The organism is Streptomyces wedmorensis (assembly GCF_000716445.1).
GTDB classification, from domain to species: domain Bacteria; phylum Actinomycetota; class Actinomycetes; order Streptomycetales; family Streptomycetaceae; genus Streptomyces; species Streptomyces wedmorensis.
The window spans coordinates 1-100,588 of the sequence record NZ_JNWK01000042.1; the positions used below are offsets into that span (position 1 = coordinate 1).

Sequence of the window (100,588 nt, forward strand, 5' to 3'; positions counted from 1 at the left end):
CCGGCCCGCCCGGCACGCACGCTCGCCGCACGGCCGAAACGCCCCAGTAGCTCCGCTACGAGGGCGCCCCGGCCGCACGCCGATCGCACGCACCGAACGCCCCGGCCTGATCCGACGCGAATTGTCAGACAGGCCCTAGGGCCCGTCGATCAGGCCGGGCTCGCGGCGGGACTTCCGGACAGGGCCTAGGGGACGACCACCGGCCGTACGAAGTCCGCGCCCCGGTCGCGCAGCAGCTCGTGCAGGGCGGCGAAGACCTCGGCCGAGCGGCGGCCGGGCCAGTCGTCGGGCAGCAGCTCGGCCGGAAGCACGGGGTCGGCGTACGGCAGGCGGCGCCAGGAGTCCAGGGCGAGGAGGTAGTCCCGGTAGGCGTCCTCGGCGCTGCCGGGCTCCGTCCGCCAGGCCCGCAGCACCGGCTCGTGGGCGGCGAGGAACTCCTCGTGGAGGCCGGCGATGGCCGGCAGGTCCCACCAGCGGGCCACCGCCTCGGCCGTCGCCGCGTACCCCAGGTGGTCGCCCCGGAAGAGGTCCACGTACGGGGAGAGCTCGAGCCGTTCCAGGGCGTTGCGGGTCTCGTCGTACAGCCGCGCGGGCGCGACCCAGACCCCCGGCGCCGCCGTGCCGAAGCCCAGCCGGGCGAGCCGGGAGCGCAGCAGGTGGCGCTTGTGCCGCTCGGCCTCGGGCACCGAGAACACCGCCAGGACCCAGCCCTCGGACAGCTTCGGTTCGGTGCGGGCGTAGATCCGGCGGTCGCCGTCGTCCAGGAGCCGCCGGGCGTCGTCCGACAGCGCGTAGCCCGCCGCGCCGTCCGCCGTCCGGCCCGGCAGCAGCAGCCCGCGCCGCTTCAGCCGCGACACCGAGGAACGCACCGAGGGCGCGTCCACCCCGACCACCGCGAGCAGCCGGATGAGCCCGGCCACCGGCATCGGCGAACCGTCGGGCCCACGGCCGTACGCGCCGTAGAGGGAGACGATCAGGGAACGGGGAGTGTGCTGCTCGGCCACGTGATCACTCTAGGGGGTGTCTCGCCGATCGGGCCCGGTCCGCGGCGCCCGCCACCGCCCGGGGCCCGCCCGGCTGCCCGGCCCGGCCCGCCAGGGGCCCGGTGCGAGGGTCCTGGACGGGTCCGCCCGAGGCCCGGTACGGCGGCCGTGCCCGGCCCGCGGCGTCCTTCCCCGCCCAGGGTCCGCCCGGGCGGGCCCCACCGGTCCCGCCCGCCTGGGGCCGGAGTCGCCGTCACGTCTTCTCCCGCAGCCGGAAGCGCTGGAGCTTGCCCGTCGCCGTGCGGGGCAGCGCGTCCAGGAAGACGATCTCCCGGGGCGTCTTGTACGGGGCGAGGCGGGCGCGGACGAAGGCCCGCAGGGCGGCGGCGGTGCTCGCGTCGCGCGGCACCCCGGCCCGTACCACCGTGTACGCCACGACGACCTGCCCGCGCAGGTCGTCGGGGCGGCCCACCACCGCCGTCTCCACCACGTCCGGGTGGTCGAGGAGCACCTCCTCGACCTGCGGGCCGGCGATGTTGTACCCGGCCGAGATGATCATGTCGTCGGCGCGCGAGACGTAGCGGAAGTAGCCGTCGGGCTCACGGACGTACGTGTCGCCCGTCAGGTTCCAGCCGTCCCGCACGTACTCGGCCTGGCGCGGGTCGGCCAGATAGCGGCAGCCCACCGGGCCGCGCACCGCGAGCAGCCCCTCCGTGCCGTCCGGGACGCCCCGGCCGTCCCGGTCCACGATCCTGGCCTGCCAGCCGGGCACCGGGCGGCCGGTGGTGCCCGGGCGGATGTCGCCGTCGGCGGCGGCGATGAAGATGTGCAGCAGCTCGGTCGCGCCGATGCCGTTGATCAGGCGCAGGCCGGTCCGTCCGTACCAGGCCTTCCACGTCGCCTCCGGCAGGTTCTCGCCGGCGGAGACGCAGCGCCGCAGCGAGCCGACGTCCGGGGCGGTGCCGTCGGTCAGCTCGCCGAGCATCACGCGGTAGGCCGTCGGGGCGGTGAAGAGCACCGACACGCGGTGCCGCTCGATCGCCGCGAGCAGCTGCTTGGGGCCGGCCTGGGGGAGCAGGACCGCGCTCGCCCCGGCGCGCAGCGGGAAGACGACGAGTCCACCGAGGCCGAAGGTGAAGGCGAGCGGCGGAGAGCCCGCGAAGACGTCGTCGGGCAGCGGGCGCAGGACGTGCGCGGAGAAGGTGTCGGCGACGGCGAGGACGTCCCGGTGGAAGTGGACGCAGCCCTTGGGACGCCCGGTCGTGCCGGAGGTGAAGGCGATGAGGGCGACGTCGTCGGCGGCCGTCGCCACCGCCTCGTACGGGCCGGGGCGGCGGGCCGCGAGGTCCAGCAGGTCGTCCGGGCCGTCCCCGCCGAAGGGGGTGACGCGGAGGCCGGGGATCCCGGCCCGGAGGAGTTCGTCGAGGACCTGGGCGTCGCAGAGGGCGTGGGTGCAGCGGGCCGCGTCCGCCATCACGGCCAGCTCGGGCGCCCGCTGCTGGGCCAGGACGGTGACGGCGACGCCGCCCGCCTTCATCACGGCGAGCCAGCAGGCCGCCAGCCAGGGGGTGGTGGGGCCGCGCAGCAGCACCCGGTTGCCGGGCCTCACCCGCAGGTCGGAGGTGAGGACGTGGGCGATCCGGTCGACCCGGTCCCTGAGTTCTCCGTAGCTCCAGACCCCGCCCTCGCCGTCGTGGAAGGCGGGCCGGTCCGCGCCGAATCGTTCCACCGTGCGGTCGAGGAGTTCCCTCCCGCAATTGAGCCGTTCGGGGTACGCGAGCTCCGGGAGGTCGAAGAGGAGACGCGGCCACCGGTCCGGCGGCGGCAGCCGATCTCGGGCGAAGGTGTCGAGGTGGGCCGAGGGTGTCAGCTCCATGAGTTCGTCCCCCTGTCGTGGTGGGGTCGCTCAACGCCACACGAGCGTATCGTGTTGGTGACGGCAGTCAACGGTCCGCGACAAGGAAGTCGGACGGTGTGAGACCGCCCCCGCCGGACGGTGCGGGAACGGAAGCGCCGTACGGCACAGGGACGAAGGCGCCCGAGGGCGTCAGGGAGGGCCCACATGCCCGCATTCTCGCTCGAACCGGAACAGACCACCTGGTGTGCGGAGCTCCGCACCCTCGCCGCCGAGCGCCTGAAGCCCCTCGCCGAGAAGGGCGAACCCGGCCGGGTCAACCGCCCCCTCGTCGCCGCCCTGGGGGACCTCGGCCTCCTCGCCCGCCTCTTCGACGCGGGCGCCCTCGAACTCTGCCTGCTGCGCGAATCCCTCGCCCGCACCTGCACCGAGGCCGAGACCGCCCTCGCCCTCCAGGGCCTCGGCAGCCACCCCGTCGCAGCCTTCGGCACCCCCGCCCAGCGCGACCGCTGGCTCCCCGAGGTCGCCGCGGGACGGGCCGTCGCCGCCTTCGCCCTGTCGGAGCCGGGCGCCGGCTCCGACGCCGCCGCCCTCGCCCTCGACGCCGTCCCCGACGGACGCGGCGGCTGGCACCTGCACGGCGAGAAGCGGTGGATCTCCAACGCCCCCGAGGCCGACTTCGCCACCGTCTTCGCCCGCACCACCCCCGGCGCCGGCGCCCGGGGCATCACCGCCTTCCTCGTCCCCGCCGACCGCCCGGGACTCGGCGGCGAGCCCCTCGACATGCTCGCCCCGCACGCCCTCGGCACCCTCACCTTCGACGGCGTCCCCGTCGGCCCCGAGGACCTCCTCGGCGAACCCGACCGCGGCTTCCGGGTCGCCATGAACACCCTCAACCTCTTCCGGCCCAGCGTCGGCGCCTTCGCCGTCGGCATGGCCCAGGCCGCCCTCGACGCCGCCCTCGCCCACACCGCCGCCCGCCCCGCCTTCGGCGGCGTCCTCGCCGACCTCCAGGCCGTCTCGCACCGCGTCGCCGACATGGCCACCCGCACCGAGGCCGCCCGCCTCCTCGTGTACGCCGCGGCCACCGCGTACGACACCGGCGACCCCGACGTGCCCCGCCGCTCCGCCATGGCCAAACTCCTCGCCACCGAGACCGCCCAGTACGTCGTCGACGCCGCCGTCCAGCTCCACGGCGCCGCCGCCCTCCAACGCGGCCACCTCCTCGAACACCTCTACCGAGAAGTCCGCGCCCCCCGCATCTACGAAGGCGCCACCGAAGTCCAACGCACGATCATCGCCAAGGAGCTCTACGCGTCCCGCCGGCGGGACCATGGGGACGGGGTACCCGGCGCCGCACCGCGCCACGCCGCCGCTTCTGGTACCGAGGAGGTCCCGTCCGCATGAGCCTGCACCGGCACAACCCCGCCGAACTCGCGCCGCCCGCCGGGTTCACCCACGCCGTCACCGCGACCGGCACCCGGCTGGTCTTCCTCGCCGGACAGACCTCCCTCGACAGCGAGGGCAAGGTGGTGGGGGAGACCCTGCCCGAGCAGTTCACCACCGCCCTCGGCAACCTCCTCACCGCCCTGCGCCACGCCGGCGGCACCCCGGCCGACCTCGCGCGCGTCACCGTCTACACCACGGACGTCGACGACTACCGCGCCCACGCCCACGAACTCGGCCGCGTCTGGCGCCGGTTGGCGGGCCGCGACTACCCCGCGATGGCGGTCATCGGAGTCGTACGCCTCTGGGACGAGCAGGCGCGCGTGGAGCTGGACGGCTTCGCGGTCCTGGACGAGCCCGCCCCCGCTTGATCAACTGGTCACCCGTGCGGGCCGGGCTTAGTGTCGAAAGGTGGACTGACCGGCCCACGGCTTCACTCACCAGGCGATTACCCGAGGCGCCACATGAGTACACCCAAGCCGACGACACCGGCAGAGACCGCCACTCCCGGCAAGGGCGGAGACGGCAAGGGCATCGCCCTGTTCGTCATCGCGTCCTGTCAGTTGATGGTGGTCCTCGACATCACGATCGTGAACATCGCGCTCCCGCACATCCAGAGCGCGCTGGACTTCTCCACGACCAGCCTGTCCTGGGTCGTCAACGCCTACACGCTCACGTTCGGCGGCCTTCTGCTCCTCGGCGGGCGCGCGGGCGACATCCTCGGGCGCCGCCGCGTGTTCATCTTCGGCGTGCTCCTCTTCGGACTCGCCTCGCTCTTCTGCGGACTGGCCCAGAGCGAGTGGCAACTCCTCGCCGCCCGTGCCCTCCAGGGCGTCGGCGGCGCGATCGCCTCACCGACCTCCCTCTCCCTCATCACCACGACCTTCGACGAAGGCCCGGAACGCAACCGGGCCTTCGGCGTCTTCGCCGGCGTCTCGGCCGGCGGCGGCGCGATCGGCCTGGTCGCCGGCGGCATGCTCGTCCAATGGCTCGACTGGCGCTGGATCTTCTTCGTCAACGTCCCGATCGCCCTCGTCATCGCGCTCCTCACGCCCCGTCACGTCAAGGAGTCCGAGCGGCACCCCGGCCACTTCGACCTCGCCGGCGCGCTGACCTCGACGCTCGGCATGGTGGCGCTGGTGTACGGGTTCATCCGCGCCGCGCAGGAAGGCTGGAGCGACCCCTACACGATCGGCTCGTTCGTCGCGGCGGTCGTCCTCCTGGCCACGTTCATCCTGATCGAGCGCCGCTCCACGCAGCCCATCACACCGCTGCACATGTTCGCCGACCGCAACCGCTCCGGCACCTACGTCATCATGCTCCTGCTGGCGGCCGCGATCTTCGGCATGTTCTTCTTCCTCACCCTGTTCGTCCAACAGGTCCTGGGCTTCAGCCCCTTGGCGACAGGCGTCGCCTTCCTCCCGGTCAGCGCCATCATCGGCGTCGGCGCCGGACTCACGTCCAACCTCCTGCCCCGGTTCGGCCCCAAGCCCTTCATGGTGACCGGCTCCATCCTCGCCGCGGCCGGCCTCTCCTGGCTCACGCTCACCGACGTGAACTCCACCTACCTGGGCAGCATCCTCGGCCCCATCCTCGTCTTCGGCCTCGGCATGGGCCTCATGTTCGTCTCCCTCACCATCATGGCCCTCTCCAACGTCGAGCCCCAGGAATCCGGCGCCGCTTCCGGCCTCCTCAACGCCATGCAGCAGGTGGGCGGTTCACTCGGCCTCTCCATCCTCGTCACCGTCTTCGGCACCGCCAGCCGCAACGAGGCCGAAGTGCAGGTCCCCGTCTTCCTCTCCCAAGCCGGCCCCCTCGAAAAGGCCCGCTTCGCCGAGACCGGCCAACTCCCCCCGCCCTACGCCGACCAGGTCCTCACCTCCGGCGTCTCCGCCGGCTTCGTCACCGCGGCGATCTTCGCCGTGGTGGGCGCCCTCGTCGCCCTCTTCGTGATCCAGGTTCGCCAGTCGGATATCGACCGCCTCAAGGGCGGCGGCGCCATGATCCCGGGCGGCTGAGACGCGGATCACCGCCCTGACCGGTTTGGACGCTCTCCCTCCGCGAAACGGTGATGGCGAAAGCCCGAACACCGAGCGGAAGAAGTCACGTTGAGCGAGAACCAGAGGATCCGGCGGATATCCCTGACGGCGGCGGCCGCGACGGTGGCCGCCGCTGCCGTCTTCCTGGCCTCCGGCACCGGCCTGGCCGGGGGACTCGCCGGAGGCCTCGCCTCTGCCACGGTGGGGGACGACGGCGGCGGCTCGGTGGGAGTGAGCGAGGGTTCGTCGGGCTGGTCCGTCGGGGAGACCAGTGGTGAGAGCACGGACGGCGGCGCCGACAGCGGCACGGCGACCAGCGGCGGCACCGCGACCTCCGGCGGCGCCGAACCGAGCGCCACCCCGACCTGGGACAGCACCAGTGGCTCCGGCACCACCGGCGACACCCTCGGCGGCGTGGCCGACGGCGGCACGTCGTGGGGCGGGTCGGGCGAGACCACAGGCGGTTCCGGTTCGGGCTCCGGCGAGACCTCGGACGGCGGGACCACGGGCGGTTCCGGTTCGGGCTCCGGCGAGACCTCGGACGGCGGGACCACGGGCAGTTCCGGTTCCGGTTCCGGCGAGACCACCGGCGGCGAACCCACGGAAGGCCCGACCGACCCGCCGGGACCCCAGATCCCGTCCACGGCCTCCCCCTGCTGGTCCCCGGACGCGAAGCCCCTCACCGGTACCTTCGTGGCCATGGTGCCCGCCGGCACCCTTCCGACGGGCAACAAGGCGACCTTCGTCGAGCTGAGCTTCGCGCCCACGACGGACCCCGTCACCGGCTCTCCGGCCGACGGCGAGATCATCACCCGCTTCGCCCAGGCCGGCGGTGCCTGGACCACCGCCCAGCCCGTGAAGCTGGAGCTGGAGGCCGACGCCATCAAGGCCTTCAGGCCCGTCGTCACGGGCTCCGCCCTCAAGATGCCGGAGATCCGCCTCACGGCCGTCGCCTGCTGGAACACCACCGTCTCCAGCCTCGGCGGCACCGTCCGCTTCGGCGGCGACGGCGGCAACGGCGGCGCCGAGGTCAAGGTCCCGGTCACCTGGCACCGCTCCTGACCTCCCACCGCACCGGCCCAACCGCCTCCACGCACACCACCGCCCCCTGCCGGCCCGCACACGCGGGCCGGCAGGGGGCGGGTGACACCGAGGCGGAGACGGTCAGATGTCCCGGAAGATCTCGATCTGCGCGCCGATCGAGTTGAGGCGCTCGGCGAGGTCCTCGTAGCCGCGGTTGATGACGTACACGTTGCGGAGGACCGACGTGCCCTCCGCCGCCATCATCGCGAGGAGGACGACCACGGCCGGGCGCAGGGCCGGCGGGCACATCATCTCGGCGGCGCGCCAGCGGGTGGGGCCCTCGACGAGGACGCGGTGGGGGTCGAGGAGTTGGAGGCGGCCGCCGAGGCGGTTGAGGTCGGTGAGGTAGATGGCGCGGTTGTCGTAGACCCAGTCGTGGATGAGGGTCTTGCCCTGGGCGGTGGCGGCGATGGCCGCGAAGAAGGGGACGTTGTCGATGTTGAGGCCCGGGAAGGGCATCGGGTGGATCTTGTCGATCGGCGCCTCCAGCTTGGAGGGGCGGACCGTGAGGTCGACCAGGCGGGTGCGGCCGTTGTCGGCGGCGTACTCCGCCGAGCGGTCGTGGTCGAGGCCCATCTCCTCCAGGACGGCGAGCTCGATCTCCATGAACTCGATCGGGACCCGGCGGATCGTCAGTTCCGACTCGGTGACGACCGCGGCGGCGACCAGGCTCATCGCCTCGACCGGGTCCTCGGAGGGGGAGTAGTCGACGTCGACGTCGATCTGGGCGATGCCGTGCACGGTCAGGGTGGTGGTGCCGATGCCGTCGACCCGGACGCCGAGGGCCTCCAGGAAGAAGCAGAGGTCCTGGACCATGTAGTTGGAGGAGGCGTTGCGGATGACGGTGACGCCGTCGTGCCGGGCGGCCGCCAGGAGCGCGTTCTCCGTGACCGTGTCGCCGCGCTCGGTCAGGACGATCGGGCGGTCGGGGGAGACGGACCGCTCGACCTGCGCGTGGTACAGGTTGTCGGTCGCGGTGACCTCGAGGCCGAAGCGGCGCAGGGCGATCATGTGCGGCTCGATCGTGCGCGTACCGAGGTCGCAGCCGCCGGCGTACGGCAGCTTGAAGCGGTCCATGCGGTGCAGCAGCGGGCCGAGGAACATGATGATGGAACGGGTGCGGATCGCGGCCTCGGCGTCGATGGACTCCATGTCCAGTTCGGCGGGAGGCACGATCTCCAGGTCGACCCCGTCGTTGATCCAGCGGGTGCGGACGCCGATCGAGTTGAGGACCTCCAGGAGCCGGAAGACCTCCTCGATGCGGGCGACGCGGCGCAGGACCGTGCGGCCCTTGTTGAGGAGCGAGGCGCAGAGCAGCGCGACACAGGCGTTCTTGCTCGTCTTGACGTCGATGGCGCCGGAGAGCCGGCGGCGGCCGACGACGCGCAGGTGCATGGGTCCCGCGTAGCCCAGGGACACGATCTCGCTGTCGAGGGCCTCGCCGATCCTGGCGATCATCTCAAGGCTGATGTTCTGGTTGCCGCGCTCGATCCGGTTGACGGCGCTCTGGCTCGTGGCCAGCGCCTCGGCGAGCTGCGTCTGCGTCCAGCCGCGGTGCTGCCGGGCGTCACGGATGAGCTTGCCGATGCGTACGAGGTAGTCGTCTGCCATGGCGTCACGTTATCTCAGATATGAGATGTGACGATCAGTGGGCTGGTGCGTTCGGGTGATGCCCCGTTATGCGGGGGGCGATATGACTGGATTGGGCTAGTCGGGGAGGTTCAGTGCGGTGGGGTGGCGGGGCTCGTACAGCGGTAGCTCCATGCCGCTCGGCAGCCGTACCGCCGCAAGGAGTCCCCACTTCTGGTCGGTGATGGCCCGTGAGATCTCCGCGCCCCGGTCCTCCAGTTCGGTGAGGGTGCGCGTGAGGTCCTCGCACATCAGGTAGACCTCGTGCTTCGGCTCGTCGTCCGTCGGGTGCACCGCGACCTCGGAGGGCGGCAGCTTGAAGATGAGCCAGCCGCCTCCGGCGTCCACGTGCTCGAAGCCGACGACGTCCTTGAGGAAGGCCCGGTCGGCCTCGACGTCCCGGGTGTAGAGAATCACGTGCGCGCCACTGAACATGGATCGATCGTCGACCGGGAGCCCGGCCGGGGCCATCGGACCGCATCCGTTCGGGGGTGGGGCGGGCGTCCGTGCGGATCCGCAGCATGCCAGGCATGACCGTACGGCGGTGATGTACTAGAGTTATCTCGACATCGAGATATCTGCCGAGGCGCACCGCTGCCGCCACCCTGGTAAGGGTTCCCTAACTAAGCCTTACCTTAGCGGATCGACGACGTGTACGTGGCGGCAGGATGTGGTGGAACGCGCACATAAATGAAGGAGACTGTCGTGTCGGCGAACAGCTTCGACGCCCGCAGCACGCTGAGCGTGGGCGACGAGTCGTACGAGATCTTCAAGCTGGACAAGGTCGAGGGCTCCGCGCGCCTCCCTTACAGCCTGAAGGTTCTCCTGGAGAACCTGCTCCGCACCGAGGACGGCGCGAACATCACCGCCGACCACATCCGGGCGCTCGGCAACTGGGACTCCCAGGCCCAGCCGAGCCAGGAGATCCAGTTCACGCCGGCGCGCGTGATCATGCAGGACTTCACCGGTGTCCCCTGTGTCGTCGACCTCGCCACCATGCGTGAGGCCGTCGCGGCGCTCGGCGGCGACCCGGCGAAGATCAACCCGCTCTCCCCGGCCGAGATGGTCATCGACCACTCCGTCATCGCGGACAAGTTCGGCACGAACGACGCCTTCGCGCAGAACGTCGAGCTGGAGTACGGCCGCAACAAGGAGCGCTACCAGTTCCTGCGCTGGGGCCAGACCGCCTTCGACGACTTCAAGGTCGTCCCGCCGGGCACCGGCATCGTCCACCAGGTGAACATCGAGCACCTGGCCCGCACGGTCATGGTCCGCAACGGCCAGGCGTACCCCGACACCCTCGTCGGCACCGACTCGCACACCACCATGGTCAACGGCCTGGGCGTGCTGGGCTGGGGCGTCGGCGGCATCGAGGCCGAGGCCGCGATGCTCGGCCAGCCGGTCTCCATGCTCATCCCGCGCGTCGTCGGCTTCAAGCTGACCGGCGAGCTGCCGGCCGGCACCACCGCCACCGACCTGGTCCTCACGATCACCGAGATGCTGCGCAAGCACGGCGTCGTCGGCAAGTTCGTCGAGTTCTACGGTGAGGGCGTCGCCGCCACCTCCCTCGCGAACCGCGCCACCATCGGCAACATGTCGCCGGAGTTCGGCTCCACCGCCGCGGTCTTCCCGATCGACGACGAGACCCTGAACTACCTCAAGCTCACCGGCCGCTCCGCGCAGCAGGTCGCGCTCGTCGAGGCGTACGCCAAGGAGCAGGGCCTCTGGCTCGACCCGGCCGCCGAGCCCGACTTCTCCGAGAAGCTGGAGCTCGACCTCTCCACGGTCGTCCCCTCCATCGCCGGCCCGAAGCGCCCGCAGGACCGCATCGTCCTCGCGAACGCCGCCGCGCAGTTCGCCCAGGACGTCCGCAACTACGTGGACGAGGTGGACGAGGCGGGCAAGGAGTCCTTCCCGGCCTCCGACGCCCCGGCGAACCACCCCAACGGCGCCCCGTCGAAGCCGGTCACCGTCACCGCCCCCGACGGCTCCACCTACGAGATCGACCACGGCGCCGTCACCGTCGCCGCGATCACCTCCTGCACCAACACGTCGAACCCGTACGTGATGGTCGCCGCCGCGCTCGTCGCGAAGAAGGCCGTGGAGAAGGGCCTGACCCGCAAGCCGTGGGTCAAGACCACCCTCGCCCCGGGCTCGAAGGTCGTCACCGACTACTTCGACAAGGCGGGCCTCACCCCGTACCTCGACAAGGTCGGCTTCAACCTCGTCGGCTACGGCTGCACCACCTGCATCGGCAACTCCGGCCCGCTGCCGGAGGAGGTCTCCAAGGCCGTCAACGAGCACGACCTGGCCGTGACCTCGGTGCTCTCGGGCAACCGCAACTTCGAGGGTCGCATCAACCCCGACGTCAAGATGAACTACCTGGCCTCCCCGCCGCTGGTCGTCGCGTACGCCATCGCGGGCTCCATGAAGGTGGACATCACCAAGGACGCCCTCGGCGTCGACCAGGACGGCAAGCCCGTCTACCTGGCCGACATCTGGCCGACGGAGGCCGAGGTCAACGACGTCGTCGCCAACGCCATCGGCGAGGACATGTTCAACAAGTCCTACCAGGACGTCTTCGCGGGCGACGCCCAGTGGCAGGCGCTGTCGATCCCGACCGGCAACACCTTCGAGTGGGACAACGAGTCCACCTACGTCCGGAAGCCCCCGTACTTCGAGGGCATGACGATGGAGACCACCCCGGTCACCGACATCGTCGGCGCGCGCGTCCTGGCGAAGCTGGGCGACTCGGTCACCACCGACCACATCTCCCCGGCCGGCGCCATCAAGGCCGACACCCCGGCCGGCAAGTACCTCACCGAGCACGGTGTGGAGCGTCGTGACTTCAACTCCTACGGCTCGCGCCGAGGCAACCACGAGGTCATGATCCGCGGCACCTTCGCCAACATCCGCCTGCGCAACCAGATCGCGCCGGGCACCGAGGGCGGCTTCACCCGCGACTTCACCCAGGCCGACGCGCCGGTGTCGTTCATCTACGACGCCTCGCAGAACTACCAGGCCGCCGGCACCCCGCTGGTCATCCTGGGCGGCAAGGAGTACGGCTCCGGCTCGTCCCGCGACTGGGCCGCCAAGGGCACCGCGCTCCTCGGCGTCAAGGCCGTCATCACCGAGTCGTACGAGCGCATCCACCGCTCGAACCTCATCGGCATGGGCGTCCTCCCGCTCCAGTTCCCGGCCGGCCAGTCGGCCGACTCGCTGGGCCTGACCGGTGAGGAGACCTTCTCCATCGCCGGCGTCACCGAGCTGAACGAGGGCACCACGCCCAGCACGGTGAAGGTCACCACCGACACCGGCGTCGAGTTCGACGCGGTCGTCCGCATCGACACCCCCGGCGAGGCGGACTACTACCGCAACGGCGGCATCATGCAGTACGTGCTCCGCAACCTCATCCGCGGCTGACGCCACCGGACAAGGCAGCACGAAGCGGGCCCCGCTCCTCGGAAGAGGAGCGGGGCCCTTTCGGCTTTCCCGACGTGCGCGCCGCGAGGGCGCGGGGGGTCAGGAGAAGATCAGGCGGTACGTGTTCCAGCCCGTCCCGACCTTCACGCGCGGCTTGAACGCCGGGTTGGCGAGACCCGTGCCCGGGTACAGCCACAGCACGCCCTGCGAGTCGCGGGCGACCACGTCGGGCTCACCGTCGTAGTTGACGTCACCGCTGGAGACGAAGGTGTTCAGGCCGTTCCAGCCGTTGCCGGCCTTGACCCGGGGGCCGAGCGGCTTGAGGTAGTTGCCCGTGCCCGGGTACAGCCACAGGTAACCGTTGTTGTCACGGGCCAGGACGTCGTCCTTGCCGTCGCCGGTCATGTCGCCCTTGCCGGTGATCTGGTTGAAGATCCCCCAGCCGGTGCCGATCTGCGTGCGCGGGGCGAGCTTGCCGTTGCCGTACCCGAGGTACAGGTACAGGCGACCCGCGCTGTCGCGCGCCAGCAGGTCCGGGGCGGCCGCGCCACCCAGGTTGCCGGTCGAGACGACCTTGTTGAAGACGCCCCAGCCGGAGCCGAGGGAGACGCCGTCCTGGCCCCACGCGGTGTAGGACAGGCGGCCGCCGGTGACGTCCCAGGCGCCGTCGGTCTCGCCGTCGCCGTTCTGGTCGGCCATGGTCAGCTGGTTGGTGTACTGCCAGCCGCTGCCGACGTACTGACGGCCGCTGAAGCCGCCGGTGCCGTTCGGGAGGTACGCGTACATGTAGCCGTACTTGTCCACACCGCGCAGCTCGCCGTCGGCGACGGCGGAGGCGGAGGAAGCGGCCAGGGTGCCCGCCTTCGGAGCCGCCTTCTGGACGGCCGAGGCCGAACGGGCGGGCTGGGGGGCGTCGGCCGCGACGGCGGCCGTGGTGGTGCCGACGAGGGCCGCCGTTATCGCGGCGACCGTGACACGGGACAGGACGCCCGTGCGGTTCAGGCCAGAAGACTTGGCCACGTAGTACTCCAGTTCCGAGTGGAATAAGGCAGATGCCGCCGCGCGTGCGCCACGAGGGCGGAGGCGGCGGGATCTCTATGATCCAGGATCCTTCTTACGAGATCTTCACCAGGCAAGCGGTTTGTGACACAACTGTTTCGGTCCAAGACCGTATGTCCGGATTGTCGGTTAACGCCCCACCGGTGTCCGCGTGAGGGGCGTGTCGCGGCCCTGTACGGGCAACTCCGCCGCGGTGTCAAGGGTGTTGGTTCGCGAATGGTTGGACGAAACGCCGCAGATCCAGCGTGCTTATCCCGCAGGTCTCAACTCGGGAAAGATGGCGGTGAAAAGCTGCTTTCGATCTTGCTCCGGCGAAGGGAAGTGGACTATACCTGTCGGCGTCCAGCCAGTCGTTTCCATCGACGACGGCCCGACGCCTGCACGACCCGGCTGCAAATGACCGCGGTGGCGGGGCCCTTCGCCTGTGGCGAGCGAGTAGTACGGGCGACCGGTACACCGCCTGAGTCCTGAATGAAGGCGAGGACTTGAGCATGGGATCCACCTCCGCACAGACCGATGAGGGCGGCCTCGGCCGTCGCGATCTGATCAAGCGGTCCGCCGCTATCGGTCTGATCTCGGTGCCGACGATGAGCTTCCTGTCCGCTTGTGCGAGCAGTGACAGCGGCGGGAACGGGAAGGTCGAGAAGGGCACGAAGTCCGAAAAGAACCCGCTCGGGGTGAACGAGTCGGCCCCGCTCGATTTCGTCCTCTTCGACGGTGGATTCGGACAGGAGTACGCCAAGGACGCGGTGAAGGTCTACGAGACCAATTACCCCAAGGCGAAGGTCAAGTTCACCCCCACCCAGAAGATCACCACCACGCTCCAGCCGCGCTTCAACGGCGGCAACCCGCCGGACCTCATCGACAACTCCGGCGCCGAGCAGATGGACATGGGCGTCCTCGTCGGCCAGAAGCAGCTCGCGGACCTCACCCCGCTGCTCGACTCGCCCTCCATCGACGACCCGAAGAAGACGGTCCGCGACACCCTGCGGCCCGGCATCGTCGAGATGGGCCAGTTCGACGGCGACCCGGTGTGGATCATGTACTACGCCTACACGGTCTACGGCGTCTGGTACTCGCAGAAGCTCCTCGACTCGCTCGACGCGAAGTACCCCGAGACCTGGGACGAGATGCTGGCCGTCTGCGAGAAGGCCAAGAAGAAGGGCATCGCGGGCTGGACGTACGCCGGCAAGCACCCCTACTACGTCCCCTTCTCGCTCTACCCGATGATCGGCAAGGTCGGCGGCCGCGAGGTCCTGGACGCCATCGACAACCTGGAGCCGAAGGCCTGGGAGCACCCCGCGGTCAAGGCGTGCTTCGAGGCGTACTACGAGCTGGTCAAGAAGGGGTACATCCTCAAGGGCACCCCCGGCCTCGACCACATCCAGTCGCAGACCGCCTGGACCGAGGGCAAGGCGCTGTTCATCCCGAACGGCTCCTGGGTCGAGAACGAGGCCGCGAAGACCATGCCGGCCGACTTCAACCTGGCCGTCTCCGCCCCGACCGGCATCGACTCCTCCGACAAGATGCCCTTCGGCACCATCTGGGCCTCCGGCGGCGAGCCCTTCATCGTCCCGGCCAAGGCGGCGAACGCCGAGGGCGGCATGGAGCAGCTGCGCATCATGCTCAGCGAGGCCTCCTCCAAGAACTTCACCCAGTCGGTGAAGTCCCTGACCGCCTTCAACGGCGGCACCGACGGCATCGAGCTGACCCCGGGCCTCAAGTCCGGCGTGGCCGCCCTGCAGAAGGCCGGCCAGAACGTCGTCAACCCGCGCCTCCAGGACTGGTACGTCGCCCTCCAGAAGGAGAAGATCGGCGTGGCGGGCATCGGCGAGATGATGGCCGGCCGCGCGACCCCGGCCGAGACGATCAAGAAGATCCAGAAGTACGCCGACGAGGCGGCCAAGGACTCGTCGATCAAGCACTACAAGCACCAGTGAGCAGCGCCGGGGCCCCTTCCCGCCGACCGGGAGCGGGCCCCGGCCCCTTCGCGCGCAGCACCGGCGGCGCGCCTCCGCGGGAAGATCGGGGTCGGTAGGAATGCAACACGGCAAGTACCGTTTCATCGTGGGGTTCCTGGCGGCCCCCCTCGCGCTCTACGCGCTCTTCGTCATCTGGCCGTTCATCCAGTCCATCTACTACTCGTTCACGGACTGGACCGGGCTGAGTCCCGAATTCGGAATGGTCGGATTCGACAACTACAGCAGAATGCTGGACGACGAGATCTTCTGGAAATCGCTCCAGCACAGTCTGACCTTCGCGGTGGTGCTGCCGCTGGTGACCGTCGGTCTCGCGCTGTTCTTCGCCTTCATGCTCAATGTCGGCGGTCGGCGCCGCAGGGGGGCGGCGATCGCGGGTGTGCGGGGTTCGTCCTTCTACAAAATCGTCTATTTCTTCCCGCAGGTGCTGTCGATCGCGATCGTGGCGCTGCTCTTCCAGTTCGCGTACAACCCCAATAGCGGAGCCATCAACTCCGTACTGAAGGGGATCGGTCTCGGCAGCGTGCAGCCGGACTGGCTCGGCGATCCGGATCTCGCCCTGATCTGCGTGATGGTGGTCCTCGTCTGGTCCACCGTCGGATTCTTCGTCGTCCTCTTCTCGGCCGGCATGGCGTCCATTCCGAGGGATTTCTACGAGGCCGCCCTGCTCGACGGCGCGAACCGCTTCACCACGTTCTTCAAGATCACGCTGCCGCTGCTCTGGGACACCGTGCAGTCCGGCTGGATCTACATGGGCATCCTCGCGCTCGGCGCGGAGTCCTTCGCCGTCGTCCAGATCATGACCGTCGGCCCCAACGGCGGCGGGCCCGACTACTCCACCATCGTCATGCCGCTGTACGTGTACCAGAAGGCATTCCGGGACGGTCAGGCCGCCTACGCAACGACCATCGGTGTCGCGCTCCTCCTCGTCACGCTCGCCTTCGCGGCCGTCGTGATGAAGCTGGGCCGGCGCGAGCGGCTGGAGTTCTGATGAAGACGACCGACACTGCCACCACCGGCGTCGAGGACAACCCCGGCTCCCCGGCCGGCCCGGGCCCCACGCTCGGCAAGACCACGGAAGCCGCCCCCGCCAAGCGCTCCAGGGGCGACGGCACCGTGCTCAACGTCTTCTCGCACGGCATGCTCATCGTCTGGGCGGTCATGGTCGTGATGCCGCTGCTCTGGGCGGTCATGACGTCGTTCAAGACCGACCGGGCGATCTTCACCTCGCCGTGGTCGCTGCCCGACAAGCTGCACTTCGAGAACTGGTCGCGCGCCTGGACCGAGGCGCACATGAGCGACTACTTCCTGAACACCATCCTGGTGGTCGGCGGCTCGCTCCTCGGCACGCTCCTGTTCGGGTCGATGGCGGCCTACGTCCTGGCCCGCTTCGACTTCCCGGGCAACCGCTTCATCTACTTCCTCTTCATCGGCGGGATGAGCTTCCCGATCATCCTGGCGCTCGTGCCGCTGTTCTACGTGATGCAGAACATCGCGCTGCTGAACACGCTGCACGGCCTGATCCTGGTCTACATCGCGTACTCGCTGCCGTTCACGGTCTTCTTCCTCACCGCCTTCTTCCGGACCCTGCCGACCTCGGTGGCGGAAGCGGCCTTCGTGGACGGCGCCTCGCACACCCGGACCTTCTTCCAGGTGATGCTGCCGATGGCCAAGCCCGGCCTCATCAGCGTCGGCATCTTCAACTTCCTCGGCCAGTGGAACCAGTACCTGCTGCCGACCGTGCTCAACACCGAGCCGGAGCGGAAGGTGCTCTCCCAGGGACTCGTCCAGCTGGCCGTCAGCCAGGGCTACAAGGGTGACTGGTCCGGTCTCTTCGCCGGCCTGGTGATGGCGATGCTGCCCGTCCTGGCGGCGTACATCGTCTTCCAGCGGCAGGTGGTGGCCGGTCTGACGGCCGGCGCCGTGAAGTAAGTCGTGAAGTAACCCGTACCGCGGTCCTCAGGGCCCCCGGCGCACCGTGCGCCGGGGGCCCTTCGCGTCGTGTGACCCGTACCGCCCGCCACTCAAGGTCTTGACGGGGGGCAAGCCGAAAGAGTCCCCTTAGAGTTCACATGTTGGAGAAAACGGTGGGAGTGAGTGAGTCGATGGAGACTCCGGGGTCGCAGACCTCTCTGCACAGGGCCAATCTGGAACGGGTCGTCCGGGCGGTGCGGATGGCCGGATCGCTCACCCAGGCGGAGATCGCCAGGGCGACGGGCCTCTCCGCGGCCACGGTCTCCAACATCGTGCGGGAGCTGAAGGACGGCGGGACCGTCGAGGTCACGCCCACCTCCGCGGGCGGCCGCCGGGCCCGCAGCGTCTCGCTCTCCGGCGACGCCGGCATCGTGATCGGCGTGGACTTCGGGCACACCCACCTGCGGGTCGCCGTGGGCAACCTGGCCCACCAGGTCCTCGCCGAGGAGTCCGAGCCGCTCGACGTCGACGCCTCCGCCGCGGAGGGCTTCGACCGGGCGGAACAGCTGGTCAACCGCCTGATCCAGGCCACCGGCATCGGCCGGGACAAGGTGATCGGCGTCGGGCTCGGCGTGCCGGGCCCCATCGACGTCTCCTCCGGCACCCTCGGCTCCACGTCGATCCTGCCGGGGTGGAGCGGCATCAACCCGGCCGAGGAGCTGTCCGGCCGGCTCGGCGTCCCCGTGCACGTCGACAACGACGCCAACCTCGGCGCGCTCGGCGAGCTCGTCTGGGGCAGCGGCCGGGGAGTCAAGGACCTGGCGTACATCAAGGTGGCCAGCGGCGTCGGCGCCGGCCTGGTGATCGACGGGCGGGTCTACCGCGGACCCGGCGGCACCGCGGGGGAGATCGGGCACATCACGCTCGACGAGTCGGGGCCCGTCTGCCGCTGCGGCAACCGCGGCTGCCTGGAGACCTTCACGGCCGCCCGGTACGTGCTGCCGCTGCTGCAGCCCAGCCACGGCCCCGATCTGACGATGGAGCGGGTGGTCCAGCTGGCCCGCGAGGGCGACCCCGGCTGCCGCCGCGTGATCGCCGACGTCGGCCGGCACATCGGCAGCGGCGTCGCCAACCTCTGCAATCTCCTGAACCCGAGCCGCGTGGTGCTCGGCGGCGACCTCGCGGAGGCCGGTGAGCTGGTCCTGGCGCCCATCAGGGACTCCGTCTCGCGATACGCGATCCCCAGTGCCGCCCGCCAGCTCTCGCTGGCCCAGGGGGCCTTGGGCGGCCGCGCCGAAGTGCTCGGCGCGCTGGCTCTCGTCCTGAGCGAGATGGGTGATTCGTCCCTGTTGGAGAGTGCGCTGCCCGCGGCCGCTCCTGTCTCCCGGCTTGCCTTCACTTAGATAACGAACACCACCGTTGTCATCTCGTTAAGAATTTACTTCTTGACGGCAACGTTACGGCCGAGTTGACTTCGGGACACCTCGGCCGCAACGTCGCGGCCTCGTCAGGGAGGCAACCACACATGAACGCAGTGACGCGTCGTGCCGTCATAGCAACGGCCGCGGTCTCGATGGCTCTCTCGCTCGCAGCCTGCGGCAAGGCCGGCGGCGGCGACAGCGAGGACAAGGGCAGCTCGACCAAGATCGGTCTGCTCCTGCCCGAGAACAAGACCTCGCGCTACGAAGCGCTGGACAAGCCCCAGTTCGAGAAGGCCGTCAAGGCCGCCTGCTCCGACTGCGAGGTCGTGTACAACAACGCGGTCTCCGACGTCGTGAAGCAGAAGCAGCAGTTCGACCAGCTGATCGCCGACGGCGTCAAGGTCATCGCCCTCGACCCGGTCGACGCCGAGAAGGCCGCGGGCTGGGTCAAGGACGCCAAGGCCAAGGGTGTCAAGGTCGTCGCGTACGACCGCGCCGTCGCCGGCGCCGACGCCTACGTCAGCCACGACAACAACAAGGTCGGCGAGCTCCAGGGCCAGGCCCTCCTGACCGCCCTCGGCGCCAAGGCCGCCACCGCCAACGTCGTGATGATCAACGGCGACGAGAAGGACCCGAACGCCGGGCTCTTCAAGAAGGGCGCCCACACCGCCCTCGACGGCAAGGTCAAGGTCGCCTACGAGGCCTCCGGCGAGTGGGACCCGAAGGTCGCCGGCGAGAAGATGGCCGCCGCGATCTCCTCGCTCGGCAAGGACAAGATCGGCGCGGTGTACTCCGCCAACGACGGCATGGCCGGCGGCATCATCACCTCCCTCGAGAACGCGGGCATCAAGGGCATCCCGGTGGGTGGCCAGGACGCCGAGGTCGCGGGCATCCAGCGCATCATCGCCGGCACCCAGACCTTCACCATCTACAAGTCGCCGCTCCAGCTGGCCCCCGAGGCCGCCAAGTTCGCGGTGAACCTGCTCCAGGGCAAGGAGCTCGGCGCCCAGGGCAACACCGACGGCGTGCCGTCGACGCTGTTCGCCCCGGTCGTGGTCGACAAGACCAACATCCAGTCCACGGTGGTCCAGGACGGCATCTACAAGGCCGCCGACCTCTGCACGGCGGACCTCGCCGCCAAGTGCACCGAGCTGGGCATCAAGTAGCCCCCTGCCCCACCCCGCCGGGCTCCCCAAGGCCCGGCCCCGGATCCCGCCGACGGGCGCGCGGAGAGCGCTCTCGGAAGCGAGTCGCCCCCGGCCGCGTACACAGGGTGAACACCCCGTGATCACCCCGCGAACGGCCGGCGCACGGCGACCGGATCCGTCCCCCAGCCCGTCCGGTCCCCGGCCGACCCAGACCCCGCTGTCGGTCCGGGGGCCGGACGAGCCCAGCCCCCCCTCGAAACTTCGGCGCTGCACCGGCGGCGCGACATGCCGCCGCCCGCGGGCGGCGAAGGAGTTGGTTCACGTGTCCCAGACGCCCGTGCTGGCGTTGCGCGGGATCTTCAAGCGGTTCGGAGCGGTTCAGGTCCTCTCCGGTGTCGATCTCGAAGTCCACGCAGGAGAGGTCGTCGCACTCGTCGGCGACAACGGAGCGGGAAAGTCCACGCTGGTCAAGACGATCGCCGGCGTGCACCCCATCGACGAGGGCGTCATCGAGTGGGAGGGCGAGCAGGTCGAGATCCAGCGGCCGCACGACTCCCAGAACCTCGGAGTCGCGACCGTCTACCAGGACCTCGCGCTCTGCGACAACCTCGACGTCGTCGCCAACCTGTTCCTCGGCCGCGAGATCAAGAAGGGCGGCGTCCTCGACGAGGTCGCCATGGAGAAGCGGGCCAAGGACCTGCTCTCCACCCTCTCCATCCGCATCCCCAGCGTCCGCATCCCCGTCGCCGCCCTCTCCGGCGGTCAGCGGCAGGTCGTCGCCATCGCCCGCGCCCTGGTCGGCGACCCCAAGATCGTGATCCTGGACGAGCCGACCGCCGCCCTCGGCGTCGAGCAGACCGCCCAGGTCCTCGACCTGGTCGAGCGGCTGCGCGAGCAGGGCCTCGGCGTCATCCTCATCAGCCACAACATGGCCGACGTGAAGGCCGTCGCCGACACCGTCGCCGTGCTGCGCCTGGGCCGCAACAACGGCACCTTCCCGGTGGCCACCACCACGCACGAAGAGATCATCGCCGCGATCACCGGAGCCACGGACAACGCCGTGACCCGTCGTCAGGCCCGCAACGCGGAGGTAGCGAAGTGAGCAAGACCCCTACCACCGCGAGCGACCAGGCCCCCGTGCCCGACCCCCGCAGCGAAGAGGCCCCGGCCGCCGCCGCGATCCCCGCCGTCGACCCCCGCCTCCTCGTCCGCGAGCAGGGCTTCAAGGGGTACGTCGACGAGTTCAAGCGCAAGATCCGCTCCGGCGAGATCGGCTCGCTCCCGGTCGTCATCGGCCTCATCGTCATCGGCGTCGTCTTCCAGGCGCTCACCGGCAACTTCATCACCTCGTACAACCTCGACCAGATCACCCTGTACGCGGTCGGCCCCGGCATCATGGCCGTCGGCATCGTCTTCGTCCTGCTGCTCGGCGAGATCGACCTCGCCGTCGGCTCCGTGGCGGGCCTGGCCGGCGCGGTCTGGGGCGTCCTCGGCACGGACATGCCGGACGGCCTCGCGATCCTCCTCGGCATCCTGTCCGGCACCCTCCTCGGCGCCTTCCACGGCCTGGTCTTCGCCAAGATCGGCGTGCCCGCCTTCGTGGTCACCCTCGCCGGCTTCCTCGGCTGGGCCGGTCTCCAGACCTGGGTGATGGGCGACAAGTCCACCATCCCGACGCCGATCGGCAGCTTCGTCGGCGACCTCACCAAGTACTACTTCTCCGACGTCGCCGCCGCCTACGGCCTCGCCGTGCTCGTCGTCGCCGCCTTCTACCTGGCCCAGCTGCGCGACTCCCGCCGCCGCAAGACCGCCGGGCTGCCGCACCGCCCGCAGAGCGAGATCATCCTGCGCACCGCCGTCCTGGCGGTCCTGGTCCTCGTCGCCGCCTACGGCTTCAACCAGGAGCAGGGCCTCCCGCTCTCCCTGGTGATCTTCCTGGTGATCCTGCTCGTCACCGACTTCGTGCTCCGCCGCACCACCTACGGCCGTCAGGTCTTCGCCGTCGGCGGCGGCATCGAGGCCGCGCGCCGCGCCGGCATCAACGTGTCGTGGATCCGGATCTCGGTGTTCATGATCTCCGGCACCATGGGCGCCATCGGCGGCCTGTTCCTCGCCTCCGCGACCGGCGGCGCCGACCGCTCCCTCGGCGGCGGCAACCAGCTCATGATGTGCATCGCCGCCGCGGTCATCGGCGGTACGTCCCTGTTCGGCGGACGCGGCAAGGTCTGGTCGGCGCTCCTGGGCATCCTGGTCATCCAGTCGATCGTCCAGGGCCTCAACCAGATGAACCTGTCCTCGAACGCGATCCAGTACATGATCACCGGCGCCGTCCTGCTCATCGCCGTCATCATCGACTCCGTCTCCCGCAAGACGCAGAAGACGGCAGGACGCGCCTAGGGACCCCCTCCCGCGCGCGTAACGCTCGCCACACCGCCCGGCGCCGTGAAACCGGCGCCGGGCACTGCTGCGTCCGGAGCAGTGCCCGGGCGCGTACGGAGCCGTACAGATCAGCGGGATGTCGGCCGTGCGGGTGATGCCTCACCCCCCGGCCCGATGCCCACGATCCAAGACGGAACATTAGACTCGACAAATCGGCAAGCTCGACCAGCTCAAAGCAAGGAGGAACGGGTGGCTCTGCTGACCCGTATCAGGGGACCGCGAGATCTGGACCGGCTCTCCCCGGAACAGCTGGACCAGCTGGCCGACGAGATCAGGACGTTCCTCGTGGACGCCGTCTCCAAGACCGGCGGGCACCTCGGCCCCAACCTCGGTGTGGTCGAGCTGACCATCGCCCTGCACCGGGTGTTCGACTCCCCGAAGGACAAGGTCCTCTGGGACACCGGCCACCAGAGCTACGTCCACAAGCTCCTCACCGGACGCCAGGACTTCTCGAAGCTCAAGATGAAGGGCGGCCTGTCGGGTTACCCCTCGCAGGCCGAGTCCGAGCACGACGTCATCGAGAACTCGCACGCCTCGACCGTCCTCGGCTGGGCCGACGGCCTCGCCAAGGCGAACGAGGTCCTGAGGAAGGACGACCACGTCGTCGCCGTCATCGGCGACGGCGCCCTCACCGGCGGCATGGCCTGGGAGGCGCTGAACAACATCGCCGCCGCCAAGGACCGCCCGCTCGTCATCGTCGTCAACGACAACGAGCGCTCCTACGCGCCCACCATCGGCGGCCTCGCCAACCACCTGGCGACCCTGCGCACCACCGACGGCTACGAGCGCTTCCTCGCCCGCGGCAAGGACATCCTGGAGCGCACCCCGGTCGTCGGGAAGCCGCTCTACGAGACCCTGCACGGCGCCAAGAAGGGCCTCAAGGACTTCATCGCCCCGCAGGGCATGTTCGAGGACCTCGGCCTCAAGTACGTCGGCCCCATCGACGGCCACGACATCGAGGCCCTGGAGTCCGCCCTCACGCGCGCCAAGCGCTTCGGCGGCCCGGTCATCGTGCACTGCCTCACCGAGAAGGGCCGCGGCTACCAGCCGGCCCTCCAGGACGAGGCCGACCGCTTCCACGCCGTCGGCAAGATCCACCCCGACACCGGGCTGCCGATCTCCTCGTCCGGCGCGGACTGGACCGGCGTCTTCGCCGACGAGATGGTCGCGCTCGGCAAGGAGCGCGCCGACATCGTCGCCATCACCGCCGCGATGCTCCAGCCCGTCGGTCTCGACAAGTTCGCCAAGGCCTTCCCCGACCGGGTCTTCGACGTCGGCATCGCCGAGCAGCACGCCGCGGTCTCCGCCGCCGGCCTGGCCACCGGCGGCCTCCACCCGGTCTTCGCGGTCTACGCGACCTTCCTCAACCGCGCCTTCGACCAGGTCCTGATGGACGTGGCCCTGCACAAGTGCGGCGTCACCTTCGTGCTGGACCGGGCCGGCGTCACCGGCACCGACGGCGCCTCCCACAACGGCATGTGGGACATGTCGATCCTCCAGGTCGTGCCCGGCCTGCGGCTCGCCGCGCCGCGCGACGCCGACCAGGTCCGCGCCCAGCTCCGCGAGGCCGTCGAGGTCACCGACGCCCCGACCGTGGTCCGGTTCTCCAAGGGTGCCGTCGGCCCGGCCGTCCCCGCGCTGCGCCGCGTCGGCGGCATGGACGTGCTCCGCGAGCCCGGTGCGGACCGTCCGGACGTCCTCCTGGTCTCCGTGGGCGCCCTCGCTCCCATGTGCCTGGAGATCGCCGACCTCCTCGACCGGCACGGCATCTCCACCACCGTCGTCGACCCCCGATGGGTGAAGCCGGTCGACGAGGCCCTCGCGCCGCTCGCCGAGCAGCACCGCGTGGTCGTCACCGTCGAGGACAACAGCCGCGTCGGCGGTGTCGGCTCGGCCGTCGCCCAGGCGCTGCGGGACGCCGGCGTCGACGTGCCGCTGCGGGACTTCGGCATCCCGCCGCGCTTCCTCGACCACGCCTCCCGCGGCGAGGTCATGGCCGAGATCGGGCTGACCGCCCCGGACATCGCCCGCCAGGTCACCGGTCTGGTCTCCCGGCTCGACGGAAGATTCGAGTCCAGCACGCAGGCCGTGGAGCCCGCCCGCGACTGACGCACCACGTCACCCGGCGTCACCCCTTGGGCCGGTCGGATCACTCTTCGGAGTGCCGACCGGCCCTTTCGCGTGCATTCTGACCACAGAGCGGGCAGCTCCATGGCAGGGAGGTACGACCGTGAGTACGGACCAGCAGCCACGCGCGAACTCCGGAATGTTCCGGACCAAGTCGGTCGAGCAGTCGATCCGCGACACCGAGGAACCGGAGCACGCGCTCAAGAAGTCCCTGTCCGCCTGGGACCTGACCGTCTTCGGTGTCGGCGTCATCATCGGCACCGGCATCTTCGTCCTCACGGGCAAGGTCGCCAAGGAGAACGCCGGACCGGCCACCGCGCTCGCCTTCGTCGCGGCCGGCATCGTCTGTGCGCTCGCCGCCCTGTGCTACGCCGAGTTCGCCTCGACGGTGCCGGTGGCGGGATCGGCGTACACCTTCGCGTACGCCTCGATCGGCGAGCTGCCGGCCTGGATCATCGGCTGGGACCTCGTCCTGGAGTTCGCCCTCGGTACGGCGGTGGTCGCCGTCGGCTGGTCCGGCTACGTCCGGTCGCTGATGGACAACGTCGACTGGCACCTACCGGCCGCGCTGGAAGGCCCGGACGTGCCGGGCGGCACCTTCGACATCCTGGCCTTCCTGCTCGTCCTCGTGCTGACCGTGGTCCTCGTCCTGGGCATGAAGCTGTCCGCCCGGATCACCGCGGTCGTCGTGGCGATCAAGGTCACCGTGGTCATGATCGTGATCATCGCCGGCCTGTTCTTCATCGTCGGCGACAACTACGACCCGTTCATCCCGCCGGCCGTGACCCCCGAGGGCGGCGGCTCCGGCTGGGACTCCCCGCTCGTCCAGCTGATCTTCGGCTACGAGCCGACGAACTTCGGCGTCATGGGCATCTTCACCGCCGCCTCGGTCGTCTTCTTCGCCTTCATCGGCTTCGACGTCGTGGCCACCGCGGCCGAGGAGACGAAGCTGCCACAGCGGGACATGCCCCGCGGCATCCTCGGCTCGCTCCTCATCTGCACGGTGCTCTACGTGGCCGTGGCCCTGGTCGTCACCGGAATGCAGCACTACACCGAGCTCTCCGTGAGCGCCCCGCTCGCCGACGCCTTCAAGGCCGCCGGGCATCCCTTCTACGCGGGCGTGATCAGCTTCGGCGCCGCCGTCGGCCTCACCACGGTCTGTCTGATCCTGCTCCTCGGCCAGACCCGCGTCTTCTTCGCGATGAGCCGTGACGGCCTGCTGCCGCGGTTCTTCTCGGTCACGCACCCGCGCTTCAAGACGCCGTACCGGCCGACGATCCTGCTCGGCGTGGTCATCGCGATCGTCGCCGGCTTCACCAGCATCAACGAGCTCGCGACCCTGGTGAACATCGGCACCCTCTTCGCCTTCGTCGTGGTCGCGGTCGGCGTCATGGTGCTCCGCCGCACCCGCCCCGACCTGCCGCGCGCCTTCCGCACCCCGTGGGTGCCGGTGCTGCCGATCTTCTCCATCGCCGCCTCGGTCTGGCTGATGCTCAACCTGCCGGGCGAGACCTGGTTCCGGTTCGCCGTCTGGATGCTGATCGGCTTCGTCGTGTACTTCCTGTACGGGCGCGGTCACAGCCGGCTCGGACGGACGGGCCCGGACGCGAAGTACTGAGCGGGAGATGCCGAAGGCGCGGAAGGGACCGTTCGGGAGGGCGACTACAGTCGGCTCGTACCCGAACTCCTTCCGACGACCGGAGTGCTGGATCCCCTCATGGCGAATCGATCCCAGGCCCCCTCTGCCCCCTCTCACGGCTCCTCCGCCGCCCCCGTGCTCCAGGGCGCCTGGCTGACCAGAGGGGGCGAGGGCCGGTTCAGCGCCTACCTGCCGCGGGACGGCGAGGTGGTGCGCTGGACCGAGGAGCCCGACGGCCGCTGGAGCGGCCCCGTCTCGCTCGGCGGCGACGGACTGACGTCCTTCCTCGCCGTCGGGCAGGGCGCGGACCGCTACGTACACCTCGTCGGCCTGCGGCCCACCGCCGGCGGCGAGGGGCACGTCGAGCTGGTGCACAGCGTCCAGTTCCAGACCGGCCGTCCGGCCGCGCCCTGGCGCCCGATCGGGCACTCCAACGGCAAGGGGCCGTGGACGGGCAACCCGGCCGTCGCCGTGGACGCCCAGGGCCGCGCGTACGCCTTCGTCCGCAACGGGGGCGGCGGACTCAGCGTGCGGGCGCAGAAGGACGCCGGCGGCTGGCACCCCTGGTGGGACCTGCACGGCTGGGGCACCGACCCCTCCCCGGTCGCCGTCTGCAACGGCGAGGGACGCGTCGAGCTCCTCACGGCGACCGACAAGGGCCTGCTCCGCTACGTCCAGGAGGAGTCGGGCGGTCGCCCGGTCCGCAAGGACGTCCTGCCCGCCGAGGTGACCTTCGGCACCCTCGCGGCCGCCACCGGCCCCTCCGGGCACGCGACGCTGTTCTACGTCGACAAGGCGGACCAGGTCCGTGCCTGGTCCCCGGGCCGTGACCTGGAGCCGACGGTCCTCGGCGAGGCGGCCGGCACCGGGCGGCTCGCCGCCACCGGCTGTCTCGTCGACGGCGTCGAGTCCACGGTCCTCGCCCGGCAGTCCGCCGACGGCCGGCTCGCCCTCGCCGTCTACCCGAGCGAGCGGGAGTCCGAGGGCATCCGCTGGTCGGAGCACGGGGAGCCGAAGGGACCGCTCGACACCGTCCTCACCCGCGGGCTCGACGGACGCCTGGCCGCGATGGCCCTGACCGGCGGCTCGCTGATCGCCACCCGCCAGAGCGCGGCGGCGGGGCTGCACCTGGAGGGCTGGCGCTCCATAGGGTGACCGCCCCCGCGGCATACGGGAACGGCCCCGGCACCTGGAGAAGGTGCCGGGGCCGTACGCGTACGCCCTGAGGTGTTACGCCGGGACGCTCGCCACGCCCTGGGCGAGGAAACGCTTGCCGTTGACGCGCTCCGAGACGCCCTCACGGTCCAGGTACGGCGTGATGCCGCCCAGGTGGAAGGGCCAGCCCGCACCGGTGATCAGGCAGAGGTCGATGTCCTGCGCCTCGGCGACGACACCCTCCTCCAGCATCAGGCCGATCTCCTGCGCCACCGCGTCCAGGACGCGGTCGCGGACCTGCTCCTCGGTCAGGACGGAGTCGCCCTGGACGAGCAGCGCGGCGACCTCGGGGTCGAGCTCCGGCTTGAAGCCGTTCTCCGGCTTGTAGACGTAGAAGCCGCGCTTGCCGGCCTCGACGACCGCCTTCAGGTTGGGGGAGACGATGAAGCGCTCCGGGAAGGCGCGGTTCAGGGTCTCGGAGACGTGCAGACCGATGGCCGGGCCGACGAGCTCCAGGAGGACCAGCGGGGACATCGGCAGACCGAGCGGCTCGATGGCCTTCTCGGCCGTCTCGACCGAGGTGCCCTCGTCGATGACGTTCTGGATCTCGCCCATGAAGCGGGTCAGGATGCGGTTCACGACGAACGCCGGGGCGTCCTTGGTGAGGACCGCGGTCTTCTTCAGCTTCTTGGCGACACCGAACGCGGTGGCCAGCGAGGCGTCGTCCGTCTTCTCGCCGCGGACGATCTCCAGGAGCGGGAGGATCGCGACCGGGTTGAAGAAGTGGAAGCCGACCACGCGCTCCGGGTGCTGGAGCTTGGAGGCCATCTCCGAGACGGACAGCGAGGAGGTGTTGGTGGCGAGGATCGCGTGCGCCGGGGCGACCGCCTCGACCTCCGCGAACACCTTCTGCTTGACGGACATCTCCTCGAACACGGCCTCGATGATGAAGTCCGCGTCCGCGAAGCCGGCGGCCTTGTCCAGGACACCGGAGACCAGGCCCTTGAGACGGTTGGCCTTGTCCTGGTTGATCCGGCCCTTGCCGAGCAGCTTCTCGATCTCGGCGTGGACGTAGCCCACACCCTTGTCGACGCGCTCCTGGTCGATGTCGGTCAGGACGACCGGCACCTCGAGGCGGCGCAGGAAGAGCAGGGCCAGCTGGGAGGCCATCAGACCGGCGCCGACGACACCGACCTTGGTGACCGGGCGGGCCAGCGACTTGTCCGGGGCGCCGGCGGGGCGCTTGCCGCGCTTCTGCACCAGGTTGAAGGCGTAGATGCCGGAGCGCAGCTCGCCGCCCATGATCAGGTCCGCGAGGGCCTGGTCCTCGGCGTCGAAGCCCTTCTGCAGGTCCCCGTCCTTGGCGGCCTCGATGATGTCGAGGGCGCGGTAGGCGGCCGGGGCGGCGCCGTGCACCTTGGAGTCGGCGACGGTACGGCCCTTGGCGACGGCCTGGTCCCAGGCCTCGCCGCGGTCGACCTCGGGACGCTCGACGGTCACGGAGCCGTTCAGGACGGACGCCGTCCAGATCAGCGACTGCTCCAGGAAGTCCGCGCCCTCGAAGATCGCGTCGGCGATGCCGAGCTCGAAGACCTGCTTGCCCTTGAGCTGACGGTTCTGGTTCAGCGAGTTCTCGATGATGACCGAGACGGCCTTCTCCGCGCCGATCAGGTTCGGCAGGATGGCGCAGCCGCCCCAGCCGGGCACCAGGCCGAGGAAGACCTCGGGCAGCGAGAAGGCCGGGAGGGCCTTCGAGACGGTGCGGTAGGTGCAGTGCAGACCGACCTCGACGCCGCCGCCCATGGCCGCGCCGTTGTAGTACGCGAAGGTCGGCACGGCGAGCGCGGACAGACGCTTGAAGACGTCGTGGCCGCCCTTGCCGATGGCGAGCGCCTCGTCGTGCTTCTTCAGCAGCTCGACGCCCTTGAGGTCGGCGCCGACGGCGAAGATGAACGGCTTGCCGGTGAGGCCCACGCCGGTGATCTCACCGTTCGCGGCCTCGGCCTCGACCTGGTCGATCGCCGCGTTCAGGTTGGCGAGCGACTGCGGGCCGAAGGTGGTCGGCTTGGTGTGGTCGAAGCCGTTGTCCAGCGTGATCAGCGCGAACCGGCCCGCACCCGCGGGCAGCTCGAAGTGCCGCACGTGGGCGCTGGTGACGACCTCGTCGGGGAAGAGCTCCGCGGCGCCCTTCAGAAGCTCGGCGGTGGTGCTCACTTGCCCTCCCAGTGGGGGTTTTCCCAGATGACCGTGGCGCCCATGCCGAAGCCGACGCACATCGTGTTGAGGCCGTAGCGGACCTGCGGGTTCTCCTCGAACTGGCGGGCCAGCTGCGTCATCAGGCGGACGCCGGAGGAGGCCAGCGGGTGACCGTAGGCGATCGCGCCGCCGTACTGGTTGACGCGGGCGTCGTCGTCGGCGATGCCGTAGTGCTCCAGGAACGCGAGGACCTGGACCGCGAAGGCCTCGTTGATCTCGAAGAGGTCGATGTCCTCGATCGAGAGGCCGGCCTTGGCCAGGGCCTTCTCGGTCGCCGGGATCGGGCCGTAGCCCATGACCTCGGGCTCGACGCCGGCGAAGGCGTACGAGACGAGGCGCATCTTCACCGGGAGGTCGTTCTCGCGGGCGAAGTCCTCGGAGGCGATGATCGAGGCGGTGGCGCCGTCGTTGAGACCGGCCGCGTTGCCCGCGGTGACGTTGCCGTGGACGCGGAACGGCGTCTTCAGGTTGGCCAGCGACTCCAGGGTGGTGCCCGGGCGCATCGGCTCGTCGGCGGTGACCAGGCCCCAGCCGGTCTCGCCGGTGGAGGCGTCGGTGCGGCGCACCGAGATCGGCACCAGGTCCTGCTGGATCTTGCCGTCGGCGTACGCCTTGGCGGCCTTCTCCTGCGAGCGCACGGCGTACTCGTCGGCGCGCTGCTTGGTGATGCTCGGGTAGCGGTCGTGCAGGTTCTCGGCGGTCATGCCCATGAACAGGGCGGACTCGTCGACGAGCTTCTCCGACACGAAGCGCGGGTTCGGGTCGACGCCCTCGCCCATGGGGTGACGGCCCATGTGCTCGACACCACCGGCGATGACGGCGTCGTACGCGCCGAAGGCGATCGAACCGGCGACCGAGGTGACGGCGGTCAGCGCGCCGGCGCACATGCGGTCGATGGAGTAGCCCGGCACCGACTGCGGCAGCCCGGCGAGGATGCCCGCCGTGCGGCCGAGGGTCAGGCCCTGGTCACCGATCTGCGTGGTCGCGGCGATGGCGACCTCGTCGATCTTCGCGGGGTCGAGGCCGGGGTTGCGGCGCAGCAGCTCCCGGATGGCCTTGACGACGAGGTCGTCGGCGCGGGTCTCGTGGTAGATGCCCTTCGGGCCCGCCTTGCCGAACGGGGTGCGGACGCCGTCGACGAAGACGACGTCCCTGACGGTACGAGGCACGATGGCTCTCCTCCAGGGTGCGGGATGGCACTGCTGCGGCACACGCCTAAGCGTGCGCTTGCTCCACCCATGCTACTTGTGGGTAACCAAGCTGCCCAGTCCCTGGGGCCCAAGCGGCGAAGGTCACATCCCGAGGAAACCACCGGTCGGCCGCGCGCCCCCGGCGTACGCCCGTCTGTTCGGACGTTCTCGCAACCCGATGGGCCCAGGGCGGCGGCCGTGTCGCGGCGCTGCCGCCCGCCGGCGGGCGGAGGCTGGCGAACGGCCGGGGCGCACGGCTCCCGGCCCGCCCACGGAAAGGACTCCCATGGCGATCGTCACCACCGACCACGAAGTCCCCCACACGTCCACCGTCCCGGCGAACGCGAACACGCCGGTCAAGCTCTTCGTACGGGAGCGGCGCGACACGTCCGACAACGGGCCGCGCACACCGGTCCTCATGCTCCACGGCCGGAGCGTCCCGGTGCTGGCCGGCTTCGACCTCCAGTACGAGTCGTACAGCTGGGCCGAGGCGCTGGCGAAAGCCGGCTACGACGTCTTCATGATGGATCTCCAGGGGTCGGGTCGCTCCCCGCGCCCCAAGATGGACGACCCCCACAACGTCAACCCGGCCCAGCAGCCCCTGCTGACGCCGAGGCCGCCGGGCTTCGTCCCGGGTCCGCCCAGCTACCCGTTCCAGCTGACCAACTCGAACAGCGACCGGGACGAACTGAACACCGTCGTGGAGTTCATCCGCGCCGAGTGCAACGTGGAGAAGGTCGCCTTCATCGGCTGGTCCGCCGCCGCGTTCACCATGGGCCCGTACGCGGTCAAGAACCCCGACAAGGTGGCGAGCCTGTTCCTGCTCGCACCGATCTTCCCGCCCCTGGGCACGTCGAACCCGCCGGCCACGCTGCCGGTCCCGGGCTTTCCGATGTTCATCGGCGGCAAGACCGGATTCGACACGGGCTGGGCCGCCGAGGCGCCCTGCGACGGTCAGCGCGCGCCCGGCATCGTCGACGTGGCCTGGGACGCGATCATGGCGAACGACCCGATCGGCAGCACGTGGGGACCCCCGACGGGGTTCAACCGGATCAGGAACTTCGTCCGGTGGGGCTGGAACGAGACCACCGCGGCGCAGGGCGGAGTGCTCGGCGGCAGCGTGCCGGTGCTGATGGCGTACGGCGAGTACGACAAGCAGGTGAACACGTCACCGCCCAACCCGAACCCGGAACTCAACTTCTCGGTCCCCGCGCTCTACGACGCTGTCGCGGGCCAGCACAAGCTGATGGTCAAGCTGGCCTGTGCGGGGCATTCGCTGGTGTGGGAGATGCAGCACAAGAACGTGCACAACCTCTCGAAGCACTGGCTCAAGCACCTCAAGGTCGACGGCAAGACCAACGGCGTCTTCGACATGGACACCGACGGCAACCTCAGCCCGGCCCCGTAGGCACGACGGAGCCCCTGGCGGTTCTCACCGTCCAGGGGCTCTCCGAGCGGGTCAGGCCTTCGCGGACAGGGCCTGCACCAGGAGCGGGGTCACCAGTTCGACCTGCCAGGGGCGGGCGCCGTGGCCCGTGAGGGCGGTGGCGACGCCGGAGGCGTCGGCGGGGGCGGGGGGCTCCCAGCAGACGCGGCGGACGGTGTCGGGGGTGATGAGGTTCTCCTGGGGGAGGTTCAGCTCCTCGGCGAGGGCCGAGACCGCCGTGCGGGCCGCGGCGAGGCGGGCCGCGGCGGCCGGGTCCTTGTCGGCCCAGGCGCGCGGCGGGGGCGGGCCCGCGATCTGCTGGCCGGGCTGGGGCAGCTCGCTCTCCGGCAGGGCCCTGGCGCGGTCCACCGCGGCCTGCCACTGCTCCAGCTGACGGCGGCCCATCCGGTTGCCGAAACCGGGCAGGGCGGTGAGCGCGGCGACGTTCACCGGCACCGCGAGCGCGGCCTCGACGATGGCGGCGTCGCTGAGGACCTTGCCGGGGGAGACGTCACGGCGCTGGGCGACCTTGTCGCGGGCCGTCCACAGCTCCCGTACGACCGCCATCTGGCGGCGCCGGCGCACCTTGTGCATGCCGGAGGTCCGCCGCCACGGGTCCTTGCGCGGCGGGGCGGGCGGGGCGGAGGCGATGGCGTCGAACTCCTGGAGGGCCCACTCCAGCTTGCCCTGCCGGTCGAGCTCCTTCTCCAGCGCGTCGCGCAGGTCGACGAGGAGTTCGACGTCGAGCGCGGCGTACCGCAGCCACGGCTCGGGCAGCGGGCGGGTGGACCAGTCCACGGCGGAGTGGCCCTTCTCCAGGGCGTAGCCGAGGACGGACTCGACCATCGCGCCGAGGCCGACCCGCGGGAAGCCCGCGAGTCGTCCGGCCAGCTCGGTGTCGAAGAGCGAGGTGGGGAGCATGCCTATGTCACGCAGGCACGGGAGGTCCTGGGTGGCGGCGTGCAGGATCCACTCGGCGCCGCCGAGCGCCTCGCCGAGCCCCGACAGGTCGGGACAGCCGACGGGGTCGATCAGCGCGGTGCCCGCGCCTTCGCGGCGGAGCTGGACGAGGTAGGCGCGCTGTCCGTAGCGGTAGCCGGAGGCGCGCTCGGCGTCCACCGCCACGGGGCCGGTTCCGGCGGCGAAGGCGGCGATCACCTCGGCGAGGGCGTCGTCCGTCTCGACGACGGGCGGAATCCCCTCGCGGGGCTCCAGCAACGGGATCGGAAGCCCATTCGCAGGGACATCGTCGTCCGGGGGGCCGCCCCCGGTGGTGCGCAGTGCTGTGTCTGCTGCGGTCTCTTGGGCGTCGGTCACCTGTCAAGGGTATCGGTGAACGGCAAGCGCCTGTCGACGGAACGTTCCGTCGACAGGCGCCGGCTTCTCGTCGACCACTCGTCAGTGGATGATCCCGGTCCGCAGGGCCACCGCGACCATGCCGGCGCGGTCGCCGGTGCCCAGCTTGCGGGCGATGCGGGCGAGGTGGCTCTTCACGGTGAGGGCGGAGAGGCCCATGGAGACGCCGATCGCCTTGTTCGACTGGCCCTCCGCGACGAGCCGGAGCACCTCGACCTCACGGCCGGAGAGCTCGCGGTAGCCGCCCGGGTGGCTCGGGGCACCCGGGGGGCGGCGGTGGCCGAGCCGTGCGGCGGCGGAACCGATGGGGGCGGCTCCGGGCCGGGTCGGGTGGCCGATGTTGGTCCGGGTGCCGGTGACGACATAGCCCTTCACACCGCCCGCCAGGGCGTTGCGCACGGCACCGATGTCGTCGGCGGCCGAGAGGGCGAGGCCGTTGGGCCAGCCCGCGGCGCGGGTCTCGGACAGCAGCGTCAGGCCGCTGCCGTCGGGCAGATGGACGTCGGCAACGCAGATGTCGCGTGGGTTGCCGACGCGGGGACGCGCCTCCGCGATGGACGAAGCCTCGATCACGTCACGTACTCCGAGGGCCCACAGGTGGCGGGTCACGGTGGAGCGGACGCGCGGGTCGGCCACGACGACCATGGCCGTCGGCTTGTTCGGGCGGTAGGCGACCAGGCTTGCGGGCTGCTCGAGGAGAACGGACACCAGGCCTCCTGGGGGGAAGGATGCGGGACGGAGCCGGCTCGGGGAAGAAGCCGGGGGGCGAACCCGTGCTGTGAAGGGGTCACTGACTCCTTCGGCAGGTGGGCCGCCCGCCTTTAGGGAAAGATCACGATTTGGTGAGTAACAATTAGGGCAATTCGGACGCGTGATCGATCATCCTACGAGCGGGCCCCGCCCCGTCACCCCCACGAGGGAGCACCGGGGCGCCCTTCCGGAAAGGCCGCCGGCCCCGCAGGAGCCCCCTCAGGCCTGCTGCGGACCCCGCCGCTGGGGCAGCGAGACGACCCCCGCGCCCGCCACCGTCCCGGCGCCGGGATCCGCCGGCGGCAGCCCTGCGATCTGACAGAGCAGATCACACCAGGCCGCCAGGTGCGCCGCCGTGTCCGGCACCCCGGCCGGCCCCTCGCGCGGCGTCCAGGACGCCCTGATCTCGATCTGGGTCGCCGGCCTGCGGTCCGCCAGCCCGCCGAAGTAGTGCGAGCCCGCCATGGTCACGGTCCCGCTCGCCTCCTCGTACGAAAGCCCCCGCGCCTCCAGGGCCCCGGTCAGCCAGGACCAGCACACCTCCGGCAGCAGCGGGTCCGCCGCCATCTCCGGCTCCAGCTCCGCCCGGACCAGCGTCACCAGCCGGAACGTGCCCTTCCAGGCCTCGTGGCCGTCCGGGTCGTGCAGCAGCACGAGCCGCCCGTCCGCGAGGTCCTCCTCGCCGTCGACGACGGCCGCCTCCACCGCGTACGCGTAAGGGGCCAGGCGCTGCGGGGGCCTGGTCGGGTCGATCTCGATCTCGGACCGCAGCCGCGCCGAGCGCAACGCCTCCACCGCCCGCCGGAACGCGGGTGGCACCGGGTTCGCCTCCGTACTGTCCGCCGTTTCGTCCGTCCCTCGATCGCCGTCGGAATGATCGGAAAAATGTCCCTGAGCCGCAGCCATGCGGGGAAGAGTAGGCGGAACGGGGCCTCCGCGCAGGGAGGGACACCCGGCCCGGACGAGCGGCTTCCCGCCACATGCGAAGATTCTGGGCGTGAGTGCCATGGACAGCCCGCAGGGCCAGCAGACGAAGCAGCAGTCGCGGACGTACGACTCCGCGTTCCTCAAGGCATGCCGGCGCGAGCCCGTGCCGCACACGCCCGTCTGGTTCATGCGACAGGCCGGGCGCTCCCTCCCCGAGTACCTGAAGGTCCGCGAGGGCATCCCCATGCTCGAGTCGTGCATGCGGCCCGAGCTGGTCACCGAGATCACCCTCCAGCCGGTCCGCCGCCACAAGGTCGACGCCGCGATCTACTTCAGCGACATCGTCGTCCCCCTCAAGGCCATCGGGCTCGACCTCGACATCAAGCCCGGCGTCGGCCCCGTCGTCGCCGACCCGATCCGCACCCGCGCCGACCTCGACCGGCTGCGCGACCTCACGCCCGAGGACGTCCACTACGTCACCGAGGCCATCGGGATGCTCACCGCCGAGCTGGGCGACACCCCGCTCATCGGCTTCGCCGGCGCGCCTTTCACCCTCGCGAGCTACCTCGTCGAGGGCGGCCCTTCCCGCAGCCACGAGCGCACCAAGGCCATGATGTACGGCGACCCGCAGCTCTGGGCCGACCTCCTCGACCGCCTCGCCGAGATCACCTCGGCCTTCCTCAAGGTCCAGATCGAGGCCGGCGCCTCCGCCGTCCAGCTCTTCGACTCCTGGGTCGGTGCCCTCGCCCCCGCCGACTACCGCCGCTCGGTGATGCCGGCCTCCGTGAAGGTCTTCGACGCGGTCGCCGGATACGGCGTCCCGCGCATCCACTTCGGCGTCGGCACGGGCGAGCTGCTCGGCCTCATGGGCGAGGCCGGCGCGGACGTCGTCGGCGTCGACTGGCGCGTCCCGCTCGACGAGGCCGCCCGCCGCGTCGGCCCCGGCAAGGCGCTCCAGGGCAACCTCGACCCGGCCGTCCTCTTCGCCTCGCGCGAGGTGGTCGAGGCCAAGACGGACGAGGTCCTCGCCGCCGCGAAGGATCTGGAGGGCCACGTCTTCAACCTCGGCCACGGTGTCATGCCGTCCATGGACCCCGACGCCCTCAGCCGCCTCGTCGAGTACGTGCACACCCGGACGGCCGTCTGACCGGTCCGGCGCACACACGACGGCGACGGCCGCCGGGGGATCCCCCGGCGGCCGTCGCCGTTCCCCGCCCGGCTCGCCGGGCGGGGCGGGCCTGAGGACTAGCAGTTGACGGGCGGGTTGCCGGAGGCCACCCGGCAGAAGTCGACACCGAGGCCGCCGTCGACGATGTTCCCGTTCGCGCCGACGCGGATGAAGTCGTTGCCGTCGTCCCCGCGGACCGCTCCCGTCGCGCCGACCGGGCCGTCGACCTGGATGTGGTCGGCGCCGGTGGAACCCCTCACGGTGCCGCCGACGGAGCCGGTGACGATGATGTAGTCGGCGCCGCCCTGGCCGTTCACCGTGTCGCCGTCCGGGACCGAACCGCAGGTGATGTGGTCCGGGCCCGGCGTGCCGACGACGTTCTGGGCGCTGACGGTGACGCCGTTGACCCGGCACGAGGTCACCGCGTGCGCGGGTGTCGCGGTCAGGGCGACCGGGGCTATGACGAGAGTCGCGGCGCAGAGCGCGCGCATCGTGTGTCTGATCATGCGATCAGTGACCCATGGTGACCTCCGGGTCGCAAATCGTCACGGTCGGTCACCCGCCGCTCGGGTCATTCCGCCGCCCGAACGGCCGCCACCGCTTTGCGGGCCGCGACCAGGACCGGGTCCCACACCGGCGAGAACGGCGGCGCGTACCCCAGGTCCAGCGCCGTCATCGACTCCACCGTCATCCCCGCCGTCAGCGCCACCGCCGCGATGTCCACCCGCTTCGCCGCGCCCTCCCGGCCCACGATCTGCACCCCGAGCAGCCGCCCCGTACGCCGCTCGGCCAGCATCTTCACCGTCATCGGCGCCGCCCCCGGGTAGTAGCCCGCGCGACTGGTCGACTCGATCGTCACCGCCACGTACCGCAGCCCCACCTCGCGGGCGTCCTTCTCGCGCAGGCCGGTCCGGGCGATCTCCAGGTCGCAGACCTTCGACACCGCCGTCCCCACCACACCGGGGAAGGTCGCGTAGCCGCCGCCCACGTTCGCCCCGATGACCTGGCCGTGCTTGTTAGCGTGCGTGCCCAGCGGGACGTACCGCTCCCGGCCCGAGACCAGGTCGAGGACCTCCACGCAGTCACCGCCCGCCCAGATGTTCCCGTGACCGCGCACCCGCATCGCCAGGTCGGTGAGCAGCCCGCCGGACGTCCCCAGCGGCAGCCCCGCCGCCCGCGCCAGCGAGGTCTCCGGCCGCACGCCCATGCCCAGGACCACCACGTCCGCCGGGTACTCGGCCGCGTCCGTCGCCACCGCCCGCACCCGGCCGTCGTCACCGGTCAGGATCTTCGTCACCTCGGCCGAGGCGACCGTCCTGATCCCGAGCCCGTCCATCGCCCGGTGGACCAGCCGCCCCATGTCGGGGTCGAGGGTCGCCATCGGCTGCTCGCCCCGGGTCAGCACCGTCACCTCGTAGCCCCGGGCGAGCAGCGCCTCGGCCATCTCGACCCCGATGTAACCGGCGCCGACCACCACCGCGCGCCGCCCCGGCGTCCGCTCCAGCGCGTCGAGCAGCGCCTGGCCGTCGTCCAGGGTCTGCACCCCGTGCACGCCGGGCGCGTCGATCCCCGGCAGCGGCGGCCGCAGCGGGCGGGCCCCGGTGGCGATCACCAGCTTGTCGAAGCCCGTCCAGGACTCCGTACCCGCCTCCAGGTCCCGGTGCCGGACCCGCTGCCCCGGCACGTCGAGCGCCGTCACCTCGGTCCGCATCCGCAGATCGATGTCCCGGGCCCGGTGCTCCTCGGGTGAGCGGGCGATCAGCTCCGCCGGCGCGCCGACGTCACCGCCGACCCAGTACGGGATCCCACAGGCCGAGTACGAGGAGAAGTGACCGCGTTCGAACGCGACGATCTCCAACTCCCCGGCGGACCTGAGCCTGCGCGCCTGCGACGCGGCGGACATGCCCGCCGCGTCGCCACCGATGACCACCAGTCGTTCGCTCATGGAACAGAAACTACTTCTCGGGTGCCTCCGCCGGCCCGGCCGCCCGGGTCACCCCGGCCGCGTTCCGCTCCCCGGCCGCCGCGTCCCCGTCCACCCGGGGCACCGGCACCGGCGCGGGACGCCGTGCGGCGCGGGCGGCGAGCCGGGGGCGCAGCAGCCGGCGCCAGACGACGAACACGACCAGCGCCACCGCCAGCCAGGGCGCGAGCGCGGCCAGCACGATGCCGATCCAGGCCACCGCGCCGACCAGGGCGTTCCATCCGCCGCTCAGGGCGTCACCGAACCCCGGGCGGCCCTCCTCGGGCTCTGCCGACGGCTTCGCCCTCTCCATCAGCTCGAGGGTGATCGTCGCCAGCGTCGTCCGGTCCTTCAGGGAGGCCTGCTGGGCGAGCAGCGACTCCAGGTCCGCCTGGCGGCGGCTCAGCTCGCCCTCCAGGGTCACGACGTCGGCCAGCCGCTCCGCCCGCTGCATCAGGGCCCGCACCCGCGCCACGCTCGCCCGCTGGGTGGCGATCCGGCTCTCGACGTCCACCACCTGGTCGGTGACGTCCTTGGCGTCGGCCTTGCGGGCGATGAGCTTGCCGGTGCCCGCCAGCTCGGCGAGGACGGAGTCGTACCGCTCCTGCGGCACCCGCAGCACGACCTGCGAGCTGACGTACGCGTCGTCGACCCGCTCCGTCGTCTCGTTCTCGACCCGCCCGCCCGCGCCCGCGGTCACCCGCCGGGCCGTGGCCAGCGCCTTCGTCACGTCCGCCACCTCGACGGACAGCGAGGCGGTACGGATGACGTGCTGCGGCGCGGGCACCTGCGCCCCGGGCTTCCCGGCGCCCGAGGAACCGTCGGCGGCCTCCTTGTCCGCACCGGCCGCCGACTCGTCGACGGCGCCCCGGTCCGCGTCCGCCGCCGCGCCGTCGGCGCGCGCACCCGCCTTCGGGTCCCCCCGCTCGGCCGAGTCCGAGCTCGCCCCGGCGCCACAGCCGGTCAGCACGAGCGAGGCCGCGAACAGCACCGCCGCGACCGTCCTCGTCCGGCCCGCCGTCCCCGCCCGTCCCGCCGTCCGCGTTCTCGCCGTCGTCCGTACGCTCCGCATGAGTCCCCCCCAAGGGTGATGGGTGAATGTCGGCGGTTGGACGTACGGGCGGGCGGTACGGGTTGCCGTCCGGCGGTAGCGATGCGGTCACGGTCCGGCCTCGGAACGGGCGCGGCGGACCGTACCCGGGCCCCGGACCGCCGACAGGCGGACGGCGGCGAGGGGGAGACGGGCGATTTGAGAGAGTGGTCCCATGAACGCGGACACCACGGGACCCCATGTCGTCGTCGCCGGAGGCGGTATCGCCGGACTCGCGGCCGCCCACCGGCTGGCCCTCGCCGGCCACCGGGTGACCCTCCTCGAAGCGGGCGACCGGGTCGGCGGCAAGCTCCTCGCCGGAGAGATCGCGGGCGCGCCCGTGGACCTCGGCGCCGAGTCGCTGCTCGCCCGCCGCCCCGAGGCGGTCGCCCTCGCCCGCGCCGTCGGCCTCGGCGACCGGCTCCAGGCCCCCGGCACCACCACCGCGTCCGTCTGGTCCCGCGGCGACCTGATCCCCATGCCCAAGGGCCACGTGATGGGCGTCCCCGGCGACGCCCGCGCGGTCGAGGGACTCGTCTCCCCGGCGGGCCTGGGCCGGATCGACCGCGACCTTGAGCTGCCCCCGACCGAGATCGGCGAGGACATCGCCATCGGCGCGTACGTCGCCGAGCGCATGGGCCACGAGGTCGTCGACCGGCTCGTCGAACCCCTCCTCGGCGGCGTGTACGCCGGTGACGCCCACCGCATCTCCATGAAGGCCGCCGTGCCCGCCCTCTTCGAGGCGGCCCGCGTCCACCCCACCCTCACCGCCGCCGTCCGCGCCGTCCAGCAGGCCGGTGCGGCCGTCCCCGCCGACGCGGCGGGCGCCGCCACCGGCCTCGGCGGGGCCGCCTTCCTCGGACTCGACGGCGGCATCGGAACCCTCCCCGGCGCGGTCGCCGCCGCGATCCGCGCCGCCGGCGGCGAGATCCTCACCGGCACCCCCGTGACCGCGCTGCTCCGCTCCGGCGCCACCGGCTGGCAGGTCGTGACCCGCGACCGGACGTTCGACGCCGACGCCGTCGTCCTCGCCACCCCCGCCGGCACCGCCGCCGGCCTCCTCGGCGGCCACGCCCCGGGCGCCGCCGCCGAGCTCGACGGGATCGACTACGCCTCCATGGCCCTGGTCACCCTCGCCTTCCGCCGCTCCGACGTGCCCGCCCTGCCGGGCTCCGGCTTCCTCGTACCGCCCGTCGACGGCCACACCATCAAGGCCTCCACCTTCTCCAGCCAGAAGTGGAACTGGGTCACCGACTCCGCCCCCGACCTGTTCGTGCTGCGCACCTCCGTCGGCCGCCACGGCGAGGAGGAGCAGGTCCGGCGCGAGGACACCGACCTCGTCGCCGCCTCCCTCAAGGACCTCGCCGCCGCCACCGGGCTCGCCGCCCGCCCCGTCGCCACCACGGTCACCCGCTGGACCGGCGGCCTGCCCCAGTACCCGGTGGGCCACCTGGCCCGCGTCGCACGCGTCCGCGAGGCGCTCGCCGCCCTTCCCGGACTGCGCGTCGCGGGAGCCGCGTACGACGGCGTCGGCATCCCCGCCTGCGTCGCCTCGGCCCACCGCGCGGCGGACGAGATCGCGGACGAGATCGACGCCACGTCGAAAAGGACCGACCCCGGTGCGGGGCACTCCTCGTGACGGGCGAGAATAGGCGTATGAGTGCGCCCGAAAAGATCCCGAACGCCGGTAAGAAGGCGAAGGACCTCAACGAGGTCATCCGCTACACCCTGTGGTCTGTCTTCAAGCTGCGCGACGTTCTGCCCGAGGACCGTGCCGGCTACGCCGACGAGGTTCAGGAGCTGTTCGACCAGCTCGCCGCCAAGGACATCACGATCCGCGGCACGTACGACCTGTCCGGTCTGCGCGCCGACGCCGACGTCATGATCTGGTGGCACGCCGAGACGAGCGACGAGCTCCAGGAGGCGTACAGCCTCTTCCGCCGCACCAAGCTGGGCCGCGCTCTGGAGCCGGTCTGGTCGAACATGGCGCTGCACCGCCCCGCCGAGTTCAACAAGTCGCACATCCCGGCCTTCCTGGCCGACGAGACCCCGCGCGACTACGTCTCGGTGTACCCCTTCGTGCGCTCCTACGACTGGTACCTGCTGCCCGACGAGGACCGTCGCCGCATGCTCGCCGACCACGGCAAGATGGCCCGCGGCTACCCCGACGTCCGCGCCAACACGGTCGCCTCCTTCTCGCTCGGCGACTACGAGTGGATCCTCGCCTTCGAAGCCGACGAACTGCACCGCATCGTCGACCTCATGCGCCACCTGCGCGCCTCCGAGGCCCGGATGCACGTCCGCGAAGAGGTCCCCTTCTACACCGGTCGCCGCAAGAGCGTCGCCGACCTGGTGGCGGGCCTGGCCTGACGGCCGTACGAACCTGGTGGCGGCCCGGCTCCCGGCCGGGCGCGCCATCCCTCGACCCGGAAGATCAGACGGCAGGCGGACCACATGTGCCTGCCGCTCCAGCGACACCGGGTCCGGCTCCGGGTGCGGCGCGCGTGACGCGCGCCGCACCGGCGTCATTTCCGGGGCCTTTTCAGGCGGCCCCGGACCTCCTCACGGCCGGTGCCGGGTGTCCTGCCCCCGGAAGGCCGCGCGGAGCTCCGGTTCCAGGACGGCTGGACCGCGCGTCGCGAGCGCGGTGAGCGGATCGGCGGCGGAGAGGCCGGAGAGCAGCCGCTGCCCGGCCGGTGAGGCCCAGCGCGTGTACGGGTACCGCTCGACCAGGCCGATCAGCAGACAGAGCCCCGACGCCAGCAGCGGCAGCGTGAACGCGGCGATCACCAGGGCCCGTTCGGCGGCCGGGACGAGCAGCGCCGCGGCCGTCCCGAGCACCAGGCCGAGCAGGAAGCCCGCCTTCACGGCCCGCAGCCCCTCCGCGACCTCCCGTCGCCCCGCCGCCGGCACCGCGAGCCCCAGGCCGACGAGCCGCTCCTCGATGCACCGCACCGAAGCGTCGGCGGCGACCACCGGACGTACGGAAGGGATGGGGCACTGCCCCTCGGGCCCGATGGCGCCGAGCACCGCGCGTTCCAGCTCGTCCCGGCCCGCGCCGCCCGCGTCCACCACGGTCGCCCAGCCGGTGTGGGCGAGCAGCAGCCGCCGTCCCCGGTGCATCGACACCAGCGTCAGGTCGGTGACCCGGAGCGGACCGCCCGCGAGGTACGCCGCCTCGTGGAGGGTCAGTTCCGGATCGGCTCCGCCCCTCGGGTCACCGGCGTCGGGCAGGGCCGCCGCGAGCGTCGCGCGGCAGACCCGCGCGCAGCCGACCCCCGCCACGACGCAGGCCACCAGGAGCAGGGGAACCCAGATCATGTCCGAGTTCTACGGGACGACGGGCGGGCCCGCCACTCGAATGGCCGCGCCCGCCGTGCCGACGACCGGTCAGCCGCTGGAGCTGGAGCTGGAGCACGAACTCCCGCTGGAACTCGAACACGAGCTGCCGCTGGAGCTCGAACACGAACTGCCCGAGCCGCCGCAGCCGGAGCCGCCTCCCGAACAGGACCCGGAGGAGCAGGACCCGGACGAGCAGGACCCCGAGGAGCCCGATCCGCCGCCGCTCCCGCCGCCGCAGAAGCTGTTCTCTCCGCACCAGTCGGCGGCCACGCCCAGGGCCGCCGCGTCCGCCGAGGAGAACGAGGACGACGGACGCGTGCCGCGCCCTCGCTGCCGCGGCCGCCCGTAGACCCGTGCGGCGGCGAGGAGCTGCTCGCGCAGTACGGGGTCCGGCAGGGCACGCAGCCCGTGCAGGGCCACGAGGTGGCCGGCGTCCGCGAGAGAGGCGTGGGCGCGACCGTACGCGGCGACCGCGCGCCGGCCGGCCGAGGTGAGCTGCCGGGCGGAGAGCGACCCGCAGACGGCTGCGGTGATGATGGCGGCGAAGATCACGGGTGCCACCCGGAAGACGAACGGGAGCGAGAAGTCCGGGTCGGTGGCGGTGTCGATCATCGAGACGACCATCGAGACCGGGAAGAGGCAGAAGCCGGCGAGACCGAGGACGCGGCACCAGCGGGCCGCGGCCCGCCGCTTCGCCGGTTCGACGACGAGCCCACGCGTGGCGAGGCCGTCGCCGATCTCCTGCACCGCCGGGTGCCGCATCACGGCCGACCGCAGGTGGTGCAGGGCCCCGTGCGGGGCGGCGGCGTGTTCCTGGAGCACCGCGCGCTCCACCGGGTCGTATGCGGTGGGCCGCACGACCGCCACGATGCCGGGTCCGCCGATCGCGATCCTGCCGTCCGCCTGGAGGGCGGCCAGCGCGGCGTCGACGACCCTGGCGGGGCCGCCGTTGAGGAAGGCGGCCTCGTACCGGTCGTGGACGGGCCCGCCGGACCCGACGCGCATCCGGACGACCCGGGTGATGGCCACGGCGATGCCGGTGACGCCCGCGAGGTAGACGAGGGTGACGAGGAAGTCCATGGTCATCTCCGTACGAGTGCGTGACGGGCGGCCCGTACGAGCCGGGCGGTACGGCCGGGCGGACGGTTGCCGGAACGGTCCTGCCACCACTCCGTGAGCAGTCGGCGCGCCGCCGGGTCCTCCGGACGCCCGGCCACGAGCAGGTGCTCGGCGAAGTCCAGCGCGTCCCGGCGGTACCCGCCGGTCATCGGCCGCGACCTGGCGTACGACAGGAACTCCGGCCTGAACCCCTTGCCCAGGATCTCCGGCAGTTCCGGCGCCACCTTCGCGACGACTCCCGCGCGCTTCGCCGCCAACGCGCGGCTCTGCACACCGATCCTCCGGCTGTCGAAGCCCTCGGGCACCGGCGTTCCCGCGGCCAGCGCGGAGAGCAGGGAGGCCTGCGCGAGGCCGAGGCGCTGGCGCGCGTCCTCCGGTGCCGTCTCCGGGGCCGTGGGTGCCGCCACGACGGCGGCACCCGGCATCGGGCCGCCCGAGACGCGGGCGCCGGCGCCGATCAGGAGCGGCTGCCCGGCTGCGGGCATACGCTCCGCGAGGGCGGAACGGGTGGGCACAGCACCCACGCGCGGCGCCCTTGCGTTCGAACCCGCACCCCTGCGAGCGCCGGTCACCGTCCCCCGGATCACGCTCAACTCCTCGGCCAGCTCCTCCGCGGGCGGGAAGTCGTCGTCCCGCTCCAGCAGCACCCCCGGCGGCGCCACCCGCGAGGCGAGGTCCGCCAGGACGTCAAGGACCGCTCCCGGCACGGGATGCGCGTGGGTGTCGTGCCAGACCCCGTCCCGTTCGACGCCGCCCGCCACGTGGACGTAGGCGATGGCCTCGACCGGAAGCTCGGAAAGGGCCTTCGCCGGGTCCTCGCCGCGGTTGACGTGGTTCGTGTGCAGGTTGGCGACGTCGACGAGCAGCCGGACCCCCGTGCGTTCGACCAGCTCCGCCAGGAACCGGCCCTCCGTCATCTCCTCGCCCGGCCAGGAGATGAGGGCCGCGACGTTCTCCAGGGCGAGCGGCACCGGCAGCGCGTCCTGCGCGATGCGGACGTTCTCGCAGAGCACGTCGAGCGCGTCGCGGGTCCGCGGCACCGGCAGCAGGTGGCCCGCTTCGAGCTGCGGCGTCGCGGTGAGCGGCCCCCCGGCCCGTACGAAGGCGATGTGCTCCGAGACGAGCGGCGCGCCGAGGGCCACCGCCTTCTCCGCGAGTGCGGCGAGCCGTGCCGGGTCCGGCCGGTCCGCGCCGCCGAGCCCCAGCGAGACGCCGTGCGGGACGACCGTCACGCCCCGAGCCCGCAGCCGGGTCAGCGAGTCGGGCAGGTGGCCGGCGCAGATGTTCTCCGCGACCACCTCGACCCAGTCGACGCCGGGCAGCGCCTCCACCGCCTCCGCGATCTCGGGACGCCAGCCGATGCCTGTGCCGAGTTCCGTCATGTCCCCCTCCTTCGGTCCTCAGTCACCCCGGTGATGACCCGGGCGGTGACGTTCGAACCCCAAGGGGGGCACGTTCAGAGCTTCATTTGAGGTTCGGGAACGCGGACACCACCGTGCACGAGCCCGGCGCGATCTCCGTGAAGCCCGCGTCCCGGACCACCGGCAGCCCGCTCACCGTCAGCTCGGCCCAGTCCGCGGCCGTCGCGGTCCGGACCGCGAGCGGGAAACCGGCCTCCTGCCACGCCGTGCGCTCGGCCGCCGACATCGCCCACCAGAGGAGCTGCGCACCGTGCCCGGCCTGCGCCATCGTCTTGCCGGCCGACATGTCGAGCTCCGGGTTGAGCCAGAGCACCGCCGCCCCGTCCGGCACCGGGCCGGGCGCGGCAGGGTCGTCGAGGTCGGTGCCCGAGACCTGGAGCTTGGCCAGCTCCTTGGGCCAGCCGTCGAGCGGGACCGGCGGGAAGACCCGTACCTCCGCCTCCGCGCCGTCGACCGTGATCCCCGGGAGCGCGCCCGCCTTCCGCCACTCGGCGCCGCGCGCCCGGCGCACCACCTTGCGGATGCGGGCGTCCTGCCAGTCGGTGACGGCCTGCGCCCACTCGCCCTCGCCGAGGGAACGGTCGTCGGTCAGGATCTCCAGGACGGCCCGCGCGGCGGTCTCCAGAGCGTCGGTACGGGACGGCGGCGCGTCCTTCTCGATGCGGACGACCAGGGGGAGGACGAACTGGGGCTTCTCGTCGCGGAGATCGGTCTCGTTGCTGCTCACCCGGCAAGTCTGCCACTGCCGTGACGAGTGATTCTTGTGGGAATCATCGCTTCCGGGCCAGGATGCCCCTCATGAAGAGCGATCTTTTCGCCGGCGAACACCTCGCCGAGACGGCCGGCTTTCCGGGGATGACCCTCCAGAACGCCAAGTCGGTCAAGTACACCGTCAACGGCGAGATGCACGCCCGCCAGGGCTCGATGATCGCCTACCGCGGCGACCTCCAGTTCGAGCGCAAGGGCCAGGGCATCGGCGGCCTCCTCAAGCGGGCCGTCACCGGCGAGGGCCTCGCGCTGATGGCCGTACGCGGTCAGGGCGAGGCCTGGTTCGCCCACGAGGCGCAGAACTGCTTCATCGTCGAGATCGAACAGGGCGAGGCCTTCACCGTCAACGGCCGCAACGTGCTCTGCTTCGACGCGACCCTCCACTACGACATCAAGACCGTGAAGGGCGCCGGCATGACCGGCGGCGGCCTCTTCAACTCCGTCTTCTCCGGCTACGGCAAGATCGCCCTGATCTGCGAGGGCAGCCCGATCGTCATTCCCGTCACCCCGCAGGCACCCGTCTACGTCGACACCGACGCGGTCGTCGGCTGGAGCGAGCAGCTCCACACCTCCCTCCACCGCTCCCAGTCCCTCGGCTCGATGCTCCGCGGCGGCTCGGGCGAGGCGGTCCAGCTCAAGCTGGAGGGCCAGGGCTTCGTCGTCGTCCGGCCGAGCGAGCTGACCCCGCAGAAGAACTCGTCGAGTTGAGGCTGGAGCGCGTCGGGCGGCGCCACGGCCTTCGCGGGCCGTGGGTGCTGCGAGAGGTTTCGCTCGACCTGCCCGCCGCCGGGCTCGTCCGGGTCACCGGCGCCAACGGAACCGGCAAGTCCACCCTGCTCCGGCTCCTCGCCGGGATCGACGCGCCCACCGAAGGCCGCGTCACCGGCCGTCCGGCCCGCACCGCCTACGTCCCCGAGCGCTTCCCGGCGGCCCTGCCGTTCACGGCCGCCGACTACCTCGTCCACCTGGGCCGCATCCAGGGCCTCGGCCGCGCGGCCGCCCGCACCCGCGCGGGGGACTGGCTGGAGCGCTTCGGCGCCGCGGGCCACGCCCGTACACCCCTCGCCGAACTGTCCAAGGGCACCAGCCAGAAGGTCGCCGTCGCCCAGGCACTCCTCGCCGACCCCGCCCTCCTCGTCCTCGACGAGGCCTGGACCGGGCTCGACACCGGCGCCCGCGCCGAGCTGGACACCGCCGTCCGCGAACGCCTCACGGCGGGCGCGGCCGTCGTCTACGTCGACCACGACCCGCGGCGGCTCGCGGGGGAGGCGGACGCGCTCTACGGGGTCGAAGCCGGCCGGGTACGCCCGGTCCGCGAGACGCCCGCGGCCCCCGCCCGCCCCCTCGTCCGGATCACCGCCTCCGGCAGCCGCCCGCTCCCGGCCCGACTGCCGGGCGACCCGGTCGCCGAGCCCGTGCCCGGCCACGACGGCCGCGCCGCTCGACGACCGCCAGGCGAACCGGGTACCGGCCTCGCGCCCGGCGACGACGGGCGCGTCGCGCACACCGCCGCACCGGGCGCCCTCGTCCTGACCGTGGACGCGGCGCACTCCGACGCCCTCCTCGGCGTGTTGCTCGCGGAGGCCTGGCACATCGACCACCTCGAAAGCGAAGGCGTACGGGTATGACGGCGCTCCTGCGCTACCAGTCGGGCCTGCTGCTGCGCTCACAGCGCTGGCTGGCGCCGCTCCTCCTGTACGTGGCCATCGTCGGCGTCGGCGTACGCGCGGGCGAACCCGTGCTCGGAGCCCTCGGTCTCACGGCCGCCGCGCTGCTGCCCGTCGCGGCCTGGTCCGTACGGATCTGCGTCACCCAGGAGCCGCCCGCGGCCCGGAACGTCGTGGCGGCCGCGGCGGGGCGTGGCCGTACCCATCTCGCGGCGCTGCTCACCGGGACCGCCTGGCCGGCGCTCGTCGGCACCGTCGCGGTCCTCGTCGTGACGGCGCTGAGCGACCGGCGCGGCGTCACCGCGCTCGCCGCCGTGTCCACCGGCGTCCTCGCCGCGCTCACCTGCGCCCTGACGGGCGCGGCCGTCGGCGCGCTCTCCTCGCGCCCCTTCCTGCCCGCCCCCGGCTGGTCCCTCACCGTCCTCGTCCTCGGCTGCCTCCTGGCCCTCGTCACCACGGGCTCCCCCGCGAAGCACGCCATGACCACCCTGGTCACCGGCGCCCGGACCGCCACCGCCCACCCACCGGCCCTCGCCTGCGCCGGCGCGCTCCTCCTCGTGGCGGCCGCGGCGGCCCTGTCCAGCCGTGCCACGGCCCGCCTGGAGTGATCCCGGAGTGCTTCCCGAGTGATTCCGGCCGCCGATCGGCTCATCGGCCCATGAGCTCGGAGACCTTCACGAAGCGGTAGCCGCGGGCGCGGAGTTCCGGGACGATGCGGCGGATCGCCTGCTCGGTGACGGGGGCGGCGCTGCGGGTGCAGTGCATGACGACGAGGGAGCCGGGCTCGACCTCGTCGAGCACCTGGTCGGCGACGGCGTCCGCGTCCTCGGCGAAGGCGTCGCCGCTGACCACGTCCCACTGCACGGCCGTCACCCCGGTGGGGGCGAGCGCACGCAGCGCCGCGTCGTCGTAACAGCCGCCGGGGAAGCGGAAGTACGGGACGACGTTCACGGCGCCGGCGTCGCGGAAGGCGTCGAAGGCGCGCTGCACGTCGGTCGCCATGTCGGGGCCGGCGACGGTCGGCAGGCCGTAGCACGGCGAGGCGAAGGCGTAGTGACTGTAGGAGTGGTTCGCGATCTCGAACCGGGGGTCGCCGCCGATCGACTTCGCCTGGTCGGGGTACTCCTCCGCCCAGCGGCCCGTCATGAAGACGGTGGCGTCCACCTTCAGCCGGCGCAGGGTCGCGATCAGCTGCGGGTTGTCGAAGTGCTCGCCCCGCGCGGCCCGCGGCCCCTGATCCGCGGTCATGTCCGCGTCGAAGGTGAGGGCGACGACCTTCTCGGCCCCCTTCGCACGGCGCGTGTACACGGGGGTGACCCCGCCGGGCCCCTGCGCCAGGGTCGGAGGCGCGGTGGGGACGCGTGCGGGCTTGGGCCCGGCGGCGGCCGCACTCGCCTTGGGGGACGGCTTGTGGGAGACGGCCGGCGGTGCCGCCCCGGGGGCGGGGCGCTCGGCGGCGCCCCCGCCGCAGCCGACGAGGGCGGCGCCCAGAAGTCCGAGCGCCGCCATCTTTCGTACAGGAATGTTCACGATCGGAAGTTAACCGATCAAACTCGCTAACGCTCGCGACTCGACACCAGCAGCACCCGAGTCCACGCACTGAGCTGACGCACCATCGCCGCTCACGTCCGCAGTAGTCGTGCCCGGCACTCCGCCACGTCGAAGTCTCCGGGCGGGTATGTGGGGTCGAGTGCCTCCAGGTGTTCGAGGAGCAGTTTGCTGATCGCCCAGTTGCGGTACCACTTGCGGTCGGCCGGGACGACGTACCAGGGGGCTTCGTCGGTGGTGCAGCGTTCGAGGGCGAGGGAGTAGGCCTCCTGGTAGGAGGGCCAGAGGGCGCGTTCGTCGATGTCGCCGGGGTCGAACTTCCAGTGCTTCTCGGGGTTGTCGATGCGTTCGAGGAGGCGGGTGCGCTGTTCCTCGTAGGAGAGGTGGAGGAAGACCTTGACGACGGTGACGCCGTCCTCGGCGAGGGACTTCTCGAAGCCGTTGATCTGGGCGTAGCGGCGGTCCAGCCGGGGGCGGGGGACGAGGTCGCGGACGCGGGCGATGAGGACGTCCTCGTAGTGGGAGCGGTCGAAGATGCCGATCTCGCCGGGCTGGGGGAGGGCTTTCGTGACGCGCCAGAGGAAGGGATGGTTCCGTTCCTCGGCGGTGGGTGCCTTGAAGGCGTGGATGCGGCAGCCGGAGGGGTTGAAGAGACCGATGACGTGTTTGACGGTGCCGCCCTTGCCGCTCGTGTCCATGCCCTGGAGGACGAGGAGGAGGCGCCGTCGGTCGCCGGCGGTGCTCGCCGCGTAGAGGCGTTCATGGAGGGAGGCGAGGCGGGGGGCGAGGGCCGCGGTGGCGGCGACGCCGGCGGCCTTGTCGGCGGGGCCGGCCGGCGTCGCCCGGGCGTCGTACGCGGAAAGGTCGACCCGCTCGCCCTCCGGGACGCGCAGGACGTCACGCAGCGCGGGTGCCGAAGCCTGTCGCCGCTTCCCCCCGCCGTCCTTCTTCGCCATCCGCCGTTCCTTCCGCCGCGACCGCTCGTACTCCCCCGATCCTGCGACGGAAAGCGGACGCCCGCACGTCCGCTCCCGGGGTCGGGTCAGTGCCAGGGGCCGGTCACGGCGAAGGTGGTGCCGGGGGTGTAGCAGTTGACGTACATCGTGGAGCGGTCCGGGGAGAAGGTGACGCCGGCGAACTCGCCCCATTCCGGGGCGTCGGGGGTGCCGATGTTGTGGGCGCCGCGGGCGACGGGGTAGACCTCGCCCCTTCTGCTGACTCCGAAGACGTGCTGCGCTCCGTCGCCGTCCTCGCAGACCATGAGGCCGCCGGTGGGGGCGAGGCAGATGTTGTCGGGGGACTCGCCGGGGAGCCGGACGTCGGTGTCGGGGCCGAAGACGACGACGAGGGTGAGGCGGCGGCGGTCGGGCTCGTACTTCCAGACCTGGCCGAAGTGGGTGGCGGCGGAGCCGTTCTCCCGGCGGGCGAAGGAGGAGACGAAGTAGACGGCGCGGCCGCCCCAGTAGCAGCCCTCCAACTTCTGGGCGTGGGTGATGCCCTTCGGGCCGAAGTCCTGGAGGCGGATGGGCGTCTCGGTGGCGAGGGGGTCCGGTACGGGGACCCATTCGACGCCGTCGAAGCGGGCGCCGGTCTCCTGGACGGCGGAGAGGTCGGGGACGCCGGGGACGCGCATGGCCTCCAGGGCGCCGCCTGCGCGCAGCGAGCCGGTGCCGCCGAGCGGCTTGTGGGGGAGGAAGCGGTAGAAGAGGCCGAAGGGGCGGTCGAAGGCGTCCTCCGTCTCGTACACGATGCCGTTCCCCGGGTCGACGGCGATCGCCTCGTGCTGGAAGCGGCCCATGGCGGTGAGGGGGACGGCTCCGGTGCGGTGGGGGTCGGCGCCGTCGACCTCGAAGATGAAGCCGTGGTCCTTGGTGTAGCCGTTGGTCCCGGCCCGGTCCTCGGTCTCCTCGCAGGTCAGCCAGGTGTTCCAAGGGGTGTGCCCGCCGGCGCAGTTGACCGCGGTTCCGGCGATGGCGACGCGTTCGCCGAGGACGTTGTTCCGGCCGTCGAGCTCCAGGGCCGTACAGCCGCCCTTGGCGGCGGGGTCGTACGTGAGGCCGGGTACGGTCGGGACGCCGATCTTCCCGGTGACCCGGTTCTCGTGGTTGCGGACGAGGTGCACGCGGCCCCGGCGGCCGGGGAAGGCGCCCATGCCGTCGTGGTTGCTGGGGACCGGGCCTTCGCCGGAGCGGAGCGGGTCGCCCTGCCGGGAGAGGACCTTGTAGCGGAAGCCGGCCGGCAGGTCGAGGAGGCCGGCGGGGTCGGGGACGAGGGGGCCGTAGCCGCCCCGCCGTCCGGCGGCGGCCGCGCTGCCGGCGAAGAGTTCGGAGAGGGCGCCGGTGAAGGCGATGCCGGCGACGGACGCGCCGGTGCGGGAAAGGATCTGACGTCGTGTTGCGGACATGAGGCAACAACCCACTTCCTGTTGGCGGACAGACAGGTGGTGTGTGACGTGTGACCCGCATGTGTGTATCACGCACTGTCGTGACGCGTGAACCATGCGGGCCACAACTGCCTCGTGTGGCGTGCGCTCTGACCAGGGGTCAGGCGGGCCGGAGAGCGGCCGATCCCCGTGGCCGGCCGGGTCGGGCCGGGCGGGGCGTCGGTGTCAGGCCGTGGCCGGCCGGGTCGGGCCGGGCGGGGCGTCGGTGTCAGGCCGTGGCCGGCCGAGTCGGGCGGGTGGGGCCCGTGGTCAGGCGAGCTTGGCGTCGAGGGTGATCGTCGTGCCGGTGAGCGCCTGGCTGACCGGGCAGTTCTCCTTGGCGTCCGCGGCGAGCCGCTGGAATTCGTCCTCGGAGAGGCCGAGGACCTGGCCGACCACGGTCAGGTGAATGCCCGTGATGCCCTGGCCCGGCTGGAAGGTGACGTCCGCCTTGGTCTCCAGGCGTTCCGGCGCGTGGCCGGCCTTGGCGAGGCCGTTGGAGAAGGCCATGGAGAAGCAGGAGGAGTGGGCGGCGGCGATGAGCTCCTCGGGGCTCGTCCTGCCGTTCGGCTCCTCGGTGCGGGCGGGCCAGGAGACGTCGTACGAGCCGAGACCGGAGGAGTCGAGGGTGACGACGCCGGAACCCTTGAGGAGGTCGCCCTGCCAGACGGTGTGGGCGTGACGCACGGTGGCCATGGTGGATCCCTTTCGATCGGGTACGGCCACCAAGCTACTGCGCGACGAGCCCCTTCGCGTCGCGGGCGAGCGCGGTGAGCCGGGAGATCGCCCGGAAGTACTTCTTGCGGTAGCCGCCGTTCAGCATCTCGTCGCTGAAGAGCCTGTCGAAGGGGAGTCCGGAGGCGAGCACGGGTATCTCGCGGTCGTACAGCCGGTCGGCGAGGACGACGAGGCGCAGCGCGGTCGACTGGTCGGGGACCGGCTGGACGTCGGTGAGGCAGACGGCGGTGAGGTCGTCGGTGAGCGCGCCGTACCTGCTCGGGTGAACCCTGGCCAGGTGTTCGAGCAGGTGCGGGAAGTCGTCGAGGGAGGCGCCGGGCGTCGCGTACGCGGTCTCCGTGACGACCTGGTCGGCGTACGGTGCCGGGGCTTCGGGCAGGCCGCGGTGGCGGTAGTCCTCGCCGTCGATCCGCAGCGGCATGAAGTGGGCGGAGAGGCCCTGGATCTCGCGGAGGAAGTCGGCGGCGGCGAAGCGGCCCTCGCCGAGCTTGCCGGGGAGCGTGTTGGAGGTGGCGGCGAGCGCCACGCCCGCCTCGACGAGCTTGGCGAGGAGGCTGGAGACGAGGACGGTGTCGCCCGGGTCGTCGAGCTCGAACTCGTCGATGCAGAGGAGGCGGTGCCCGCTGAGGGTCTTCACCGTCTGCTGGAAGCCGAGGGCGCCGACGAGGTTGGTCAGCTCGACGAAGGTGCCGAAAGCTTTCAGCGAGGGCTCGGCGGGGGTCGCGTGCCAGAGGGAGGCGAGCAGGTGGGTCTTGCCGACGCCGTAGCCGCCGTCCAGGTAGACCCCGCGCGGGCCGGTCGGCGCGGCCGGCTTCTTGGCGAACCAGCGGCGCTTGCCCGCGCCGGAGGCGTGCGCGCCGCCCAGTCCCTCGGCGAAGGTGCTCAGCGTCTTGACGGCGTCCGTCTGGCTGGGCTGGTTCGGGTCCGGGAGGTACGTGTCGAAGCGGACGGAGTCGAACCGCGGCGGCGGCACCATCTCCGCGACGAGACGGTCGGCGGGGACGTGGGGCTCTCGGGAGCAGAGCGAGAGCGGGGCCGCCTGGGAGGAAGCGGCTTCGGTGAGGGCGCGGGTCGACACAGTTCCCCACTGTAATCGTCATGTCAGACTGCGAGGATGCGACGACTGCTCCCTGTGACGGACATGACAGCCCCCGAGACCGCCGCCGGTCCCGCCGCCGAGGGCGGTCGCGAGTGGTCGTTCGACGAGCTCGCCGACGCCTACGCGTACCCGGAGGGTGACGGTGTGTGGCTGCGGGCCAACATGGTCTCCTCGCTCGACGGCGCGGGCCAGCACGACGGGCGCTCCCAGCCGCTCTCCTCGGACACCGACATGCGGATCTTCGGCACCCTGCGGGGCCTCGCCGACGTGATCGTCGTGGGGGCGGAAACGGTACGCCTGGAGGGCTACCGTCCGGCCAGGGCGCGGGAGGTCTTCGCCGCCCGCCGGGCTGCCGCGGGGCAGGGCGAGGCCCCCGTGATCGCCGTCGTCAGCGCCTCCCTCGACCTCGACTTCTCGCTGCCGCTCTTCACCTCGCCGCTGGTGCCGACGCTGATCCTGACCGGGGCCGCGGCCCCCGCCGACCGGGTCGCCGCGGCCCGGGAGGCGGGCGCCGAGGTGCTGGTCGCGGGCGACGGGGCGGGGGTCGAGCCGGCCCGTGCGGTGGCGGTGCTCGCGGCGCGCGGCCTGCGGCGGCAGCTGACCGAGGGCGGGCCCCGGCTGCTCGGGCAGTTCGTGGCGGCGGGGGTCCTCGACGAGCTGTGCCTGACGGTCTCGCCGACCATGACGGCGGGTGGCGCCCAGCGGATCGCCGGCGGCCCCTCGGTGGCCGTCCCGACACGCTTCCAGGTGGCTTCCGTGCTGGAGCAGGACGGCTTCCTCTTCACCCGCTACCGTCGGATCTGACAATCGTCGGAATTTGTCGTTCCGCTTTCTGTCCGCTGGGCACACTTACTGTCGCAGACCCCGTGCGGGCACGGGGAAGGATGGTTTCCGCAGAAGGGCTCCTGAGGTGTTCACAAGCGTTCTGATGATCGAGAAGCCCCTGACGTCCGTCGACGTGGAATTCGTCACCACCCTGCACGGCGACGAGGGCGTGTCCTTCATCGTCCTCATGCAGCCGCGTGGTGACCAGGCCGATGTACTGCTGCGTGCCATCGACGACGTGGCCATGGGCGAACTGAAGGAAGCGACCCGAGAGGGCGAGGAACCGGAGGGCAAGGCGGCAAGGGGCCCCGCCGAGCAGGCGTTGGAGGTGTCGCTCCAGGCCCTGAGGAACGCGGGCTGTGAAGCGGTCGGCCAGGTCGTCGAGGACCACCCGCTCACCAAGATGAAGGCAGTGGTCGAGGAGGCGGCGGCGGACGAGGTGATCGTGCTCACCGCCCCGCACTACGTGGAGGAGTTCTTCCACCGGGACTGGGCCTCCCGGGCCCGCCACAAGGTCGGCGTACCGGTCCTCAAGCTCTTCGCCCACAGCGACTGACCGACCCCCGGCCGCCGGGCGGGCGCGCGGCGAGCCATTAGGGTGGGACCTGCCTGTCGCGCGCGCAACAGGTGGACACGAGACGCACCCGGGGAGAGATCCGCATGGCACCCGCCATTCCCGCCGCCATGGAACGGCCGCACTTCATCGGCATCGGCGGTGCCGGAATGTCGGGCATCGCGAAGATCCTCGCCCAGCGCGGCGCCAAGGTCGCGGGCAGCGACGCCAAGGAGTCCCCGACCGCGGAGGCGCTGCGGGCACTGGGCGTGACCGTGCACATCGGGCACGCGGCCGAGCACCTCGCGGACGACGCCTCGGCCGTCGTCGTCTCCAGCGCGATCCGCGCCGACAACCCGGAGCTGGCCCGCGCCGCCGAGCTCGGCATCCCGGTGGTGCACCGCTCCGACGCGCTCGCCTCCCTCATGGACGGGCTGCGCGCGATCGCCGTCGCCGGTACGCACGGCAAGACGACGACCACCTCGATGCTGGCCGTCGCACTCACCGAGCTCGGCCTCGACCCGTCGTACGCCATCGGGGGCGACCTCGCGGGCCCCGGCACCAACGCCGCGCACGGCGCCGGCGAGGTCTTCGTCGCCGAGGCCGACGAAAGCGACCGCAGCTTCCAGAAGTACGACCCCGAGGTCGCGATCGTCCTCAACGTCGAGCTCGACCACCACGCGAACTACGCCTCCATGGACGAGATCTACGAGTCCTTCGAGGCCTTCACCGCCAAGATCCGCCCCGGCGGCACCCTGGTCGTCGGCGAGCACGCGGGCGCCCGCGAACTCGCCCGCAGGGTCGCGGACCGCGACGGCCTGGACATCGTGACCGTCGGCGAGTCCGCGGACTCCGACGCCCGCATCCTCAAGATCGTCCCGAACGGGATGAAGAGCGAGGTGACCGTCGCCCTCGACGGCGCCGAGCACACCTTCACCGTCTCCGTCCCCGGCCGCCACTACGCCCACAACGCCGCCGCGGCCCTCGCCGCCGGCGCCCGCGTCGGCATCGACCCGGCCGAGCTCGCCCAGGCCCTCACCGCCTACACCGGCGTCGGCCGCCGCCTCCAGCTCAAGGGCGAGGCCAACGGCGTCCAGGTCATCGACTCGTACGCGCACCACCCCACCGAGATGACCGCCGACCTGGAGGCCATGCGCGGCGCCGCCGGAGCCTCCCGCCTCCTGGTCGTCTTCCAGCCCCACCTGTTCTCCCGCACCCAGGAGCTGGGCAAGGAGATGGGCGACGCGCTGGCCCTCGCCGACGGCTCCGTCGTCCTCGACATCTACCCGGCCCGCGAGGACCCGATCCCGGGCATCACCAGCGACCTGATCATCACGGCGGCCCGCGCCGCGGGCGCCGACGTGACGGCCGTCCACGACAAGGCCACCGTCCCCGACGTGGTCGCGGGAATGGCCGGCCCCGGCGACCTCGTTCTCACGATGGGCGCGGGCGACGTCACGGACCTCGGTCCGAAGATCCTGGACCGCCTCGCCCGCCCGTCGAGCTGAACAGAGGGAGCGGAACGATGGCGTACGAGGTCGAGAAGACCGACGAGGAATGGCAGGCGCAGCTGACCCCGTCGGAGTACCAGGTGCTCCGGCTGGCCGGCACGGAGCCCGCCTTCCGCGGTGAGTACACGGACACGAAGACCCAGGGCGTCTACTCCTGCCGCGCCTGCGGAGCGGAGCTCTTCACCTCGAACGAGAAGTTCGAGTCCCACTGCGGCTGGCCGTCCTTCTTCGACCCGAAGGACACCGAGGCCGTCGAGCTGATCGCCGACACCTCCCACGGCATGGTCCGCACCGAGGTCCGCTGCGCCCGCTGCGGCTCCCACCTGGGCCACGTCTTCGAGGGCGAGGGCTACCCCACCCCGACGGACCAGCGCTACTGCATCAACTCCATCTCGCTGCGGCTGGACCCGAGCGAGGGCTGACGCCGGGGAGAGCGGTCCTCGTGCCGCGCATGGAGACCGCGCAGGACGTCGACGCCTGGTTCGGGGAGCACGGATGGTTCCCCGGCCGGGACGTCGCCGGCCTGTTGCCGGCGATGCTCGCGGAGGTCATGGAGGACGCCCGGGAGAAGGGGTTTCCGCTGGAGCCGTTCGGCGCCGCCGGGGACTTCCTCACCGAGCACGCGGGACTCCGGCTGACCATCGACGCCGGGCGCGGCGACCACCTGCACCTCACCCCCGCGCTGCTGTGGCATTCGACCGCCGGTGCCATCGCCGAACTGAGCCACCACCTCGGCGTGCGGCTGTTTCCCGTCGGCTGGGACTCGTCGGAGGGATCACCCGTCGTCATCGACGAGCGGGGCCGGTTCTTCTACCTGCACCACACCGGTGACTACTACATGGGTGCCGACAAGCACGAGGCGATGATCGCCCTGGCCCACGCGCCCATGCGGGACGCGGAGGACCTCTACGTCTGACCTGGTGCCCGGTACGGCGGCCTCGGCGCTCGTCCACGGCAGCGTCACGGCCACCGGTCCGATCCGCGTACCCTCCGCTCGTATGAAGGATCTCGGCAGTCAGGTCGCGTGCTGGGGCACCGTCGGCGTGGGCAAGACGTTCACTCACCCGGTGGACTTCGGATGGCTGGCGGCGATACGCCGCCCACGCCCGGGAGTTCGGCACCCCGTACGGCGTGTTCGCCACCGATGACGGTGCCGTGTGCCGGCACCACGACATCGCACACCTCCACGCGCTCCTGTCGGACTTCGACGTGGTGCGGGAGCGCCGCCTCGACGTCGCCACCATGAACGGCAACCGCTCGGGGGCGGTGCAGCTGCCGGCCCGCAAGCGCTGAGCGCGGGCGACCGGCTCAGGTCACCGCCTTCGTGCGAGCCCGGAACCCGCGGGTCGGAGCGGCGGGTCAGTGGACCGAGAAGCCGCCGTCCACGAAGAGGGACTGGCCGGTGACGTACGCGGAGGAGCGGCTCGCCAGGAAGACGGCGGCGCCGGCGAAGTCGTCGGCGAGACCGTTGCGGCCGACCATGGTGCGGGCGGCGAGGGCGGCGACCTTCTCGGGGTCGGAGGAGAGACGGCGGTTGAGGGCGGTCATGACGAAGCCGGGGACCAGGGTGTTGGCGGTGACGCCGTACGGGGACCAGGCCTCGGCCTGGGAGCGGGCGAGGGATTCCAGGGCGCCCTTGGAGACCCCGTACGCGCCGCTCTGGACGAAGGCGCGGTGCGCCTGCTGGGACGTGATGTGGATGATGCGGCCGAAGCCGCGCTCGGCCATGCCGGGACCGAAGCGCTGACCGAGGAGGAACGGGGCCTCCAGGTTCACGGTCATCGTGGTGTCCCAGACCTCCTCGCCCAGCTCGCCGAAGGGCGGACGGAGGTTGATGCCGGCGGAGTTGACCAGGATGTCCGGCTCGCCGAAGACCGCCGCGGCCGCCTCGGCCCCGGCCTTGATGCCCTCGCGGGTGCTCAGGTCGGCGCTCACCCAGGCCGCCCGGCAGCCGTCGGCCGTCAACTCGTCGACGGTCGCGACGAGTTCCACCTCCTTGCGGGCCACGACCACGACGCTCGCCCCGGCGCGGGCCAGAGCGCCGGCGATGGCCTTGCCGATGCCCGAACTGCCGCCCGTGACGAGGGCCGTGCGCCCTTCGAGGGAGAACAGCCCGGAGAGGTAGCCACCGGGGGTGGTGCTCATGGTGTCGCTCCTCGTGTCGTACGGCACCCGCCCGGCCAAGTGCGGTGGCGGGCGGATACACGCATCCTGGCACACGGCTCCCGGCGCACGGCCGCACCCGCCTCATGTGATGATCTTCTCTTCGCGATGAGGATCCCTCAGGGATCCCGGGGGAGAGAGAACCATGGCAAAGACGGACGCCAACGGCGTCGACCTGTCCGGCGTCACCGGCAGGCTCATCCAGACCGTCGACCTCGTCAAGGGCCCGGCGCCGCAGGCGATCGCGACCGACACCCGCAACGGGTACGTCTTCGTGCTCCAGATGGAGAGCGGCAGCCAGGAGGACATCGAGCAGGGCAACATGCGGCTCAACCGCATCGACCGCACGACCGGCAAGGTCATCGACTCGATGCAGCTCAGGGGCTTCGGGCACGGCATCTCGATGGGCGTGGAGCCGCAGGGCACCGAGACGTACGTCTGGACCGAGGTCGGACCGCTGCACCTCAGCAAGAGGGCCGACGGCACGGTCAAGGCCGCCTTCGGCAAAGCCGTCACGCGGTTCCTCTACGAGGAGGACACCATCCTCGACGCGAACTCCCCGACGCTGCGGAAGTTCACGCCGCCCGGCAGCACCTCGGGCACCGGACCCTCGATCGACCCGGTGAACAACCTCCTGTGCGTCATGTACCACAAGAGCGGCAAGCGCACCTTCACCCGCTACGACCTCGCCGCGGCCGCCGCCGGCAACTGGGTCCCGGTCGGCACCACCTTCGTCATGCGGGACTGCGACGGTCTCCCCGCGACCTGCGTCGACGAGGAGACGACCCCCGCCGTGCCGTCGCCCTACCCCCTGGAGGCCAAGCTCACCTCCCAGGGCTTCACCGTCCTGGGCGACGTCCTCTACTGGTACCAGTGGGCGCCGTACGTCTACGACGAGGACCCGGCGACACTCCCCGTCGACGGCTTCCCGGGCATCGCCTTCCTCACCTCGTACTCGTGGACCACCGGCGAGCGGTTCGACCGGCAGGTCGTCACCAGCGCCGACGGCCTCACCCGGCGCGAGCCCGAGGGCGCCGCCATCGAGGTCGACCCCGCGACCGGCGAGAACCGCCTGCTGTTCGGCTTCAGCAACACCGTCCCCGGCACGACGAGTTCGCGCGACGTCACCATCAGCTGGTACCCGACGAAGCCCGCCGTCGACGGCGTCAAGGTCCTCGCCGACTGGGAGGACCTGGCCCTCGAACCCGGCATCACGCCCGGGGCCCAGCCCCCGCGCGGCCGCCTGATCGCCCTCGCCGGCACCACCTACCTCCAGCTGCGCGGCACCCTCACCTGCACCCCCGGCCTCACCGCGGACAGCAAGATCGCGACCCTTCCGCACCGGCTGCGCCCCACCCACCCGACCCGCGCGAACGTGCCGCGCAACAACAACACCGGACGCTGCGTGTGCCGCGTCGAGGCGAACATCTCCGGCGCGCTCACGGCGTACGGCCCCACCAGCGACAACGCCGTCACCTGGATCGACCTCGACGGCTTCTCCGTCGCCTGGCGATGAACCCCCGCCCGGCCGCCGCCCCCCCACACCCACCCCCCCCCCCCACCCCACCCCGAGGGTCGACCCTGACCCAACGCACCACCAACCCCCCCCCCCCGCTCCCCCCGGGCCCCCCCGCCCCCTGCCAGACCGTCGTCGACTGGACGCCGATCGCCCTGGAGCCGGACGTACAGAACGACCCCCTGTCCCCGGCCGAGGCCCGCGTGATCCGCCTCGCCGGCACGGAGTTCCTCCAGCTGCGCGGCCTGATCACCTGCTCGTTCATCGCCGACGACAAGATCGGCACCCTGCCCGAGGCGCTCCGTCCGCCCAAGCTGACCCGCGGCGTCTGCCCCCGCAACAACAGCCAGGGCGTCAACGCCCTCCGCGTCGAGGTCAACACGGCCGGCGCCGTCAACGTCCTCGGCCCCCAGTCGACGAACAAGGTCACCTGGATCCAGCTCGACAACTTCTCGTCCGTCATGCGCTGACACCGCGATCAGGCGACCGACCCGCCCGCGTTGCGGATCATGCGGCGGAGCACCTTCAGCGTCGTCACGTAGTCGGCGTCCGCGATCCCCTCGTGGAGGGCGGCCCGGATCGCGGGCGCGTTGCGCTTGAGGTCGAGGCGCGCCCGCTCCCCCTCCTCGGTGAGCCACAGCCGGTCCTCTGTGTCCCGGGTCAGCCAGCCGCGCTCCACGAGCACCTCGGCCTCCACCGCCGGATCGTCCTCGGGCCGGATGCGGGAGGCCATGGCCTCCCGCAGCTCGGACACCGTCATCCCCTCGCCGTCGGGCGACAGGTCGTTCTCCGGCAGATTGCGCAGCAGCCAGTACCGGGGCTGCGTGCAGCCCTTCGCGACCTGCTGCTCCCGGGTGTACGCGATGAGCGCCTCGTGGGCCAACCCGGTCCGGTCACAGCTGGTTCCCGCTGTCCGGGTCCGAGGCGACCTTCGAATGGTTCCTCAAGGTCCGCACCGGGGCCGCCTGGGACCACAAGCCCAAGCTCAAGGCGATGATGCGCCTGCGCACCAGTCCCGACTTCTACTTCATCGTGCCCGGCACCGGTGAAGAGGCGTACTACGACGTCCGGTCGAACGTGCGCTACGGCTTCGTCGGCATGGCGGCCGGGTTCAAGGCGAGCGACCTGGAGGAGGGTGCCGCCTCGGTGTTGCCCGGAGCCGGCAAAACCGACGCGGGTGACCGCGTCAGCGTCCGCCAGGGCATCGAGATGTTCAAGAAGTACGGCACGGGCATGACCCAGGAGCAGTTCCACCAGGGCATGCTCGACGCCGTCGCCGCCATGCGCGGCACGGATCAGGTCAAGCCCGCGATCGGCCCGTGACCTCGGGTTCCGACCCGTGAGGCGGGGTGCGCTCACTGCGAGCGCACCCCACTTCTTCTCTTGGTCCCCTACGGGGCGGGTGCGTACCCCGCCGGCCGGGTGGTGAACGTGCCCCGGCCCTGGGTGCGGCCGCGGAGACGGGACGCGTAGCCGAACAGTTCGACCAGCGGGACCGTGGCCGTCACCACGGCCGTACCGGAGCGGGTCGTGGAGTCCGTGACCCGGCCACGGCGGGCCGCGAGGTCGCCGAGGACGGAGCCGACGGAGTCGGCGGGGACGGTCACCGTGACGTCGGCGACCGGCTCCAGGAGCGTCGTGACGCTCGCGCGGAGCGCCTCGCGCAGCGCGAAGCGGCCCGCCGTGCGGAACGCCATCTCCGAGGAGTCCTTCGGGTGGGTGGCGCCGTCCGTGAGCGTGACGCGGACGCCCGTGACGGGGTGGCCGCCGAGAGGGCCCTCGACGAGGGCGTCGCGGCAGCCGGCCTCGACCGCGCGGACGTACTCCTGCGGGACGCGGCCGCCCGTGACGGTGGACGTGAACACGAACTCCTCTCCCTCCTGCGCGGGTTCGACATCGATGACGACGTGGGCGAACTGGCCCGCGCCGCCGTCCTGTTTGACGTGGCGGTACAGCAGGCCGGAGACGCCCTTCGTCACCGTCTCGCGGTACGCGACCTGCGGGCGGCCGACCGTGACCTCAAGGCCCCGGTCGCGCCGGAGCTTCTCCACGGCGACCTCCAGATGGAGTTCGCCGAGACCGGACAGGACCGTCTGGCCCGTCTCCGGGTCGGACCGGACGACCAGCGACGGGTCCTCCTCCGTCATTCGGGCGAGGGCCGTCGCGAGGCGGCCCGTGTCCGTGCTGCGGCGGGCCTCTACGGCGACCGAGACGACGGGGTCGGCCGTCGACGGGGGTTCGAGGACGACCGGCGCGTCCGGGGCGCACAGCGTCGCCCCGGCGCGGACCGTCTTCGGCCCGACGACGGCGACGATGTCACCGGCGCGCGCCTCGTCGACCTCGGTCGCCCGGTCGGCCTGGACGCGCAGGATGCGGGCGATCCGCTCCGTGCGTCCGGCGGTCGTGTCCAGCACGGTGTCCCCCTTTCCGATCGTGCCCGCGTAGACGCGGACATAGGTCATGCGGCCGGTGGCGGTCGCGCTCACCTTGAACGCGAGCGCCGTGAACGGGGCCCCCGGGTCCGCCGGGACCTCGCCGCGCACCGGCGGCATGTCCGACGGGGCCGGGAGGTACGCGACGACGGCGTCGAGCAGCGGCTCGATGCCCCGGTTGCGGTACGCCGAGCCGCACAGGACGACGACGGCCTCGCCGGAGAGGGTGAGGTCCCGGAGCGCGCCCGTGAGGGTCTCCGCGGTGAGCGCGCCGCGCTCGCAGAACTCCTCCAGGGCACCGGGATGCAGCTCCGCGACCGTCTCCTCCAGGCGTCGCCTGCGGTGCCGGGCCTCGTCCCGGAGGTCGTCCGGGACCGGCTCGTCGGTGTAGGTGTCGGCGCCGTCGGCCCACACGTACGCCCGCGTGCGGACCAGGTCCACGACGCCGGTGAAGCCGTCCTCGCGCCCGATGGGGAGCTGGACGGGGAGCGGGACGGCGCCGAGGCGGGTACGGATCGACTCGACGGCGGAGTCGAGCTCCGCGCCCGCGCGGTCCAGCTTGTTGACGAACGCGAGGCGCGGGACGCCGTGCCGGTCGGCCTGACGCCACACCGTCTCGCTCTGCGGCTCGACGCCCGCGACGGCGTCGAAGACCGCGACGGCGCCGTCGAGGACACGCAGGGAGCGCTCGACCTCGTCGGAGAAGTCGACGTGACCGGGCGTGTCGATCAGATTGATCCGGTGGCCCGCCCAGTCGCAGCTGACGGCCGCGGCGAAGATCGTGATGCCCCGGTCCCGCTCCTGCGGGTCGAAGTCGGTGACCGTCGTGCCGTCGTGGACCTCGCCGCGCTTGTGCGTCGCGCCGGTGAGGAACAGGATCCGCTCGGTGACGGTGGTCTTGCCGGCGTCGACGTGGGCCAGGATGCCGAGGTTACGGATGACGGGAGTGGTGGTACGCACGGTGTCGTGCCTTTCGCTGCTGCGTGGAGACGGGGCAGCGCGATTCCCGGACGGATCCCCGAAGGATCGGGATCAGTACGTCACGGGTCGGCGATGGCGGGCGCGCAGCCGCCACCGGCCGGCACGAGAGGCGAGGATCACGTCGAAGCGGCGCGTACGGGGAGCGGACAGGCGGCAACGCACGGTCGGCTCCCCTCGGTTGACGTGACGGCACGGCCCACCGGTCGGTGCGCCGTGCCGCGAGTGTAGGGAGATCCGCCGTGCGGGCGACACCGAATTAAGGGGCGGCGCCCTCGGTCCGACCCGGCGGCGCCCTCGGTCCGAGCCGGCGGCCCCCCGGTCCGACCCGACGGCCCCCCGGTCCGACCCGACGGCGCCGGTGCGTGCTCGGTGGCTAGACGGCCGGCTGGAGGAGGTCCCAGCGGTTGCCGTAGAGGTCCTCGAAGACGGCGACCGAGCCGTACGGCTCGTGGCGCGGCTCCTCCAGGAACTTCACACCGGCGGCCGTCATCCGGGCGTGGTCGCCGGCGAAGTCATCGGTGTGGAGGAAGAAGCCGACGCGGCCGCCGGTCTGGTTGCCGACCGAGGCCGACTCGGCGTCGTTCTTGGCGCGGGCCAGGAGCAGGCCCGCGTTGCCGAGGCCGCCGACGCCGGCCGCGCCGCGCGGGCGGACGACGACCCAGCGGCTTCCGTCGCCCCGGTCGGTGTCCTCGACCAGGTCGAAGCCGAGGGCGTCGGTGTAGAAGGCGAGGGCCTCGTCGTAGTCACGGACGACCAGGGTCACAAGTGCGATGGACGGCATTACCCCAACGTAATACGCGGAACCGGTGGGAACTATCCGCGTCGACCCGCGTCGCCCCCGGTCCGACCCTCGGCGTATCGAGGGTCGGATGGAGGGTCGGGGGAGGGGCGGAGGAGAGGGTCGGGAGGCGTTCGCCGCACGCACCGCAGGGCGCCCCGCGTCTCGCGGGGCCGGGCCGGGCGCTGCCGCCGGCGGGCGCGCGGTGCGACAATGCCCCGCATGGACGCACAGGGGTTCGACCGGCTCGTGGCCCGCGCGCGGGCCCTCGCCGAGCCCGGCGGTCGTCGTGTCCTCGGTCTGGCCGGTGCGCCCGGTGCCGGGAAGTCCACGCTCGCCGGGCGGCTCGTCGCCCGTCTCGACGGGCTCGCGGCGCTCGTCCCGATGGACGGGTTCCACCTGGCCCAGGCCGAGCTGGAACGCCTCGGCAGGGCCGGCCGGAAGGGCGCCCCGGACACCTTCGACGCCGCCGGGTACACCGCGCTCCTCGCCCGCCTCCGTGCGCCCGTGCCCGGCACCACCGTGTACGCCCCGGCCTTCGACCGCGCCCTGGAGGAGCCGGTCGCCGGGTCGATCGCGGTGCCGCCCGACGTGCCGCTGGTCGTCACCGAGGGCAACTACCTCCTGCACGACGAGGGCCCCTGGGCCGCCGTCCTGCCCCTCCTCGACGAGGCCTGGTACCTCGACCTGGACGCCCGTCGCCGCATCCCCCGGCTCGTCGAGCGCCACGTCCGCTTCGGCAAGGACCGGGACCTGGCCGAGCGCTGGGTCCGCGAGTCCGACGAGGCCAACGCCCGGCTGGTGGCGCGCGGCCGGGACCGGGCCCACCTGGTCGTGAGGATGGGTTAGCACGGTAGTACGATCCCGGCCCATGATCGACAGCCAGGACACGAGCGACAGCCAGGACGTCATCGAGCTGGTCTACCGGCCGACACGGGCCGACATCCTCACGGGTGTCCTGGCGCGTGAGCGCCTCCGCCGGCTCCACCTCCTCCGGTGGGGCGGCACGACGCTCTTCGGGACGGCCGCCGCCCTCCTGGCCGTGGCCGCGTTGCGGACCTCCGCGGTGCCGGCCGTCCTCGCCGCCTTCTGCGCCGTCCTGATCTGGTCGACGCCCCGCCTCCAGGCGCGCCACGCGCTGCGCACGGTCGCCTGGCAGGGCGAGTACCACTCCTCCGTGAGCGGGGCGGGGCTGACGGCGGAGACCGCGCACGTGTCGCTCCGCCAGCGCTGGTCGGTCTTCCGCGGCTACCGCGAGACCCGCGACCACTTCGTGCTCTTCAGCCGCGACCCGAACGTCCTCCTCGTGGAGGTGCTGCCCCTGCGCGGGCTGCGCTCCCCGGAGGAGGCGGAGCGGCTGCGGGCACTCCTCGACCGGCGGCTGCCCCGCCTCTGACCGCGGCGGACGCCCCGGGGTGCCCGGATCGGTCAGACGGCGCTCGCGACGCCCGCGTGCTCCGTCGCCGCGACGGCCAGGGCCCGGATCAGCGGGTGCGGGCGGGTGCCGTCGCCCGCGAGCTCCGGCTGGAAGAGGGTGGCCAGGAAGAAGGGGTGCGAGGGGAGTTCGGCGATGCGGACGCCGCCCTCCTCGTCGACGCCCGTGAACCGCAGGCCGTGGGCGCGCAGGGTGTCGAGGTGGCGGCTGTCGGGGCCGTAGTCGCAGTGGTAGCGCTCGGTGGTGCGCTCCGCGCCGAGGGCCCGCTCGGCGAGCGAGCCCGGCGTGACGCGCACGGGACCCTCGTGGCCGACCAGGGAGCAGGAGAGCGGGGCGATGAGGAGGTCGCCGCGGTCCGCCGCCGGGTCGTTCTCGGCGTGCGCCGCGCGCTCCAGGCCGCAGACGTTCCGGGCGTACTCCAGGAGCGCGTGCTGGAAGCCGCCGCACGTGCCGAGGAACGGGACGCGGTCCTCGCGGGCGGCGCGGATCGCGGCGAGCGCCCCCGCCTCGCTGGCGTACGGGCTCCCCGGCAGCACCCACACCGCGTCGAAGCCCTTCACCGCGCCCGGGGCCTCCGCGTCCCCCGTCGGGATCCAGTAGGCGTCGAGGGCGAGGCCGTCCCGCTCGGCCAGGGCGTCGAGGAGGACGGGGATACGGACGTGCGACCTGACGTGCGGGGAACGGTCGCCGACCAGGGCGATCCGGGGGGTACGGGCAGGGCGGAGGGAGGGGTTCGTCGTCATGCGTCCATGCTGGGCGGCGCCCGTGGTTCACGTCCAACGATGATTCCTGCACCGGGCATCACGAATGCTTATGCCCGGCTGGATAGGCTGGCCGCATGACGAACGATCAGGACTGGGAGCGCCGCGTCGACGCGCTCTGGCAGCGGCTCGACGACCACGAGCCCGCCGGGTTCCGGGCCCGGGTCGCCGAGCTCGCCGCCGAGCGCCCCGAGGACGACGCGGCCGCGCTCTTCGAGCTGGGCGCCGCCCACGACTCCACCGGTCTGCCCGAGGAGGCCGTCGTGCTCTACCGGCGCGCCCTCGACGGAGGCCTCACCGGACTGCGCCGGCGCCGGGCCGTCATCCAGCTCGCCAGCAGCCTGCGCAACCTCGGACGGCCCGACCGCAGCGTCGAACTGCTCACCGCCGAGCGGGCGATCCCCGCCGACCGGCTCGACGCCGAAGAAACCGCCCTCGCCGGAGCCGTCGACGCGTTCCTCGCGCTCGCCCTCGCCGACACAGGACGCGACCGCGAGGCCGCCTCCCTCGCCCTCGGCGCCCTGGCCCCGCTGCTGCCCCGCTACAACCGCTCCCTCGCCCACTACGCCCGCGCTCTGCTCACCGCCCCCGACGGGTCCTGAGCCGCACGCGACATGGACCCGCACCTGCTCCGCACGTACGTCGCCGTCGCCCGGCTCGCCTCCTTCTCCGACGCGGCCCGTGAGCTCGGCTACACCCAGTCCGCCGTCTCCCAGCACGTCGCCGCCCTGGAGGCCGACCTCGGGCTGCCGCTGCTCACCCGGCGGCCCGTCGCGCCCACCCCGGCGGGCGAGCGGCTCCTCGAACACGCCGGGGCGCTGCTGCTCCGCCTCGACGCGGCCCGCGCCGACCTCGACCGGTTCGCGGCCGCGCCCCGCGCGACGCTGAACGTCGCCGCCTCCCCGCTCGCCCTGCACCCCCGTACCCTCGCCGCGCTCCCCGCCACCGGCGTCACCCTGCGCGCACTGCCCCGCGACCGGGTGCCCGCCGCCGTCGCCACGGGCGACGCCGACGCCGGGCTCGTCGACGGCATCGCCGCTCCCAGCGACCCGCTGCGGCTGCCCGACATCGCTCCGCTCGCCGCGACCCGCGTCGCCGAGGAACCGCTCGCGGTCGTCCTGCCCGCGACCCACCCGCTCGCCGGGCGCACCGGAGTCCGCCTCGACGACCTCGTGGACGCCCGCTGGCTCGACGCGCCCGCCGCCGGAGTCCCCCTCGGCGAGCTGAGGGCCGTCCACGGCGGCCCCGCGGGCCGGGGCTTCCGCACCGCCCTGCGGTACGAGGGCACCGACACCCGCACCCTCGCCGCGCTGGCCGCCGACGGCCACGGTCTCGCGCTGCTGCCCCTCCCGGCGGCCGGCGGGGTCCCCGGCGCCGCCGCCGTCCCGCTCGTCGCGCCCCGGCTCGTGCACCGCACCGAACTCCTGCTCGCGGCCGGCGCCCGGCGCGAAGCGGCCGGACCCGTGGCCGAGTTCAGCCGACGGCTCAGGAGCTGACACCCGCAGTCGCTACCCTGTGCGCAACGGCGACGGAAGGCGGGCGGGCGTGGGTTGGCTGCGACGAGGACCCAGGCGGGACGGCGACGACGCACCGAGGGACCCCGAGTTCGCGTACTTCTCCCAGCGCGAGGCCGCGGTCTTCCGCGGCCGGGTCCGTGAGACCTTCGCCGAGCTCGGCCTGGAGGTCACGGTCTACGCCGACCACGTCGTCGACGACAAGGGCCGGCGGTTCGGTCTTGGAAACCTCGCCGCCGTCTGCCACCAGGACCGCCGCGGCCCGCGCGTCTGGCCCGGGACGATCCACCGGCACATCGGCCTCGTCGTCCGCGCCATGGACGGCCCCTCCGCCCTCGACACCCTGCCGCCCGAGCAGATCCGCGCCCAGCTCTACCCGCGGGTCGTCAGCGGCGACGGCATCGACGCGGGCGCCTTCGGCTATGCCAGGACCGTCGCCCCCGGGCTCTACGAGATCCTCGCCCTCGACCTCCCGGAGAGCGTCATGATGCTCACCGACGAGGCGCTCGAACGGCTCGGCGACCACGCCCAGCTCCGCGACCGGGCCCTGCGGAACCTGCGCGGGCTTCCCGTGGAGGAGCACGAGACCGTCCGCGACGCCGACGGCATGTGCTTCGAGATCATCCTCGGCGACTCCTTCTACACCGCGAGCCGCGTCCTCGACCTCGACGGGGTGGTCCGGCGCGTCACCGGCCTGCCGCTCGGCGAGCACGGCGCCCTAGTCGCCCTGCCGTTCCGGCACCAGCTCGCCTTCCACCCCATCCGCGACACCTCGATCATCCCGGCCCTCGGCGCGATGGCCTCCTTCGCCGCCGCCGGGTACGAGGACGTGCCCGGCGCCATCAGCCCGTACGTCTTCTGGTGGCGCGACGGCACGCTCACCCAGCTCAGCGAGCACGACGCGGAGCAGGGAGACCTGCGGATCGTCGTCGGCGACGACTTCCACGAACTCCTGGAGCGGCTCATCGCGCAGGGCCCTGACCGCCGCTGATCCGGTCGCGGCCCCCGCCGCCTCCCGGCAGGATGCTGTACGAAGCATCGGACGACGACGTCCAGGAAGCCGAGGAGAAGCCTCATGCCGAGCAGCCACGCCACCGACGAGGTCGTGCCCTTCACCGCGGACGACTACCGGGCCCGGATGGCCCGGGCCGCCGAGTCCGCCGCCGACGCCGGACTCGCGGGCGTGCTCGTCGCCCCCGGACCCGACCTGGTCTACCTCACCGGCTACCAGCCCACCGCCATCACCGAGCGGCTCACCGTCCTCGTCCTCGCCGCCGGACGGGACCCGGTCCTCGTCGTCCCCACCCTGGAGGCGCCCGACGCGGAGAAGGCCATCGGGGCCGCCGCGCTCACCCTGCGCGACTGGACCGACGGCAAGGACCCCTACGCCGTCACCGCCCCGCTCCTCGACGCCGACGGCCGCTTCGGCGTCAGCGACAACGCCTGGGCCATGCACCTCCTCGGCCTCCAGCAGGCCCTGCCCGGCACCGCGTACGTCTCCCTCACCGAGGCGCTGCCGATGCTCCGCGGCGTCAAGGACGCCCACGAGCTGGCCCGGATCGCCGCCGCCGGAGCCGCCGCCGACCAGGCGTACGGCGAGATCCTCAAGGTCCGCTTCGCCGGCCGCCGGGAGACCGACGTCGCCGCCGACCTCGCCCGGCTGCTCATGGAGTTCGGCCACTCCCAGGTCGACTTCACCGTCGTCGGCTCCGGCCCCAACGGCGCCAACCCGCACCACGAGGCCGGCGACCGGGTCATCGAGCGCGGCGACATGGTCGTCCTCGACTTCGGCGGCCTCAAGCACGGCTACGGCTCCGACACCACCCGTACCGTCCACGTCGGCGAACCCACCGACGAGGAGCGGCGCGTCCACGACCTCGTCCGCGAGGCCCAGCAGGCCGGCTTCGAGGCGGTCCGCCCCGGCGTCGCCTGCCAGGACGTCGACCGCGCCGCCCGCAAGGTCATCACGGACGCCGGCTACGGCGAGTACTTCATCCACCGCACCGGCCACGGCATCGGCGTCACCACCCACGAGCCCCCGTACATGATCGAGGGTGAGGAACTCCCCATCGTCCCCGGCATGTGTTTCTCCGTCGAACCCGGCGTCTACCTCCCGGGCCGCTTCGGCGTCCGCATCGAGGACATCGTCACGGCCACGGAGGACGGCGCCGGCCGCCGCTTCAACAACACCCCCCACGAGATGGCGATCGTCGAGTAGCGCCGGGCACCGCCGGTCGGGCCGGGCCCGCGGCGTCCGGCCGGTCAGCCGTCCGTGAGGACGATCGCGGACTCGCCGGGCAGCCGCAGCATGCCGTCCGCGCCCGGCGCCCCGATCGGCTCCCAGGCGGCGAGGACCCGGTCTCGGCCGTTGGAGCCGAGCGGGATGGCCGCGGACTCCTTGCCGAGGTTGACCGCCACCCGCAGGTCGCCGCGGCGGAAGACCAGCCAGCGGGCCTCCTCGTCGAAGGCGACCTTCACGCCCCCCAGGTCCGGATCGGTGAGGTCCGGGTGGGTGCGGCGCAGCGCGATCAGCTCGCGGTGCCACGCGAGGAGCCGCCGGTGGGGGTCGCGTTCGCGTTCGGAGCGGTCGAGCACGGAGCGGTCGCGGGTGGCGGGCTCCTGAGGGTCGGGCACGTCGTTCTCCGACCAGCCGTGCGCCGCGAACTCCCGCCGTCTGCCCCGCCGTACGGCCTCCGCGAGCTCCGGGTCGGTGTGGTCGGTGAAGTACTGCCAGGGCGTCGTCGCCCCCCACTCCTCACCCATGAACAGCATCGGCACGGACGGACCGGTGAGGACCAGGGCCGCCGCGCAGGCCAGCAGACCGGGGGAGAGGGACGCCGAAAGCCGGTCGCCCAGGGCCCGGTTGCCGATCTGGTCGTGGGTCTGGGCGTATCCGAGGAACCGGTGGGCGGGGGTGCGCTCCCGGTCCACCGGCCGCCCGTGGCGCCGGCCCCGGAAGGACGAGTACGTGCCGTCGTGGAAGAACACATGGGTGAGCGTCTTCGCGAGCGCCGCCATCGGGGCCCGCGCGAAGTCGCCGTAGTAGCCCTGGGACTCACCGGTCAGCGCGGTGTGCAGCGCGTGGTGGAAGTCGTCGTTCCACTGGGCGTGGACGCCGAGACCGCCGAGCGTGCGCGGCGTCGTCGTCCGCGGGTCCGCGAGGTCGGACTCGGCGATCAGGAAGTGCTGGCGGCCCTGCTCCTTCGCCAACTCGTCCACGGCGGCCGACAGTTCCTCCAGGAACGTCAGGGCCCTCGTGTCGGCGAGCGCGTGCACCGCGTCGAGCCGCAGCCCGTCGATCCGGTAGTCCCGCAGCCAGGCGAGCGCGCTGCCGAGGAAGTACGCCCGCACCTCGTCCGAACCCGGTGCGTCCAGGTTCACGGCCGCGCCCCACGGCGTGTGGTGGGTCTCCGTGAAGTACGGCCCGAAGGACGGCAGGTGGTTGCCCGAGGGACCGAGGTGGTTGTGGACCACGTCGAGCACCACGCCCATGCCGAGCCCGTGCGCCGTGTCCACGAACCGCTTCAGCGCCTCGGGACCGCCGTACGGCTCGTGCACGGCCCACGGCGCCACCCCGTCGTACCCCCAGCCCCGCACCCCGGGGAACGAGCACAGCGGCATCAGCTCCACATGGGTGATGCCGAGGCCCGCGAGCTCCCCGAGGCGCGCCGCCGCCGCGTCCAGGGTCCCCTCCGGGGTGAAGGTTCCGACGTGCAGCTCGTACAGGACGGAGCTGCGCAGCCGGAGGCGGGGCGACTCGTGGCGCCAGGCGTACGCGGAGTGGTCGACGACGGCGCTCAGGCCGTCGGGGCCGTCGGGGAGCCGGCGCGAGCGCGGGTCGGGCAGGACCGGCCGGTGGTCGAGGGCGAAGCCGTACCGGTCGCCGTCCTCGGCGGGGACGACCCCGGTCCACCAGCCGTCCCGTCCGGCGTCCCGCTCCAAAGGATGGTCGGTGCCGTTCAGCGCCAGCACCACCCGGTCACGGGCGCTCGGCGCCCACACCTCGAAGAGCACGGGAATCCCCTCGTCGACGGACCAGCCACTCACCGCATGACTACCGCGTCCATCCTGGCAGTCAGGACCCCGACGCGCCCGGGGCGTCCCACACGTAGTTGATCGCGCGCTCGAACGTGGCATAACCCGTCCGGGCGAACGCCGCCGCCATCGGCACGTTCCCCAGGTCCGTCGCCGCCCGGACGCGCGGCACGCCTTCGGCGGCCAGGATCCGGGTGCCCTCCGCCAGGATGTCGTCGACGTAGCCGTGGCCGCGGTGGGCGGGCAGCACGCCGATGTACGCGATCGTGTGGTGGTAGTTGTTGCGCGCCGGGACGACGAAGCCGACGGGCTCGCCGCTCCCGGGAAGCAGGGCCACCCGCCACCACGCGCGGGGCGAGGAGCAGTGCTCGAACTCCTCGTCGTAGTGCAGATCCGCGGCCTCCCGCGGCGACAGGCCGGAGGCCAGATCGGCCTTGCCGTGCGCGTCGAGCGTGCCCTCCATCACCGGTGTCATCAGGGACACCAGGTCCTCGCGGTCCCGGACCGGACGGAACTCGAGGCGCCCCGACGGCTCCGGCACGGGGGTGCCGGGCAGCCACTCGAGACGGAGCCGCTCGACCAGGGGGCGGGCCCCGGCGCTCTCCAGGACCCCGAAGACCGACTCCAGGACGGAGCGGGTCTCCGGCACGTCACGCCAGTCCGCCGGCATGTACCGCGAGAACTCGGGGGGCCGCACGCCGGCCGGGATCACGGCTGCCGCGGCGGTCTCCAGGAGCCGCAGGCCGACCTCGGCGCGCTCCTCCGGCGAAAGTCCCGGGTCGAGGTCGAGGAAGTCGAGCGCCTGCGGTGCGGAACCGGCCTTACCGGTCCACCAGGAGAGCCGGCCGAGCAGCCGCTCGCCGTCGAGCGCGACCCACATCCACTGCGGCAGGCGACGGCCGGTGGCCAGGTCGTCGGCGAGCTCGTGGTCGAGCGAGTAGGTGAGGCGGAGGAACAGGTCGAGTTCCCCCGGGCCTGCGAGCGGACGTATGACGAGGTCGCGCCCGGACGAAGGAAGGGTGGACGGAGAGGACGTGGTCACGTCGGGTTTTCCCCCTGGGAATCCGTGGTCTGGAGACTGCGGGAACGTAGCAGTGAACCCGGGCCGGCCGGTACGGAGATTCCCAGGCCAGGGGGGCTTCTGGACACTGCGGGCCCGACGGACGGACAATCACATGTGTGACGACCCCTTTCGAGCTTCCGGCGAACTCCCCTCGGCTGACCGACGCCGAGCGGGACCGTGCGCTGGTGCTGCTCCGCGAGGGAGCCGCTCAGGGCCGCATCTCGCACGACACCTTCGTCTTCCGGATGGAGCGCGCGCTCCAGGCCCGCCGCCCGGACGAACTCCACCTCCTCACCGCCGACCTGCGGACCGAGGGGACCTGGACCCGGCGGGTGGTGGGCGCGGTCGAGCGGATGTCCGCCTTCACGGCCCGGCTGGGCCGCGCCTGGCACGCGGAGCGGCTGCCGAAACTGCTGATGCCCCGTCCCGGCCCGCACCCGCTGCGGATCGGGCGCGACCCGGTCAACGGGCTGCGGCTCAGCCACGAGACCGCCTCCCGACTGCACGCCGAACTCTCCCTCCAGGGAGGCATGTGGGTGCTGCGCGACCTCGGTTCGACGAACGGCACCACGGTCAACGGCCGCCGGGTGACCGGCGCCGTGGTCGTCCGTCCGGGCGACGTGGTCGGCTTCGGCCAGATGACCTTCCGCCTGTCCCACGACTGAGCCGGCCCCCGGCCCCTCCCTCCGTTCACCCGTTCGGCGGTATGTGGCGGGCGGTCGGGCCCGTCCGGTGGTGGGCTGGGGGGACGCGCGCCACGTTCTCCGGCCGCGGCACCCACCGCCGATCGACAGGGGGCGCGATGAGCGACGAGCCGAACCGGGGCATAGGGAAGGAACTGCCGGAACGGGCGGGAGCTCCGCGAGCCGGGGCGTCCGACGACCCCTGGACCCGGATCCCGTCCATGGCGCCGGCGGCGCCCTCGGCCGCGCGCCCGGACGTGCCGCCCGCCGGCCCGCGGGCCGGCGCCCCGCTCCGCACCCCCGCCTCCGGCACCGTGCCGGGTCGCGTGCGGACCGTGGCCGACCCGGCGGCGGCAGGGCCCGTGGGGCCGACCGGGCGGACCGTCGCGCCGAGCCCCCTGGACCCGGGAGCCACGCGCGACCCGCACCCGATCCACCGGACCCTGCGCGAGGAGTTCCCGCTCACGTACGACCCGCTGCTGCGGGCCTGGGTCCTCAGCCGGTACGCGGACGTCGCCGCCGCCCTCACCGACAGCCGCTTCACCCATGGGCACCGGCCCGGCGACCCGCCCTGCGACGAGGCCCACGTCGACATCGGCGTCGCCGCGCTGGGTGCCGTCGCGGAACGCACCGCGTACGTCCTCGCCCGCCGGATCGCCGAACGGCAACAGGCCGACCTGGTCGCCGACTTCTGCCACTGGCTGCCCGCCGGGACCGTCGCCGCCGCCGTCGGCGTGCCGTACCGCGACATGATGCGGCTGGTGCGCGGCCGGGCGGCCGGGGCGCTCGCGGGGGAGTGCGGCGGGCAGATCGCCGTACGGGAGAAGGCCCTCGCGTCCTTCCTCGCCAACGTCCTCACCGACCCCGATCAGGTGGCCGCGCTCCGAGACGCCCCCGCCGGGCTCGTGGCCCGTGCCTGGACCGAGTCGCTGCGCCGCGACCCGCCGGTGCAGATCGCCGTGCGCCGTACCCGCGCCGAGGTGAAGGTGAGCGGCGGGACCGTCCCGGCGGGCGCGTCGGTGGCCCTGCTCATCGGCTCGGCGGGCAGGGACCCCGAGCGGTTCCGCGAGCCCGACCGCTTCGACCCGTTCCGGGACGACGCCGATCAGCTGACCTACGGGAGCGGTCGTTGCCCGGCCGTCCTTCTCGCGGGCCTCGAAGCCGAGTTCGCGCTGCGCGCCCTCTTCACGGCCATGCCGCGGCTCCGCCTCGCCGACGGCTTCCGTCCCGTCTCCACCGGTCTCATCACGCGTGCCCCGCGCAGCCTGATCGTCCGTCCGGGCGGCTGAGCCGGGTCCCGGACGGGGGGGCGAGTGCCCCTTGAACCGCTGTTAGGGTGACGTGCGCTCGTCAAAAGAGCGCCTGCGCTACCACTTCCAACGGGGATTCAAACATGAAGATTCGTCATGTCCGCGCGATCGCGGTCTTCGGCATCGCGGTCGTCGCCCTGACCGGTGCCCGCGGCTCGCACGGCGGCAGCTGCGGCGGCAGCTCCGGCAGCAGCTCCTCCAGCTCCGGCAGCAACCACAGCGACAACGACGGCACCTCGGGCAGCTCCTCCGGCGGCTCGGTGCCCGGCGGCTCCAGCAGCGCCAACAAGGCCGAGCGCGACGTGACCATCAACGAGTGCACGTACGACTCCGCGACCAAGAACCTCGTCGCCCGCGTCACCGTCAACAACGACGGCGTGCTCGACTACGACTACAGCATCACCATGAAGTTCACCGGCGGCACCGCCACCCCGGCCTCCGCGACCAAGACCGGCATCGCCGTCGCCGCCGGCGCCACCGAGAAGGCCGAACTCACCACCCCGTACACCGGATCCGGCGACGGCTCCGAGTACACCAAGTGCGAGGTCTCCCGCGCCTCCCGCTCCTGACGCCGACGGGCGGTCCGACCCGCGAGGCCCCGTCGGTCGGCCACGGCCGACCGACGGGACAACCGCCTGGACGAGCCCGCGCCGAGGACCACGCGGGGTGCCCGCTCCCTACCCCGTCCGCACGAGGAGGGCCACCGGGCGGTCCGCGAAGAGCTCGGCCAGTTTGAGCTCGGTGGCGGGGCCACCGGTGAACTCGCGCACGCCGTCCAGGAGATCGGACCAGCGGCCGTCGGGAAGGACGAGCTCGGTGTCCTGCCAGCCGCCCGCCTCGGCGAGGCGGAGCGAGAGCCGGGTGACGGCGGTCACCACCGTGTCCGAGCGGGTGAAGGCCAGGCAGTGGGCCGCCGCCGGGCCGGTCGCGGTCAGCGGGGCGTACGTGCCGCCGGGGCCGAAGACCTCCGGGCGGGCGCGGCGCAGCCCGAGCGCGGCGCGGACCAGGACGGTCCGGTCGTCGTCCGGGCCGATCGCGAACGGGGCCCGGTTGTCCGGGTCGACGAGGGCGCGGTACTCCCGCTCGGTGTTCTGGTAGAGCTCCGGAACCCCGGGCATGGTCAGCTGCGCGAGCGCCGCGCCGAGCGCGTGCGCCCGGATGTGGGGCTCCAGGGCGAAGGCCGCCTCCGAGGCCGCCCGCAGCGGGATCCGGCCCGGCCCGGCCGCGGCGAAGTCGGCGACGGCGCGCTCGTATCCGGGGTCGGGCTCGGTCCAGCTGGTCCGCAGCCCCGCCTCGCGGACGGACTTGAGGATCGCGGGCCCGAGCCGCTCCGGGTCCGGGCGGCCGAAGCCGAAGGCCGTCTGCCAGGCCGTCCACGCCACGTGCGGATCGGGCGCGGGCACCCCCGCGACCTCCCCGAGGAGGTCCGCCCACACCTGCGGGCACTGGGCGAGCACGGCGACGGCGGCCCGGACGTCGGCGCTGCGCTTGGTGTCGTGCGTGGAGAGCACGGTGCCGGTGGCCGGCCAGTCGCGGGCGATCCGCAGGCAGTACGCGTGGAACTCCTCCACCGACACCGCCGGGCGGCCCGCGTCGCCGCCCACCTCGTTCGCCGAGAGCAGAGGCGCGTACCGGTAGAAGGCGGTGTCCTCCACGGACTTGGCCCGCAGCGCCGACGAGGTCTGCGCGAACCGGGCCCGGAAAGCCCGGTGTTCGAGCCCGTCGCCGCGCGCGCCGAGCGCCAGGTCCCGTACGACGTCGACCGCCGTCGCCTCCTCCGGCACGGCGAACGCGGCCTTCGCGCCGCGCGCCGCCTCCGCGGTCAGCACCTCCTCGCCGCCGGTCCGGTAGGGGCGGTAGACCGGTACGCGGACGAGTAGTTCGCGGATCGCCGTGGCGAGCGCCCAGGGGGCGTGGTCCCGGAGCGCGGGGTCGGCGGCGCAGATCCGGTCCGCGATCCGGGTCAGCGCGGCCGTCTCGGAGGCCAGGTCGTGGGTGACCACCTCGTACGCGGCGCGCCGCGCGGTCGCCTCCCAGTGGCCGCCCCGGTCCGCTGCCTTCCCTACGAACTCCCGGTAGACGTCCGCGAGTTCGTCGGCACCGACCGGGTCGGTGAACACGCCGTCGAGCTGCCGGAGCGCGTCGTACCCGGTGGTGCCGGCGACGGGCCAGGCGGCGGGCAGGGTCTCCGGTCCGGTGAGGATCTTCTCCACCACCGTCCAGCAGCGCCCGCCGGTCGCCGCCGCGAGGTCCTCCAGGTAGCCCTGCGGGTCGGCCAGCCCGTCCGGGTGGTCGATGCGCAGCCCCTCGACCACCCCGTCCGCGACCAGCTCCACGATCTTCGCGTGGGTCGCGGCGAACACCTCGGGGTCCTCGACCCGCACCCCGATGAGATCCGAGACGGTGAAGAACCGCCGGTAGTCGAGCTCTGTGCGGGCGAGGCGCCACCAGCCCAGCCGGTACCACTGGGCGTCGAGCAGTTCGTCGAGGGGCATCGCCTCGGTGCCCGGCCGGAGCGGGAACTCCTGCCCGTCCAGGTGCAGGGAGCCGCCGGAGACCCGCAGCCGGTCCCGTACCTCCGGGAGCCGCGCGGGCAGCACCGGGAGCAGCATCCGGCCGTCCCCGGCCCGCCAGTCGATGTCGAACCAGCGTGCGTACGGCGAGTCGGGGCCGTCGCGGAGGACGGCGCGCAGCGCGGGGTTGTGCCGGGGGGAGGCCGCCATGTGGTTGGGCACCAGGTCCACGACCAGGCCGAGACCGTGCCTCCGGGCGGTCGCGGACAGCGCCCGCAGCCCCTCCTCGCCGCCCAGTTCGGCCCGTACGGACCGGTGGTCGGTGACGTCGTAGCCGTGGGTGGAGCCGGGCACCGCCTCCAGGACCGGCGACAGGTGGAGGTGCGAGACCCCGAGCCCGGCGAGGTGCGGCACGGCACGCTCGGCGGCCGCGAAGGGGAAGCCCGGCTGGAGCTGGAGCCGGTAGGTCGCGGTGGGGACGGGGGCGGAGGCGGGCGGCGGGGACGGGGTCGACGGGACCGGGATGGAGGTCATGCGAACGTACGTACCCCGTCGAAGGGCTTCTGTGTCATCGCCCCATGCACCCGTTCGTGTGCATCGCGTTACGTTCGCGTGATGCTCCGGATGTATCGCGACACGCTGTCCCTGCTCGGACCGGTCCTGCCGGTCGTCTCCTTCCTCGGCCGGCTGCCCACCGCCATGTGCCAGCTCGGCAGCCTGCTCCTGGTCGCCGAGACGAGCGGCTCCCTCGCCACGGCGGGCCTCACGGGCGGCGCGCTGGCGGCCGGGCAGACCGTCGCCGGGCCGCTCGTCGGCCGCCTCGCCGACCGGCACGGGCAGCGCGGGGTCGTCCTCGCCGCCTCCCTGGCGAACGCGGTCGCCGTCACCGCCCTGGTCCTCGCCGCGCTCGCCCAGGCGCCCACGGCCGGGCTGATGGCGCTCGGCGTCCTCGCCGGCGCCACCGTCCCCCAGGTCGGACCGCTCGCCCGGACCCGGTCGGTGGCCCTCGCCCGGCGGTCCGGGGCGGACGACCGGCTCGTCGGCGCGGTGCTCTCCTTCGAGGGCACCCTCGACGAGGTGTCCTTCGTCCTCGGCCCCGCCTTCGTCGGCCTCGCCGCGGCCCTCGCCCACCCGGCCGGCGCCCTCCTCGCGGCCGCGCTCCTGCTCCTCGTCTGCGGCTCCGCCTTCGCGCTGCACCCGACGGCCCGGGCCACCGCCCCCGAGCCGTCCGCTTCCACCCGGAAGAGTGCCGCCGAACGGACGCGGCTGCCGGGACCGGCGTACGCCCTGAGGGGCACCATGGTGCTCCAGGGCGCCATGTTCGGCGCCTCGCAGGCCGGGATCACCGCGCTCACCGAGGAGCTCGGCGCACCCGCCCAGGCCGGCCTGGTCTACGCGGCCATGGGCGTGATGAGCGCCGCCGTCGGGCTCTCGATGGCGGCCGTCCCCGCCCGCGTCGGTCTGACGACCCGCTGGCGCGCCGCCACCGCCGGGCTCGTCGTGCTCTCGGTGCCGCTGCTGTTCGTCGGTTCCCTCGGTGCGCTGTACGCGGTGGTCGTCGTCCTCGGCGCCGCCTACGCCCCGCACCTCATCACGGTCTTCGGACTCACCGAGCGGACCGTGCCCGCCGCCCGGCTCGCCGAGTCCATGGCCTTCCTGACCAGCGGGATCGTCGGTGGCCAGGCCCTCGCCCTGGCGATCTCGGGCCGGCTGGCCGAGGGCCACGGCGCCCCCGCCGCCTTCGCGGTGGCGGTGGGGGCGGCCGTGGCCTGCGCGGCGCTTTCCTGGTCGGTACGGGTGACGGCTCCCGCCACCGTCGTACGGGAGGTCAGGCCGGCCGCCGCAGAACGGTCAGGCTGAGCGGCGCCAGCGTCACGCGCTCGCCGCCCGCGAGCTCCGGGCCCTCCCGCGGCGGCATGCCCTCCGGTTCGGACGTGTCCACGACCGTCCGCCAGCACCGGCCGTGGCTGTCCGGGACGGCGAACTCCAACTCCTTCGCCGAGGCGTTGAACATCAGCAGGAAGGAGTCGTCGGCGATCCGCTCGCCCTGCGGACCCGGCTCCGAGATCGCGTTGCCGTTGAGGAAGACGGTCAGTGCCTGGGCGTGCGCCGCCTGCCAGTCGCGGGACGTCATCTCCTCGCCCTCGGGCGTGAACCAGGCGATGTCGGTGAGCTCGTCGTGGGTGCCCTCCACCGGCCGCCCGTGGAAGAAGCGGCGGCGCCGGAAGACCGGATGGTCGCGGCGCAGCCGGACCATCGCGCGCGTGAAGCGGAGCAGCGTGCCCTCGGTCTCGCTGTTCTCCTTCGGCCAGCGCACCCAGGAGACCTCGTTGTCCTGGCAGTACGCGTTGTTGTTGCCGCCCTGCGTCCGGCCGAACTCGTCGCCGTGGCTGAGCATCGGCACGCCCTGCGACAGCATGAGCGTGGCGAGGAAGTTGCGCATCTGCCGGGCGCGCAGCTCGGCGATCCCGACGTCCTCGGTCTCGCCCTCCGCCCCGCAGTTCCAGGAGCGGTTGTAGCCCTCGCCGTCCCGGTTGCCCTCGCCGTTCGCCTCGTTGTGCTTGTCGTTGTACGAGACGAGGTCGCGCAGCGTGAAGCCGTCGTGGCAGGTCACGAAGTTGACCGAGGCGAGCGGGCGCCGGCCGTCGTCCTGGTAGAGGTCGGACGAGCCGGTCAGCCGGGAGGCGAACTCGGCGAGCGTGCGCGGCTCGCCCCGCCACAGGTCCCGCACGCAGTCGCGGTACTTGCCGTTCCACTCGGTCCACAGCGGCGGGAAGTTGCCCACCTGGTAGCCGCCCTCGCCGACGTCCCACGGCTCGGCGATCAGCTTCACCTGGCTCACCACCGGGTCCTGCTGCACCAGGTCGAAGAACGACGACAGCCGGTCCACCTCGTGGAACTGGCGGGCCAGGGTGGCCGCCAGGTCGAAGCGGAAGCCGTCCACGTGCATCTCGGTCACCCAGTACCGCAGGCTGTCCATGATCATCTGGAGCACGTGGGGGGAGCGCATCAGCAGCGAGTTCCCGGTGCCCGTGGTGTCCGTGTAGTACCGGGGATCGTTCGAGAGCCGGTAGTACGAGGGGTTGTCCAGGCCCCGGAAGGAGAGCGTCGGCCCCAGGTGGTTGCCCTCGGCGGTGTGGTTGTAGACCACGTCGAGGATGACCTCGATGCCCGCCTGGTGCAGCGCCCGCACCGCCGACTTGAACTCCAGGACCTGCTGGCCCCGGTCGCCCCAGGACGCGTACGCGTTGTGCGGGGCGAAGAACCCGATCGTGTTGTAGCCCCAGTAGTTGGACAGCCCCGCGTCCACCAGCCGGTGGTCGTTCACGAACTGGTGAACGGGCATCAGCTCAAGCGCCGTCACGCCCAGTTCCTTCAGATGGCCGATGACCGAGGGGTGCGCGAGCCCGGCGTACGTGCCGCGCAGCTCCTCGGGGAGGTCCGGGTGCAGCATCGTCAGGCCCTTCACATGGGCCTCGTAGATCACCGTGTGGTGGTACTCGGTGCGCGGGCGCCGGTCGTCGCCCCAGTCGAAGTACGGGTTGACCACGACCGAGGTCATCGTGTGCGGGCCCGAGTCGAGGTCGTTGCGCGCGTCCGGCCGCCCGAACGGGTAGCCGTACACCGCCTCGCCCCACTTCACCCGGCCCGAGACCGCGCGCGCGTACGGGTCGAGGAGCAGCTTCGCCGCGTTGCACCGCAGCCCGCGCTCCGGGGCGTACGGGCCGTGCACCCGGAACCCGTACCGCTGACCCGGCATCACGCCCGGCAGATAGGCGTGCCGGACGAACGCGTCCGTCTCGCGCAGCTCCACCGCCGTCTCCGAGCCGTCGTCATGGAGCAGACACAGCTCGATCCTGTGGGCGGCCTCCGAGAAGACCGCGAAGTTGGTGCCCGCTCCGTCATAGGTGGCGCCCAGGGGGTACGCCTGTCCCGGCCAGACCTGCATGGATAAGACTCTTCCTCTTCTGTCCGGGTTTATGAGGTGTTCTTCGGCCAAATCCTGCCCGAAAGAGGGGCAACCTCCTAGGACTTCGCCCCGTCCTACCGGGTGACCGCAGGACCAAGAGGGGGATAGAGGGGGAAGTGTGTACGAAATAGCACGCCGCCATCTGGGGAAGGTGGTGGCCGGAGCGGCCATGGCGGTGACGGGAACCGCCGTCGCGGTCGCGATCACCCTGCCGGCCCCGGCGGGGGCCGAGGACACGCCGGGCGCACGCGGCACCGTCGCCGCGGGGGCGGACGCGGCCGGCGCGGCCGGCGCCTCCGGAGGTGGGACCGCCGGGCAGGGCGAGGCGGGCACGCAGGCCGCCGGCTCCGCGCCCGCACCGGCGACGGTGGCGCCGCCGCCGGTCGAGGGGGCCAGGGGAGTGGGCAGCGACCCGCTCACCGACGACGAGCTCGCCCGGGCCGAGCAGCTGGCGCTGACCCCGCCCGCGGCCGCCGCCCAGGAGAACGTCGAGGGCGGCCGGGGGCCGCAGCACCTCGCCACCGAACTCGCCGACCCGCAGCCGGGGGACGACACGCGCCGCGCCGACGTGCGCTTCTACGACTACGCGCGGGACGAGCTCATCACCCGGACCGTCAACCTCGACACGGGCAAGGTCGAGAGGTCCGGCGCGCAGAAGGGCGTCCAGCCCTCCGCCCACCCCGAGGAACTGCGCGAGGCACTGGAACTGATCCTCGCGAGCCCGCTCGGCAAGGGCGTCAAGGAGGACTACGAGGACGCCACCGGCAAGGAGCTCACCTCCACCGCCCAGCTGTGGTTCAACGGCGACGCCTACCGCCCCTACCGCGAGGCCGACGTGCCCCCGCAGCTCGTCCGCTGCGGCGAGCACCGCTGCGTCCGGCTCGTCACCAAGGTCCTCAACGGGGCCTGGATCGACACCCGGAACCTGATCGTCGACCTCTCCGCGAGGACCGTCACCCGCGTCGGCTGACCACCGCCGCCCCGGTCCTCTCCCGCCGCCTCTCCGTACGAGGGAGTACGTTCCCATGTCCACCCAGCACAGCCCGTCCACCCGACAGAAGCGGCGCGCCCGCGGGCGGGGCGCCGCCCTGACCGCGGCGGCCCTGCTCGGCACCGCCACGGCCGCCGCCGGCCCGGCGACCGGCGCCACCGCCGCGCCCACTCCGCCGCCCCCGCCCCGCACCGCGTACGCGGCGGGTCCCGACTGCTCCTCCGCCTACCGCATCATGCAGAAGCTCGACGGCGGTGCCAGTTGGCGCATGTGCTGGCGCTACAGCACGGACGCCGGTCTCGTCCTCGACAAGATCACCTACCAGCCGCCCGGCACGGCCGCCCCCGCCAAGGTCCTCGCCAGCGCCCGGCTCGCCCAGATCCACGTGCCGTACGACGACGGCGGCTCCGAGTACGACGACCTCACCGGCGCCGGCTTCGGCTGGGGCCTCCAGGCCCTCAAGCCCGCCGAATGCCCCGGCGGCACCCTCACCACGATCAAGGTGCCCGAGGCCGGCGACGTCAAGGGCCTGTGCACCACGACCCGGGCCCGCGGCCACGCCTACCGCATGGCCAGCGACGGCGGCTCCAAGGTCTGGCAGGCCCAGGCCAAGGACCTGCTCGTCTACAGCGTGAACAAGGTCGGCTGGTACGAGTACATCACCGAGTGGCGGTTCTCCGCCGACGGCACCATCGGCGCCAACGTCGGCGCCACCGGCAGCCTTTCGCCGGTCGACTACAACGCCACCGACGGCCGCGGCTGGCCCATCGGCAAGGGCGCCCGCGGCTACGCCACCAGCCACGCCCACAACGTCTTCTGGAAGCTGGACTTCGGCCTCGACGGCGCCACCCAGGACCGCATCGAGCAGTTCGACTCCACCGTCACCCCGCCCCCCGCCGGCGGCGGCGGACCGACCGTGACGACCAAGCGCACCGTCGTCACCAAGGAACTCGCCGGGGACGCCAAGAACATGCGCTGGTGGCGCGTGGTCAGCGGCACCGGCAAGAACGCCGACGGCCACGCCCGCTCGTACGAGATCGTGCCCGGTCACACCGACACCCACGCGGGCCGCGGCTTCACCAAGCACGACGTGTACTTCACCCAGGCGCGCGCCTGCGAGCAGTACGCGAGCGACAACATCGGCAACTGCGCCCCCAACGCCGGTGACAGCGTGGACAAATGGGTCAACGGCGAGACCCTGACCAAGCCGTCCGTGTGGGTCAACATAGGGTTCCACCACATCGCCCGGGACGAGGACCAGCAGCCGATGCCCGTCCACTGGCAGGGCTTCCAGCTCGCCCCCAGGGACCTAACCGCTATGAATCCGCTCACTCCGCCCGATCTCGCCTCTCAGAACGGCCAGCCCGATCTGGGTAGTTGAGCAAGCAGCCTGACGATCCTGCTGCACCGCCTCCCGCTCGCGGAGTACCCTTCCTTGATCGTTGTCGGAGTGGTCGGAACGGGCTTCCAGGAGCAGAAGGCGGTGCGCGGGTGAGCTCGGGAGGTCTGGAGCTGCCCCCAGGTGACGCGGGTCACGAAGGGGGGCCGGCCGACCCCGCCGAGGCGCCGACCGGAACGGTCGCACCGCCCGGCGCGGTCACCGTCGCCCGGCCGGTGGAGATCGGCGCGGAACTCGACTGGGGCGCCGAGGCCTGGAGCGAGGTGCGCACCCGCGCCCAGCGAGCCGGGCGCGCCTACATCTGGCTGAACCTCGTCGAACAGCGGCTGCGGGCCGTGGTCGCCGCCGTCCTGCGGCCCGTGTACGAACCCGTGCACGGCGAGGAGTGGGTGGTCGCCGCGGCCGGCCCGGCCGGCCAGGAGTGGGTCCAGCGGGCGGTCGCCGTCCGCGAGGTCTCCCGCCGCAAGGGCTACCTCCTCGACCCCGCCGACGACAACGTCCTCAGCTTCCTCACGCTGCCCCAGCTCCGCGAGCTGATGGTGCAGCACTGGCCCTGCTTCGAGCCCTACTTCGACGACCGGCGCGAGGTCGAACTCGCCCTCGACGAGCTGGAGGTCACGCGGAACGTGGTCTCCCGCAACCGGGCCCTCTCGCTCACCGTCCTCGCCCAGTCCGAGCGGGCCTCCGCCCGCATCCTGGAGATCCTCGGCAGCGGCGCCGGAGTGCCGTCCGCCGACCGGCTGCCCGTGGACGCCGTCGAGGACCTCGTCGGCGACCGGTACGCCGACGTCGTCTCCGTCCACCCCGACCGGGTCCGGCTCCAGCGGCAGCTGCCCGCCGAGGACCTCTTCGGCGGTGCCCGCCGCCTCGACGCCACGGGCATAGGCCTGAACCTGCTCGTGCAGAACTTCTCCGGCCGCCGCATGGTCCGGCTCGCCGAGTCCGGCTGCCGGGTCCGGCTCCTCTTCCTCAACCCGGCGAGCAGCGCAGTCAAGCGGCGCGAGCGCGAGCTCGGCCTCAAGAAGGGCGAGCTGAGCCGCTCCGTCGAGATGAACATCCTGCACATGCGCCGGGTCCGCTCGAAGCTGCGCGACCCCGGCGCCTTCCAGATCCACGTCTTCGACGAGACCCCCCGGTTCACCGCCTACCTGGTGGACGGCGACGGCCCGGACGGCGTCGGCGTCGTCCAGTCCTACCTGCGCCGGGCCCGCGGCATGGAGGCACCGGTCCTCGTGCTGCGCGGCGGCGGCCGGAACGTGGTCCGGCACGGACAGTCCTCCCGTGACGGAGATCACGGACTCTTCGAGACGTACCGGGAGGAGTTCGAGTCGGTCTGGCTCGACTCCAGGCCCGTCTCCTGAGCCCCCGCCGGGGGCAGCCGGAGGCGTTGTCAGTGGTGCGTGCGAGGGTGGTAAGCACCACGGGGGAGATCACGTAAGGAGGACCCGATGGCTTGGCACGGCGACACGCTGGTCGGCTTCGACCTGGAGACGACCGGCACCGAACCGCTGGAGGCCCGTATCGTCACGGCCTCGATCGTCGAGGTCGACGGCGGGGGGCGGGTCACACACCGGCGGGACTGGCTCGCCGACCCGGGCATCCGGATCCCGGAGCAGGCCTCCGCGATCCACGGCATCAGCAACGAGCGCGCGGCGGCCGAGGGCCGGCCCGTGCGCGAGGTCGCCGACGAGATCGCGAAGACCCTCGCCGAGTACTGGGAGGACGGCGTCCCGGTCGTGGCGTACAACGCCTCCTTCGACCTCACCCTCCTCGCCGCCGAGCTGCGCCGCCACGGACTGCCCTCCTTGGAGGAGCGGCTCGGCGGGACGGCCATCGGCCCGGTCGTCGACCCGTACACCATCGACCGCGCCGTCGACCGCTACCGGCGCGGCAAGCGGACCCTGGAAGCCGTCTGCGCCGAGTACGGCGTCGTGCTCGAAGCCGCCCACCAGGCCGCCGCCGACGCGCTGGCCGCCGTCCGGGTCGCCGTCGCGATAGCCGAGCGGCACCCGCAGGTGGCCGGCCTCGACCTCGCGGAACTCCACCACCGACAGGTCGGCTGGTACCGCGCCTGGGCCGAGAACTTCCAGGCCTTCCTCCGCGGCAAGGGCGACGCCGAGGCCGTCGTCGACCCGACGTGGCCCCTGCGCGCGGCGGTGGCGGTTTAGGAGCGGGTGCTACGGCCCTGTCAGCCCAGCGGCAGGGTCAGGCGGGCGGCCGTGCCGTCGACCGACGTGATCGTGGTGGTGCTGCCGGCGGCGCCGGCGTCGGTCAGGGCGTCGGAGTAGAGCGCGTCCTTGCTGTTGACCACCAGCATGAGGCGGTGATCCGCCGCCAGGTCGTAGCCCGCGGCCTGGAGCCTCCAGGTGGCGGTGCGGTCCTGGCCGGGGGTCAGGTCGGTCAGCGTGAGCGGCTCGTGGGTGATGATGCGGGCCGTGTCGTCGGAGCTCACGTCGAAGAGGTAGGCCACGAGCGTCGTCGAGGCGGCGCTGCTGCGGACGGTGAGCGTGAGCTCGGGGACTCCTCGGACGCGCCGGGCCGTACCGTTCGCGCCGGCCGGGAGGGGGGCGCTGGTCCAGACGGCGAGGTGCTGGCGGTCGAACTTGTCCGTGGGGTAGGTCTTCGGGTTGCCCTTCCACTCGGCCTGGCCGGTGGCGATGAGCGCGTCGACCGCGGTGGCGTCCGTGAGCTGTCCCGCGGTGAACTCCCGCTTCCAGCCGGACTCCTCGTCCGCGGCGAGGCCGCCGTCGCGGCTGTCGGGGCCGACGGAGGTCAGGTACCAGTGTTCGGTGGAGGTGGTGACCTCCGCCCAGGAGGACGCGGACTCACGGCGTGCGGGTTCGGTGATGACGTTCTGGCCGGTGTCCGGGTCGGTCTGGGTCTTGTACGTGAACATGATCTGGTTGTTGACCGTGGGCCACGAGGGCACCTCGTTGGAGATGCCGAGCACATGGTGGTCGAGCCAGGCGAAGGCCTCCTCGACGGGAAGGTTCGGCCCGCTGAAGGGGATCGTCAGACCGGCGCCTTCGGGAGCGGCGTGGTCGCCGATCCACAGGTTCAGGTGCTTGGGCACGGTCAGCCGCTCGAAGTGCTCGACGACCTGGTTGACCGGGAAGAGCGTCTCGTGCCAGGTGTTGGAGAAGAACGTGGGGATGCCTCGGGCGTTGGTCTGGTCCGCGTACGACGAAGGCGCCCGCTCCGTGCCCCAGTCCACCACCTTGTCGAGATTCTCTCCGGCCTCGAAGTCCGCCAGGAGCTGAAGGGTGGCGGGGTCGAACTTCCGTTCCTTGGGGCCGCCGGTGAGCTTGACGAGGGCGTCCACGGCCTTCAGGTGCCGGGTGCCGTTGTCGTAGATGCTGGTGGCGAGGTTGCCCCAGGTGCTCAGGGCGACGACGGCGTCGACGCGGGCGGTCGGGTCGTGCGCCGCGACGAGCTGGCTGATGCCGGAGCCGTACGACTCGCCGAGGAAGGCGATCTTGCTCGGGCTGAGGTGCTCCTGCGCGTAGTCGATGACCGTGGAGCCGTCGGTCCAGTCGTTCTGCCCGGCGACGTCGATCGTGCCTCCGGAGGTGAACGGCGCGTCGACGTAACCGCCGCCGGGCAGCGGGAACGTCTGCCCGATGCCCCGCGGGGTGTACGCGAGGACGTGGTAGCCGCGCAGCGCGAGCTGGAGGTAGGTGTACACGAAGAGGGTCCAGCCGAGCGGCGTCCAGCCCGCCGGCACGATCACCACCGGGCGGGGCTCGTCACTCTTCAGCTTGATCGTGAATGCGGAAAGGCGCACTTCGTCCCGCGCGGTGATCCACGGGAAGCCGAAGGTCGCCTTGGCCCGCACCTGCTCCACCAGCTGCTGCAGCTCGGGAGTGAGCAGGGGCTGCTCCGTCGAGCCGCTCAGCGTGGCGACCAGAGCCTGCGCCAGGTTGACGGCGTCCGGGTCGAGCTCGGTGGCGGAGGCGTAGATGCCGTGGTCGGCGATCCCCGCCAGCTGGGCCTGGGTGACCGCGCCGATCTCGTTGTCGTCCTGCGGGTTGCTCACGAAGCCGTCCTCTTCACTGTGGCCGACCAGCCGGCCGGCGCCGGGTACCGGGGCGTCCCCGCCGGTTCCCGGGCCGGTGGGCCCGCGTGGCGAGGACGGCGGCAGCGTCCCAGCTCAGAGGTGATGGCAGCGCGGAAAATGGACACCGCCACCGCTCCCCGGGACGGAGTCGGACTCACCCTCCCGGCGGGTTTGAATATGCCCTTCCGTCGGCTCCGCCCACGGAAGCGGTCATCTTCTGTCGACCGTCCCACGGAAGCGGTCACCCGGGATCACGAGTGATCGACCGGAACCGACCTGTCAGCCGTTCTCCTTCAGGAAGGAGAGCAGCAGGTCGTTCACCCGCTCCGGCTGGTCCAGCTGAAGCCAGTGGCCGGCGTCCTCGACGCGCTCGTAGCGCCAGGAACCCCGGACGAACTCGCCCGTGCCGGCCATCGACCGCTCGGTCAGGAAACGGTCGCCGGTGGACCACAGGCCCATGACGGGCAGCGCCATCGGCAGCGGGACCACCGGCTGGTCGGCGCCGAACTGGACCTCCGGCGGGAGACCCGCACGGTAGATGTCCAGCGCGGCCGTGAGCGTGCCCGGGGCGCGCAGCGGCTCGATCACGGAGTCCGCGTCCGGGTGCTCGGCCAGCATCTCGCGGAGGTTGGCGAAGTCGTCCCGCGCCAGCCACTCCTCGGCGACCCCGGCCAGCTGGAACAGCAGCATGTACCAGGACCGCTGCTTCTGCTCCCAGCCGGCGGCCCGGATGGAGCCCAGGTGACCCACCGACAGCAGGCTCAGGCTGCGCACCCGGTCCGGGACCACACCGGCGAGACCCTGGACGATGCCCGAACCCCAGTCGTGGCCGACCAGATGGACCCGGTCGAGGTCCAGCCGGGCGAGGAGTTCGAGCAGGTCGCCGACGTGCTTCGCCGGGTGGAACGCCTCCGGGCCGCCCTCGGGACGGTCCGACGCGCCGAAGCCCCGCAGCGTGGGCGTCACGCACTGGAAGCCGGCGGCGGTGAGCGCCGCGACCTGGTGGCGCCAGAGGTGGTGGCTGTCGGGGAAGCCGTGCACGAGCAGCACGGCCGGCCCCTCGCCGCTCACCTCGACGTCGAGGGACACCTCGGACAACTGAACCCGCATATCGAAACCCCGTTCGCATCGGTCCTGTTCGCGCGGGGATCATGATGTCAGAACGGGTACCAGCGGACCTCGGTGTCGCCCTCCCGCAGCGAGGCCACCCGACGCTCGAATTCGGCCAGGGCCTTCGGATTCGCCGGGGCGTGCTGCGCCACCCACGCACAGCTCGCGGTCTCCCGCGCGCCGCGCAGCACCGCGCACCCCTCCCACTCCCGGACGTCCCAGCCGTACGCCTCCGTGAAGGCGTCGTAGGCGGCCGGGTCGAGGCCGTACCGGTCGCGGGAGAGGGCGAGCACCACGAGGTCGTGCTCGCGCAGATCCGACGAGAAGGTCTCCAGATCCACCAGGACCGGGCCGTCCGGACCGACGTGCACGTTGCGGGGAAGGGCGTCGCCGTGGATGGGGCCCGGCGTCAGACGCGGAGTCAGGGCGGCGGCCGCCGGGGCGAAGGAGTCGCGCCGCTCCCGCAGGAACGCCGCGTCCGCCGGGTCGATCGCGTCGCCCGCGAGCCGCAGCCACCGCTCGACCCCGCCCAGCAGGTCACGGCGCGGAAGGACGAGGTCCGCCGGCTCGGGCAGCGCGTGCACCGCCCGCAGCAGCGGGGCCAGATCGCGCGGCTCGGTCGGCCGGACCGCGTCGGGCAGCCGGTGCCAGACGGTGACCGGATGCCCCTCGACCGGACGCGGCTTCTCCTCGGCGGCCCGGACGGCGGGCACCCCCGCCGTCTCCAGCCACGAGGCCAGCGCGAGCTCCCGCTCCGCCCGCTCGAACAGCTCGGCGTCCCGGCCCACCTTCACCACCAGGCCGCCCACCGCGAAGACCGCGTTCTCCCCCAGGGCGAGCAGCCGCGCCTCCGCGACCGGCAACCCCGCCGCCGCCAGGATCTCCCGCGCCCGCGCCTCGTCCATCGACCTCTCCCTCACCCGTGTGTTTGCGCCAAAGTCTCCCATCCACGCAGCTCACGGCGCAGACCGCCTTGACGGTCCGACGGGCCGTCAGGACCATGGCGGGGTTCCCAAGGCGGCCGAGGCAGCGGACGGGGGTCGGATCGGTGAGCTCGCTGACCGCGACGAAGCGGCCGGACAGGACGCGCCCGCCGCGCGCCGGACGCGACGGACGCCCGCGCGGGCCCGACCTCGGCGCCTGGTTCCTGGTGCTCCCGGCCCTCCTGCCGATCCTCGTGCTCAGCGTCGGCCCGCTGCTCTACGGCATCGCGCTCGCCTTCACCGACGCCCAGTCGGGCCGCACCCAGGCCACCCAGTGGGTCGGCACCCTCAACTTCCAGGACCTGCTGCACGACACCCTCTTCTGGGACTCGTTCCGCATCGGCCTGCTCTGGGCCGTCGGGGTCACCGTCCCGCAGTTCCTGCTCGCCCTCGGCCTCGCCCTGCTGCTCGACCAGAACCTCCGCTTCCGCTGGCTGGCGCGGGCGCTCGCCATCGTGCCCTGGGCGATGCCGGAGGTCGTCGTCGGCATCATGTGGCGGCTCGTCTACAACCCCGACGCCGGCATCCTCAACGAGACCCTCCGGAACCTCGGCCTCGGCGAAGGCCACGACTGGCTCTCCGGCCTCGCCACCGCCCTCCCGGCGGTGATCCTCGTCGGCGTCTGGGCCGGGATGCCGCAGACCACCGTCGCCCTGCTCGCCGGGCTCCAGAACACCCCGCGCGAACTCCACGAGGCCGCGGCCCTCGACGGCGCCGGCGCCTGGCGCCGCTTCCGCGCCGTCACCTGGCCCGCGCTGAGACCGGTGGCCCTCGCCATCACCGCCCTCAACCTCATCTGGAACTTCAACTCCTTCGCCCTGGTCTACGTGCTGACCGGCGGAGGGCCCGGCGGCCGGACCCGGCTCCCCATGCTCTTCGCCTACGAGGAGGCCTTCCGCTACGGACAGTTCGGGTACGCCGCCGCGATGGGCTGCGTCATGATCGCCGCCGTCTCGGTGCTCATCGCCCTCTCCCTCGTACGCCGTCTGAAAGGGGACCAGGACCGGTGAGCGCCCTCAAGGCGAGCGGACCCGCGCGGATCGGCCAGTACCTCGCCCTCCTCGCGTATCTGGTCTTCCTCGCCTTCCCCTTCCTCTGGTTGGTCTCGACCGCCTTCAAGCCCGCCCCCGAACTGGCCTCGCTGCACCCCACCTGGATCCCGGAGGACCCCACGGCGGCCAACTTCCGGCAGGCCTTCGACGAGCAGCCGCTGCTCAGGGCCGCCGGGAACAGCCTGGTGGCGGCGGTCGCCGCGGCCGTGATCGCGGTGGCCGTCGCGACCCCGCTCGCCTATGTGACGGCCCGGCACCGCGGCCGGCTCGCCTCGGCCGCCACCGGCTGGGTGGTGATCAGCCAGGCCTTCCCCTTCGTGCTGGTGATCATCCCGCTCTTCCTCATCCTCAAGAACCTGCACCTGGTCAACAGCGTCGCCGGCCTCGTCATGGTCTACGTGGTCTGGTCGCTGCCCTTCGCCCTCTGGATGCTGATGGGGTACGTACGGGCCGTGCCGGCCGAACTGGAGGAGGCCGCCGCCGTCGACGGCGCCGGCCGGATCCGTACCCTCGTCTCGGTCACGGCCCCGCTGCTCGGCCCCGGGATCGTCGCCACCGCCCTGTTCGCCTTCGTCACCGCGTGGAACGAGTTCTTCTTCGCGCTCGTCCTCCTCAAGTCCCCGGAGAAGCAGACCCTGCCGGTCGTCCTCACCCACTTCCTCGGCGCCGAGGGAGTGGCCGACCTCGGCCCGCTGGCCGCCGCGGCCTTCCTCGCGACCCTGCCGTCCCTCGTCGTCTTCGCCGTCCTCCAGAGACGGATCACGGGCGGGACGCTGGCCGGGGCGGTGAAGTCATGAGACGCGCCCTCGTCCTCGTCGCCTTCCTCGCCCTGCTCCTGACCGGCTGCGGTGCGGGCGCCGACGGCCCCGACGACGGGGTCGTGCGGCTCCGCTTCCAGTCGCTCGCCTGGCAGAAGGAATCCGTCGACGTCAACAGGCAGCTCGTGAAGGAGTGGAACGCCGCCCACCCCGGCATCCGGGTCGAGTACGTCCAGGGCAGCTGGGACTCCGTCCACGACCAGCTCCTCACCTCCTTCGAGGGCGGCGAGGCGCCCGACATCATCCACGACGCCTCCGACGACCTCGCCGACTTCGCGTACGGCGGCTACCTCGCCGACCTGCGCCCGCTGCTCTCCGAGCGGCTGCTCGCCGACATCCCCGCCCGCAGCTGGGAGACCACCACCTTCGGCGAAGGCGTCCACGGCGTGCCCTTCCTCCAGGAACCGCGCGTGATCATCGCCAACCGGAGGATCCTGGAGTCCTCCGGCGTCCGCGTCCCCACCCCGGAACACCCCTGGACCTGGACCGAGTTCCGCGGCATCGCCCAGGACCTCACCCGGACCATGGGCCCCGGCCGCCACGCGGTCGCCTGGCCGCTCAAGGAGCCCGTCTCCGTCAGCCTCAACCTCGGGCTCTCGGCGGGCGGCCGGCTCTTCCACCGCGGCGAGGACGGCCGGGTCACCGTCGACCTCACCGAGGCCGACACCGTCGTCCCCGGCACGATCCGCGATCTGGTGGTCACCGATCGCACCGCCCCGCGCACGACGCTCGGCAGCGGCGGCTCCGACACCCTGCCCGGCTTCTTCGCCGGCAAGTACGCCATGGTCCCGCTGGGCTTCGCCTACCGGCAGCAGATCGCGCAACAGGCCCCCGAAGGCTTCGAATGGACGGTGCTGCCCGCCCCCGCCGGCGCCGCCGGACTCGCCCAGGGCGTCTCCCCGCAGACCCTGTCGATCGCAGAGGCCAGCCCGCACAAGAAGGAGGCGGCGGCGTTCCTCGACTTCTTCCTGCGCCCGGAGAACATGGTGCGGCTCGCCCTCGGCGACTGGATGCTGCCCACCGGCACGACCGCGCTCGCCGACCCCTCCCTGCACACCGCGCGCCACGGCTGGGCCACCGGGGCCGCGGTCGCGCGGCAGCTGCGGCCCGCGCCCGCGCAGTCGGTGCGCGGCTATCCGGAATGGAAGGACAAGGTGGCCACCCCGGCCTTCCAGGAGTACTACAGCGGCGCCATCGACGCCGGCGAACTACGCCGACGGCTGGTCACGGACGGCAACCGGGTCCTCGCCCGCTATCAACGCAAATGATGGATTCGCGATTACGAAACCTTGTTGAATAAGTCACAGATGAGTGAAGGGTCTTCTCCACGATCCCCTCCATCGGCCAGTGTTCGAACCGGCCACCGTGCCGCCCCCCACGAGGCGCGGTGGCCGCCTAGATTGAGTCCATGACGAAGACGTACGCGGCCCTGCTGCGCGGCATCAACGTGAGCGGGCACCGGAAGGTGCCCATGGCGGAGCTGCGCGAGCTCCTCGAAGGCCTCGGGCACGACGGCGTCCGCACCTACCTGCAGAGCGGGAACGCCGTCTTCAGCACCGCGTCGGGCGCCGGCGAGGACGAACTGAAGGACGTGCTGGAGGACGCGATCGAGGAGCGCTTCGGCTTCCGCGTCGACTGCCTGGTCCGCGGCGGCGACTACCTCGCCGCCGTCGCCGAGGCCTGCCCCTTCCCGGCCGCGGACCTCGAAGGCAAGCAGCTGCACGCCGTCTACTACTCCGGGCCCGCCGACCCCGAGCGCTTCGCCGCGATCGACCGCGAGGCCTACCTCCCCGAGGAATTCGCCCTCGGCGACCGGGTGCTCTATCTCTACGCGCCCGACGGCCTCGGCAGGTCCAGGCTGAGCGAGGCGGTCTCCCGCCCGTCCGTCGTCAAGGGTCTCGTCGCCACCGCCAGGAACTGGAACACGGTGCTCAAGCTCATCGAGATGACACGGGAGGAGTGAGCCCGAAGTGGCCCACCGACACGGCCCGTGATTGGACCACGGAGGCAGGCCACCCCATGGCTAGATTCACCTGTATGACGAGCACCGAGACCCAGCCGCGGAACCCCTCCCGCCCCACCGTCGACTTCTACTTCGACCCCGCCTGCCCCTTCGCCTGGATCACCTCCCGCTGGATCCTGGAGGTCGAGAACCACCGGGACATCGACCTCCGCTTCAAGGTCATGAGCCTGTACTTCCACAACGAGGGCAACACCCTGCCCGACTGGTACCGGGAGCTCGTCGACGCCTCCATCGGCCCGGTCCGGGTGGCGGTCGCCGCCGCCGAGCAGCACGGCGAGGAGATCCTGCGCCCGCTCTACACCGCGTACGGGACCCGCATCCACGAGAAGAAGCAGAAGGACTTCGACGCCGTCATCGCCGAGTCGCTCACCGAACTCGGCCTCCCGCCGGAACTCGCCGCCGCCGCCCACGACCCCGCCTACGACGAGCTCGTCCGCCGCAGCCACGACGCCGGCAAGGAGCCCGAGTCCGAGGCGTACGTCGGCACCCCGACGATCCACGTCGACGGCACCGTCTGGTTCGGCCCCGTCCTGCGGGCCATCCCGCGCGGCGAGCGCGCCGCCGCACTCTTCGACAGCTTCCGGGTCCTCGCCGGCGACCCCGACCTGTTCGAGCTCAAGCGCACCCGCACGGGCGGGCTCGACTTCGGCTGAGGGGGGTCCCCGGCGTGCCCGCCGTGGGGCCGCCTCCCGCCGCGGCGGGAGGCGGCCCGTCCGGCTCCTAGCGCGCGAAGCCGTAGTCGAGCAGCTTCTTGACGTCGGCCGCCCGGTTCGCCTCGGACGGCGCGCCGAGCACCGCACCGATGACCGTCTTGTTGCCGCGGGTGGCCGCGAAGACGAGGCAGTACTTGGCCTGCGGGCCCGAACCGGTCTTCACACCGATCGCGCCGCTGTACGTGCTCAGGAGCTTGTTCGTGTTGGTCCACGACATGTAGCGGTAACCGCCGGACCTGGTGGTCACCTTCTGCGACGTGGACTTCGTCTTGACGACGGTGCGGAACGTGGCGTCCTTCATCGCACTGCTCGCGAGCTTGGTGAGGTCCCGCGGAGTGGAGTAGTTGCTGCCATTGCTTATTCCGTCGAACGAGTCGAAGTGGGTGTTCCGCATCCCGAGCTTCCGGGCCTCGTCGTTCATCTTGCCGATGAACGACTTGATCCGGGCGGCCCGCGTGGTGCCGGTGCCGAACTTGTCGGCCAGGGCGTAGGCGGCGTCACAGCCCGACGGCAGCATCAGACCGTAGAGGAGCTGCCGCACGGTCACCTTGTCGCCGACGATGAGACGGGCCGACGAGGCGTTCTTGGCGACGATGTAGTCGCTGTACGCCTTGTCGATCGTGACCTTCGCGTCGAGGTTGAGGCCGCGCTGGGCCAGCACCACCTTCGCGGTCATGATCTTCGTGGTGGAGCCGGTCGACCGGCGGGTGTCCGCGGCCTTCCCGAACAGCGTGGCGCCCGTCCCGTTGTTCATGACGAACCCGCCCGGGGCGGTGATCGACGGGACGGCCGGCGCGGCGTGTGCCTGGCCGGCGAAGAGACCTCCGGCCAGTACGGCCGAGGCCGTGAGCGAGACGGTCACGGCACTGCGCACGCGGAGTGTCGAAGTGATCAAAGTCTTCTGTCCTCGGTAGGAATCGATGTCCTCCGGACCCGTGCGGGTCCGGTGCACAGAAGACGCGCGAAAGGCCCCGAAGGATGCGCACCCAAAGGCGTGAACTTGCTCTCGTGCCGAGAAAGTTCGCGAGGGGTCAGGCGGTACGGGCGACCGGCCGGCGTACCGCGTGCGCCCCGTCGTACCGGTCCAGGAGCAGACGCGCCAGCTCGGGGGACGGGCCGAGGACGTCGGCCAGGACGTCCGCCTCCGCGGCGCCGGCCGCGATGCGGTCCGGGAGACGGCCGGGCGCGATGACGTACGGGGCCACGGCCACCCGCCGCACGCCGGGCTCCGAGCGCAGGGCCCGGACGGCCTCCTCCGTACGGGGAAGGGATGCGGAGGCGAACGCGGGCCGCACGGAGCACCAACCGGTGCGCCGCAGCTCCCGCGCCGTTTCTGCGATCACCGCGATCGCCTCCGGGTCCGTGGAGCCCGCCGAGGCCAGGACGACCCCGGTCGCGCTCTTGTCGGCGGGCGTCAGCCCGGCCTCGTACAGCCGCCGCTCCACCGCCGCGATCAGCAGCGGCGAGGGGCCGAGGACCTCCGCCTGCCGGATGCTCAGGGCGGGCGGCGCCTGCCGCAGTACGGCGGGGATGTCGGCCTTCGCGTGGAACGCGCGGGTCAGCAGCAGCGGCAGCGCCACCACCTCCCGCACCCCGTCGGCCACGAGCCGTTCCAGCACTCCCGGCACCGAGGGCAGGTTGAACTCCAGGAACGCCGTCTCCACGCGCAGCCCCGGCCGCAGCGCACCGGCCCGGCGCACCAGCGCCTGGACGGTCGCCGCGTGCCGCGGGTCGCGGCTGCCGTGGGCGACGACGAGGAGGACGGGGCGGTTCACGGTCGGTCTCAGCTCTTCGTCAGCAGGCCGCGGCGACGGAGCACCGTGCGCTCCAGCGGGCTGAAGATCAGCAGGTCGATGGCGATGCCGACGATCAGGATCAGGATGATCGCCAGGAAGATCCCGGCCATGTCGATGTTGTTGCGGCCGTTCTCCAGGAGCTGGCCGAGGCCGAGGCCGAGGTCGGGGGAGGACGCGATGATCTCCGCGGCCATCAGCGAACGCCACGAGAACGCCCACCCCTGCTTGAGACCGGCCAGGTAGCCGGGGAGCGCGGCCGGCATCACGATGTACCAGGCGCCCTTGAGGCCCGTCGCGCCGAGCGTCTGGCCCGCCCGCAGGAACAGCGGCGGGACCTGGTCGACGCCGGCGACGAGGCCGTTGGCGATCGACGGGACGGCGCCGAGCAGGATCACCGCGTACATCATGCTGTCGTTGAGGCCGAGCCACAGGACGGCGGGCGCCACCCAGGCGACCGACGGCAGCGACTGCAGACCCGCGAGGATCGGTCCGATCGCCGCGCGCACGAACTTCACGCGGGAGACCAGCAGGCCCAGCGGGGTGCCGATGGCGAGCGCCAGGAGGAACCCGAACAGGGCCCGGGAGACGCTGGTCCACAGGACTTCGAGGAGGGTGCCCTCCAGCCACATCGTGGTCAGGCTGTCCCACACGGCGGACGGCGCAGGCAGCTTGAACTCGTCGGTGACCTTCAGGGTCACGAGGAGCTGCCACACCACGAGGACCAGAGCGACGGCGACGAGCGGCGGCAGGACCTTCTTGACCAGGACCTCACGGACCGGCGTCCGCCGGATCTGCACGCTGTCGAGCGCGTCAAGCCCCGCCTCGAGGCCGGCGAGATCGTCGGCCTTCGGGGACTTCGGGGCGGTTTCAGTGCTGGCCATGGCGGCGGATCTCCCCACGCAGGTGCTCGGTGATCTCGAGGGACAGCTCCGCGACGTCGGAGTCCTCGATGCGACGCGGCTGAGGAATGTCGATGGTCCACTCGTGCGCGATCCGGCCGGGCCGCGAGGAGAGGAGGACGACGCGCTCGGCCAGCCGCACGGCCTCGCGCACGTTGTGGGTGACGAAGAGCACCGACAGCTTCGTCTCCCGCCAGATCCGGGTCAGCTCGTCGTGCAGCACGTCCCGGGTGATGGCGTCGAGCGCGGCGAACGGCTCGTCCATCAGGAGCAGGTCGCTGTCCTGGGCGAGCGCGCGGGCCAGCGCGACCCGCTGGCGCATGCCGCCGGACAGCTCGTGGACCCGCTTGTCGTACGAGCCGCCGAGCCGCACCAGGTCGAGCAGCCGCTCGGTCTCGGTACGGCGGTCGGCCTTGGGCACCCCGCGCAGCCGCAGGGCCAGTTCGATGTTCTTGCCCGCGGTGAGCCACGGGAAGAGGGCGTGCTCCTGGAACATCAGGGCCGGCCGGCCGCCGGGGGTCTCGATGGACCCCGCGGACGGCCGGTCGAGCCCGGCGACCAGGTTGAGCAGCGTGGACTTGCCGCAGCCCGAGGCGCCCAGGAGGGTGACGAACTCGCCCGGGGCGACATCGAGCGAGATGTCGTCGAGGACGAGCTGCCCGCCGGCGGGTCCGCCGAAGGACTTGGAGACATGCTCGATGCGGGCGGCATGGGTCACCTCCGCACGGTCCTCGGCCTTGGCGAGCGTCGCGGTCGTGGCCATGGTCGTCACCTCCTGGTAATGCTGAACTCGGGCTGCTGCACGGGTGTCCGAAGCCGACTGCTCGGGGTACTACTTCGCGCCGAGACCGGCGTCGGAGACCTCGGGCTGCCCCGCGGCCTTCAGGACCTTGTTGAGCGGCTTCAGGTCGTAGATGCCGGACAGCTCGGGCTGCTTCAGCAGGCCGGCCTTCACCGCGTGGTCGGCCTGGGCCTGGAGCGTGGCCGCCAGCGGGTCGTTGATGAACTGGATGGACGGCCACGCGGCGTCGATCACCTTGGCGCCCAGCGCCTTGCCCGAGAGGTCCTTCAGCTTGGCGTTGGCCGAGGCCTTCGCCTTGTCCGGGTTGGCGTTGATCCACTCGTTGGTCTTCACCGTGCCGCGCAGGAACGCCTCGACGACGTCCGGGTGCGCCGCCAGGAACTTCTGCGACACGATGATGTTCGTGATGACGAACTTCTTGTCCGGCCACAGGTCGGACTCGTCGAGCAGGACCTTCGCGCCGTCACTGACCAGCTTCGACGCGGTCGGCTCGGGGACCCAGGCACCGTCGATCGCGCCGGAGGCGTAGGCGTTCGGGGTGACCTTGTTGTCCGTGCGGACCACGGAGACGTCGCCCTTGCCGCTCTGGGCGTCGACCTTCCAGCCCTTCTCGGAGATCCAGTTGAGGAAGGCCACGTCCTGCGTGTTGCCGAGCTGCGGGGTGGCGATCTTCTTGCCCTTGAGGTCGTCCAGGGTCTTGATCTTCGCCGGGTTCACCACGAGCTTCACGCCACCGGAGGCGGAGCCGCCGACGATGCGGAGGTTGGTGCCCTTGGTCTTGACGTAGCCGTTGATGGACGGCGAGGGGCCGATGAAGCCGATGTCGATCGAGCCGGCGTTCAGCGCCTCGATCTCGGACGGGCCCGCGTTGAAGGTGGTGGGCACCAGCTTCGTGCCGCCCAGCTCCTTCTGGAGGATGCCCTCCTGGTCACCGACGAGCGCGGTGGCGTGCGTGAGATTGGGGAAGTACCCGAGCCGTACGGTGTCGGCGGAGAGCTTGTCGCCCTCGGCGGCCACCTTCTTCTCGTCGTTCTTGGCCTCGGAGCCGTAGCCGCAGGAGGCGAGTGCGCCGATCAGCAGCGGCAGGACGGCGGCGGCGGCCAGGCCGCGGCGCAGGGTGGTACGGGTGGTGGCAGGCACGGGTGGTGTCCCCTCGATTCAACTTCTCAGCGAAGTCTGCGTTTATGTCGTTCGGGGTGGAGCGGGTGGAGCCGTGTCGCACCGCTCGCGCGGCGCATCGAGGTCAGCACGCACATCGCGCGACACCTCCCCGGCCCGCGCCGAGGGCGCCGGAGCCCACCCGGCCGCCCTCCTTCGCGAAGGTGGCGTAGAAGTCCTGGTTCATGTCAGAAGTCCCACCCTTCTTCCTCGTCCACCGCGGCGACGGCCTTGGTCGTGGCGAAGGACTCGCCCGCCATGCCCGCCGCGAGTGTGGTGCCGTCCGCCGGATCGATCAGCAGGAACGAACCGGTGCGCCGGGAGTCCGCGTACGAGTCGAGCGCGAGCGGCTCGGCGGTGCGTACGACGACCCGGCCGATGTCGTTGGCGACCAGCTGCCCGGGGTTCGGGTGCTGGGACAGGTCGTCCAGGGTCAGCCGCGAGGGGATGTCCTTGACGATCGCCTTGACCGTGCGCGTGGTGTGCTTGAGCAGGACCCGCTGGCCCACCGAGAGCGGCTGGTCGGCCACGTGGCAGACCGTCGCCTCGACGTCCTGGCTGGTGGCCGGGGCGTCACCGACCGGGGCGAGCAGGTCGCCGCGCGAGATGTCGATGTCGTCGGCGAGCCGGATCGTGACCGACTGCGGCGCCCAGGCGATGTCCACGGACTCGCCCAGCGCGTCGATGCCGGTGATCGTGGAGGTCTTCCCCGACGGCAGGACGGTGATCTCCTCGCCGACGCGGAAGGCACCGGCCGCGATCTGGCCGGCGTAGCCCCGGTAGTCGGGGTGCTCGGCGGTCTGCGGGCGGATCACGTACTGGACGGGGAACCGCGCGTGGCAGGCCGTCAGGTCGTGGCTGACCGGGACGGTCTCCAGGTGTTCGAGCACCGTCGGGCCGCCGTACCAGTCCATGTTCGCGGACGGCTCCACGACGTTGTCGCCGGCGAGCGCCGAGATCGGGATCGCGGTGATCTCCGGGACGCCGAGCTCGGAGGCGTACGTCGTGAACTCCTCGGCGATCGCGGCGAAGACGGGCTCGGCGTAGTCGACGAGGTCCATCTTGTTCACGGCCAGGACCACGTGCGGGACGCGGAGCAGGGCGGCGACGGCGGCGTGGCGGCGGGTCTGCTCGACGACGCCGTTGCGGGCGTCG

General features: G+C 72.2%; 90 protein-coding genes. 50 read left to right on the forward strand and 40 right to left on the reverse strand.

Annotated features, from left to right (window positions below):
* Positions 1–185: 185 nt before the first annotated feature.
* A complete protein-coding gene (locus tag OO54_RS28345; protein WP_033207916.1) occupies positions 186–1,004 on the reverse strand; it encodes a PaaX family transcriptional regulator in 819 nt (272 codons plus the stop codon).
* A gap of 232 nt (positions 1,005–1,236) precedes the next feature.
* On the reverse strand, positions 1,237–2,859 hold the full coding sequence (locus OO54_RS28350; protein WP_033207922.1) for an AMP-binding protein: 1,623 nt from the start codon (positions 2,857–2,859) through the stop codon (positions 1,237–1,239).
* Positions 2,860–3,045: 186 nt separating this feature from the next.
* Here OO54_RS28350 and OO54_RS28355 point away from each other — a divergent pair, with 186 nt between their 5' ends.
* The 4 genes from OO54_RS28355 to OO54_RS41795 all read left to right on the forward strand — a co-directional run bounded on the left by OO54_RS28355 (position 3,046) and on the right by OO54_RS41795 (position 7,385).
* Positions 3,046–4,245 (forward strand): acyl-CoA dehydrogenase family protein, encoded by a 1,200-nt coding sequence (locus OO54_RS28355; protein WP_033207924.1) that lies wholly within the window; start codon positions 3,046–3,048, stop codon positions 4,243–4,245.
* Complete coding sequence (locus tag OO54_RS28360) at positions 4,242–4,655, forward strand: RidA family protein (protein ID WP_033207926.1); 414 nt, start codon at positions 4,242–4,244, stop codon at positions 4,653–4,655. Before OO54_RS28355 ends, OO54_RS28360 begins: the two co-directional genes overlap by 4 nt.
* A 93-nt stretch (positions 4,656–4,748) precedes the next feature.
* Positions 4,749–6,302: an MFS transporter gene (locus tag OO54_RS28365; RefSeq protein ID WP_033207928.1), complete on the forward strand. Its 1,554-nt coding sequence runs from the start codon at positions 4,749–4,751 to the stop codon at positions 6,300–6,302.
* Between the two features lie 90 nt (positions 6,303–6,392).
* Entirely contained in the window at positions 6,393–7,385 is a 993-nt protein-coding gene (locus OO54_RS41795) for a hypothetical protein (RefSeq protein ID WP_037944957.1), read from the forward strand.
* A gap of 102 nt (positions 7,386–7,487) precedes the next feature.
* Here OO54_RS41795 and OO54_RS28375 read toward each other — a convergent pair whose 3' ends face one another.
* Positions 7,488–9,017 (reverse strand): helix-turn-helix domain-containing protein, encoded by a 1,530-nt coding sequence (locus tag OO54_RS28375; RefSeq protein WP_033207930.1) that lies wholly within the window; start codon positions 9,015–9,017, stop codon positions 7,488–7,490.
* Positions 9,018–9,113: 96 nt separating this feature from the next.
* Positions 9,114–9,470 (reverse strand): VOC family protein, encoded by a 357-nt coding sequence (locus OO54_RS28380; protein WP_033208083.1) that lies wholly within the window; start codon positions 9,468–9,470, stop codon positions 9,114–9,116.
* Between the two features lie 270 nt (positions 9,471–9,740).
* On the opposite strand from OO54_RS28380, the gene acnA reads away from it, so the two are divergent.
* Positions 9,741–12,458, forward strand: coding sequence for an aconitate hydratase AcnA (gene acnA / locus OO54_RS28385; RefSeq protein ID WP_033207932.1), 2,718 nt, complete (start codon positions 9,741–9,743; stop codon positions 12,456–12,458).
* A gap of 99 nt (positions 12,459–12,557) precedes the next feature.
* On the opposite strand, the gene OO54_RS28390 is transcribed toward acnA, so the two are convergent.
* The gene (locus OO54_RS28390; protein ID WP_051787247.1) at positions 12,558–13,478 is read right to left on the reverse strand and encodes an FG-GAP repeat domain-containing protein; all 921 of its coding nucleotides are present in this window, start codon (positions 13,476–13,478) and stop codon (positions 12,558–12,560) included.
* Between the two features lie 530 nt (positions 13,479–14,008).
* Between OO54_RS28390 and ngcE the strand changes: the two genes are divergently transcribed.
* The 10 genes from ngcE (at position 14,009) to OO54_RS28440 (ending at position 27,339) form a co-directional block, all read left to right on the forward strand.
* A complete protein-coding gene (gene ngcE / locus OO54_RS28395) occupies positions 14,009–15,457 on the forward strand; it encodes an N-acetylglucosamine/diacetylchitobiose ABC transporter substrate-binding protein (protein WP_033207935.1) in 1,449 nt (482 codons plus the stop codon).
* 100 nt (positions 15,458–15,557) lie between these two features.
* Complete coding sequence (locus OO54_RS28400; protein ID WP_033207938.1) at positions 15,558–16,487, forward strand: carbohydrate ABC transporter permease; 930 nt, start codon at positions 15,558–15,560, stop codon at positions 16,485–16,487.
* Positions 16,487–17,428 carry a carbohydrate ABC transporter permease gene (locus tag OO54_RS28405; protein WP_033207940.1) on the forward strand — a complete coding sequence of 314 codons (942 nt, stop codon included), beginning with the start codon at positions 16,487–16,489 and terminating at the stop codon, positions 17,426–17,428. Before OO54_RS28400 ends, OO54_RS28405 begins: the two co-directional genes overlap by 1 nt.
* 173 nt (positions 17,429–17,601) lie before the next feature.
* Positions 17,602–18,813, forward strand: coding sequence for an ROK family transcriptional regulator (locus OO54_RS28410; RefSeq protein ID WP_033207941.1), 1,212 nt, complete (start codon positions 17,602–17,604; stop codon positions 18,811–18,813).
* A gap of 122 nt (positions 18,814–18,935) precedes the next feature.
* Positions 18,936–19,997 (forward strand): sugar ABC transporter substrate-binding protein, encoded by a 1,062-nt coding sequence (locus OO54_RS28415; protein ID WP_033207943.1) that lies wholly within the window; start codon positions 18,936–18,938, stop codon positions 19,995–19,997.
* A 295-nt stretch (positions 19,998–20,292) separates the two neighbouring features.
* Complete coding sequence (locus tag OO54_RS28420) at positions 20,293–21,081, forward strand: ATP-binding cassette domain-containing protein (protein ID WP_167348157.1); 789 nt, start codon at positions 20,293–20,295, stop codon at positions 21,079–21,081.
* Positions 21,078–22,376 carry a sugar ABC transporter permease gene (locus OO54_RS28425; RefSeq protein ID WP_017242463.1) on the forward strand — a complete coding sequence of 433 codons (1,299 nt, stop codon included), beginning with the start codon at positions 21,078–21,080 and terminating at the stop codon, positions 22,374–22,376. Before OO54_RS28420 ends, OO54_RS28425 begins: the two co-directional genes overlap by 4 nt.
* Positions 22,377–22,607: 231 nt before the next feature.
* A complete protein-coding gene (gene dxs / locus OO54_RS28430; RefSeq protein ID WP_033207946.1) occupies positions 22,608–24,527 on the forward strand; it encodes a 1-deoxy-D-xylulose-5-phosphate synthase in 1,920 nt (639 codons plus the stop codon).
* A 157-nt stretch (positions 24,528–24,684) separates the two neighbouring features.
* Positions 24,685–26,163 (forward strand): amino acid permease, encoded by a 1,479-nt coding sequence (locus tag OO54_RS28435; RefSeq protein WP_033207948.1) that lies wholly within the window; start codon positions 24,685–24,687, stop codon positions 26,161–26,163.
* 99 nt (positions 26,164–26,262) lie between these two features.
* Entirely contained in the window at positions 26,263–27,339 is a 1,077-nt protein-coding gene (locus OO54_RS28440; RefSeq protein ID WP_051787248.1) for a PLL family lectin, read from the forward strand.
* A gap of 75 nt (positions 27,340–27,414) precedes the next feature.
* Here the strand turns inward: OO54_RS28440 and OO54_RS28445 are convergent, their stop codons facing one another.
* Together OO54_RS28445 and OO54_RS28450 are read right to left on the reverse strand one after the other, a co-directional pair.
* Positions 27,415–29,553 (reverse strand): 3-hydroxyacyl-CoA dehydrogenase NAD-binding domain-containing protein, encoded by a 2,139-nt coding sequence (locus OO54_RS28445; RefSeq protein WP_033207949.1) that lies wholly within the window; start codon positions 29,551–29,553, stop codon positions 27,415–27,417.
* Positions 29,550–30,764, reverse strand: coding sequence for a thiolase family protein (locus OO54_RS28450; protein ID WP_026058805.1), 1,215 nt, complete (start codon positions 30,762–30,764; stop codon positions 29,550–29,552). Before OO54_RS28450 ends, OO54_RS28445 begins: the two co-directional genes overlap by 4 nt.
* Positions 30,765–31,071: 307 nt before the next feature.
* Here OO54_RS28450 and OO54_RS28455 point away from each other — a divergent pair, with 307 nt between their 5' ends.
* On the forward strand, positions 31,072–32,193 hold the full coding sequence (locus tag OO54_RS28455) for an alpha/beta fold hydrolase (protein ID WP_033207951.1): 1,122 nt from the start codon (positions 31,072–31,074) through the stop codon (positions 32,191–32,193).
* A 51-nt stretch (positions 32,194–32,244) separates the two neighbouring features.
* Here the strand turns inward: OO54_RS28455 and OO54_RS28460 are convergent, their stop codons facing one another.
* From OO54_RS28460 to OO54_RS28470, 3 genes are all read right to left on the reverse strand, one after another.
* Positions 32,245–33,528 carry a ribonuclease D gene (locus OO54_RS28460; protein ID WP_033207952.1) on the reverse strand — a complete coding sequence of 428 codons (1,284 nt, stop codon included), beginning with the start codon at positions 33,526–33,528 and terminating at the stop codon, positions 32,245–32,247.
* Positions 33,529–33,609: 81 nt separating this feature from the next.
* On the reverse strand, positions 33,610–34,275 hold the full coding sequence (locus OO54_RS28465) for a response regulator transcription factor (protein ID WP_017242457.1): 666 nt from the start codon (positions 34,273–34,275) through the stop codon (positions 33,610–33,612).
* A 261-nt stretch (positions 34,276–34,536) separates the two neighbouring features.
* A complete protein-coding gene (locus tag OO54_RS28470) occupies positions 34,537–35,223 on the reverse strand; it encodes a DUF3000 domain-containing protein (RefSeq protein ID WP_033207954.1) in 687 nt (228 codons plus the stop codon).
* A 91-nt stretch (positions 35,224–35,314) separates the two neighbouring features.
* On the opposite strand from OO54_RS28470, the gene hemE reads away from it, so the two are divergent.
* Positions 35,315–36,391, forward strand: a complete 1,077-nt coding sequence (hemE, locus tag OO54_RS28475) for a uroporphyrinogen decarboxylase (RefSeq protein WP_017238478.1) — start codon at positions 35,315–35,317, stop codon at positions 36,389–36,391.
* Between the two features lie 98 nt (positions 36,392–36,489).
* On the opposite strand, the gene OO54_RS28480 is transcribed toward hemE, so the two are convergent.
* The 3 genes from OO54_RS28480 to OO54_RS28490 form a co-directional block, all read right to left on the reverse strand.
* Positions 36,490–36,918 carry a hypothetical protein gene (locus OO54_RS28480; protein WP_234439474.1) on the reverse strand — a complete coding sequence of 143 codons (429 nt, stop codon included), beginning with the start codon at positions 36,916–36,918 and terminating at the stop codon, positions 36,490–36,492.
* Between the two features lie 65 nt (positions 36,919–36,983).
* The gene (locus OO54_RS28485) at positions 36,984–38,357 is read right to left on the reverse strand and encodes an FAD-dependent oxidoreductase (protein WP_033207959.1); all 1,374 of its coding nucleotides are present in this window, start codon (positions 38,355–38,357) and stop codon (positions 36,984–36,986) included.
* A 10-nt stretch (positions 38,358–38,367) separates the two neighbouring features.
* Positions 38,368–39,366 (reverse strand): DUF4349 domain-containing protein, encoded by a 999-nt coding sequence (locus tag OO54_RS28490; RefSeq protein ID WP_033207961.1) that lies wholly within the window; start codon positions 39,364–39,366, stop codon positions 38,368–38,370.
* Between the two features lie 274 nt (positions 39,367–39,640).
* Between OO54_RS28490 and hemG the strand changes: the two genes are divergently transcribed.
* Both hemG and hemQ read left to right on the forward strand, forming a co-directional pair.
* The gene (gene hemG / locus OO54_RS28495) at positions 39,641–41,104 is read left to right on the forward strand and encodes a protoporphyrinogen oxidase (protein ID WP_033207964.1); all 1,464 of its coding nucleotides are present in this window, start codon (positions 39,641–39,643) and stop codon (positions 41,102–41,104) included.
* Between the two features lie 17 nt (positions 41,105–41,121).
* Entirely contained in the window at positions 41,122–41,835 is a 714-nt protein-coding gene (gene hemQ / locus OO54_RS28500; protein ID WP_033207967.1) for a hydrogen peroxide-dependent heme synthase, read from the forward strand.
* A 192-nt stretch (positions 41,836–42,027) separates the two neighbouring features.
* Here hemQ and OO54_RS28505 read toward each other — a convergent pair whose 3' ends face one another.
* From OO54_RS28505 to OO54_RS28520, 4 genes are all read right to left on the reverse strand, one after another.
* Complete coding sequence (locus OO54_RS28505; RefSeq protein WP_033207970.1) at positions 42,028–42,786, reverse strand: TIGR04222 domain-containing membrane protein; 759 nt, start codon at positions 42,784–42,786, stop codon at positions 42,028–42,030.
* Between the two features lie 69 nt (positions 42,787–42,855).
* On the reverse strand, positions 42,856–43,887 hold the full coding sequence (locus OO54_RS28510) for a TIGR04222 domain-containing membrane protein (RefSeq protein ID WP_033207972.1): 1,032 nt from the start codon (positions 43,885–43,887) through the stop codon (positions 42,856–42,858).
* Between the two features lie 2 nt (positions 43,888–43,889).
* Entirely contained in the window at positions 43,890–45,308 is a 1,419-nt protein-coding gene (locus tag OO54_RS28515; RefSeq protein ID WP_033207975.1) for an MbnB/TglH/ChrH family RiPP precursor modification enzyme, read from the reverse strand.
* Between the two features lie 82 nt (positions 45,309–45,390).
* Complete coding sequence (locus tag OO54_RS28520) at positions 45,391–46,074, reverse strand: peptidyl-tRNA hydrolase (protein ID WP_017238119.1); 684 nt, start codon at positions 46,072–46,074, stop codon at positions 45,391–45,393.
* A gap of 71 nt (positions 46,075–46,145) precedes the next feature.
* Between OO54_RS28520 and OO54_RS28525 the strand changes: the two genes are divergently transcribed.
* Genes OO54_RS28525 through OO54_RS46830 form a run of 3 tightly spaced genes read left to right on the forward strand, consistent with a single transcriptional unit; the run spans position 46,146 to position 48,390 of the window.
* Positions 46,146–46,823, forward strand: coding sequence for an AIM24 family protein (locus OO54_RS28525; protein ID WP_017238118.1), 678 nt, complete (start codon positions 46,146–46,148; stop codon positions 46,821–46,823).
* The gene (locus OO54_RS46825; RefSeq protein ID WP_033207977.1) at positions 46,820–47,743 is read left to right on the forward strand and encodes an ATP-binding cassette domain-containing protein; all 924 of its coding nucleotides are present in this window, start codon (positions 46,820–46,822) and stop codon (positions 47,741–47,743) included. The genes OO54_RS28525 and OO54_RS46825 overlap by 4 nt, the downstream gene beginning before the upstream one ends.
* On the forward strand, positions 47,740–48,390 hold the full coding sequence (locus tag OO54_RS46830; protein WP_033207978.1) for a hypothetical protein: 651 nt from the start codon (positions 47,740–47,742) through the stop codon (positions 48,388–48,390). Before OO54_RS46825 ends, OO54_RS46830 begins: the two co-directional genes overlap by 4 nt.
* Before the next feature lie 40 nt (positions 48,391–48,430).
* On the opposite strand, the gene OO54_RS28540 is transcribed toward OO54_RS46830, so the two are convergent.
* The 5 genes from OO54_RS28540 to zapE form a co-directional block, all read right to left on the reverse strand.
* Positions 48,431–49,291 carry a polysaccharide deacetylase family protein gene (locus tag OO54_RS28540; protein WP_033207981.1) on the reverse strand — a complete coding sequence of 287 codons (861 nt, stop codon included), beginning with the start codon at positions 49,289–49,291 and terminating at the stop codon, positions 48,431–48,433.
* 113 nt (positions 49,292–49,404) lie between these two features.
* Positions 49,405–50,286, reverse strand: a complete 882-nt coding sequence (locus tag OO54_RS28545; RefSeq protein WP_033207984.1) for a PPK2 family polyphosphate kinase — start codon at positions 50,284–50,286, stop codon at positions 49,405–49,407.
* An 86-nt stretch (positions 50,287–50,372) separates the two neighbouring features.
* Entirely contained in the window at positions 50,373–51,734 is a 1,362-nt protein-coding gene (locus OO54_RS28550; RefSeq protein WP_033207987.1) for an alkaline phosphatase PhoX, read from the reverse strand.
* A 288-nt stretch (positions 51,735–52,022) separates the two neighbouring features.
* On the reverse strand, positions 52,023–52,448 hold the full coding sequence (locus OO54_RS28555) for an OsmC family protein (protein ID WP_033207990.1): 426 nt from the start codon (positions 52,446–52,448) through the stop codon (positions 52,023–52,025).
* A gap of 34 nt (positions 52,449–52,482) precedes the next feature.
* Entirely contained in the window at positions 52,483–53,568 is a 1,086-nt protein-coding gene (gene zapE, locus OO54_RS28560) for a cell division protein ZapE (protein ID WP_033207993.1), read from the reverse strand.
* Between the two features lie 36 nt (positions 53,569–53,604).
* Between zapE and OO54_RS28565 the strand changes: the two genes are divergently transcribed.
* The 6 genes from OO54_RS28565 to OO54_RS45240 all read left to right on the forward strand — a co-directional run bounded on the left by OO54_RS28565 (position 53,605) and on the right by OO54_RS45240 (position 57,771).
* Positions 53,605–54,393 carry a pyrimidine reductase family protein gene (locus OO54_RS28565; RefSeq protein ID WP_033207996.1) on the forward strand — a complete coding sequence of 263 codons (789 nt, stop codon included), beginning with the start codon at positions 53,605–53,607 and terminating at the stop codon, positions 54,391–54,393.
* A gap of 106 nt (positions 54,394–54,499) precedes the next feature.
* Positions 54,500–54,970: a hypothetical protein gene (locus OO54_RS28570; RefSeq protein WP_033207997.1), complete on the forward strand. Its 471-nt coding sequence runs from the start codon at positions 54,500–54,502 to the stop codon at positions 54,968–54,970.
* Positions 54,971–55,074: 104 nt separating this feature from the next.
* Complete coding sequence (murC, locus tag OO54_RS28575) at positions 55,075–56,475, forward strand: UDP-N-acetylmuramate--L-alanine ligase (protein WP_033207999.1); 1,401 nt, start codon at positions 55,075–55,077, stop codon at positions 56,473–56,475.
* A gap of 17 nt (positions 56,476–56,492) precedes the next feature.
* A complete protein-coding gene (gene msrB / locus OO54_RS28580; RefSeq protein ID WP_033208001.1) occupies positions 56,493–56,900 on the forward strand; it encodes a peptide-methionine (R)-S-oxide reductase MsrB in 408 nt (135 codons plus the stop codon).
* Between the two features lie 29 nt (positions 56,901–56,929).
* Positions 56,930–57,394 carry an SUKH-3 domain-containing protein gene (locus OO54_RS28585; RefSeq protein WP_051787249.1) on the forward strand — a complete coding sequence of 155 codons (465 nt, stop codon included), beginning with the start codon at positions 56,930–56,932 and terminating at the stop codon, positions 57,392–57,394.
* A 215-nt stretch (positions 57,395–57,609) separates the two neighbouring features.
* On the forward strand, positions 57,610–57,771 hold the full coding sequence (locus OO54_RS45240) for a hypothetical protein (protein ID WP_200146712.1): 162 nt from the start codon (positions 57,610–57,612) through the stop codon (positions 57,769–57,771).
* A 66-nt stretch (positions 57,772–57,837) separates the two neighbouring features.
* Here the strand turns inward: OO54_RS45240 and OO54_RS28595 are convergent, their stop codons facing one another.
* Positions 57,838–58,623 carry an SDR family NAD(P)-dependent oxidoreductase gene (locus OO54_RS28595; protein WP_033208006.1) on the reverse strand — a complete coding sequence of 262 codons (786 nt, stop codon included), beginning with the start codon at positions 58,621–58,623 and terminating at the stop codon, positions 57,838–57,840.
* 163 nt (positions 58,624–58,786) lie between these two features.
* Here OO54_RS28595 and OO54_RS28600 point away from each other — a divergent pair, with 163 nt between their 5' ends.
* Positions 58,787–60,157 carry a phage baseplate protein gene (locus OO54_RS28600; protein ID WP_033208009.1) on the forward strand — a complete coding sequence of 457 codons (1,371 nt, stop codon included), beginning with the start codon at positions 58,787–58,789 and terminating at the stop codon, positions 60,155–60,157.
* A 203-nt stretch (positions 60,158–60,360) separates the two neighbouring features.
* Positions 60,361–60,627, forward strand: a complete 267-nt coding sequence (locus tag OO54_RS28605; RefSeq protein WP_209440905.1) for a hypothetical protein — start codon at positions 60,361–60,363, stop codon at positions 60,625–60,627.
* 8 nt (positions 60,628–60,635) lie between these two features.
* Here the strand turns inward: OO54_RS28605 and OO54_RS28610 are convergent, their stop codons facing one another.
* Positions 60,636–61,040 carry a MarR family transcriptional regulator gene (locus OO54_RS28610; RefSeq protein WP_234439608.1) on the reverse strand — a complete coding sequence of 135 codons (405 nt, stop codon included), beginning with the start codon at positions 61,038–61,040 and terminating at the stop codon, positions 60,636–60,638.
* A gap of 110 nt (positions 61,041–61,150) precedes the next feature.
* On the opposite strand from OO54_RS28610, the gene OO54_RS28615 reads away from it, so the two are divergent.
* On the forward strand, positions 61,151–61,480 hold the full coding sequence (locus OO54_RS28615; RefSeq protein ID WP_033208015.1) for a polymorphic toxin type 44 domain-containing protein: 330 nt from the start codon (positions 61,151–61,153) through the stop codon (positions 61,478–61,480).
* Positions 61,481–61,548: 68 nt separating this feature from the next.
* Here OO54_RS28615 and fusA read toward each other — a convergent pair whose 3' ends face one another.
* Positions 61,549–63,549 carry an elongation factor G gene (fusA, locus tag OO54_RS28620; RefSeq protein WP_033208018.1) on the reverse strand — a complete coding sequence of 667 codons (2,001 nt, stop codon included), beginning with the start codon at positions 63,547–63,549 and terminating at the stop codon, positions 61,549–61,551.
* Between the two features lie 394 nt (positions 63,550–63,943).
* Positions 63,944–64,351, reverse strand: a complete 408-nt coding sequence (locus OO54_RS28625) for a VOC family protein (protein WP_033208021.1) — start codon at positions 64,349–64,351, stop codon at positions 63,944–63,946.
* Between the two features lie 210 nt (positions 64,352–64,561).
* Between OO54_RS28625 and OO54_RS28630 the strand changes: the two genes are divergently transcribed.
* Both OO54_RS28630 and OO54_RS28635 read left to right on the forward strand, forming a co-directional pair.
* Positions 64,562–65,197: a nucleoside/nucleotide kinase family protein gene (locus OO54_RS28630; RefSeq protein WP_418953288.1), complete on the forward strand. Its 636-nt coding sequence runs from the start codon at positions 64,562–64,564 to the stop codon at positions 65,195–65,197.
* Positions 65,198–65,219: 22 nt separating this feature from the next.
* A complete protein-coding gene (locus OO54_RS28635; protein WP_033208025.1) occupies positions 65,220–65,744 on the forward strand; it encodes a YcxB family protein in 525 nt (174 codons plus the stop codon).
* Positions 65,745–65,776: 32 nt separating this feature from the next.
* On the opposite strand, the gene OO54_RS28640 is transcribed toward OO54_RS28635, so the two are convergent.
* Positions 65,777–66,526 carry a CTP synthase C-terminal region-related (seleno)protein gene (locus OO54_RS28640; protein WP_033208027.1) on the reverse strand — a complete coding sequence of 250 codons (750 nt, stop codon included), beginning with the start codon at positions 66,524–66,526 and terminating at the stop codon, positions 65,777–65,779.
* Between the two features lie 95 nt (positions 66,527–66,621).
* On the opposite strand from OO54_RS28640, the gene OO54_RS28645 reads away from it, so the two are divergent.
* The 4 genes from OO54_RS28645 to OO54_RS28660 all read left to right on the forward strand — a co-directional run bounded on the left by OO54_RS28645 (position 66,622) and on the right by OO54_RS28660 (position 70,276).
* A complete protein-coding gene (locus tag OO54_RS28645; RefSeq protein WP_033208028.1) occupies positions 66,622–67,146 on the forward strand; it encodes a tetratricopeptide repeat protein in 525 nt (174 codons plus the stop codon).
* Positions 67,147–67,158: 12 nt separating this feature from the next.
* Positions 67,159–68,040 (forward strand): LysR family transcriptional regulator, encoded by an 882-nt coding sequence (locus tag OO54_RS28650; RefSeq protein ID WP_033208030.1) that lies wholly within the window; start codon positions 67,159–67,161, stop codon positions 68,038–68,040.
* A gap of 49 nt (positions 68,041–68,089) precedes the next feature.
* Complete coding sequence (locus tag OO54_RS28655) at positions 68,090–69,049, forward strand: DUF1444 domain-containing protein (RefSeq protein ID WP_033208095.1); 960 nt, start codon at positions 68,090–68,092, stop codon at positions 69,047–69,049.
* Positions 69,050–69,133: 84 nt separating this feature from the next.
* Positions 69,134–70,276 (forward strand): aminopeptidase P family protein, encoded by a 1,143-nt coding sequence (locus tag OO54_RS28660; RefSeq protein ID WP_033208032.1) that lies wholly within the window; start codon positions 69,134–69,136, stop codon positions 70,274–70,276.
* Between the two features lie 44 nt (positions 70,277–70,320).
* Here OO54_RS28660 and treZ read toward each other — a convergent pair whose 3' ends face one another.
* On the reverse strand, positions 70,321–72,072 hold the full coding sequence (treZ, locus tag OO54_RS28665) for a malto-oligosyltrehalose trehalohydrolase (RefSeq protein WP_033208098.1): 1,752 nt from the start codon (positions 72,070–72,072) through the stop codon (positions 70,321–70,323).
* Positions 72,073–72,133: 61 nt separating this feature from the next.
* Positions 72,134–73,135 (reverse strand): GNAT family N-acetyltransferase, encoded by a 1,002-nt coding sequence (locus OO54_RS28670; protein ID WP_051787251.1) that lies wholly within the window; start codon positions 73,133–73,135, stop codon positions 72,134–72,136.
* 137 nt (positions 73,136–73,272) lie between these two features.
* Between OO54_RS28670 and OO54_RS28675 the strand changes: the two genes are divergently transcribed.
* The 3 genes from OO54_RS28675 to OO54_RS28690 all read left to right on the forward strand — a co-directional run bounded on the left by OO54_RS28675 (position 73,273) and on the right by OO54_RS28690 (position 75,718).
* Positions 73,273–73,821: an FHA domain-containing protein gene (locus tag OO54_RS28675; RefSeq protein ID WP_017238079.1), complete on the forward strand. Its 549-nt coding sequence runs from the start codon at positions 73,273–73,275 to the stop codon at positions 73,819–73,821.
* A gap of 137 nt (positions 73,822–73,958) precedes the next feature.
* Positions 73,959–75,128, forward strand: coding sequence for a cytochrome P450 (locus OO54_RS28685; RefSeq protein ID WP_234439607.1), 1,170 nt, complete (start codon positions 73,959–73,961; stop codon positions 75,126–75,128).
* A 104-nt stretch (positions 75,129–75,232) separates the two neighbouring features.
* A complete protein-coding gene (locus OO54_RS28690) occupies positions 75,233–75,718 on the forward strand; it encodes a hypothetical protein (protein WP_033208038.1) in 486 nt (161 codons plus the stop codon).
* A gap of 108 nt (positions 75,719–75,826) precedes the next feature.
* Here OO54_RS28690 and treY read toward each other — a convergent pair whose 3' ends face one another.
* A complete protein-coding gene (treY, locus tag OO54_RS28695; protein WP_033208040.1) occupies positions 75,827–78,196 on the reverse strand; it encodes a malto-oligosyltrehalose synthase in 2,370 nt (789 codons plus the stop codon).
* Between the two features lie 90 nt (positions 78,197–78,286).
* Here treY and OO54_RS28700 point away from each other — a divergent pair, with 90 nt between their 5' ends.
* Entirely contained in the window at positions 78,287–79,522 is a 1,236-nt protein-coding gene (locus OO54_RS28700) for an MFS transporter (RefSeq protein WP_033208103.1), read from the forward strand.
* On the opposite strand, the gene glgX is transcribed toward OO54_RS28700, so the two are convergent.
* Complete coding sequence (glgX, locus tag OO54_RS28705; protein WP_033208042.1) at positions 79,491–81,611, reverse strand: glycogen debranching protein GlgX; 2,121 nt, start codon at positions 81,609–81,611, stop codon at positions 79,491–79,493. The genes OO54_RS28700 and glgX overlap by 32 nt on opposite strands.
* Positions 81,612–81,750: 139 nt before the next feature.
* On the opposite strand from glgX, the gene OO54_RS28710 reads away from it, so the two are divergent.
* The 4 genes from OO54_RS28710 (at position 81,751) to OO54_RS28725 (ending at position 86,190) form a co-directional block, all read left to right on the forward strand.
* Positions 81,751–82,602, forward strand: coding sequence for a hypothetical protein (locus tag OO54_RS28710; RefSeq protein ID WP_033208044.1), 852 nt, complete (start codon positions 81,751–81,753; stop codon positions 82,600–82,602).
* 55 nt (positions 82,603–82,657) lie between these two features.
* Positions 82,658–84,004, forward strand: coding sequence for a copper amine oxidase (locus OO54_RS28715; RefSeq protein ID WP_033208046.1), 1,347 nt, complete (start codon positions 82,658–82,660; stop codon positions 84,002–84,004).
* Between the two features lie 110 nt (positions 84,005–84,114).
* Positions 84,115–85,383, forward strand: coding sequence for an SAV2148 family HEPN domain-containing protein (locus tag OO54_RS28720; RefSeq protein WP_026057996.1), 1,269 nt, complete (start codon positions 84,115–84,117; stop codon positions 85,381–85,383).
* Between the two features lie 87 nt (positions 85,384–85,470).
* A complete protein-coding gene (locus OO54_RS28725; RefSeq protein ID WP_033208047.1) occupies positions 85,471–86,190 on the forward strand; it encodes a 3'-5' exonuclease in 720 nt (239 codons plus the stop codon).
* A 20-nt stretch (positions 86,191–86,210) separates the two neighbouring features.
* Here OO54_RS28725 and OO54_RS28730 read toward each other — a convergent pair whose 3' ends face one another.
* The 3 genes from OO54_RS28730 to OO54_RS28740 form a co-directional block, all read right to left on the reverse strand.
* Positions 86,211–88,058: an alpha/beta fold hydrolase gene (locus OO54_RS28730; protein ID WP_033208049.1), complete on the reverse strand. Its 1,848-nt coding sequence runs from the start codon at positions 88,056–88,058 to the stop codon at positions 86,211–86,213.
* A gap of 300 nt (positions 88,059–88,358) precedes the next feature.
* Positions 88,359–89,168, reverse strand: a complete 810-nt coding sequence (locus OO54_RS28735; protein ID WP_234439609.1) for an alpha/beta fold hydrolase — start codon at positions 89,166–89,168, stop codon at positions 88,359–88,361.
* A 68-nt stretch (positions 89,169–89,236) separates the two neighbouring features.
* Positions 89,237–90,094 (reverse strand): phosphotransferase enzyme family protein, encoded by an 858-nt coding sequence (locus OO54_RS28740; protein ID WP_017238068.1) that lies wholly within the window; start codon positions 90,092–90,094, stop codon positions 89,237–89,239.
* 95 nt (positions 90,095–90,189) lie between these two features.
* On the opposite strand from OO54_RS28740, the gene OO54_RS28745 reads away from it, so the two are divergent.
* From OO54_RS28745 to OO54_RS28765, 5 genes are all read left to right on the forward strand, one after another.
* Entirely contained in the window at positions 90,190–91,182 is a 993-nt protein-coding gene (locus OO54_RS28745; protein ID WP_051787253.1) for a carbohydrate ABC transporter permease, read from the forward strand.
* Positions 91,179–92,021 (forward strand): carbohydrate ABC transporter permease, encoded by an 843-nt coding sequence (locus tag OO54_RS28750; RefSeq protein WP_033208056.1) that lies wholly within the window; start codon positions 91,179–91,181, stop codon positions 92,019–92,021. Before OO54_RS28745 ends, OO54_RS28750 begins: the two co-directional genes overlap by 4 nt.
* Positions 92,018–93,310 carry an ABC transporter substrate-binding protein gene (locus OO54_RS28755; RefSeq protein WP_033208058.1) on the forward strand — a complete coding sequence of 431 codons (1,293 nt, stop codon included), beginning with the start codon at positions 92,018–92,020 and terminating at the stop codon, positions 93,308–93,310. Before OO54_RS28750 ends, OO54_RS28755 begins: the two co-directional genes overlap by 4 nt.
* Positions 93,311–93,450: 140 nt before the next feature.
* Entirely contained in the window at positions 93,451–94,005 is a 555-nt protein-coding gene (locus OO54_RS28760; RefSeq protein ID WP_033208060.1) for a DUF1697 domain-containing protein, read from the forward strand.
* 74 nt (positions 94,006–94,079) lie between these two features.
* Positions 94,080–94,718: a mycothiol-dependent nitroreductase Rv2466c family protein gene (locus OO54_RS28765; RefSeq protein WP_033208062.1), complete on the forward strand. Its 639-nt coding sequence runs from the start codon at positions 94,080–94,082 to the stop codon at positions 94,716–94,718.
* A 67-nt stretch (positions 94,719–94,785) separates the two neighbouring features.
* Here OO54_RS28765 and OO54_RS28770 read toward each other — a convergent pair whose 3' ends face one another.
* The 6 genes from OO54_RS28770 to OO54_RS28800 form a co-directional block, all read right to left on the reverse strand.
* A complete protein-coding gene (locus tag OO54_RS28770; protein ID WP_033208063.1) occupies positions 94,786–95,652 on the reverse strand; it encodes a D-alanyl-D-alanine carboxypeptidase family protein in 867 nt (288 codons plus the stop codon).
* Between the two features lie 157 nt (positions 95,653–95,809).
* On the reverse strand, positions 95,810–96,553 hold the full coding sequence (locus OO54_RS28775; RefSeq protein ID WP_033208066.1) for a sirohydrochlorin chelatase: 744 nt from the start codon (positions 96,551–96,553) through the stop codon (positions 95,810–95,812).
* Between the two features lie 8 nt (positions 96,554–96,561).
* Complete coding sequence (locus OO54_RS28780) at positions 96,562–97,455, reverse strand: ABC transporter permease (RefSeq protein WP_033208069.1); 894 nt, start codon at positions 97,453–97,455, stop codon at positions 96,562–96,564.
* Positions 97,442–98,236 (reverse strand): ABC transporter ATP-binding protein, encoded by a 795-nt coding sequence (locus OO54_RS28785; RefSeq protein ID WP_033208072.1) that lies wholly within the window; start codon positions 98,234–98,236, stop codon positions 97,442–97,444. The genes OO54_RS28780 and OO54_RS28785 overlap by 14 nt, the downstream gene beginning before the upstream one ends.
* A 69-nt stretch (positions 98,237–98,305) precedes the next feature.
* The gene (locus OO54_RS28790; protein ID WP_033208074.1) at positions 98,306–99,415 is read right to left on the reverse strand and encodes an aliphatic sulfonate ABC transporter substrate-binding protein; all 1,110 of its coding nucleotides are present in this window, start codon (positions 99,413–99,415) and stop codon (positions 98,306–98,308) included.
* Positions 99,416–99,621: 206 nt separating this feature from the next.
* Positions 99,622–100,588: sulfate adenylyltransferase subunit 1 (locus OO54_RS28800; RefSeq protein ID WP_033208079.1), on the reverse strand; the 967-nt coding region annotated here is incomplete at its 5' end.

Bases quoted from the DNA above. Each gene is read 5' to 3' on its own strand.
- OO54_RS28510 (WP_033207972.1), bottom strand. From the start codon at position 43,887: ATGGACTTCCTCGTCACCCTCGTCTACCTCGCGGGCGTCACCGGCATC.
- OO54_RS28780 (WP_033208069.1), bottom strand. From the start codon at position 97,455: ATGGCCAGCACTGAAACCGCCCCGAAGTCCCCGAAGGCCGACGATCTC.
- OO54_RS28690 (WP_033208038.1), top strand. From the start codon at position 75,233: ATGAAGATTCGTCATGTCCGCGCGATCGCGGTCTTCGGCATCGCGGTC.
- OO54_RS28405 (WP_033207940.1), top strand. From the start codon at position 16,487: ATGAAGACGACCGACACTGCCACCACCGGCGTCGAGGACAACCCCGGC.
- OO54_RS28350 (WP_033207922.1), bottom strand. From the start codon at position 2,859: ATGGAGCTGACACCCTCGGCCCACCTCGACACCTTCGCCCGAGATCGG.
- OO54_RS28650 (WP_033208030.1), top strand. From the start codon at position 67,159: ATGGACCCGCACCTGCTCCGCACGTACGTCGCCGTCGCCCGGCTCGCC.
- glgX (WP_033208042.1), bottom strand. From the start codon at position 81,611: ATGCAGGTCTGGCCGGGACAGGCGTACCCCCTGGGCGCCACCTATGAC.
- OO54_RS28595 (WP_033208006.1), bottom strand. From the start codon at position 58,623: ATGAGCACCACCCCCGGTGGCTACCTCTCCGGGCTGTTCTCCCTCGAA.
- OO54_RS28765 (WP_033208062.1), top strand. From the start codon at position 94,080: ATGACGAGCACCGAGACCCAGCCGCGGAACCCCTCCCGCCCCACCGTC.
- OO54_RS28600 (WP_033208009.1), top strand. From the start codon at position 58,787: ATGGCAAAGACGGACGCCAACGGCGTCGACCTGTCCGGCGTCACCGGC.
- hemQ (WP_033207967.1), top strand. From the start codon at position 41,122: ATGAGTGCGCCCGAAAAGATCCCGAACGCCGGTAAGAAGGCGAAGGAC.
- ngcE (WP_033207935.1), top strand. From the start codon at position 14,009: ATGGGATCCACCTCCGCACAGACCGATGAGGGCGGCCTCGGCCGTCGC.
- OO54_RS28725 (WP_033208047.1), top strand. From the start codon at position 85,471: ATGGCTTGGCACGGCGACACGCTGGTCGGCTTCGACCTGGAGACGACC.
- OO54_RS28615 (WP_033208015.1), top strand. From the start codon at position 61,151: ATGATGCGCCTGCGCACCAGTCCCGACTTCTACTTCATCGTGCCCGGC.
- OO54_RS28700 (WP_033208103.1), top strand. From the start codon at position 78,287: ATGTATCGCGACACGCTGTCCCTGCTCGGACCGGTCCTGCCGGTCGTC.
- OO54_RS28555 (WP_033207990.1), bottom strand. From the start codon at position 52,448: ATGGCCACCGTGCGTCACGCCCACACCGTCTGGCAGGGCGACCTCCTC.
- OO54_RS28785 (WP_033208072.1), bottom strand. From the start codon at position 98,236: ATGGCCACGACCGCGACGCTCGCCAAGGCCGAGGACCGTGCGGAGGTG.
- OO54_RS28375 (WP_033207930.1), bottom strand. From the start codon at position 9,017: ATGGCAGACGACTACCTCGTACGCATCGGCAAGCTCATCCGTGACGCC.
- OO54_RS28505 (WP_033207970.1), bottom strand. From the start codon at position 42,786: ATGATCTGGGTTCCCCTGCTCCTGGTGGCCTGCGTCGTGGCGGGGGTC.
- OO54_RS28635 (WP_033208025.1), top strand. From the start codon at position 65,220: ATGATCGACAGCCAGGACACGAGCGACAGCCAGGACGTCATCGAGCTG.
- murC (WP_033207999.1), top strand. From the start codon at position 55,075: ATGGCACCCGCCATTCCCGCCGCCATGGAACGGCCGCACTTCATCGGC.
- msrB (WP_033208001.1), top strand. From the start codon at position 56,493: ATGGCGTACGAGGTCGAGAAGACCGACGAGGAATGGCAGGCGCAGCTG.
- OO54_RS28380 (WP_033208083.1), bottom strand. From the start codon at position 9,470: ATGTTCAGTGGCGCGCACGTGATTCTCTACACCCGGGACGTCGAGGCC.
- OO54_RS28715 (WP_033208046.1), top strand. From the start codon at position 82,658: ATGTCCACCCAGCACAGCCCGTCCACCCGACAGAAGCGGCGCGCCCGC.
- OO54_RS28565 (WP_033207996.1), top strand. From the start codon at position 53,605: ATGCGACGACTGCTCCCTGTGACGGACATGACAGCCCCCGAGACCGCC.
- treY (WP_033208040.1), bottom strand. From the start codon at position 78,196: ATGACCTCCATCCCGGTCCCGTCGACCCCGTCCCCGCCGCCCGCCTCC.
- OO54_RS28360 (WP_033207926.1), top strand. From the start codon at position 4,242: ATGAGCCTGCACCGGCACAACCCCGCCGAACTCGCGCCGCCCGCCGGG.
- OO54_RS28660 (WP_033208032.1), top strand. From the start codon at position 69,134: ATGCCGAGCAGCCACGCCACCGACGAGGTCGTGCCCTTCACCGCGGAC.
- OO54_RS28740 (WP_017238068.1), bottom strand. From the start codon at position 90,094: ATGGACGAGGCGCGGGCGCGGGAGATCCTGGCGGCGGCGGGGTTGCCG.
- OO54_RS28645 (WP_033208028.1), top strand. From the start codon at position 66,622: ATGACGAACGATCAGGACTGGGAGCGCCGCGTCGACGCGCTCTGGCAG.
- OO54_RS28515 (WP_033207975.1), bottom strand. From the start codon at position 45,308: ATGACGGAACTCGGCACAGGCATCGGCTGGCGTCCCGAGATCGCGGAG.
- OO54_RS28525 (WP_017238118.1), top strand. From the start codon at position 46,146: ATGAAGAGCGATCTTTTCGCCGGCGAACACCTCGCCGAGACGGCCGGC.
- OO54_RS28455 (WP_033207951.1), top strand. From the start codon at position 31,072: ATGGCGATCGTCACCACCGACCACGAAGTCCCCCACACGTCCACCGTC.
- OO54_RS28640 (WP_033208027.1), bottom strand. From the start codon at position 66,526: ATGACGACGAACCCCTCCCTCCGCCCTGCCCGTACCCCCCGGATCGCC.
- OO54_RS28755 (WP_033208058.1), top strand. From the start codon at position 92,018: ATGAGACGCGCCCTCGTCCTCGTCGCCTTCCTCGCCCTGCTCCTGACC.
- OO54_RS28400 (WP_033207938.1), top strand. From the start codon at position 15,558: ATGCAACACGGCAAGTACCGTTTCATCGTGGGGTTCCTGGCGGCCCCC.
- OO54_RS28630 (WP_418953288.1), top strand. From the start codon at position 64,562: ATGCCCCGCATGGACGCACAGGGGTTCGACCGGCTCGTGGCCCGCGCG.
- OO54_RS28625 (WP_033208021.1), bottom strand. From the start codon at position 64,351: ATGCCGTCCATCGCACTTGTGACCCTGGTCGTCCGTGACTACGACGAG.
- OO54_RS28760 (WP_033208060.1), top strand. From the start codon at position 93,451: ATGACGAAGACGTACGCGGCCCTGCTGCGCGGCATCAACGTGAGCGGG.
- OO54_RS28685 (WP_234439607.1), top strand. From the start codon at position 73,959: ATGAGCGACGAGCCGAACCGGGGCATAGGGAAGGAACTGCCGGAACGG.
- OO54_RS28435 (WP_033207948.1), top strand. From the start codon at position 24,685: ATGTTCCGGACCAAGTCGGTCGAGCAGTCGATCCGCGACACCGAGGAA.
- OO54_RS28410 (WP_033207941.1), top strand. From the start codon at position 17,602: ATGGAGACTCCGGGGTCGCAGACCTCTCTGCACAGGGCCAATCTGGAA.
- OO54_RS28485 (WP_033207959.1), bottom strand. From the start codon at position 38,357: ATGAGCGAACGACTGGTGGTCATCGGTGGCGACGCGGCGGGCATGTCC.
- OO54_RS46830 (WP_033207978.1), top strand. From the start codon at position 47,740: ATGACGGCGCTCCTGCGCTACCAGTCGGGCCTGCTGCTGCGCTCACAG.
- OO54_RS28440 (WP_051787248.1), top strand. From the start codon at position 26,263: ATGGCGAATCGATCCCAGGCCCCCTCTGCCCCCTCTCACGGCTCCTCC.
- OO54_RS28585 (WP_051787249.1), top strand. From the start codon at position 56,930: ATGGAGACCGCGCAGGACGTCGACGCCTGGTTCGGGGAGCACGGATGG.
- OO54_RS28540 (WP_033207981.1), bottom strand. From the start codon at position 49,291: ATGGCGGCGCTCGGACTTCTGGGCGCCGCCCTCGTCGGCTGCGGCGGG.
- OO54_RS28545 (WP_033207984.1), bottom strand. From the start codon at position 50,286: ATGGCGAAGAAGGACGGCGGGGGGAAGCGGCGACAGGCTTCGGCACCC.
- OO54_RS28745 (WP_051787253.1), top strand. From the start codon at position 90,190: ATGGCGGGGTTCCCAAGGCGGCCGAGGCAGCGGACGGGGGTCGGATCG.
- OO54_RS28480 (WP_234439474.1), bottom strand. From the start codon at position 36,918: ATGATCAGACACACGATGCGCGCGCTCTGCGCCGCGACTCTCGTCATA.
- OO54_RS28365 (WP_033207928.1), top strand. From the start codon at position 4,749: ATGAGTACACCCAAGCCGACGACACCGGCAGAGACCGCCACTCCCGGC.
- hemG (WP_033207964.1), top strand. From the start codon at position 39,641: ATGAACGCGGACACCACGGGACCCCATGTCGTCGTCGCCGGAGGCGGT.
- OO54_RS28415 (WP_033207943.1), top strand. From the start codon at position 18,936: ATGAACGCAGTGACGCGTCGTGCCGTCATAGCAACGGCCGCGGTCTCG.
- OO54_RS28550 (WP_033207987.1), bottom strand. From the start codon at position 51,734: ATGTCCGCAACACGACGTCAGATCCTTTCCCGCACCGGCGCGTCCGTC.
- OO54_RS28355 (WP_033207924.1), top strand. From the start codon at position 3,046: ATGCCCGCATTCTCGCTCGAACCGGAACAGACCACCTGGTGTGCGGAG.
- OO54_RS28470 (WP_033207954.1), bottom strand. From the start codon at position 35,223: ATGGCTGCGGCTCAGGGACATTTTTCCGATCATTCCGACGGCGATCGA.